The sequence below is a fragment of the Burkholderia sp. RF7-non_BP4 genome (assembly GCF_001521935.1).
In the GTDB taxonomy this organism is placed as follows: Bacteria; Pseudomonadota; Gammaproteobacteria; order Burkholderiales; family Burkholderiaceae; genus Burkholderia; species Burkholderia diffusa.
On sequence record NZ_LOTA01000062.1, the window covers coordinates 1 to 108,187 of the forward strand.

95 protein-coding genes, 5 tRNA genes and 1 pseudogene are annotated in these 108,187 nt (G+C 65.4%); 40 read left to right on the top strand and 61 right to left on the bottom strand.

Annotated elements, in window-relative coordinates:
• The 7 genes from WS49_RS21015 to WS49_RS21045 form a co-directional block, all read left to right on the top strand.
• Positions 1 to 216, top strand: a 216-nt coding sequence (locus tag WS49_RS21015; RefSeq protein WP_156441396.1) for an integrase core domain-containing protein, incomplete at its 5' end; no start/stop codon positions are given.
• A gap of 156 nt (positions 217 to 372) precedes the next feature.
• Entirely contained in the window at positions 373 to 918 is a 546-nt protein-coding gene (locus WS49_RS21020; protein WP_059532907.1) for an NUDIX hydrolase, read from the top strand.
• A gap of 11 nt (positions 919 to 929) precedes the next feature.
• Entirely contained in the window at positions 930 to 1,694 is a 765-nt protein-coding gene (aat, locus tag WS49_RS21025) for a leucyl/phenylalanyl-tRNA--protein transferase (RefSeq protein ID WP_059532910.1), read from the top strand.
• Between the two features lie 33 nt (positions 1,695 to 1,727).
• Positions 1,728 to 2,558, top strand: coding sequence for an arginyltransferase (locus WS49_RS21030; RefSeq protein ID WP_059532913.1), 831 nt, complete (start codon positions 1,728 to 1,730; stop codon positions 2,556 to 2,558).
• Between the two features lie 179 nt (positions 2,559 to 2,737).
• Positions 2,738 to 3,775: a quinone-dependent dihydroorotate dehydrogenase gene (locus WS49_RS21035; protein ID WP_059532916.1), complete on the top strand. Its 1,038-nt coding sequence runs from the start codon at positions 2,738 to 2,740 to the stop codon at positions 3,773 to 3,775.
• Between the two features lie 102 nt (positions 3,776 to 3,877).
• On the top strand, positions 3,878 to 4,672 hold the full coding sequence (locus WS49_RS21040; RefSeq protein ID WP_059532918.1) for a cystine ABC transporter substrate-binding protein: 795 nt from the start codon (positions 3,878 to 3,880) through the stop codon (positions 4,670 to 4,672).
• A gap of 122 nt (positions 4,673 to 4,794) precedes the next feature.
• On the top strand, positions 4,795 to 5,487 hold the full coding sequence (locus WS49_RS21045) for an amino acid ABC transporter permease (RefSeq protein ID WP_009695834.1): 693 nt from the start codon (positions 4,795 to 4,797) through the stop codon (positions 5,485 to 5,487).
• 62 nt (positions 5,488 to 5,549) lie between these two features.
• Here WS49_RS21045 and WS49_RS21050 read toward each other — a convergent pair whose 3' ends face one another.
• The 6 genes from WS49_RS21050 to rnr form a co-directional block, all read right to left on the bottom strand.
• A complete protein-coding gene (locus WS49_RS21050; RefSeq protein ID WP_059532921.1) occupies positions 5,550 to 6,536 on the bottom strand; it encodes a Gfo/Idh/MocA family protein in 987 nt (328 codons plus the stop codon).
• 101 nt (positions 6,537 to 6,637) lie between these two features.
• Positions 6,638 to 7,354: a FadR/GntR family transcriptional regulator gene (locus WS49_RS21055; protein ID WP_059532924.1), complete on the bottom strand. Its 717-nt coding sequence runs from the start codon at positions 7,352 to 7,354 to the stop codon at positions 6,638 to 6,640.
• 283 nt (positions 7,355 to 7,637) lie between these two features.
• A complete protein-coding gene (rpiA, locus tag WS49_RS21060) occupies positions 7,638 to 8,330 on the bottom strand; it encodes a ribose-5-phosphate isomerase RpiA (RefSeq protein WP_059532927.1) in 693 nt (230 codons plus the stop codon).
• Positions 8,331 to 8,437: 107 nt separating this feature from the next.
• Positions 8,438 to 9,310: an N-acetylmuramoyl-L-alanine amidase gene (locus WS49_RS21065; protein ID WP_059532930.1), complete on the bottom strand. Its 873-nt coding sequence runs from the start codon at positions 9,308 to 9,310 to the stop codon at positions 8,438 to 8,440.
• Positions 9,311 to 9,413: 103 nt separating this feature from the next.
• Positions 9,414 to 10,157 carry a 23S rRNA (guanosine(2251)-2'-O)-methyltransferase RlmB gene (rlmB, locus tag WS49_RS21070; protein ID WP_059467602.1) on the bottom strand — a complete coding sequence of 248 codons (744 nt, stop codon included), beginning with the start codon at positions 10,155 to 10,157 and terminating at the stop codon, positions 9,414 to 9,416.
• Between the two features lie 151 nt (positions 10,158 to 10,308).
• The gene (gene rnr / locus WS49_RS21075) at positions 10,309 to 12,771 is read right to left on the bottom strand and encodes a ribonuclease R (RefSeq protein ID WP_059532933.1); all 2,463 of its coding nucleotides are present in this window, start codon (positions 12,769 to 12,771) and stop codon (positions 10,309 to 10,311) included.
• 249 nt (positions 12,772 to 13,020) lie between these two features.
• On the opposite strand from rnr, the gene WS49_RS21080 reads away from it, so the two are divergent.
• The 3 genes from WS49_RS21080 to WS49_RS21085 all read left to right on the top strand — a co-directional run bounded on the left by WS49_RS21080 (position 13,021) and on the right by WS49_RS21085 (position 13,752).
• Positions 13,021 to 13,107 (top strand) — tRNA-Leu (locus tag WS49_RS21080).
• Between the two features lie 220 nt (positions 13,108 to 13,327).
• Positions 13,328 to 13,555: a hypothetical protein gene (locus WS49_RS36530; protein WP_059596275.1), complete on the top strand. Its 228-nt coding sequence runs from the start codon at positions 13,328 to 13,330 to the stop codon at positions 13,553 to 13,555.
• Positions 13,556 to 13,665: 110 nt separating this feature from the next.
• Positions 13,666 to 13,752, top strand: a tRNA-Leu gene (locus WS49_RS21085).
• Between the two features lie 289 nt (positions 13,753 to 14,041).
• Here the strand turns inward: WS49_RS21085 and WS49_RS21090 are convergent.
• On the bottom strand, positions 14,042 to 14,605 hold the full coding sequence (locus WS49_RS21090; RefSeq protein ID WP_059532936.1) for a flavodoxin family protein: 564 nt from the start codon (positions 14,603 to 14,605) through the stop codon (positions 14,042 to 14,044).
• 434 nt (positions 14,606 to 15,039) lie between these two features.
• On the opposite strand from WS49_RS21090, the gene WS49_RS21095 reads away from it, so the two are divergent.
• The 6 genes from WS49_RS21095 (at position 15,040) to WS49_RS21120 (ending at position 21,445) form a co-directional block, all read left to right on the top strand.
• Positions 15,040 to 15,126 (top strand) — tRNA-Leu (locus WS49_RS21095).
• 335 nt (positions 15,127 to 15,461) lie between these two features.
• Complete coding sequence (locus WS49_RS21100) at positions 15,462 to 16,709, top strand: ROK family protein (protein ID WP_059533116.1); 1,248 nt, start codon at positions 15,462 to 15,464, stop codon at positions 16,707 to 16,709.
• The gene (locus tag WS49_RS21105) at positions 16,696 to 18,249 is read left to right on the top strand and encodes a sugar ABC transporter ATP-binding protein (RefSeq protein WP_059532939.1); all 1,554 of its coding nucleotides are present in this window, start codon (positions 16,696 to 16,698) and stop codon (positions 18,247 to 18,249) included. The genes WS49_RS21100 and WS49_RS21105 overlap by 14 nt, the downstream gene beginning before the upstream one ends.
• A gap of 40 nt (positions 18,250 to 18,289) precedes the next feature.
• Positions 18,290 to 19,327 carry an ABC transporter permease subunit gene (locus WS49_RS21110; protein WP_059532942.1) on the top strand — a complete coding sequence of 346 codons (1,038 nt, stop codon included), beginning with the start codon at positions 18,290 to 18,292 and terminating at the stop codon, positions 19,325 to 19,327.
• Positions 19,328 to 19,413: 86 nt separating this feature from the next.
• A complete protein-coding gene (locus WS49_RS21115; RefSeq protein ID WP_059532945.1) occupies positions 19,414 to 20,358 on the top strand; it encodes an ABC transporter substrate-binding protein in 945 nt (314 codons plus the stop codon).
• A 136-nt stretch (positions 20,359 to 20,494) separates the two neighbouring features.
• The gene (locus WS49_RS21120; protein ID WP_059532947.1) at positions 20,495 to 21,445 is read left to right on the top strand and encodes a carbohydrate kinase family protein; all 951 of its coding nucleotides are present in this window, start codon (positions 20,495 to 20,497) and stop codon (positions 21,443 to 21,445) included.
• Positions 21,446 to 21,487: 42 nt separating this feature from the next.
• Here WS49_RS21120 and WS49_RS21125 read toward each other — a convergent pair whose 3' ends face one another.
• The 3 genes from WS49_RS21125 to WS49_RS21135 all read right to left on the bottom strand — a co-directional run bounded on the left by WS49_RS21125 (position 21,488) and on the right by WS49_RS21135 (position 24,524).
• Entirely contained in the window at positions 21,488 to 23,215 is a 1,728-nt protein-coding gene (locus tag WS49_RS21125; protein WP_059532950.1) for a SulP family inorganic anion transporter, read from the bottom strand.
• Positions 23,216 to 23,239: 24 nt separating this feature from the next.
• Entirely contained in the window at positions 23,240 to 23,866 is a 627-nt protein-coding gene (locus WS49_RS21130) for a ParB-like protein (protein WP_059532953.1), read from the bottom strand.
• A 115-nt stretch (positions 23,867 to 23,981) separates the two neighbouring features.
• Positions 23,982 to 24,524, bottom strand: coding sequence for a GNAT family N-acetyltransferase (locus WS49_RS21135; protein ID WP_059532956.1), 543 nt, complete (start codon positions 24,522 to 24,524; stop codon positions 23,982 to 23,984).
• Positions 24,525 to 24,805: 281 nt separating this feature from the next.
• Here WS49_RS21135 and WS49_RS21140 point away from each other — a divergent pair, with 281 nt between their 5' ends.
• The 4 genes from WS49_RS21140 to WS49_RS21155 all read left to right on the top strand — a co-directional run bounded on the left by WS49_RS21140 (position 24,806) and on the right by WS49_RS21155 (position 30,042).
• Entirely contained in the window at positions 24,806 to 26,026 is a 1,221-nt protein-coding gene (locus WS49_RS21140) for an MFS transporter (protein WP_059532960.1), read from the top strand.
• A 217-nt stretch (positions 26,027 to 26,243) separates the two neighbouring features.
• Positions 26,244 to 27,062: a TetR/AcrR family transcriptional regulator gene (locus WS49_RS21145; protein WP_059532963.1), complete on the top strand. Its 819-nt coding sequence runs from the start codon at positions 26,244 to 26,246 to the stop codon at positions 27,060 to 27,062.
• A gap of 282 nt (positions 27,063 to 27,344) precedes the next feature.
• Positions 27,345 to 29,099 carry an AMP-binding protein gene (locus tag WS49_RS21150; protein WP_059532966.1) on the top strand — a complete coding sequence of 585 codons (1,755 nt, stop codon included), beginning with the start codon at positions 27,345 to 27,347 and terminating at the stop codon, positions 29,097 to 29,099.
• Positions 29,100 to 29,127: 28 nt separating this feature from the next.
• Positions 29,128 to 30,042 carry a DUF1571 domain-containing protein gene (locus WS49_RS21155; RefSeq protein ID WP_059532969.1) on the top strand — a complete coding sequence of 305 codons (915 nt, stop codon included), beginning with the start codon at positions 29,128 to 29,130 and terminating at the stop codon, positions 30,040 to 30,042.
• Positions 30,043 to 30,069: 27 nt separating this feature from the next.
• Here WS49_RS21155 and WS49_RS21160 read toward each other — a convergent pair whose 3' ends face one another.
• Complete coding sequence (locus WS49_RS21160) at positions 30,070 to 30,351, bottom strand: PXPV repeat protein (RefSeq protein ID WP_059533118.1); 282 nt, start codon at positions 30,349 to 30,351, stop codon at positions 30,070 to 30,072.
• Positions 30,352 to 30,644: 293 nt separating this feature from the next.
• Here WS49_RS21160 and hfq point away from each other — a divergent pair, with 293 nt between their 5' ends.
• Positions 30,645 to 31,211, top strand: a complete 567-nt coding sequence (gene hfq, locus WS49_RS21165; RefSeq protein WP_059532972.1) for an RNA chaperone Hfq — start codon at positions 30,645 to 30,647, stop codon at positions 31,209 to 31,211.
• 82 nt (positions 31,212 to 31,293) lie between these two features.
• On the opposite strand, the gene WS49_RS21170 is transcribed toward hfq, so the two are convergent.
• The 14 genes from WS49_RS21170 to WS49_RS21235 form a co-directional block, all read right to left on the bottom strand.
• A complete protein-coding gene (locus WS49_RS21170) occupies positions 31,294 to 32,001 on the bottom strand; it encodes a DUF2968 domain-containing protein (protein ID WP_059532975.1) in 708 nt (235 codons plus the stop codon).
• Between the two features lie 55 nt (positions 32,002 to 32,056).
• Positions 32,057 to 33,448 (bottom strand): sigma 54-interacting transcriptional regulator, encoded by a 1,392-nt coding sequence (locus WS49_RS21175; protein WP_059532978.1) that lies wholly within the window; start codon positions 33,446 to 33,448, stop codon positions 32,057 to 32,059.
• 110 nt (positions 33,449 to 33,558) lie between these two features.
• Complete coding sequence (locus WS49_RS21180; RefSeq protein WP_257127743.1) at positions 33,559 to 35,598, bottom strand: pilus assembly protein TadG-related protein; 2,040 nt, start codon at positions 35,596 to 35,598, stop codon at positions 33,559 to 33,561.
• A gap of 11 nt (positions 35,599 to 35,609) precedes the next feature.
• Positions 35,610 to 35,936, bottom strand: coding sequence for a DUF3613 domain-containing protein (locus tag WS49_RS21185; RefSeq protein ID WP_059532984.1), 327 nt, complete (start codon positions 35,934 to 35,936; stop codon positions 35,610 to 35,612).
• Positions 35,937 to 35,962: 26 nt separating this feature from the next.
• Positions 35,963 to 36,805, bottom strand: coding sequence for a pilus assembly protein (locus WS49_RS21190; protein ID WP_059532987.1), 843 nt, complete (start codon positions 36,803 to 36,805; stop codon positions 35,963 to 35,965).
• An 18-nt stretch (positions 36,806 to 36,823) separates the two neighbouring features.
• Positions 36,824 to 37,819, bottom strand: coding sequence for a type II secretion system F family protein (locus WS49_RS21195; protein WP_059532990.1), 996 nt, complete (start codon positions 37,817 to 37,819; stop codon positions 36,824 to 36,826).
• A 4-nt stretch (positions 37,820 to 37,823) separates the two neighbouring features.
• Positions 37,824 to 38,816 carry a type II secretion system F family protein gene (locus WS49_RS21200; RefSeq protein ID WP_059532993.1) on the bottom strand — a complete coding sequence of 331 codons (993 nt, stop codon included), beginning with the start codon at positions 38,814 to 38,816 and terminating at the stop codon, positions 37,824 to 37,826.
• Complete coding sequence (locus tag WS49_RS21205) at positions 38,809 to 40,176, bottom strand: CpaF family protein (protein ID WP_059532996.1); 1,368 nt, start codon at positions 40,174 to 40,176, stop codon at positions 38,809 to 38,811. Before WS49_RS21205 ends, WS49_RS21200 begins: the two co-directional genes overlap by 8 nt.
• A gap of 3 nt (positions 40,177 to 40,179) precedes the next feature.
• The gene (locus tag WS49_RS21210) at positions 40,180 to 41,454 is read right to left on the bottom strand and encodes a fimbrial protein (RefSeq protein WP_059533120.1); all 1,275 of its coding nucleotides are present in this window, start codon (positions 41,452 to 41,454) and stop codon (positions 40,180 to 40,182) included.
• Positions 41,455 to 41,514: 60 nt separating this feature from the next.
• Positions 41,515 to 42,846, bottom strand: coding sequence for a type II and III secretion system protein family protein (locus WS49_RS21215; protein WP_059532999.1), 1,332 nt, complete (start codon positions 42,844 to 42,846; stop codon positions 41,515 to 41,517).
• A 64-nt stretch (positions 42,847 to 42,910) separates the two neighbouring features.
• Positions 42,911 to 43,852, bottom strand: a complete 942-nt coding sequence (cpaB, locus tag WS49_RS21220) for a Flp pilus assembly protein CpaB (protein ID WP_059533002.1) — start codon at positions 43,850 to 43,852, stop codon at positions 42,911 to 42,913.
• 89 nt (positions 43,853 to 43,941) lie between these two features.
• A complete protein-coding gene (locus WS49_RS21225) occupies positions 43,942 to 44,385 on the bottom strand; it encodes a TadE/TadG family type IV pilus assembly protein (RefSeq protein ID WP_059533005.1) in 444 nt (147 codons plus the stop codon).
• Entirely contained in the window at positions 44,382 to 44,882 is a 501-nt protein-coding gene (locus WS49_RS21230) for an A24 family peptidase (RefSeq protein WP_059533009.1), read from the bottom strand. The genes WS49_RS21225 and WS49_RS21230 overlap by 4 nt, the downstream gene beginning before the upstream one ends.
• Positions 44,883 to 44,969: 87 nt before the next feature.
• Positions 44,970 to 45,176, bottom strand: a complete 207-nt coding sequence (locus WS49_RS21235; protein WP_059533012.1) for a Flp family type IVb pilin — start codon at positions 45,174 to 45,176, stop codon at positions 44,970 to 44,972.
• A 667-nt stretch (positions 45,177 to 45,843) separates the two neighbouring features.
• Between WS49_RS21235 and WS49_RS21240 the strand changes: the two genes are divergently transcribed.
• From WS49_RS21240 to WS49_RS21255, 4 genes are all read left to right on the top strand, one after another.
• Positions 45,844 to 47,454 (top strand): collagen-like triple helix repeat-containing protein, encoded by a 1,611-nt coding sequence (locus WS49_RS21240; protein WP_059533015.1) that lies wholly within the window; start codon positions 45,844 to 45,846, stop codon positions 47,452 to 47,454.
• 40 nt (positions 47,455 to 47,494) lie between these two features.
• Positions 47,495 to 48,844, top strand: a complete 1,350-nt coding sequence (locus tag WS49_RS21245) for a collagen-like triple helix repeat-containing protein (protein WP_059533016.1) — start codon at positions 47,495 to 47,497, stop codon at positions 48,842 to 48,844.
• 144 nt (positions 48,845 to 48,988) lie between these two features.
• Complete coding sequence (locus WS49_RS21250) at positions 48,989 to 50,674, top strand: ShlB/FhaC/HecB family hemolysin secretion/activation protein (protein WP_059533021.1); 1,686 nt, start codon at positions 48,989 to 48,991, stop codon at positions 50,672 to 50,674.
• Between the two features lie 166 nt (positions 50,675 to 50,840).
• Positions 50,841 to 51,302, top strand: a complete 462-nt coding sequence (locus tag WS49_RS21255) for a DUF2147 domain-containing protein (protein WP_059533024.1) — start codon at positions 50,841 to 50,843, stop codon at positions 51,300 to 51,302.
• A gap of 102 nt (positions 51,303 to 51,404) precedes the next feature.
• On the opposite strand, the gene WS49_RS21260 is transcribed toward WS49_RS21255, so the two are convergent.
• The 6 genes from WS49_RS21260 to typA all read right to left on the bottom strand — a co-directional run bounded on the left by WS49_RS21260 (position 51,405) and on the right by typA (position 61,090).
• A complete protein-coding gene (locus WS49_RS21260; protein WP_059533027.1) occupies positions 51,405 to 51,815 on the bottom strand; it encodes a transposase in 411 nt (136 codons plus the stop codon).
• A 144-nt stretch (positions 51,816 to 51,959) separates the two neighbouring features.
• Positions 51,960 to 53,057, bottom strand: a complete 1,098-nt coding sequence (zapE, locus tag WS49_RS21265) for a cell division protein ZapE (RefSeq protein WP_059533030.1) — start codon at positions 53,055 to 53,057, stop codon at positions 51,960 to 51,962.
• Between the two features lie 98 nt (positions 53,058 to 53,155).
• On the bottom strand, positions 53,156 to 54,586 hold the full coding sequence (gene lpdA, locus WS49_RS21270; RefSeq protein ID WP_057924323.1) for a dihydrolipoyl dehydrogenase: 1,431 nt from the start codon (positions 54,584 to 54,586) through the stop codon (positions 53,156 to 53,158).
• An 81-nt stretch (positions 54,587 to 54,667) separates the two neighbouring features.
• Positions 54,668 to 55,945 (bottom strand): 2-oxoglutarate dehydrogenase complex dihydrolipoyllysine-residue succinyltransferase, encoded by a 1,278-nt coding sequence (gene odhB, locus WS49_RS21275; RefSeq protein WP_059533033.1) that lies wholly within the window; start codon positions 55,943 to 55,945, stop codon positions 54,668 to 54,670.
• A gap of 136 nt (positions 55,946 to 56,081) precedes the next feature.
• Positions 56,082 to 58,946 carry a 2-oxoglutarate dehydrogenase E1 component gene (locus WS49_RS21280; protein WP_059533036.1) on the bottom strand — a complete coding sequence of 955 codons (2,865 nt, stop codon included), beginning with the start codon at positions 58,944 to 58,946 and terminating at the stop codon, positions 56,082 to 56,084.
• Between the two features lie 317 nt (positions 58,947 to 59,263).
• Entirely contained in the window at positions 59,264 to 61,090 is a 1,827-nt protein-coding gene (gene typA, locus WS49_RS21285; protein ID WP_059533039.1) for a translational GTPase TypA, read from the bottom strand.
• A 346-nt stretch (positions 61,091 to 61,436) separates the two neighbouring features.
• Here typA and WS49_RS21290 point away from each other — a divergent pair, with 346 nt between their 5' ends.
• The 4 genes from WS49_RS21290 (at position 61,437) to WS49_RS21305 (ending at position 66,369) form a co-directional block, all read left to right on the top strand.
• Positions 61,437 to 61,928 (top strand): MarR family winged helix-turn-helix transcriptional regulator, encoded by a 492-nt coding sequence (locus tag WS49_RS21290; RefSeq protein WP_059533042.1) that lies wholly within the window; start codon positions 61,437 to 61,439, stop codon positions 61,926 to 61,928.
• An 87-nt stretch (positions 61,929 to 62,015) separates the two neighbouring features.
• The gene (locus tag WS49_RS21295) at positions 62,016 to 63,512 is read left to right on the top strand and encodes an efflux transporter outer membrane subunit (RefSeq protein ID WP_059533045.1); all 1,497 of its coding nucleotides are present in this window, start codon (positions 62,016 to 62,018) and stop codon (positions 63,510 to 63,512) included.
• 52 nt (positions 63,513 to 63,564) lie between these two features.
• The gene (locus tag WS49_RS21300) at positions 63,565 to 64,782 is read left to right on the top strand and encodes an HlyD family secretion protein (RefSeq protein WP_059533048.1); all 1,218 of its coding nucleotides are present in this window, start codon (positions 63,565 to 63,567) and stop codon (positions 64,780 to 64,782) included.
• 27 nt (positions 64,783 to 64,809) lie between these two features.
• Positions 64,810 to 66,369 (top strand): DHA2 family efflux MFS transporter permease subunit, encoded by a 1,560-nt coding sequence (locus WS49_RS21305; protein WP_057924316.1) that lies wholly within the window; start codon positions 64,810 to 64,812, stop codon positions 66,367 to 66,369.
• 90 nt (positions 66,370 to 66,459) lie between these two features.
• Here WS49_RS21305 and truB read toward each other — a convergent pair whose 3' ends face one another.
• From truB to WS49_RS21350, 9 genes are all read right to left on the bottom strand, one after another.
• Positions 66,460 to 67,392, bottom strand: a complete 933-nt coding sequence (truB, locus tag WS49_RS21310; protein WP_059533051.1) for a tRNA pseudouridine(55) synthase TruB — start codon at positions 67,390 to 67,392, stop codon at positions 66,460 to 66,462.
• A 13-nt stretch (positions 67,393 to 67,405) separates the two neighbouring features.
• Positions 67,406 to 67,726, bottom strand: coding sequence for a 30S ribosome-binding factor RbfA (rbfA, locus tag WS49_RS21315; RefSeq protein WP_373557200.1), 321 nt, complete (start codon positions 67,724 to 67,726; stop codon positions 67,406 to 67,408).
• Between the two features lie 190 nt (positions 67,727 to 67,916).
• Positions 67,917 to 70,838 (bottom strand): translation initiation factor IF-2, encoded by a 2,922-nt coding sequence (gene infB / locus WS49_RS21320; RefSeq protein ID WP_059533057.1) that lies wholly within the window; start codon positions 70,836 to 70,838, stop codon positions 67,917 to 67,919.
• Positions 70,839 to 70,929: 91 nt separating this feature from the next.
• Positions 70,930 to 72,405 carry a transcription termination factor NusA gene (gene nusA, locus WS49_RS21325; protein WP_059533060.1) on the bottom strand — a complete coding sequence of 492 codons (1,476 nt, stop codon included), beginning with the start codon at positions 72,403 to 72,405 and terminating at the stop codon, positions 70,930 to 70,932.
• A complete protein-coding gene (rimP, locus tag WS49_RS21330) occupies positions 72,405 to 72,863 on the bottom strand; it encodes a ribosome maturation factor RimP (RefSeq protein WP_014897219.1) in 459 nt (152 codons plus the stop codon). Before rimP ends, nusA begins: the two co-directional genes overlap by 1 nt.
• 417 nt (positions 72,864 to 73,280) lie before the next feature.
• Positions 73,281 to 74,984, bottom strand: coding sequence for a 23S rRNA pseudouridine(2605) synthase RluB (gene rluB, locus WS49_RS21335; RefSeq protein WP_059533063.1), 1,704 nt, complete (start codon positions 74,982 to 74,984; stop codon positions 73,281 to 73,283).
• Positions 74,985 to 75,044: 60 nt separating this feature from the next.
• Positions 75,045 to 76,067, bottom strand: coding sequence for an SMC-Scp complex subunit ScpB (gene scpB, locus WS49_RS21340; RefSeq protein ID WP_059533066.1), 1,023 nt, complete (start codon positions 76,065 to 76,067; stop codon positions 75,045 to 75,047).
• Between the two features lie 272 nt (positions 76,068 to 76,339).
• Complete coding sequence (locus WS49_RS21345; RefSeq protein ID WP_059533069.1) at positions 76,340 to 77,542, bottom strand: pyridoxal phosphate-dependent aminotransferase; 1,203 nt, start codon at positions 77,540 to 77,542, stop codon at positions 76,340 to 76,342.
• Positions 77,543 to 77,606: 64 nt separating this feature from the next.
• Complete coding sequence (locus WS49_RS21350; RefSeq protein ID WP_059533072.1) at positions 77,607 to 78,509, bottom strand: LysR family transcriptional regulator; 903 nt, start codon at positions 78,507 to 78,509, stop codon at positions 77,607 to 77,609.
• Positions 78,510 to 78,939: 430 nt separating this feature from the next.
• Between WS49_RS21350 and WS49_RS21355 the strand changes: the two are divergent.
• Positions 78,940 to 79,335: pseudogene (locus WS49_RS21355) on the top strand (transposase); the annotation flags it as partial.
• A gap of 201 nt (positions 79,336 to 79,536) precedes the next feature.
• Positions 79,537 to 79,788 (top strand): hypothetical protein, encoded by a 252-nt coding sequence (locus tag WS49_RS21360; protein ID WP_059533075.1) that lies wholly within the window; start codon positions 79,537 to 79,539, stop codon positions 79,786 to 79,788.
• Positions 79,789 to 79,988: 200 nt separating this feature from the next.
• Here WS49_RS21360 and WS49_RS21365 read toward each other — a convergent pair whose 3' ends face one another.
• Entirely contained in the window at positions 79,989 to 80,306 is a 318-nt protein-coding gene (locus WS49_RS21365; protein ID WP_059510817.1) for a hypothetical protein, read from the bottom strand.
• A gap of 157 nt (positions 80,307 to 80,463) precedes the next feature.
• On the opposite strand from WS49_RS21365, the gene WS49_RS21370 reads away from it, so the two are divergent.
• From WS49_RS21370 to WS49_RS21380, 3 genes are all read left to right on the top strand, one after another.
• Entirely contained in the window at positions 80,464 to 81,180 is a 717-nt protein-coding gene (locus tag WS49_RS21370; protein WP_059533077.1) for a YdcF family protein, read from the top strand.
• 222 nt (positions 81,181 to 81,402) lie between these two features.
• A complete protein-coding gene (locus WS49_RS21375) occupies positions 81,403 to 81,681 on the top strand; it encodes a hypothetical protein (RefSeq protein WP_059533079.1) in 279 nt (92 codons plus the stop codon).
• Positions 81,682 to 81,817: 136 nt separating this feature from the next.
• Positions 81,818 to 82,075, top strand: coding sequence for a hypothetical protein (locus WS49_RS21380; protein ID WP_059533081.1), 258 nt, complete (start codon positions 81,818 to 81,820; stop codon positions 82,073 to 82,075).
• 683 nt (positions 82,076 to 82,758) lie between these two features.
• Here WS49_RS21380 and bamC read toward each other — a convergent pair.
• The 3 genes from bamC to WS49_RS21395 all read right to left on the bottom strand — a co-directional run bounded on the left by bamC (position 82,759) and on the right by WS49_RS21395 (position 85,071).
• Positions 82,759 to 83,967, bottom strand: coding sequence for an outer membrane protein assembly factor BamC (gene bamC / locus WS49_RS21385; protein ID WP_059533083.1), 1,209 nt, complete (start codon positions 83,965 to 83,967; stop codon positions 82,759 to 82,761).
• A gap of 141 nt (positions 83,968 to 84,108) precedes the next feature.
• A tRNA-Pro gene (locus WS49_RS21390) sits at positions 84,109 to 84,185 on the bottom strand.
• Positions 84,186 to 84,357: 172 nt separating this feature from the next.
• Entirely contained in the window at positions 84,358 to 85,071 is a 714-nt protein-coding gene (locus tag WS49_RS21395) for a methyltransferase domain-containing protein (RefSeq protein WP_059533085.1), read from the bottom strand.
• Positions 85,072 to 85,469: 398 nt separating this feature from the next.
• Between WS49_RS21395 and WS49_RS21405 the strand changes: the two genes are divergently transcribed.
• The gene (locus WS49_RS21405) at positions 85,470 to 86,282 is read left to right on the top strand and encodes a tyrosine-protein phosphatase (protein WP_257127744.1); all 813 of its coding nucleotides are present in this window, start codon (positions 85,470 to 85,472) and stop codon (positions 86,280 to 86,282) included.
• A 360-nt stretch (positions 86,283 to 86,642) separates the two neighbouring features.
• Positions 86,643 to 88,853, top strand: a complete 2,211-nt coding sequence (locus WS49_RS21410; protein ID WP_059533122.1) for a hypothetical protein — start codon at positions 86,643 to 86,645, stop codon at positions 88,851 to 88,853.
• A gap of 78 nt (positions 88,854 to 88,931) precedes the next feature.
• Here the strand turns inward: WS49_RS21410 and WS49_RS21415 are convergent, their stop codons facing one another.
• The 13 genes from WS49_RS21415 to WS49_RS21475 form a co-directional block, all read right to left on the bottom strand.
• Positions 88,932 to 89,345, bottom strand: coding sequence for a MerR family transcriptional regulator (locus WS49_RS21415; protein WP_059533091.1), 414 nt, complete (start codon positions 89,343 to 89,345; stop codon positions 88,932 to 88,934).
• A gap of 61 nt (positions 89,346 to 89,406) precedes the next feature.
• The gene (locus WS49_RS21420; RefSeq protein ID WP_006486093.1) at positions 89,407 to 89,793 is read right to left on the bottom strand and encodes an integration host factor subunit alpha; all 387 of its coding nucleotides are present in this window, start codon (positions 89,791 to 89,793) and stop codon (positions 89,407 to 89,409) included.
• Positions 89,794 to 89,865: 72 nt separating this feature from the next.
• On the bottom strand, positions 89,866 to 92,295 hold the full coding sequence (gene pheT / locus WS49_RS21425) for a phenylalanine--tRNA ligase subunit beta (protein ID WP_059533093.1): 2,430 nt from the start codon (positions 92,293 to 92,295) through the stop codon (positions 89,866 to 89,868).
• 95 nt (positions 92,296 to 92,390) lie between these two features.
• Entirely contained in the window at positions 92,391 to 93,404 is a 1,014-nt protein-coding gene (gene pheS, locus WS49_RS21430; protein ID WP_014897235.1) for a phenylalanine--tRNA ligase subunit alpha, read from the bottom strand.
• A 148-nt stretch (positions 93,405 to 93,552) separates the two neighbouring features.
• On the bottom strand, positions 93,553 to 93,912 hold the full coding sequence (gene rplT / locus WS49_RS21435) for a 50S ribosomal protein L20 (RefSeq protein ID WP_004192938.1): 360 nt from the start codon (positions 93,910 to 93,912) through the stop codon (positions 93,553 to 93,555).
• Positions 93,913 to 93,942: 30 nt separating this feature from the next.
• Positions 93,943 to 94,140, bottom strand: coding sequence for a 50S ribosomal protein L35 (gene rpmI, locus WS49_RS21440; RefSeq protein ID WP_004191477.1), 198 nt, complete (start codon positions 94,138 to 94,140; stop codon positions 93,943 to 93,945).
• A 190-nt stretch (positions 94,141 to 94,330) separates the two neighbouring features.
• On the bottom strand, positions 94,331 to 94,855 hold the full coding sequence (gene infC, locus WS49_RS21445; protein ID WP_071734130.1) for a translation initiation factor IF-3: 525 nt from the start codon (positions 94,853 to 94,855) through the stop codon (positions 94,331 to 94,333).
• A gap of 49 nt (positions 94,856 to 94,904) precedes the next feature.
• Positions 94,905 to 96,812, bottom strand: coding sequence for a threonine--tRNA ligase (thrS, locus tag WS49_RS21450; RefSeq protein WP_059533095.1), 1,908 nt, complete (start codon positions 96,810 to 96,812; stop codon positions 94,905 to 94,907).
• Between the two features lie 271 nt (positions 96,813 to 97,083).
• Positions 97,084 to 97,160: transfer RNA gene (locus WS49_RS21455), tRNA-Val, on the bottom strand.
• Positions 97,161 to 97,256: 96 nt separating this feature from the next.
• Positions 97,257 to 99,491 carry a RelA/SpoT family protein gene (locus WS49_RS21460; protein WP_059533097.1) on the bottom strand — a complete coding sequence of 745 codons (2,235 nt, stop codon included), beginning with the start codon at positions 99,489 to 99,491 and terminating at the stop codon, positions 97,257 to 97,259.
• 39 nt (positions 99,492 to 99,530) lie between these two features.
• On the bottom strand, positions 99,531 to 99,884 hold the full coding sequence (locus WS49_RS21465) for a RidA family protein (protein ID WP_014897238.1): 354 nt from the start codon (positions 99,882 to 99,884) through the stop codon (positions 99,531 to 99,533).
• 80 nt (positions 99,885 to 99,964) lie between these two features.
• On the bottom strand, positions 99,965 to 100,861 hold the full coding sequence (locus WS49_RS21470) for an alpha/beta fold hydrolase (RefSeq protein ID WP_059533099.1): 897 nt from the start codon (positions 100,859 to 100,861) through the stop codon (positions 99,965 to 99,967).
• A 131-nt stretch (positions 100,862 to 100,992) separates the two neighbouring features.
• A complete protein-coding gene (locus WS49_RS21475; RefSeq protein WP_059533101.1) occupies positions 100,993 to 101,898 on the bottom strand; it encodes a LysR family transcriptional regulator in 906 nt (301 codons plus the stop codon).
• A 138-nt stretch (positions 101,899 to 102,036) separates the two neighbouring features.
• Here WS49_RS21475 and WS49_RS21480 point away from each other — a divergent pair, with 138 nt between their 5' ends.
• From WS49_RS21480 to WS49_RS21490, 3 genes are read left to right on the top strand one after another with little or no spacing between them, the layout of a single operon-like run.
• Positions 102,037 to 102,594, top strand: coding sequence for an ester cyclase (locus WS49_RS21480; RefSeq protein ID WP_059533103.1), 558 nt, complete (start codon positions 102,037 to 102,039; stop codon positions 102,592 to 102,594).
• Positions 102,595 to 102,605: 11 nt separating this feature from the next.
• Entirely contained in the window at positions 102,606 to 103,616 is a 1,011-nt protein-coding gene (locus WS49_RS21485; RefSeq protein ID WP_059533105.1) for a polysaccharide deacetylase family protein, read from the top strand.
• Between the two features lie 38 nt (positions 103,617 to 103,654).
• Complete coding sequence (locus WS49_RS21490; protein WP_059533107.1) at positions 103,655 to 104,368, top strand: SDR family oxidoreductase; 714 nt, start codon at positions 103,655 to 103,657, stop codon at positions 104,366 to 104,368.
• A gap of 78 nt (positions 104,369 to 104,446) precedes the next feature.
• Here WS49_RS21490 and WS49_RS21495 read toward each other — a convergent pair whose 3' ends face one another.
• Together WS49_RS21495 and WS49_RS21500 are read right to left on the bottom strand one after the other, a co-directional pair.
• The gene (locus tag WS49_RS21495; protein ID WP_059533109.1) at positions 104,447 to 105,088 is read right to left on the bottom strand and encodes a CoA transferase subunit B; all 642 of its coding nucleotides are present in this window, start codon (positions 105,086 to 105,088) and stop codon (positions 104,447 to 104,449) included.
• A gap of 1 nt (position 105,089) precedes the next feature.
• Positions 105,090 to 105,794, bottom strand: a complete 705-nt coding sequence (locus tag WS49_RS21500; RefSeq protein ID WP_059533110.1) for a CoA transferase subunit A — start codon at positions 105,792 to 105,794, stop codon at positions 105,090 to 105,092.
• A gap of 223 nt (positions 105,795 to 106,017) precedes the next feature.
• On the opposite strand from WS49_RS21500, the gene WS49_RS21505 reads away from it, so the two are divergent.
• Positions 106,018 to 106,563, top strand: a complete 546-nt coding sequence (locus tag WS49_RS21505; protein WP_059447349.1) for a LuxR C-terminal-related transcriptional regulator — start codon at positions 106,018 to 106,020, stop codon at positions 106,561 to 106,563.
• Between the two features lie 105 nt (positions 106,564 to 106,668).
• Here the strand turns inward: WS49_RS21505 and WS49_RS21510 are convergent, their stop codons facing one another.
• On the bottom strand, positions 106,669 to 107,100 hold the full coding sequence (locus tag WS49_RS21510; protein ID WP_059533112.1) for an acyl-CoA thioesterase: 432 nt from the start codon (positions 107,098 to 107,100) through the stop codon (positions 106,669 to 106,671).
• Between the two features lie 32 nt (positions 107,101 to 107,132).
• The gene (locus WS49_RS21515) at positions 107,133 to 107,909 is read right to left on the bottom strand and encodes an SDR family oxidoreductase (protein ID WP_059533114.1); all 777 of its coding nucleotides are present in this window, start codon (positions 107,907 to 107,909) and stop codon (positions 107,133 to 107,135) included.
• Positions 107,910 to 108,187: the final 278 nt, after the last annotated feature.

Below are 108,187 nucleotides of genomic sequence, written 5' to 3' on the forward strand. Positions count from 1 at the left end.
TTGCGCTGTTCGATGACGGACGGCTACGACTGCTACCAGAATGCGCTGGCCGAGCGGGTCAACGGTATCCTCAAGGGCGAGTTCCTGTTGCAGCGTCCTGCCGACCTCGAGCAGGCCGCCAAGATGGTCGAACAGTCCGTGCACATCTACAACCATGAGCGGCCACACGCCGCCCTAGAATACAAAACGCCCGATGCGGTGCATCGGGCGTTCTAGCGTCTGGATACTGTCAACCTATTCCAGGACTTGACAGGCGCCCGATGCCGCGCATCGCACGTTGCGCTTCGCGCCGCACGCCGCGCGCATGCGCGCGCGTTCAAGAATGCCCCGCCCCGGTGATACACTCGCATCACCTCGTCCCTTCCACTCGACATGAAATTCTGCTCCGTCTGCGGTCACGAAGTCATCGCGCGCATTCCTCAGGGCGACAACCGTGAGCGCTTCGTCTGCGATCACTGCGGCACGATCCATTACCAGAATCCGCGTAACGTGGTCGGCACGGTGCCGGTCTGGGGCGATCAGGTGCTGCTGTGCCGCCGCGCGATCGAACCGCGCTACGGCTTCTGGACGCTGCCGGCGGGCTTCATGGAGATGGGCGAGACGACGGCCGAGGCCGCCGCGCGCGAAACGCTCGAGGAGGCCGGCGCACGCGTCGAGGTGCAGAATCTGTTCACGCTGCTGAACGTGCCGCACGTGCACCAGGTCCACCTGTTCTATCTGGCGCGGCTCACCGATCCGGCTTACGAGGCCGGCGAGGAAAGCCTCGAAGTCAAGCTGTTCGACGAAGCCGACATTCCGTGGGACGAAATCGCGTTCCCGACCGTCAGCCAGACGCTGCGCTTCTTTTTCGCCGATCGCGCCGCCGGCGACTACGGCGTCCATACCGGCGATATCTTCCGCTCGCTGCGCAACGGCTGAGCCCGCGCCCCATGGTCCCCTGGCTCGGCCCGGACGATCCGTTTCCGCCCATCGAACGCGCGCTCGGTCCGGCGACCGGCGCGCCGGGGCTGCTCGCCGCGAGCGCCGACCTGCTGCCGTCGCGCCTGATCGAGGCCTACCTGCGCGGCATCTTCCCGTGGTATTCGGACGGTCAACCCGTGCTGTGGTGGAGCCCCGACCCGCGGATGGTCCTCGTGCCAGCCGAATTCAAGGTGTCCCCGTCGCTGCGCAAGACACTCCGGCGCGTGCTGCGCGACCCCGCATGGGAAGTGCGCGTCGACCACGACTTTCCGGGCGTGATGCGCGCGTGCGCGCAGGCGCCGCGTCGCGGGCAGCGCGGCACCTGGATCACGGCCGAAATCATCGACGCGTATACGTCGCTCTATCGTTCCGGCAACGCGCACAGCATCGAGACGTGGCATGACGGGCGGCGCGTCGGCGGCCTCTACGGCGTCGCGTTCGGACGAATGTTTTTCGGCGAATCGATGTACGCGGATGCCACCGATGCGTCGAAGATCGCACTGGCGACGCTCGTCGCCCATCTTCGCGAGCAGGGGCTGGAGATGATAGACTGCCAGCAGAATACGTCGCATCTAGCGTCGCTCGGCGGCCGCGAGATCGCACGCAAGGCCTTTGTCGCTCACGTGCGCCGCGCGGTAGCCGAACCGCCGATTCCGTGGCAGTTCGACAAGCGCGCGCTCGCCGCGCTGACGGGCCCTGCAGAACCGGCCGCCCCCTCCGGGATCGAGCGCTAGCGCGGCACTCCCTCCCTGCATCGAGAGCTGCCCATGACTCACCCGACTGAGCTGCCGCTTTCACCGCTTTCGGCGCTGCAATTCTATGCAACGGCGCCCTATCCGTGCAGCTATCTGGACGGCCGCGTCGCGCGCTCGCAAGTCGCGACGCCGAGCCACCTGATCAATTCCGACATCTATACCGAACTCGTGAAGGCCGGCTTCCGGCGCTCGGGCGTGTTCACCTATCGTCCATACTGCGACGGCTGCCGCGCCTGCGTGCCGGTGCGCGTGCCGGTCGGCGCGTTCACGCCGTCGCGCACGCAACGCCGGATGTGGAAGCGGCACCGCGCGCTCGTCGCGACGGTCTCGCCGCTGCACTACGACGAGGAGCACTACGCGCTCTACATGCGCTACCAGTCGGCGCGCCACGCCGGCGGCGGCATGGACCGCGACAGCCGCGACCAGTACGAGCAGTTCCTGCTGCAGAGCCGGATCAATTCGCGCCTCGTCGAATTCCGCGATCTCGACGCGCCGGGCGGCGAGCCCGGCAAGCTGCGCATGGTCAGCATGATCGACATCCTCGGCGACGGGCTGTCGTCGGTCTACACGTTCTTCGAGCCGGACGAGCAGCACACGAGCTACGGCACGTACAACATCCTGTGGCAGATCGAGCAGGCGAAGAGCCTCGGCCTGCCGTACGTGTATCTCGGCTACTGGATCCGCGAGAGCCCGAAGATGGCCTACAAGGCAAACTTCCATCCGCTGGAAGGGTTGCTCGACGGCCGCTGGAAAGTACTCGATCCGGATCGGGTCGACCTGCCGCCGGTCGACGCGGCACTCGCCCGCGCGCCGCTGCCCGGTGGGCATTCCGGGTCGGGCTGACGCGAACGTCACCAGCGCGGTTGCTCGCGCGCGGCGAGCGTCCGCCCCGGTCGTGAAGCGGCCGACGCGCGGCGCGGCAACCGTCGCCGCGGGCTGCTACGAAGCGAAGCCAGCCCGTGCGGCGCAACTCCCGGTAAAATAGTGGGTTGTCATTCATTCCGGCTGTCCGCCCAATTCCCGTGTTCAGTTCCCTCTATCCGCTGGCCCGCGCATCCCTGTTCAAGATGGATGCGGAAGACGCTCACCACCTCACGCTGCGCGCGCTCGGCGCGGCCGGCCGCACGGGCCTCGCCTGCGCGCTGTCGTCCCGCGTACCCGATGCGCCGCGCACCGTGATGGGGCTCACGTTCCGCAATCCGGTCGGCCTCGCCGCCGGCCTCGACAAGGACGGTGCGGCCATCGACGGCCTCGCGGCGCTCGGCTTCGGCTTCATCGAGGTCGGCACGGTCACGCCGCGCCCGCAGCCGGGCAACCCGCGCCCGCGGATGTTCCGTCTGCCGCAGGCGGAAGCGCTGATCAACCGGATGGGCTTCAACAACCACGGCGTCGACCAGTTCGTGAAGAACGTCCAGGCGGCCCGCTATCGCGGCATCCTCGGCCTGAACATCGGCAAGAATGCCGACACGCCGATCGAACGCGCGGCGGAAGACTATCTCTACTGCCTCGAGCGCGTGTATCCGTTCGCGAGCTACGTGACGATCAATATTTCGTCGCCGAACACGAAGAACCTGCGCCAATTGCAGGGCGCGGGCGAGCTCGATGCGCTGCTCGCCGCGCTGAAGGACAAGCAGCAGCGCCTCGCCGACCTGCACGGCAAGCTCGTGCCGCTCGCGCTGAAGATCGCGCCCGATCTCGACGACGAACAGGTCAAGGAAATCGCCGACACGCTGCTGCGCCACAAGATCGAAGCGGTCATCGCCACCAACACGACGCTGTCGCGCGCAGCCGTGCAGGGCCTGCCGCACGCCGACGAGGCCGGCGGCCTGTCGGGCCGCCCGGTGTTCGACGCATCAAACGAAGTGATCCGCAAGCTGCATGCCGAAGTCGGCAGCGCGGTGCCGATCATCGGCGTCGGCGGTATCTTCTCGGGCGAGGACGCACGCGCGAAGCTCGCGGCCGGCGCGTCGCTCGTCCAGCTGTACACGGGCTTCATCTATCGCGGCCCCGCGCTCGTCGCCGAATGCGTGAAGGCGATCGCGCGCGATCGCGCCGCGTAATATAGCCATAAACAAACGATATTTAGCGGTCGATTGCATTTTTGCTATGATCGGCCTCACATTCAGAATCAAGCGCCCCGCTGGGGCAAGGAAGCCCACACGATGAAAATTTCGCTGCTGAAGAAGCTGCTGGTCGCCGGCCTGATCGGTACGTCGTTCGCTGCCGCCACCGCGCATGCGGCCGACCTCCTCGACCAGGTGAAGCAACGCGGCACGCTGCGCGTCGGCCTCGAAGGTACGTTCCCGCCGTTCAACTCGAAGAACCCGCAAGGCGAACTCGTCGGCTTCGACGTCGACATCGCGAAGGCCGTCGCCGCGAAGCTCGGCGTCAAGGCCGAGTTCGTCACGACCGAATGGAGCGGCATCATCGCGGGCCTGCAGGCCGGCAAGTTCGACGTGATCGCCAACCAGGTCGGCATCACCGACAAGCGCAAGGAAACGCTCGACTTCTCGCCCGCGTACACGTACTCGTCCGCGCAGCTGATCCAGCGCACGGACGACACGCGCGAGTTCAAGTCGCTCGAGGACCTGAAGGGCAAGAAGCTCGGCGTCGCGCTCGGCACGAACTACATGGACATGGCGAAGTCGGTGCCCGGCGTCGACGTGAAGACGTACCCGGGCGCGCCCGAGTACCTGCGCGACCTCGCGGCCGGCCGTCTCGACGCGGCGCTGAACGATCGCCTGATGCTCGCGTACCTGACGAAGAACTCGCAGCTGCCGCTGCGCCCGGGCGCGAACGTCGGCTCGGCGAACCCGTCGGGCATCCCGTTCAAGAAGGGCAACCCGAAGTTCCAGAAGGCGATCGACGACGCGATGACGCAACTCGCAGCCGACGGCACGTTCACGAAGATCTCGGACAAGTGGTTCGGCATCGACGTGACGAAGCCGATCAAGTAAGCACGCCTCTGTTTCCCGCCTGACGGCGGGCCGGAAAGGGCGGCATCCGAAACGATGCCGCCCTTTGTTTTATCGGTCCGGTTTATGATTGCGCTTTCGCGCACGCATTCGCTTCGTATTCCATGTCGACAACGTCCCTGCTCGTCCAATCGCTGCCAGTGCTCGCCCAGGGTGCCGTGCTAACCGTCAAGTTCGCCGTGCTGTCGATGGTGTTCGGCCTGCTCGGCGCCGTCGTGCTCGCGATGATGGGCATCCGGCAAAGCGAGGCGCTCGAAGGCTTCGAACGCATCTGGGTCAATGCACTCGCGTGGCTCGCGCGCGCATACGTGAGCCTGATGCGCGGCACACCGCTGCTCGTGCAGATCTTCGTCATCTATTACGGGCTGCCGAGCCTCGGCATCTCGCTCGATCCGACGCCCGCCGGCGTGATCGCGCTGTCCGCGAACGTCGCCGCCTACATGTCGGAAAGCATGCGCGGCGCGATCAACGGGATTGCCCGCGGCCAATGGCTGGCCGCATACAGCCTCGGGCTGTCGTGGGGGCAGACGCTGCGCTATGTGATCGGACCGCAGGCATTGCGCATCGCGGTGCCGAGCCTGTCGAACAGCCTGATCAGCCTGATCAAGGACACGTCGCTCGTGTCGGTGATCACCGTGACCGAACTGCTGCGCAGCGCGCAGGAAATGATCGCGGCGACCTACCAGCCGCTGCCGCTGTACCTGGCCGCCGCCGCTGTCTACTGGGTGCTGTGCCAGATCCTCGAATGGGTCCAGCGCTGGTACGAAAAGCGCCTGTCGCTGCCCGCGCGGCACTGAGCGCGGAATCTCCCGCCGGGCCGCGGTCGCGCGCCCGGCGCCCGCCTTCCCTTCCTTCCCGCCTATTCGCCCGAATAGCGCACGCCGAGTGCCGCACGTGCTGCGTCGGTCATCGCGATCATCCGGCGCGAGTGGTCGTGCGTCATGATCGGGCTCTCGCGTTCGCCCGCGCGCAACAAGTCGCAGAAATGCGCGGTCTCGTAGTTCAGGCCGCCGCCGTCGACCGGTGCATCGAGTTCGACCGTGCGCCCGTCCGCGTAGCGGATCGTCGCCCGCGCGGGGTTCCACCACTTCTCGTGAATCGTCACGTGCCCGCCTGCGGCGGCGATCAGCGCGTCACCGCGGCCCATCACGTCGAGCCCGCAAAAGAGCTGCGCGATGCCGCCGTTCGCGTGACGGCTGTTCAGGCTCGCGAACACGTCGACACCCGTCGCGCCGATACGGCCGAGCGTCTGCACGTCGACTGCCGCGCCGAGCCAGTCGACCGCGAGAAACGCTTCGTAGATCCCGATGTCGAGCAGCGCACCGCCGGCGCGGTCGAGTCGATAGACGGAATGATCGTCCGGCACCGACGACGATGCGCAGCCCGCGCGCACGAGCCGGATTTCGCCGATCGGGTCGTCGTGCAGGTGCGCGCGTAACTGACGATACAACGGAAAGAACGGCGGCTTCATCGCTTCCATGAAGAGCCGTCCGGCCGTGCGCGCCGCATCGAGCACGGCATCAAGTTGCGTCGCGTTCAGCGTCGCGGGTTTTTCGCACAGCACGGCCTTGCCGGCGGCGAGCGCCGCTTGCGCGTAGCGTGCGTGACTGTCGTGGAGGGTTGCGATATAGACCGCGTCGATGTCGCTCGCGAGGAGCGCGTCGAGGCTGGCGGCAGGCGTGCCGCCGCTGGTGTTGCAGAAGGCGGTCGCCGCGTCGGCGCGGCGGGCCCATACGCCGGCGAGCGTGGCACCCGGCACGTGGGCGAGGCTTTGCGCGAATCGGCGTGCGATGCTGCCTGCGCCGACGATGCCGAAGCGCACCGGGCGGTTGTCGAGGTCGTTCATCCGGATCTTCCGTGTCGGTCGTATGACGGGGGCCGGCACGCTGCCGGCCGGCCGTCATGATAAACGGCTCGCCGGCGCACGGATAAGCGACGCGCGCCGATTCAGGCGCGCACGGGCACGTCGACGGAGAAATCGCGCGAAATCTCGTCGGCGCTGAAATCGATCAGCGCGAGCGATGCCGCTTCGGCTTCGCGCGGATCGCGGCGTTCGATCGCGTCGACGACGCGCGCATGCGCCTTCACCGCGACGTCGTGCGCACCGTCCTTCTGCGCGACGCGCGGATTCACGAGACGCACCGCACCGCGCACGATGGCCGCCATCTGCTGGAAGAACTGGTTGCCGCTCGCCTGGACGATCCGCGTGTGCAGCAACTCGTCCGCCGTGTCGTATCCGGGGTCGCCCGGTTGCAACACCTTGAACGCTTCGAATGCCTCGCGAATGCCCGCGATGTCGACCGCCGTCGCACGAACGGCCGCCTGCGCGGTCGCGCGCGGTTCGATCAGCATCCGGAATTCGATGACGTCGCGCATGAACTGCGGATCCGGCTTCGCACGAAACCGCCAGCTCACCACGTCTTCATCGATCATGCGCCAGTCGCGCATCGGTCGAACGCGCGTACCGACCTTCGGACGCACGTCGAGCATGTCGCGCGCAAGCAACATCGACAATGCTTCGCGCATCACCGTCCGGCTCACGTCGAACTCTTTCGACAGCACGTCCTGCGGCGGCAAAATGCCGCCGTACTTGTCCTCGACGATACCCGTGACAAGCCCATCCATCACTTTGGCGACCAGTGACCGGTCTTTGCCCTGCTCCATGACACCTCCCCGTGCGTCGATTTGCGAACACCTGCTCCGCAGTTCCGCCGGCCCTGGTTACGACTGTTCTTATGATCTATAAGTTGATGAGTTCGGGGATATTTCGCTATCTGGTAAACACCTGACAGGGTTATCCCTCTTTTTGACGTGGTGATTTATACGGCTTCAAAAAAAGCCCGGGAAGCGCGCTGCGCTTGCCGGGCCGGGCTTTCCGTCGAGTTTGACCATGCAATCCATTACGGCATCCTGACGCCATTACGGACTGCTTCTCATTCAGTTTCGATTAATCGGGATAAACGATCGTCTCAACGCCGTTTGCCGTGCCGAGCAGACACAGATTCGCGCCGCGCTCGGCGAACAGGCCAACCGTCACGACGCCCGGCCATGCGTTGACCTGCGCTTCGAAACCGCGCGGATCGACGATCTGCAGCCCCTTCACGTCGACGATTTCGTTGCCGTTGTCGGTGATGTACGGCGTGCCGTCCTTCGTCACGCGCAGCACCGGCACGCCGCCCAGCGCGGTCACGCGCCGGCCGATCGCCGTGCGCGCCATCGGCACGACTTCGATCGGCAGCGGGAATGCGCCGAGCACCGGCACGCGCTTGCTGCCATCCGCGATGCAGACGAACGTATCGGCCACGGACGCGACGATCTTCTCGCGCGTCAGCGCACCGCCGCCACCCTTGATCATCGCGCCGCTTGCGTCGATCTCGTCGGCACCGTCGACGTACACCTGCAGCGATTCGACTTCGTTCAGGTCGAACACCTTGATACCGTGGGACTTGAGGCGTTCGGTCGTCGCGATGGAGCTCGACACGGCGCCGCGGTAGCGCGACTTGACGGCCGCGAGCGCGTCGATGAAGCAGTTGGCCGTCGAGCCGGTGCCGACGCCGATCACGGCGCCTTCCGGCACGTTCTGGATCACATAATCGGCGGCTGCCTGGCCGACCAGGCGTTTGAGTTCGTCTTGAGTCATGGGGTGGGAATACAGCGGGATTGCGGAAAACCGGCAGTTTACCGGACTCGGATGACGACCCGGGCTTTTTCGGCGCGTATTGCGGCGCCTCGCGCGCCGATCGATCGTCAGGGCGCGCCGGTTGCGGCTCCGTCCTCGGCCGGCGGCGTGCCGGGAAAATACTTGTCGAGCAACGCTTGCGCGATCGCATCGGTCCCGGCGTCCGGGTTGCCCGCATAGTCGGATGGCCGGAAATGCATCTGAAACGCCGCGAATACGCGTTGCGTGCGCGCGTCGAGCACGCCGTCGGTCGGCACGTCATAGCCGTAGCGTGCAAGCTTCAGCTGCAATTCCCGCACGTCGACGAGCGCGTGCGGATCGCGGCCGCCCAGTCGCGCGGCCACGGTCGCATCGTCCGGCCACGCGCCGACGCCGGCTTGCGCGAGCGCATGCCACGGGAACAGCGGCCCCGGATCGATCTTGCGTTGTGGCGCGATGTCGCTGTGCCCGACCACGCGCGTCGGCGGAATTCCGTAGCGTGCGACGATGTCCTTCGACAGGCGGATCAGCGCATCGACCTGTTCGGGCGGATACGGCTGCCACGTGCGGTTTTGCGGATCGAGCGGGCCGCGATTCACGTTCTCGATGCCGATCGACGCCGCGTTGAGCTCGGTCGTGCCCTGCCATTCGCTGATACCCGCATGCCATGCGCGTTTCGATTCGGGAACGAGCTGGTAGACGACCGGCATCCCGTGTTCGACGCGTGGTTGCGGCGGCACGACGTAGTGCGCGCTGACCGAATCGCCCGTCAGCGTGCGCAGCGATTTCGCTTCGTCGCTTTCGGTGTAATGCATCACGAGAAAGCGGATCCGCGAATCGGCGCCGCGCGCTTGCAGGCTCGTATCGGCGTAGTAGGTGCCGCGCCCGACCAGCGACGGCGATGTGCAGGCGGCCAGCAGGCCGAGGATGGCGCACGATGCGCCGAGGCGAAACAGGGTCATGGTCCGCGAGTTCCGGGAGCCGCGTGCCGCGCACAGTCGCGGCACGCGTCGTTCGGGTCGTGACGGCCCGCGCATCGCGCGAGCCCGCGTGCGTCAGCCCGGGTCAGCCCTTCACGCGCCGCTGCCGCACCGCTTCGTACAGGCACACGCCGCTCGCGACCGACACGTTCAGGCTTTCGACGCTGCCGGCCATCGGGATGCTCATCACTTCGTCGCAGGTGTCGCGCGTGAGCCGGCGCATGCCTTCGCCCTCCGCACCCATGACGATGGCGACGGGGCCGTCGAGCTTCGTGTCGTACAGCGTGCCCGGCGCCTCGTCCGACGTGCCGATGATCCACACGCCTGCCTCCTTCAGCTCGCGCAGCGCGCGGGCGAGGTTCGTCACCGTGATGTACGGCACCGTGTCGGCCGCGCCGCTCGCGACCTTCGCCGCGGTCGCGTTCAGGCCGACCGCGCGGTCACGCGGCGCGATCACCGCATGCGCGCCGGCCGAATCGGCGACGCGCAGGCATGCGCCGAGGTTGTGCGGATCGGTGACGCCGTCGAGCACCAGCAGCAGCGCCGGGCCCTGGATGCCGTCGAGCAGCTCGGACAGGTTCTGCGCGAGCGGAACGTCCTCGACGCGCGCGACGACGCCCTGATGGCGCTCGGTATGCGCGAGGCCCCACAGGCGGGTTTCGTCGGCTGCGATCAGCCGCACGCCCGCTTCCTTCGCGGCGTGCAGGAAGTCCTGCATGCGGCGGTCGCGGCGCGTCTGGTCGTACAGCACCTCCGCAACCGTCGACGCATCGTGCCGCAAACGTGCGGTCACCGCGTGAAAACCGTAAAGAACCTTCAGACGTGACATGACTGGAACAACCTTCGATCAAACGTGCGGCCGCGCGATGGGCGCAGCCGCGATTCATGGAAAAGGAAAGCGCCGCGTTGCCGGCCGGTGACCGGTAGAACGCGGCGTCTCTCGATACTGCAGGGGCGTGTGCATGCACCGCCCCGAACGCTCAATACTTCTTGCGGGCGTGAACCTTCTTCGCGGCGGTCTTCGCCGCCACGCCGCCCTTCTTCTTCGCGGCACGCGCCGCACGCGCCTCCTTCACCGCGACGGTCGGCGCGCTCGCCGCCTTCTTGCGGCGCGGCGCGGCTTCCTCCACCGGCGGCAACGAGCGCACGCGCGGGCCACCGCGATCGTTACCGTTACCGGCCACAGCCGGCGCCGGTACCGTACGCGGCGCCTTCACCGGCGTGTCGCGCACGAGGCGGAAATCGATCTTGCGCGCGTCGAGATCGACGCGGCTCACCTGCACGCGCACACGATCGGACAGGCGATAGCGGATACCCGTGCGCTCGCCGCGCAGCTCGTTCTTGATCTCGTCGTACTGGAAGTAGTCCGAGCCGAGTTCCGTGACGTGCACGAGCCCTTCGATGAACAGCGTATCGAGCTGCACGAAGATGCCGAACGACGTGACGCCGTTCACCATCCCGCCGTACTCCTCGCCGAGCTTGTCGCGCATGAAGTAGCACTTGAGCCAGGCCTCGACGTCGCGCGACGCTTCGTCGGCACGGCGCTCGTTCGCCGAGCAGTGCAGGCCGAGTTCTTCCCAGATCGCGGTGTTCGATCGCGAACGGCCGCGCGCTTCGTCGTCGGCCTGCTGCATCGCGCGGGCGCGCGGCGACAGCGCGGTGTTCAGCTCGAAGCCTTCCGGTGCCTTCGGCACGTACTTCTTGCCCGACAGGATCGAGTAGATCGCGCGGTGCGTGAGCAGGTCGGGATAGCGGCGGATCGGGCTCGTGAAGTGCGCATACGCCTCATACGCGAGACCGAAGTGACCGATGTTGTCCGGACTGTAGACGGCCTGCTGCATCGAGCGCAGCAGCATCGGCTGCAGCATCTGCGCGTCGGGCCGGTCGCGGATCTGCGCCATCAGCGCGGCGTAGTCGCTCGCATGCGGCTTGTCGCCGCCGCCGAGCGACAGGCCCATGCCGCGCAGGAACGCGCGCAGGTTCTCGAGCTTCTCCGGCGTCGGGCCCGCATGCACGCGGTACAGGCCCGGGTGCTTGTTGCGCTTCAGGAAGTCGGCCGCGCAGACGTTCGCGGCCAGCATGCATTCCTCGATCAGCTTGTGCGCATCGTTGCGCTGACGCGGCACGATCTGTTCGATCTTGCCCTGCGAGTTGCAGACGATGTACGTCTCGGTCGTGTCGAAGTCGATCGCGCCGCGCTTCTGGCGGGCGGCGAACAGCGCCTTGTAGACGCCGTACAGATCCTGCAGGTGCGGCAGCAGGTCCGCGCGGCGCGCGGCCTCCGGCCCCTTCGTGTTCGACAGCACGGCGGCGACTTCGGTGTACGTCAGGCGCGCAGCCGAATGGATCACGGCCGGGTAGAACTGGTACGCCTTGATCTCGCCGCGCGCCGTAATCACCATGTCGCACGCGAGCACGCAGCGGTCGACCTGCGGATTCAGCGAGCACAGCCCGTTCGACAGCTTCTCCGGCAGCATCGGGATCACGCGGCGCGGGAAATAGACCGACGTGCTGCGTTCCAGTGCGTCGGCATCGAGGCCGTTGCCCGGCTGCACGTAGTGCGACACGTCGGCGATCGCGACGATCAGGCGGTAGCCGTCGCCGCGACCGACCTTGGTCGGCTCGCAGTAGACGGCATCGTCGAAGTCGCGCGCGTCCTCGCCGTCGATCGTCACGAGCGGCACGTCGCGCAGATCGACGCGGAACCGCAGGTCGGCCGGCCGCACCTTGTCGGGCAGCGCGGCGGCTTCATCGAGCGCCGGCTGGCTGAATTCATGCGGCACGCCGTACTTGCGCACCGCGATCTCGATTTCCATGCCCGGATCGTCGATATCGCCGAGCACTTCGACGACGCGGCCGAGCGGTTGCGAATGGCGGCTCGGGAAATCGGTCAATTCGACGACGACGACCTGCCCGACCTTTGCCTTCTTCACGTTCTGCGTGATCAGGATGTCGTGGCCGATGCGCTTGTCTTCGGGTGCGACGATCAGCGCGCCGTTCTCGTTGAGCAGGCGGCCGATCACGCGCTTGTTCGCGCGCTCGGTGACTTCGACGACATGGCCTTCCGGGCGGCCGCGGCGATCGTAGCCGACGATCCGCGCGAGCACGCGGTCGTTGTGCATGACCTTCTGCATTTCGCCGTTCGGCAGGAACAGGTCGTCCTGGCCGTCGTCGCGGATCACGAACCCGTAGCCGTCGCGATGCCCCTGCACGCGGCCGGCGACGAAATTCGACGGATGGGTAAGCTGATAGTGGCCGCGCTTGTCGAGGCGGATCTGGCCGTCGCGTTCCATCGCGGCGACACGCCGGAAGAACCCTTCGCGCTCCTGGCGCTTGATCGACAACGCTTCGGCGATGTCGTTGGCTGCCAGCGGCGCGTCGCTCGTACGCAGCACGCCGAGAATTTCTTCACGGCTCGGAATGGGGTACGGATATTTGCTCAAGGGTTTGTCGATGATTGTTCTCGTTGCGTTGACTGATGGTGCACGGCATCAACATAGAAGTGTCCGTCAGACAGTTCTATAGTGACGGCGGCGGATCATTCTATCACCCGCCTGTGCCGCCAAATGACGCGAATGCCGCGTGCGGGCGCCGCAGCGGCCGGTTTGCGGTGCATCGCAAAAAAGTGTTGACACGATTAATTGGGGCGCTATAATTTCGCTTCTTTGCAGCAAGCAGCTACTGCAAAACGTGCCCAGGTGGCGGAATTGGTAGACGCACTAGGTTCAGGTCCTAGCGGTGGCAACATCGTGGAGGTTCGAGTCCTCTCCTGGGCACCATCTGTTTTTGAAAAGGTCGGCTTAATGCCGGCCTTTTTTCATTTCAAGCCTCGCATTACGCGCGCTGGCCGCGCCATATGCCCGTCACGCCGATCGATAGCAGAATTGATCGGTGAAAGATTGCCCTCCCCGTTGGTACGTTAGCCGCCTTGCTTTCGACGAATCCGGCGAGGAACACGATCCATGACGTCGATGCATCCGCCGCACGTTCGCATGTGCGATGCCGGCCGCCGGCATCCCGGCGCACGCCGAGAACTCGCCATCCACGACGCGCATCGGTCGACACGAATCCCGCCGTGAGGATTCCGTAGTCCCTCAGAACGTCGGTGAGCAGCAGAAGAACGCCGATACGTTTCGCGCAGCTGGTTTGCTGCAGACCTGCGTCGACACAGCTGATGCGCTGCGCAGGAATTTCACGGCAACGCGTGCGATTCCGATCTGCGCGTGACGCCCTGAATATGCGACGCGCGAAATTTTTATGGCCGTCGCACAAATTGTATTGACAGACTTTCAAGACACGCTAGAATAGCGGTCTTCGCATCGCAGCAAGCGAAACGTGCCCAGGTGGCGGAATTGGTAGACGCACTAGGTTCAGGTCCTAGCGGTGGCAACACCGTGGAGGTTCGAGTCCTCTCCTGGGCACCACTTATTTAAGAAAGGCCGGCTTTTTGCCGGCCTTTTTCTTTTTCAGGCGCAAAGCGCTGCGCTTGCAAGCGCAGCTCGGGGCACGCGCCCGCGTTACCAAGCCCCCTCCGCTTTCCAGAAACGGGCGGCCTATCCCGGCCTTCTGTCATCTCCGACTCAAGCAACGAAGCAGAATCGGGCGCGCGAATTTCGAGATGCCCGGCGAACTCGATGGATACGCGACGCACACCTCGCCCCTTCACCGATTCAGCAGCCGAACGCCCCATCAAGACCCGCCCGGCTGTCGATGTCAGGCGCCGTTCCAGCGTTTCGCGGCAATCGCGACACGCTCGCCCAGCACTTCCGCCGTCTTGCGATCGCTCTCGAGAATCGCATCGCCACCCTCGTCCGCATTTGCCTGCGCCATCGCACCGAGGAACGACCCGAGCCGATTCAGATCGTTGACCGAACCCGCACTGCTGTTGTTGCCGGGCATCAGGCCGAGGCTGACCCACAGCATCTGATGCTGGGCAGCGAAGACCGCCAGTTGTTGCAGCGTCGACAGCTTGTCGCCGCTTTGCGAAGCCGACACCGTGAAACCGGCCGCCAGCTTGTCACGCCACTTGCCCCAATGCTTCGACGATGCGTCCATGAAGCCCTTGAATTGAGCGGACGCACTGCCCATGTAGGTCGGCGAGCCAAAGATGATCGCCTTCGCATCGCGCTCCAGGTACTCCCAGTGTTCGTCGATCGCGTCGACGGGGATCAACTTGACCGACGCGCCGTCGACTTTCTCGACGCCGCGAGCAACTGCGTCCGCAATAACGGCTGCGTGGCCGTAGCCGCTGTGAAAAACCACTGCAATTTCAGACATGACGAGTTCCTTGACGCGGACCGTTCCGCAATAAACGTTACCGTTACGGTAACATAAAAAGTCGCGATACAAGCGACTTCACCCACCGGTGCCGCACGCGCCATTGCGTGTCGGCGTTGCGCGATGCACACGGCCCGCCGGGCCAGCGGGCAATCGTTGCGATCGCATCCTGTAGCCGCGGGGGCAGCCCGGACGACTGGATGTCGTCGAGAATAATTTCTCCGGCGACAAACGTGAATGCGCATTCAGGAAATTCGCTCGATCCTTTCCGGCAGTAATTCCTCGCGCCGGCATCGACCGGTCAATGTGTTCAGACGCGACGAATCAGGCGCGCCCTTTTTCTCACCGATCCAAACGATCGCGCAAAAATCTGTTGACACGCCCTTCAGTCACGCTATAATTGCGGTCTTTCGCGATGCAGCAAAGCGAAACGTGCCCAGGTGGCGGAATTGGTAGACGCACTAGGTTCAGGTCCTAGCGGTGGCAACATCGTGGAGGTTCGAGTCCTCTCCTGGGCACCATCTGTTTTTTGAAAAGGTCGGCTTTATGCCGGCCTTTTTTCATTTCCGGCTCCAGAATCCCTGCGGGCGCGCTTCCGCTTTCGCCGCTGCCGCAGCGCAACTCCCCCAGCCCGCCAACACGCGCCGAGTGCCGACTCCACGTCAGCCCTCGTGCGCGCGGCGACAATCACTTCGCCACCCGTGATTCACCTCACCCTTGCCCACCAGCATCCATCCCCACCCAGAGGCAAAACCGGGATTTCCCTAGGCTGACACGCCGCCGCTCACGCGGTTAAATAAATCAACGTGATTTATTTAATGCGTCGCAACCGACGCGCCCCATGGAAGGAGACGCCATGAGAAGCCCGCACATCGGCCAGGGAAGCAACTCGGCCAACGTGCGCCGTTACAACGAGCGCCTGCTGTTGAAGACGCTGCGCCGTGCGGGTAGCGCATCGAAGGCCGACCTCGCCCGTCTCGCAAACATGACGGGCACGGCGGTCGGCAGCATCATCGCGTCGCTCGCCGATGCGAAGCTGATTGCGTTCGCCGGCCGCACCGAAGGCCAGCGCGGCCAGCCGGCATCGCTGATCCGCCTCGATCCGCGCGGCGCGTTCGGCATCGGCGTCCATCTCGACCGGATGCGCATCGAGACGGCGCTCGTCAATTTCGCGGGCGACGTGCTCGGCCGCCGCTCCCACGACATGCTGCTCCCCCCGCCCGCCGACGTGCTCGACATCGTGCGACGCGACATCGATGCGATGCAGGATCTGCTTCCCGCGCATGAGCGCGCGCGCCTGGCGGGCGTCGGCGTCGCGCAGCCGTACAACCTCGGCGCATGGATGCGCGAGCTCGGCCTCGCGCCCGACACGTTCCGCGCATGGGAAGACGTCGACTTCGCGAGCGACCTCGGGCGCACGCTGTCGCTGCCCGTGTTCGGCGAAAACGACGGCAACGCGGCCGCGATCGCCGAACTGTTCTACGGGTACGGCCGGCAGTGCGACGACTTCGTCTACCTGTTCATCGGTCCGGCGATCGGCGGCGGCATCGCGATCGACGGCGACTGCCTGCGCGGCGTGACCGGCAATGCCGGCGACATCGCCGTGATTCCCGTCCCGCCGAGCCGGCTGGCCTCCGCGCCGCCGCCGCGCGGCCCGTGGGACATCCTGCTCGCCCGCGCATCGCTGCATGCGCTCGTGCGCCACCTGCGCCATCACGGCGAGACGGTCGAGAACCGCGCCGATCTCGAAGCCTGCATCGCGCGCGGCCTGCCGGCGGTCGACGAATGGATCGACGACTGCGTCGATGCACTCGCCCCGGCATTGCGCGCGGTGCTGTGCGTCATCGATGCGCCGGTGGTCGTGCTCGATGCCGATACCGACGCCGGCCTGCTCGATGCGCTGACGACCCGCCTGCGCGCGGCGCTCGTCGCCACCGCGCCGGAAGCGCGCGGCACGCCGACGCTCGTGCGCGGCACGTTCGGCGCCGACGCCGGCGCGATCGGCGCCGCGACGCTGCCAATGTTCTTCAACTTCTCCCCGCGGGCCGGCATCCTCAAGGGCGCCCGCACCGAATCGCAGGAGGTCAACCATGTCGCGTTCTGAGTCGCCCCGGCCGCTGCTCGAGATGCGCCGGATCAGCAAGACGTTCCCGGCCGTGCGCGCGCTCGACAACGTCAGCCTGACCGTCTATCCGGGCGAGATCCACTCGCTGATGGGCGAGAACGGCGCGGGCAAATCGACGCTGATGAAGATCCTGTCGGGTGCGTATCGCGCCGACGCGGGCGGCGAAATCCTGATCGACGGCGAGCGCATCGACGTCGACGGCCCGCTTGCCGCGCGCGATGCGGGCGTCGCGGTGATCTATCAGGAGCTGTGCCTCGCGCCGAACCTGACGGTGGCGGAAAACATCTACGTCGGCCGCGAACTGCGGCGCGGCAACCGGCGCTGGGGCACCATCGACCGCGCGGCGATGGCGCGCGGCTGCCAGGACGTGCTCACGCGTCTCGGCGCCCCGTTCGGGCCCGACACGCTCGTCGGCACGCTGTCGATCGCCGAGCAGCAACTCGTCGAAATCGCGCGCGCCGTGCACACCCGCGCACGCATCCTCGTGATGGACGAACCGACGACACCGCTGTCGTCGCGCGAGACCGAGCATTTGTTCGGCCTGATCCGCCAGCTGCGCGAGGAAGGTCTCGCGATCATCTACATCAGCCACCGGATGGCCGAGATCTATGAATTGTCCGACCGCGTGTCGGTGCTGCGCGACGGATCGTACGTCGGCACGCTCGAACGCGAATCGCTGTCGGCCGAGCGGCTCGTCGCGATGATGGTGGGCCGCGACATCTCCGGCTTCTACAAGAAGGAACATGCGCCGTACGACCCCGGCCACCTGCTGCTGTCGGTACGCGACATCGCGGACGGCGACCGCGTGCGCGGCTGCAGCCTCGACCTGCATGCGGGCGAGGTGCTCGGCATCGCCGGGCTCGTCGGCGCGGGCCGCACCGAGCTTGCGCGGCTGATCTTCGGCGCGGAACCGCGCACGCGCGGCGACGTGAAGCTGGGCGATCGGACGTTCGGCGCCCATTCGCCGCGCGACGCGATCGACGCGGGCCTCGTCTACCTGACGGAAGACCGCAAGCGCCAGGGCCTGTTCCTGGACATGAGCGTGCGCGACAACATCAACATCTCCGTGTGCAACCGCGACGCACGACTCGGGGCGCTCGATCTCGCACGCGGCGCCGAACGCGCGCGCGACGCGATCGCCTCGCTGTCGATCCGCGTGCCGAACGCGAACGTGAACGTCGGCGCGCTGTCGGGCGGCAACCAGCAGAAAGTGCTGCTGTCGCGCCTGCTCGAGACGAAGCCGCGCGTGCTGATCCTCGACGAACCGACGCGCGGCGTCGACATCGGCGCGAAATCCGAGATCTACCGGATCATCAACGAACTGGCCCGTGCGGGCGTCGGCGTGATCGTGATCTCGAGCGAGCTGCCAGAAATCATCGGTGTCGCCGATCGCGTGCTCGTGATGCGCGAAGGCGAGATCGCCGGCCAACTCGGCGGCCACATGCACACGCCCATCACGCAGGAAGCGATCATCGCGCTCGCCACCGGCTCGCAGGCCGAACTCGCCGACGCGCACTGACCACGCCCCCTTCATCTCCCTCTTACGTCCAGGTACCGACATGATCAACCCGACCAAGCAGCGGAACCTCGCTTCCGCGACGGCCCATCCGGTGGCCAACCGTACGCCGCTGATGCGCGGCGCCGATCATCGCGCGCGCATGCAATCGCTGATGCGCACCGCCGGCATGCTGCCGGTGCTGCTGGTTCTGTGCATCGGCTTCGGATTCCTGACCGACGGCTTCTTCACGCTGCAGAACCTGTCGATCGTCACGCAGCAGGCCTCGATCAACATCGTGCTCGCCGCCGGCATGACTTTCGTGATCCTCACGGGCGGCATCGACTTGTCGGTCGGCTCGGTGCTCGCCGCATCGGCCGTCGCCGCGCTGCTCGCGTCGACCATCCCCGGATGGGGCTGGCTCGGCGTGCCGATCGCGCTCGCGGTCGGCCTCGTGTTCGGCGCGATCAACGGCGGCCTGATCTCGTTCCTGCGCCTGCCGCCGTTCATCGTCACGCTCGGCGCGATGACGGCCGTGCGCGGGGTCGCCCGCCTGATCGGCAACGACACGACCGTCTTCAACCCGCAACTGCCGTTCGCGTTCATCGGCAACGGCACGATCCTCGGCGTGCCGTGGCTCGTCGTGATCGCGTGCGCGGTGATCGCGCTGTCCTGGTTCATCCTGCGCCGCACGGTGCTCGGGATGCGGATCTATTCGGTCGGCGGCAACCCTGAAGCCGCGCGCCTGTCGGGCATCAACGTGCGGGCGATCCAGCTGTTCGTGTATGCCGCGTCGGGTCTGCTCGCGGGTCTCGGCGCGGTGATGTCGGCCGCGCGGCTCTATGCGGCCAACGGCCTGCAGCTCGGCCAGTCGTACGAACTCGATGCGATCGCCGCGGTGATCCTCGGCGGCACGAGCTTCGTCGGCGGCGTCGGCTCGATCGTCGGCACGCTGATCGGTGCGCTGATCATCGCGGTTCTGACCAACGGTCTCGTGCTGCTCGGCGTGTCCGACATCTGGCAATACATCATCAAGGGGCTCGTGATCATCGGCGCCGTCGCGCTCGACCGCTATCGACAGCGCGACTCGGCCCGTACCTGACACGCACTCCTCACCATTCAACCATCAGGGCGCAGGCAGGTCCTCCTGCGCCCGTCCGCCAACGGACCTTCCGGAGACACAACGACATGTTCAAGCACAAAGCCGCCCTGACCGCCATCGCCTGCGCGCTCGCCTTCGGCGCCGCCGCCGCCCACGCAGCCGACAAGCCGCTGAAATCGATCGGCGTCACGGTCGGGTCGCTCGGCAACCCGTACTTCGTCACGATCGTGAAGGGCGCCGAAGCACGCGCCAAACAGCTCAACCCGAACGCGAAGGTCACCGCGGTTTCCGCCGATTACGACCTGAACAAGCAGTTCACCCAGATCGACAACTTCATCTCCGCACACGTCGACATGATCCTGCTCAACGCGACCGATCCGAAGGCGATCGAGCCGGCGGTGAAGAAGGCGCAGGCGGCCGGCATCACGGTCGTCGCGGTGGACGTCGCGGCAGCCGGCGCGAATGCGACCGTGCAGACCAACAACGTGAAGGCCGGCGAGCTGGCGTGCGACTACCTCGCGAAGAAGCTCAGCGGCAAGGGCAACGTGATCATCGAGAACGGCCCGCAGGTGTCGGCCGTGATCGATCGCGTGAACGGCTGCAAGGCCGTGCTCGCGAAAAACCCCGGCATCAAGCTGCTGTCGAGCGACCAGGACGGCAAGGGCTCGCGCGAAGGCGGGATGAACGCGATGCAGGGCTACCTGACGCGCTTTCCGAAGCTCGACGGCGTGTTCACGATCAACGACCCGCAGGCGATCGGCAGCGATCTCGCGGCGAAGCAGCTGAATCGCCCGAACATCGTGATCACGTCGGTCGACGGCGCGCCGGACATCGAGGTGGCGCTGAAGTCCAACACGCTCGTGCAGGCGTCGTCGAGCCAGGACCCGTGGGCGATGGCGCAACAGGCCGTCAACGTCGGCTACGGGATCATGAACGGCCAGAAGCCGGCCAATCCGATGATCCTGATCGAGCCGACGCTCGTCACGCGCGACAACGTGAAGGGCTACAAGGGCTGGAGCAGCCCGCGCTGATCGCGCGACGCCACCCGCGATCCCGGGCGGTGCCGGGCCACGCCGCCGTATCGCCGCGCGCGGCGCCCGGCCCTGCCCGTCCGCTCACCTCAACCGCTGCACCGCCGCGCGACACGCCACGGCACAAAGTTTCGACATGACGACGACGTTCCCCCGCCTGATCGTATTCGGCGAAGCGCTGACCGATTTCATCCGCGACGACGCGCAGCACTGGCGCAGCGTCGCCGGCGGCTCGTGCTGGAACGTGGCGCGCGTCGGCGCGCGGCTCGGCGTGCCGACCGCCTTCGCCGGCACGGTCAGCCGCGACATCTTCGGCGACGAATTGATGCGCAGGAGCGCCGATGCCGGGCTCGACCCGCGCTTCATCCGGCAGGTCGATCGTGCGCCGCTGCTCGCGATGGTCGTGTCGAAACAGCCGCCCGATTACTTCTTCATCGGCGAAAACAGCGCCGATCTCGCGTTCGATCCCGCCGACTTGCCCGACGGCGCGCTCGACGCGGCCGAGATCGTGCACGTCGGCTCGCTCGGCGTCGTGCGCGAGCCGCTTGCATCGCGCCTGATCGACGTCGTGCAGGCTGCACGCGCCGCCGGCAAACGAATCTCGTTCGATCCGAACTATCGCGCGCCGATGGCCGCGCCGTCGTATCGCGCCACCCTGCGGCGGCTGGCAGGTCTCGCCGACTGGATCAAGGTCTCCGACGAAGATCTGCGCGGCCTGTTCCCCGAGCGCGACGAAGCCGCCGCGCTCGCGCAATTGCGCGCGTGGGCGCCCGATGCGAGCGTGCTCGTCACGCGCGGCGCGGCCGGCATGCAGCTCCTGCATCGCGATTCCGCGCTGTTCCAGCCGGCGTTCGCGACCGAGGTCGCCGATACCGTCGGCTGCGGCGACGCCAGCATCGGTGGCTGGCTCGCCAGCCAGCTCACGCGCCCCGGCGCATCGGCCGCCGATCATCTGCGCTATGCGGCCGCCTGCGCGGCGGTCGCCTGTGCGCATGCGGGCGCGTATGCGCCGACGGCTGCCGAGGTGGCAGAGGTGATGGCCCACCCCGCGACCGCCGAAGCGGCCGACGCCGCGCTATCGCACTAGGCGGCACCGGAACGCGCAGGACGGCGCGTTCGCCTCGCATCGTCACGCACCGCCCTGCGCGCCCTTCCCGCCATTACCGCGCGCCTGCAGCAGTTGCAGGCTCTCGTCGACACTCAGTTCGGACATCGCGTCGTCGCGCAGCGTCTCGTCGGCCGCGCGGCGCAGCGCATGCAGCGCGTGCTCCTTGAGCCGCACGATCGCAAACTGCAGCCCACGGGCCGCGCATTCGGCCGCGAACGTACGCAACGACTCGATCGTCGTGCCGTCCACGTCCGGCGTTTCCTCGAGACTCAGCAGCACGGTACGCGTATCGGGCGCGGCCTTCATCAGCGCACGCACGCGATTGAGCATCCGGTCCGCGTTCGCGAAGAACAGCTGCGCCTCGGGCCGCACGATCAGCACGCCGGGTACCGGCGTCGCATCGGCATGATTCGCGACGTCGACGAAGTCGTGCCCGTCGCGCAACCGGCCGAGCACGCTCACGTTCGGCTCCGACAACTTGCGCAGCGTCAGCAGCAGGCTCACGCCGATGGCCGCGAGCAGGCCGTGCAGCACGCCGAGCACGAGCACCGCGAGCAACGCGGCGATCACGACGAGCCGGTCGCGATGCCAGACCCAGTACGGCCGGAACACCGTCGGATGCAGCGAGTGGCTGACCGCAAAGATCACGATCGCCGCGAGCACGGGCTCCGGCGTGCGCGCAAGCTGCGGCAGCAGCAGCCACACGATCAGCGCGACCACGCCGGCCGCCCACAAGCCCGCGAAACGCGACCGCGCACCGGCCGCCTCGTTCGCGGACGTCGCCGAATAGCCGGCGCCGACCGGCATCCCGTGCAGCAGCCCCGACACGAGGTTCGCGCAGCCGAGGGCGACGAGGTCGCGGTTCGGCGACACGCTGTCGCCATGCTTCAGCGCGAAGTTGCGAATCGATCCGTACGACTCCGCATACAGGATCAGCATCAGCGCGAAAGCAAGTTCGACCGTCTGCATCCATGCATTGCGGTCGAGATGCGGCAGGCCGAATTCGATGTGCCGGAAATCGATGTGCCCGACGATCGCGATTCCGTAGTGCTGCCAGTCGACCATATACCCGGCCGCGATCGACAGCACGATCACGACCAGTGTCGCGGGCACGCGCGAGCGCCGGCCGAGCACGAACAGCAACGCGAGCGCGGTCGCGCCGAGCGCGACGCTCGCGAGGTTCGCATGCGGCGCGCCGGCGACGAGCTCGAGCGCGACATGCGGCGCGTCGCTGTGCTGCACGGAGATCGCGAGAATCTTCGGCAACTGCTTGATGACGATCGTCAGCGCCAGGCCGAACGTGAAACCGCGCAGGACCGGACGCGCGACGAAATCCGACATGCCGCCCAGTCGCGCGGCGCCCGCCAGGATGAACAGCACGCCGGTCATCGCGACGAGCGCGGCCGCCAGCGCGAGCTGCGCGGCAAGCGCCATCCCGGACTCGGCCAGCACGGTCGCGGCGAGCACGGCCGCCGACGACGACGTCGACGACACGATCGCAAAGCGACTGCTGCCGGTCAGCGCATAGACGACGAGCCCCGACAGCAGCGCGATGAGACCGGCCTGCGGCGGCAGGTTGGCGAGACCCGCGTACGCGACCGCCTCGGGAATCAGCAGCCCGGCGATCGATACGCCGGCCAGCGCATCGAGGCCGACGCGCTGCATGGGCGGCGAGGTTGCCGCATCGAGTGCAGCGAAATGCTCGGGATGCTGCGGGCCGGCATCCGGACGGGGTGGGACGGTCGTCATGAAGTGGCAGGCACCGGGCGCGTATCAGGGCTTGACGGCAATGACGCCCGACCAGCCGGGCAGATAGCGCGCGTCCTGCTCGTGCGCATGGCGCAGCGAGAGGTCGAGCGCCTTCGAGAAGTTCTTGCGGATCTGGTCGAGCGTCACGTGCTGGCGCAGGTAGTCGGCCCACAGGAATTCGCTGAACGGCGTCGCATCCTTCGCGTAGCCGCCGGCCGTGCGCAGCTCGCCCGCAAGGCTCCGGTACGGATCGTCCTCGAGCCCCGTCAGCGCCTTCGGCAGATGCGCGTAGTCGCGACGCGAACCGTCCGCGCCGAACGGATGCACCCACTGGTTGTGTTCCATCATCCGCCAGAAGATCGTGTCGTCGAGCCAGGACAGATCCTTCAGCAGCATCGCGTTCACACGCGTCTCCCCTTCCTCGATCAGCGCGAGGCCGAGGTGGTGATGATCGGTGATGTAGTGCAGCCCGCCCGGGCCGAGGACGGCCGGAAACCAGTGCGACTCGATCGCGGCCTTGCGCGCGCGCTTGTCGAGCGTCTTCCAGTGCTTGCGCTTCGCTTTCACTTCGCGATAGCCGACCGTCATTTGTGTCGGACGCAGTGCGTCGAGCCGGACGGGAATGAGATGAACATCGTTGCCGAGCGCCATGGTCGTACCCCATGTTACGAATTTCCGGCAACGATACTCCTGATCTGACGAGCCGTTAATACGTCACGGCCTCGATATGCCTGTGCTTGACCATCTCTGACAACCGGACGCAACACTATGCACGCAGGTCGTCGCGCTCGAGACGGTGGCGCACGTAAGGAATCCCGTCGTGAACGACGCTCACGCGGCGCATCCCGAGCTTGCGTGCGACGTTCAGCGAACCCGTGTTCGCCTCGGCGATATCGGCGATCACGCGCGGCAGCCGCACGGTGTCGAACGCATGACGCACGACGGCCGCGGCAGCCTCGCATGCGATGCCGCGCCCCCACGCCGCGCGCATGAGCCGCCAGCCGATCTCGACGTCGCGCGCGCCGCCCGCATAGTCGGGAATCAGCAGGATCCATCCGACGAACGCATCGGGCGCGGCCTTCTCGAAGATCGACCAGTAGCCGAGGCCCGGCGGATACGCGCGCGTGATCCGATGCGTGACGAAGCGGCGATGTTCGTCCGGGTCGTGCCACGGGCCCGCGATGTAGCGCGTGACCTCGGGATCGCGATCCATCTCGATGCTCGCGTCGAGATCGGCCAGCACGCGCGGGCGCAGCCACAACCGCCCGGTCTCCAGGACGGGCAACGCGGCAACGGATGGTTCGGTCATCGGGACTCCTGATTCGGTGGCGATGCGCGTCGCGCACATTACATGACTGATACAAAAAGCCTTCCGGAATGATACAGACGCCTGTCGCCTGTCTCGCGCACGCTCATTTCCGTTTTCTCAACAATCCATTTCATAGGGATTATTCCCGATTCGCGGTTATCGCACCCCACGTCGCACGGAGCCGCGGCCTACACTCGATCCATGCCCCCGCACCGCGCGCAAGCCGGGCCGGCATCCGCCAGCGGATCGTGAGCGCGCAAGCCTACGAGGAGACCTCGGACATGAGCTGGACCCGCGAACAACGCAACGTCACGATCGCCGCCTACCTGGGCTGGACACTCGACGCGTTCGATTTTTTCCTGATGGTCTTCGTGCTGAAGGACATCGCCGCCGAATTCGCGTCGACGATTCCCGCGGTCGCGTTCGCGCTGACGCTCACGCTCGCGATGCGCCCGATCGGCGCGCTGATCTTCGGCCGGCTCGCCGACCGCTTCGGCCGCCGTCCGACGCTGATGGTCAACATCGCGTGCTATTCGCTGCTCGAACTCGCGTCGGGCTTCGCGCCGAGCCTCGCCGCGCTGCTGGCGCTGCGCGCGCTGTTCGGCATCGCGATGGGCGGTGAATGGGGCGTCGGCTCCGCGCTGACGATGGAAACCGTGCCGACCCACGCGCGCGGCTTCGTGTCGGGCTTGCTGCAGGCCGGCTATCCGAGCGGCTACCTGCTCGCGTCCGTCGTGTTCGGCCTGTTCTACCAGTACATCGGCTGGCGCGGCATGTTCATGGTCGGCGTGCTGCCCGCGCTGCTCGTGCTGTATGTGCGCACGCACGTGCCCGAATCGCCGGCCTGGAAGCAGATGGAAAAGCGTCCGCGGCCGAGTCTCGCGACCACGATCCAGCAGAACTGGAAACTCACGATCTACGCGATCGTGCTGATGACCGCGTTCAACTTCTTCTCGCACGGCACGCAGGACCTCTACCCCACCTTCCTGCGCGAACAGCATCACTTCGATCCGCATACCGTGTCGTGGATCACGATCGTGCTGAACATCGGCGCGATCGTCGGCGGCCTGTCGTTCGGCGCGATCTCGGAGAAGATCGGCCGGCGTCGCGCGATCTTCGTCGCCGCGCTGATCGCGCTGCCGGTGCTGCCGCTGTGGGCGTTCTCGAGCGGCCCGGTCGCGCTCGCCGCCGGCGCGTTCCTGATGCAGATCTCCGTACAGGGTGCGTGGGGCGTGATCCCCGTCCACCTGAACGAGATCTCGCCCGACGAGATTCGTGCGACGTTCCCCGGCGTCGTCTACCAGCTCGGCAACCTGCTCGCGTCCGGCAACGCGACGATGCAGGCGTCGCTCGCGGTTTCCCAGGGCAACAACTACGGTTTCGCGCTGGCGCTCGTGGCCGGCATCGTGGCCGTCGTGATCGCCGTGCTGATCCTGTTCAGCCGCGAACGGCGCGGCATCGACATGACGCAATCGGTCAATACGCGTAGCACCGTCGGCTGAGCCCGCGCATTGCCGCATCGCACCATCGCGCGCGCCCCATCCCCGCCGGGGCCGCGCGACAGACTTTCCGCATTCGCACATCGAACTAGAGGAATTTGTCCAGATTCCGCGCTTGCCCGCGCCGCCCGCGTTTTTTTATCTTAATAAAAACGGCTGTTTGAATCAGATAATCAAATCACCTGTTCGCGGCCGGGCGACCGGCATTGGGAGGCGGGACATGGCAGTCAGTCAGGAGGGGCGACCGTCGGCGGGACGGCCGTCCGGGACGCGGTCATCCGGCAATCGGCAGACCGGCGGGACGAAGGCGCGCATTCTCGATGCGGCCGAGGACCTGTTCATCGAACATGGCTTCGAAGCGATGTCGATGCGGCAGATCACGTCGCGCGCGGCGGTGAACCTCGCCGCGGTCAACTACCACTTCGGCAGCAAGGAAGCGTTGATCCACGCGATGCTGTCGCGTCGGCTCGATCAGCTCAACCAGGAACGTCTCGGCATCCTCGACCGCTTCGATGCGCAGCTCGGTGCACACATCACCTGCGAGCACGTGCTCGGCGCGATGTTCATTCCCGCGCTGAAGGCGTCGCGCGACCCCGAGCGCGGCGGCCCCGCGTTCCTGCGGCTGATCGGCCGCGCGTATACCGACCCGTCGCCGTTCGTGCGCAACTTCCTGACCGCGCACTACGCGAGCGTCGCGGGCCGCTTCTTCGACGCATTCCAGCGCGCGCTGCCACACCTGCCGCGCACGGAGCTCGGCTGGCGGCTGCACTTCGCGATCGGTGCGCTGTCCGGCGCGCTGGCCGGTGCCGAAACCGAAAGCCTCATCGACGAATTCTCGCAAGGCCGCACGATGAACGACGTGCAGATGATCGCGCGGTTGTCCTCGCTGATCGTCGCCGCGCTGAAGGCGCCGATGCCAGACAGCGCGCAGCTGTCGATCTTCGCGGCCGTGCTCGACGATGCGGGTGCGAGCGAGGCGTTCGGGCTGCCCTCGAGCGCGCCGGCCGCCGATCCGGCGACGGTGCATTCGGCGAGCTGATCGCACGAGGCCGCGCAGGCGGCGATTCACGATTTTGGCGGCCCGGGCCGGCGTTGACACGCTGGCCCGGGCCGAACGAATGTCATGCGGCGGGAGCCAAGTCTGGCTTGCGCTCGTCGACGAAAAAGCATGGGACGAGAGTTAGCGCTGAAGCGTCACCTCTCGCCGACCGCGAAGCATGGGACGAGCCTAAGCGCTGAAGCGCTAACGCTCGTCGACCGCAAAGCATGGGACGAGCCTAAGCGCTGAAGCGCTAACGCTCGTCGACACCGGAGACACATCATGTCCTCATCCGCAGCAACCGCAGCGGCCCAACTCCCGCCGAACACCGACGGCATCTGGTACGCCTCGTATCCGCCCGGCGTGCCGCACGAAATCGACGTCACGCAATACGCATCGCTCGTGCAATTCTTCGACGAATGCACCTCGCGCTTCGCCGAGCGCGTCGCCTACGTAAGCGCAGGCGCGTCGATGACCTATCGCACGCTCGCGCAAAAAGTCGATGCGTTCGCGTCGTATCTGCAAAGCACCGGCGTGAAGCCGGGCGACCGCGTCGCCATCATGCTGCCGAATACGTTCCAGTACCCGGTCGCGCTGTTCGGGACGCTGAAGGCCGGCGCGATCGTCGTCAACGTCAACCCGCTCTATACAGCGCGCGAACTCGCGCACCAACTGAAGGACAGCGGCGCGCAGACGATCGTCGTATTCGAGAACTTCGCGCGCACGCTGCAGGACGCGTTGCCGGAAACGCAGGTGAAGAACATCGTCGTCACCGCGCTCGGCGACCTGCTCGCCGACGGCTTCAATGCAAAAGGACGCCTGATCAATTTCGTGCTGAAGCACGTGAAGAAGCTCGTGCCGGCCTACAGCCTGCCGCAGGCGATCCGGCTGCGCGCCGCCCTCGCGCTCGGCGCACGCGGCAAACCGCAACCGGTGCAGACGACGCGCGACGATCTCGCGTTCCTGCAATACACGGGCGGCACGACCGGCGTCGCGAAAGGCGCGATGCTCACGCACGGCAACCTGATCGCGAACCTGCTGCAGGCCAAGGCGTGGATCGCCGACCAGGTCTCGGGCGACGTCGAGACCGTGCTGACGCCGCTGCCGCTTTATCACATCTATTCGCTGACGGTGAACGCGTTCATCTTCATGGGGCTCGGCGGGCGCAACATCCTGATCGCGAATCCGCGCGACATGAACATGGTGATGAAGATCATCCGCAACGAAACGTTCACCGGAATCACCGGGATCAACACGCTGTACAACGCGTTCCTCGACAACGAGGAATTCCGCAAGCGCGACTTCTCGAAGCTCAAGCTCGCGATGGCGGGCGGCATGGCGATGCAGCGCGCGGTCGCGGAGCGCTTTCAGGCGGTCACGGGGCGGCCGGTCGTCGAAGGCTACGGGCTCACCGAATGCTCGCCGATCGTCACGATGAATCCGGTGGATCTGACCGACATGGCCGCGTTCAGCGGCTCGATCGGCCTGCCCGCCCCGTCGACGCTCGTGCGCTTCCGGCGCGAGGACGGCACCTGGGCCGCCGTCGGCGAGCCGGGCGAGCTGTGCGTGCACGGCCCGCAGGTGATGCGCGGCTACTGGCAGCGGCCCGACGAGACCGCGAAGGTGATCGACGCCGACGGCTGGCTCGGCACCGGCGACATCGGCGTGATGGACGAGCGCGGCTTCATTCGCCTGATCGACCGCAAGAAGGACATGATCCTCGTCTCGGGCTTCAACGTGTATCCGAACGAGATCGAGGAAGTGCTGGTCATGCATCCGGGCATCAGCGAAGCCGCCGCGATCGGCATCCCGGACGAAGTCCAGGGCGAACGGATCAAGGTCTTCGTCGTGCGCCGCGACCCGACGCTGACGGTCGACGACGTGCTCGCCCATTGCCGCAAGAACCTGACCGGCTACAAGATGCCCAAGTTCGTCGAATTCCGCGACGCGCTGCCGCAGACGAACGTCGGCAAGATCCTGCGCCGCGCGCTGCGCGACGAGGAACTCGCCAAGCTCAAGGCCGCGAAGCAAGGCTGAACGATCCATCGCCCCGGAGACGCTGTCGATGAACGAAGGAACGAAGCGCCGCACGCGGCACGCGGCCGCGGCCGTCGCGTGCTTGCTGTCGCTCGCGCAAGCCGGCCTGCATGCGCAGGAAACCGCCGCCGCCGCGAGCGCGGCCCAGGAGGCCGCACTGCCGGCGGACCTGGCGAAGGTCACGCGCGAGCCGGTCGCGCAGCAGGCGCGCTGGCTGCGCACGGCCGCACAGCGCGGCGCGCTCGCACAACTTGACGACGCGACGCTCACGGCGTTGTTCAAGACCCTCGATCCGCTCGCCGTCCCGCTCTATATCCGCAACGGTCCCAATGGCTATCCGTCGTACCAGTTCACGATGGTGCGCCAGGAGCGCATCAGCGGAAAATGGTCCGACACGCCCGACCGCATGCTCGTGAAGACGACCCGCGAACCGTTGCGGGTGTATGCGAAATGGCTGCCGGGCGGCGCGCATGCCGGACAGGAGACGATCTACGACACGACCCAGCGCAAGGACGAGATGTACGGCCATCTCGGCGGCCTGCTCGGCAAGATTCCGCTGTGGACGGCGCTCGACGGCGCACTCGCACGCGCACAGTCGAATCACCAGGTGAAGGATCTCGGCACCGAGTTCATCACGAACCTGTACCTGACCGAAGGAAAGAAATACCAGGAAGCCGGCGTGCAGCGGCCGACGCAGGTGGAAGCGAAGACGATCGGCGGCGTGCGCGTCGTCGCGCTCACGTACGAGACGCCGACCGGCCGCCCGCAGTTCTATGCGAAGAAGGAAACCCTCGGGCTCGACCTGCACGCGCCGTACTTCAGGACCGTCGAATCGTATGACAACGACGGCAAGATCTTCGAACGGATCGTCATCGAGAAAATCGCGCCGGTGACGCTCGACGAATCCGCGTTCGACCCGAAGAATCCGGATTACGCGTTCTGAACGTCACCGGCGCCGCGCAGGTCGCGCTCAATCGTCGTCATCGTCGTGATGCTTGCGCCAATGCTTGTAATAGTGCTTGCGCCATTTCCGGTAACCGTCGTCGTCCTCTTCGCCGTAGTAGCCGTATCCGTAACCCGGATAGGCGACCACCGCCGGCTGCGGCGCCACATAGACCGGTGCCGGCTCGACATAGACCGGCGCGACCGGCACGCCGATGCCCACCGACAGGTCGACGTGTCCCGCCATTGCACTGCCGGAAGCGAGCAACGCCACACTCCCGATCCACACCGCCAATCCCCTCTTGTTCATGTTCCCCTTCCCGGATCCGCCGGCCAGCCCGGCACGCGCGTCGAATGTAATCGCGCCGCGCACCGCCAGGTGCTACGCCGTTGCGAGAGTCGTAACGCGACGTAACGAAACGGCATTAGCCATTCGACCGAATCGCGAAAATGCACGGGAACGTCTATAGTGGGTTACGGTTCGACACAATCGCGACTGCGCACTGGTGGAACGAACAGGGTAAAATCCCGCCAAACACTTGGTGGGCAACCACGCCACACACGCACAACATATTCTCTGACGCAGGCTCCTGCCGCACCTCAATGGCCAATCCCGCAGAATCCCATCCGCAAAACGACTTCATCAATTCGGCGCGCAAGGAACGTAAGCGTGTTGAAATCTATCTCGTCAACGGCATTCGTCTGACGGGGTGTATCGAGTCGTTCGACCAGTACCTGGTGATGCTGCGCACCCCCGTGGGTCTGCAAGGCATCTACAAGCGTGCGATTTCCACGATCCAGCTCGACACGGGCGGCTCGCGCCCGGGCGGCGGCGGCCCCCGCGGCCCGCGTACCGGCGGTCGGCCGGGCGGCCGCGAAGGCGGCGGCCACAGCCCGTACGGCTCGCACGGCGGCGCCCGCGAATCGCGCGGCGACGGCGGCGGCTACGGTTCGCGCGAACCGCGTGAAGGCTACGGCTCGCGCGAACCGCGCGAGGGTTATGGCGCGCCGCGCGAACCCCGCGAAGGCTACAGCGCCCCGCGCGAAAGCTACGGCGCACCGCGCGACGCCGGCGACGCATCGGGCAACACGTCGCCGTCCGACGCACGCGGCGGCAACGGGCCGGTGATCGTCACGCGCCGCCGGCGAATCGTGCCGGACGGCCAGTAAAACGAAAGGGCAAGCCAAGCGGCTTGCCTTTTTTCTGGTGGGTCGGCGCGGCATGTCGCCGCACCGGCCGTGCCGTGATCGCTCAGTGCGCCGTCGTCGGCAAGCCTGCGTCGGCCTCGCGCTGCAGCGAACGCACCTGCTGCTGCAATGCGCGCAGTTGCGACTGAAGCTGCACCTGCTGCGCCTGCAACGCCGCCGTTTCGGTGCGGACGCTCTTCTGGCGATCCGCGACCGCTGCCTGCTGCTCGCGTGCGATCGAGATGTCCGCCTGCAGACGCCGCGCCCGTTCCTGCGTGACTTCGATCTGCCGGTCCATCTGCGCCTTTTGCGATTCCAGCTTCGCCGCACGCAGTTCGTTGACGGCCAGCCGTTCCGCCTGACGCGAGAAATCGCGATAGATCGTCTCGGCCCGCGTTTCGTCGTAAGTCTTGATCACCCGCCAGAACGCCTTCTGCTGGAACAGCGCGACGAAATAGGAACCGTCCTTCACGCTGAACAGCAGGCTCGCGCCGTAGCTGCCGTTATAGCTGGTGCGCATTTCCGTCAGCGAATGCGCCTGGATCTGGCGCTGCAGTTCGTCGACCGTGCTCTGCCCGGTCGTCTCGCCCGCCTGCGGCTGTACCGACGTCTGAACCTGCTGATCGATTACCGGAATCGCCGCCACAGGCGCCGACGCCTGCTGCACCGCCGGCGATGCATTGCCGGCCAACCCCTGCGCGAACGCGTCCTGCATGCCTCCCATCATGGCGAGCAACACACACGCCCGCCCCAACCCCGTCATATGGCTCATGAATTTCGATTCCCCGCCCGTGTCGTTGTAATTCAGCGCGATTTTATCTCATTAATTATTCGCTTTCGCGAGTCTCGGGCTCTTCATCGAATATCTGATACTTGCGCATCTTTTCCCACAGGACTTTCCGGCTGATGCCGAGCTGCTGCGCCGTATCCTGACGCCGCCAACCGTTTGCGTCGAGGGCGGCGATCACGCGGCTGCGCTCGTTCATGTCCCACTTGCTGCGGTCGACGAAGACCTCTGCCGCACTCTCCACCGGCACCGGCTGCGCCGAATTGCGTGCATGCGCGACCAGCCGCTGCAGTCGCGCGGCATCCCAGCCGCCCGTTTGCCGCACCGTCACCCCGACGCGCTCCGCAAGGTTGCGCAGTTCGCGCACGTTGCCGGGGAAATAGCTGTCCGCTACCGCGTCCGCGAGCCAGTAAGGCAGGTCGGACAATTGCGCGAGCCGCTCGTCGCCCACCACCTCCGCGACGAACGACTTGAACAGCGCGATCTTGTCGACCGCGCCCCGCTCTTCCAGCGACGGAATGCTCAGCTCGATCACCGCGAGCCGATAGTAAAGATCCGCGCGGAACAGGCCATCCTTCACGAGCTGCGGCAGCTTCTTGTTGCTGGCCGCGACGAGACGGAAATCGACCTTGATCGGCGTCGTCGCGCCGACCCGCAGCACGGCGCCGTCCTCCAGCACGCGCAGCAGCTTGACCTGCTGGTACAAAGGCAGGTCGCCGACTTCATCGAGGAACAACGTGCCGCCCGCCGCCTGCTCGAAATAGCCTTTATGCGCAACAACCGCGCCGGTGAACGAGCCTTTCGCGTGCCCGAAGAACAGCGATTCGAACAGGCCGTCCGGAATCGCGCCGCAGTTGACCGGCACGAATTCGCCGGTCCGGTAGCGCGAATGCTTTTCGTGGAGCAATTGCGCGATACGTTCCTTGCCGACGCCGGTTTCGCCGTGCAGCAACACGTTGGTGTCGCAGTCGGCGAACGTATCGACCTCGTGCAGCAGCGCCTGCATCGACTCCGAGTGCGCGACGAGTTCGGACGGCTGCAGCGTATCGGCCGCGTGCGCGCGCAGCTGCGTGACGAGCTTGCCGATCATCCCGCGCAGTTCGGCACAGGTGAAGTCGAGCGGCAGGATGTGCGAATAGTCGGGCGGATACTGCGACGCGTCGTGGTCGCGCGCCGCGCCGACCCAGACGACCGGCATGCCGATGTTGGCCTGCCAGTCGCGCAGGAATGCCGCGCCGGTTTCGATCATCGTCACGCTGATGATCGCGAGCGACGGCCGCAACGCGGCGCGCTCCGGCGAGATTTCCGCATTGTCGGCGCGGATCACTTCGACGTCGAAGCTCGCCATGCAGCGGGCAACGCGGTCGACGATGTCCGCCTTGCCTTCCCAGACGTACAGGTCGAGTTCTGCGATTGCGGAGGTGGTTCTCATGATTCAGGTGCGGCTACGGTTATTGACGAGTGATGCGGCACTGCGGGTCAGGCGCGGGGCATGGGCCGAAGCGCTGCCCGCGCTCCCGACGCAAGTGGACGCCGCGGTTTTCATTGCACGAGCATCGGATTGCCGCATTTGATCGAGTCCGGTGTATTTGTGACATAAGCGTTCCCCAGACTCAAGCCGAGCAAGCCGGTGACCGAAGTCAGCAGCGAATCGATCGGTTGCAGCAGGAGCGGAACGAGTGTGCTCGCCAGTGCGGTCAGAAGCGGGCCGGTGATGAGGCTCACCACCGGATTCAATATACCGGCCAGCAATCCTGCCAGACTGCCCTGTGGGGCAGACAGTGACAGCGTCAGACCACCGTTGGCGATACCCTGAACCGCGGGCGACAGGAACTGATCGGTTCCCACGGAAAGCATGTACGGCGATGCCGGACTCGGCGACGCGGATGATCCAGGCCCAGGATAGGTGAACACCAGCGACGTCGGATTTTGATTGGCGACCGGAACCGTCAACTGGCCGGGCTGCAAATTGACGTTGACCGAGATGTCGTTCACGTTGAGGAGCCCGAGCGTGGCGACGCTGAGCAACGTTGTCAGCGCCGATGTCAAGCCGCCGAGGTTGAGCAGATTCAGCAGGCTCTGCAAGTTGACGGACACCAACGTGATCGGCGATGCGCCGCCGTTCGGAACATAACCGCTGGACGCATTGAGGTTGATCGGCGTATTCGCCGTCCCACCGATATAGACGGCGACCACGCCGGTCTGCACGTTCACCGTCGCGCTCTTCGTGCCGTTCGCGGAACAGGTGACGGAGGCGAGCCCGGCCTTCGCCGGCGCGACATACGCGGTAATCGGCAGTCGCACGGCGGCCAGCGGCGTCGCATTGCCTGACGGACAGGTGCCTCCCGGATAGACAAGGGATCCGTTCGAGCACGTCGACAGCAGCGATATCGACGTATTCAGGAATACGTTCCCCTGCGCTGTCGACGTATTGGTCAAGCAATTCGACGTCCCGCAATTCGACGGTCCGGGCGGCCCGCTTGCGGTGGCCGGCGGCGTTCCGGCGAGAGATACGGAACCCGACACCGTCGCGTTCAGCAGCGGCGCGAGCGCGGTCGGCGTCTGGACCGTGATGCTCGGGATGGCAACGGCATTCGTGCCGTTCGCGACCTGTAGCGCGGTCGACAACAGTCCGAGCGCGTTGACGCTGGCGTCGACTGCAGAGCTGCCGTTGGCCACCGCGGCCGAAACCAGCTGGTTAAGCGCGATCTGCGGCCCGCCGCAGACACTGCCGGAACAAAGCGCGACGACGATCGCATTCAGCACGTTCAGGTTCGCGCCCACCAGGTTCTGTTGGGTCGCCGCCTGCACCACCGCGTTGGCCAACTGACCAAGGGTCACGGAGCCGTTCAGTACGGCCGTGCTCGAGCCGACCGGCAGATTGGCGAGAATGCCCGCCAGCTTCAGGTTGACCTGCGCCAGCCCCTGGTAATCGACAGCGTTGAGGCTCAACGTTTTGGGCGAACCGGTCAGCGTCTGGAGCAATTGATTGGCCAGCCCGCCATTCAATGCGGCGAGCGACGTGGTCAGCGTAAAGGTATCGGTCGGCGTGCTCTTCGCCATGGCCGACGCACCGATCGACTTTCCGCCGCGGAAAAAGCCTGTCACCGGTTCGGAAACGCTCACGCACACGGCGTTGGCCGACTGTCCGGTCGTTGATCCGGCCGGCCCTGCCGACAAGCCGCCGCATTGACCGTTCATCGGGTCGCCCGCGGTCGGCGTAAACAGCGCGGCACCGCCGCTGGTTTGAGGCGCAGTCCACACGCCGCACGTCACGGATATGGTGGCGTTTGCCGGTACGGAATTCGCCGAAGGGCTCGCGACCTGCTGGGCCGCCGTCTTCGCCGCCGAACAGGTCGTATCCGCGCTGGCTTTCATGACCGACGACAGCGCGGCCAGATCGGCAGCCGCCTGCATATGGCGTCGTTCGGAATAAAAGCGGCCGATGTCGATCCCGCTGAGTACGATGACGGCAACCGACAGCCAGATCGCCGCCATGATCGCGATGGAGCCGCGCTGACGCTGCCCCGCCGGCCCGTCAGTACCGTGTCGCCGCCCCACCCGTGATTGATCCGCGCGCATCGCCATTTCGCTTACTGCGCGCCCTGTCCGTTACCCGACATGCCACCTGACGAACCGAGCTGCGTGCTCATCGACTCAGGAATCTTGTTCTTGAATGAATCGAGATAACGCTGGTAGATCAACGACGCGACGTCGCCAAGCAACGGTTGCGTCGGCGCTGCCGCCCGATTTTCGCCCTGCATCGTGAGCCAGTCCCTGGTCGAGCGCCCCACGTCGGACGCCACCGGTGCCGCATCCTGTTGTGCGTATGCGGTGACGGTTCCCAGCGCCATGCAGGCAACCGCCGCCAGCATCGCAACGCGCCCCGCACGCATGTTCCGACGATCATTGTTGTTCATGTCGTTCCCCCGCCTGTTCGTTCTGTTCATTGTGCAAACCGTTGCAGCAGCGGCACGGTCTGGTCATAGCCGAAATTGTTTGCCATCGGCGTGATCGGCGCGGTCGCGGCGTGCCGCGACACCACCGGCGGCGTCGCGACCGCACGCTGCTGTGCACGCGCCGCGGCCGTAATCCTTGCGGCATCGCCAAGAATGTCCTTGCGGATATCCGCCGGTAGACGCTGCTGATTCATCAGTCGCTGCGCATCCTGCGTGCGCCCGGACGCGAGCAGATACAGTGCGAGGTTACTGACGATCTTCGGATTGCGTTGATCCAGTTCCGCTGCCTTCATCAACGGCACCCGCGCGCCGACCACATCGCCGTTACGCAATTTCGCATAAGCGAGATCGGACAGCAGCGACGCGTCGGTCGGCGCAAGCTCCGACGCCTGCGCCAGTGCCTGTACAGCCAGACCGAAATCGCCGGCCGCACCGGCGATCAACCCCAGCCCGCGGTAACCACGCGACGCGAGCGGCGTCTTCAGCAACTGCGTATACGCTGCCGCGCCGGCAGCCGGCTGGTCGGTCATCCGCAGCGCGTCCGCGCGCAGCAGAATCGTGTCCGGCGACACGCCGTAGGCCTTGTCGTAAGCGTCGATGTGCGCGAGCGACGCGTAATAGAGTCCCTGCGCCTGCATCCGCTGGATCAGACCGAGATACATCGCAGGCGTATCCGGCACCGCCTGCTTCTGGTCGGCCGCCTGAATCAGCGCCGCGCGTTCTGCCTGCGCGTTCACGCCGTACCCGCCCTCCTTGGTCGCACATGCGCCGAGCAGCGCCACCACCGCCACCACGCCAGCGTGCCTCGCCATTCCGCCGATCCGCTTCATCGTCTTTCCTTCCGTCCGTCAATGATGATGCGCCGTCAGCGCACGCATCACGGCCAACAACCCCGGTCCGGCCGTCACGATCAGCAGTGCAGGCAGCAATGTCACCACCATCACACCGGTCATCTTTACGGTCAGCCGACCGATCCGGTCGCGCAGCATCGCGCGGCGCGTTTCCCGCAGCCGGTCGCCGAACTGCTTGAGCGGCTCCTGAACCGCGCCGCCGTGCTTGTCGACCTGCACCATCAGCCGCGCAATCGCGCGCAAGTCCTCGTTGTCGAATCCGCTCGACAATCGTTGCATCGACTGCTCGCGCGTGCGGCCCGCTGCGAATTGACGCTGCGCGATCCCAACCTCCGACGACAGCACCGGCATCATCCCGCGGAAATCGTTCGTCACGACCTGCAGGCTCTGATCCAGTGACAATCCAACGCCCTGCAACAAGCGCAGCATGTCGACGAGCAACGGCAGCTCGTCGATGACACTCTGGCGCCGCGCGGCGGCACGACGCTGCAGGTAGAGCTTCGGCAGCATGAAACCGAACCCGAATGCGGCGAACATGCCGATCATCCAGAATCCTCTCGTCGTTCGTCCGCTCGCGAATATCGCGAACAGCAACGGCAACGCGATCCCGCATGCAATTCGCGCGATCAGGAACAGCCCGCGCGTACGCGCGTCGACGTAACCGCATTGCTCGAGCAGACGACGGTCCTCTTCCGCGACGATGTGCTTGCCGAACCCGGTATCGAGCCAGCGCATCCCTGTTGCCGAGAATCGCGCAAGCATGCGCTCGATGCGCTCGCGCCCGCGCGTATCCGGTTTCGCGGACGGAACCTCGTCCGCCGCGGTCCGCGCCTTGGCTGCCTCCAGCGCCGCCATGCGCTGATCGAGCGCATCGGCCAGCGCACGTTCTGCACGCGACGCGGCACTCGCACGCAACAGCGCGATCATTCCAAACAACAGCACGCCCAGCGCGCCAAGTGCCAGTGCGACCGATCCGATCTGAGTTGCTGTCATCGCATCACCTGAGTCGAGCCATTCGATACAGCCATACGCTGCCCGCAACCTGCGCCAGGAACGCGAACATGAGGAGCATTTGCCCGCTCGGATCGTTCCACATCCCTTCCAGGTATTTCGGGTTGGTCATCACGACAAAGCTGCCGATCCCGATCGGCAACATCACGAGCACGAATGCCGACAGCCGCGTTTCCGCCGACATCGCCGTCAGCTCGCGCTCCGCTTGCTCGAGGTCGCGCATGAAGACGGCCATCCGCTCCAGCATGACGTCCGCGCGACCGCCGTACTTGACCGACAACCGCAGTACCGAGCCGAGCAATTCGAACTCCTCGGTCCGGTAGATCTTGGCGATGTGAAGCATCGCGCGATCGATCTCGACACCCGAGCGCAGCATCCGGGACACGTGATCGAGACACCCCCGCAGCGGCTCCTCCGTCGTCAGCAGCGCTGCCTGGAATGCGGCCGGCACGCTGTTGCCGAGCGTCACCAGTCGCACGATCCCGTCGAGAAACGACGGGATCTGCCGGACGATTTTCAGTCGCCGCTTCTGGATTCGCGACGTGAGCCAGACGCCGAAGATCGCGCCGCCGCACGCAAGCGCCGCGAAACACGCAAGCACGCCGCCGCGGCTGCCCGCGATTGCCGCCACCGCGGCGAGAGCGGCCAGCGCGACGATCGCCTTGCCGCGCGCGCCTTCGATCCCCGCACGGTTCACGAGGTTGGTCAGATACTCCGTTGCGAGCGCATACCAGTGCGCCCAGAACGCACGAGACGCGGCATTGTGCGCGCCACCGGACGACGACACGGCCCGCGACGCGGCGGATGCCGCCGATCGTGCAGCCGGTGCCGCCACGCGCACGCCGGGTTCGAGCCGACTGTCGATGAAGCGCTTCGCATCGGTGCGCACGCGCCGGGTTTCCGCATGTCGCCACAGCATCAGTGCCGATGCCACGCACAGCATCGCGACCGCGAGCACCCAGATCATCGCGCTATACATTGAAGCCCCCGCCGCGGCCGAAACCGCCGCCACCAAAGCCGCCACCGAAACCGCCACCGCCCATCGCGCCGTTCGTCAGCGTCTGGCGGAAGCGCGCGAGCTTCGGCGAATGCGGATGGATGCCGAGCGATTCCCAGTGATCGACTTCCTCGCCTTCCGGCGTCACGCGCGCTTCGTAGCGATACAGCTCCTGCGTCGCGATGATGTTGTCGGACAGCCCGGTCACCTCGGTGATCGACAGAATCCGGCGGCGTCCATTCGACAGCCGGCCGATCTGCACGATGAAATCGATCGCGTTCGCGATCTGGCGACGCAAGCTCGACTCGGTCCCCTGGAAGCCGGCGAACCCGGCGAGCATCTCGAGACGGTACAGGCACTCGCGCGGCGAGCTCGCGTGCACGGTGCCCATCGAGCCGTCGTGGCCCGTGTTCATCGCCTGCAGCATTTCGAGCACTTCACCGCCGCGCACTTCGCCGACGATGATCCGGTCCGGGCGCATCCGCAACGTGTTGCGCAGCAGGTCGCGAATCGTCACGACACCGCTGCCGTCGAACCCGCCGGGGCGGCTTTCGAGCCGCACGACGTGCGGGTGGTTCAGCGACAGCTCCGCCGTATCCTCGATCGTCACGACGCGCTCGGCCTCCGGAATGTGGAATGCGAGCGCGTTGAGCAGCGACGTCTTGCCCGAACTCGTGCCGCCCGACACGAGCACGTTGCAGCGTGCCTCGACCGCCGCCTCGAGCAGCGCGCCGATCTCGTCGTTGTACGTGCCGTTGCCGAGCAGGTCCGAGGGCTTGAGCGGATCCTTGCGGAATTTGCGGATCGACACGATCGGTCCGTCGATCGACAGCGGCTCGATCACGACGTTCACGCGGCCGCCATCGGGCAGTCGCGCGTCGACCATCGGGTTCGATTCGTCGAGACGACGCCCGATCGGCGCGAGGATCCGGCGCACGATCCGCAGCAAGTGCGCGTTATCGGTGAAACGCACCGGCAGCTTCGCGAGAATCCCGTGCCGCGACACGTACACGTCGTTGTAGCCGTTGATCAGGATGTCCTCGACCGCCGGATCCGCGAGCAGGTCCTCGATCGGCCCGAAGCCGGCGAGTTCCTTCGTCAGCGCCTCGGCGATCGCCCGCACCTCGTTCTCGTTGAGCGGAATGCGGCGCAGGCGGACGAAGCTGTCGATCTCGAGATCGACGAACTGATTGATCGCCTGGCGCGACCATCGGCCGAACTCGGCGCCCAGTTCCTCGATACGCGTCAGCAGATGCTCGTGCGCCGCATTCTTGATGTCGTGGAATTGCTGCGTCTGGGAGAACGGCGCTGCGCCGTCGGCGAATTGAATGTCGTGTGCCATCGGTTATGACCGCTTGGACGAGGGTTGAATGAAGCGTTTGAGCGCCGACAGGCCGGGCGCCGCGCGCGACGCGCCCGCCACGCCCGATACGCCGGGCAGCCGCGTGGCGAGGGATTCGAGCGCGCGCACATACGGATCGCGCTCCGCCGCGTCGATGATGAGCCGCCCCTGGTTTGCCGCATGGCCGATCGCGACGCGACGTGCCGGCAAGGTGCCGACCAGCGACAACCCGAGACGCTCGGCGATCTGTCCGGGCATCAGGTCCAGCGCGGAATCGTACTGGTTGACCACGAGCTTGACGCGATCGGTATCGACGCCCGCATCGCGCAGCCCGGTGAGCAGGTCGGCGGCCGAAACGATCGACGCGACGCCCTGATCGCAGACAAGCCACGCCTCGTCGGCCGATGCCGCGATCTGCGTGACGAACTCCCGATTCGAGAACCCGCCGAGATCGACGACCTGCTGGTCGAAGAATGCACGGAAGCGGTTCAGCAACCCGATGCACGACGCATAGGACACGTCGCGCAATCCGCCGAGGTCCGGCGGCAGCGTCGTCAGTGCGACGCCGCTCTGGTGTCGCGTGAGCGCGGTGTTCACGAACGTGCGATCGATGCGGCGCAAATTCTGCACGGCATCGATAAAGTGGAATTCGCAGCGCGTGTTCAGGAACAGCGCGCCGTCGCCGGCCGGCAATCCCAGGTCGATCAGCGCGGTCTGGCGACCGGCCGGCACGCCGCCGTCCGGGCCGCCCGTCGCGCCCGGGCCGAGCGCCCGCTTCTGCAGCCAGACCGCGAGATTCGCGGCAAGCGTGCTGACGCCCATGCCCGCGCGCGCGCCGAGCAACGCGACGACCTTGCCGTGGCGGCTCGTCGGCTCGCCGACGTGGGACAGCAATCCACGCGTCGTTCGCAGCGCGTCCTCGGCCGATGCCGACACGTCGATGAAGTCGCGCACGCCCGCGCGCAGTGCGGCGAGCGTGCTCTCCGGTTGGGTGAGCGAGCCGAGCGCGACGATCGGCAACCCCGGATGCGCCGCACGTACCGTGGCCGCGGCGACGCTCGCCGCTTCGCTGCGTTCGGAGAAGTCGATGAACACGAGGGCCGGATTGAGCCCGGTGATGCGCTGTGCCAACACACCCGGTTCCAGCGACGCGGCCTCGACCGCACCGGCCGAAACCAGCGTATCGGCCAACCAGCGCACATGCGCTTCCTTTGTCGACGCACAAACGAAGTAGTCGGTCACGGCGGGTTCACACAATGATTGGGTTCGTGCATTCATGTCGAACACCCCCGATTACGCATGGCGTAGCGATGTGCCGCGACGCGCAATGCTTCAGATTCATTTCGAAAACCCCGGTGCCGCATCCGGCGACGCTGCACCGCCCAGATAGGATCGCCACACCGGCCCGTCACGCTGCTCCGACAACTCGCCGGGCGTCGCAGGCAGTACCGCCCCCTTCGCAATCGGCGCGACGAGATGCGGTGTCACGATGATCAGCAATTCCTTGTCGTTCTGCTGGTAGTTCAGGTTCTTGAAGAACGTGCCGATGATCGGCAGGTCGCCGAGCAGCGGCACCTTGCTCACGTTCGACAATGTCTGGCGATCGATCAGGCCGCCGATCACGAAGCTCTCGCCGTCACCGAGTTCGACCGTCGTATCGGCACGACGCGTCGTGATGCCCGGCACGGCGACGCCGCTGATCGTCACGCTGTTCACGAAGTCGAGCTGGCTCGATTCCGGTGCGACCTTCAGCGCGATCCGGCTCGGGCTCAACACCGTCGGGGTCAGCGACAGCCCGACGCCGTATTGCTTCCACTGGATCGCGGTCGAGCCGAGTCCCTGCGGCGCCGGCACCGGAATCTCGCCGCCCGCGAGGAAGCTGGCGCTCTGACCGGACAGCGCGACGAGCGTCGGCTCCGCGAGCACGCGCGCCATGTTGTTCGCTTCGAGCAGCGACAGGTCGGCGAAGATGCCTCGTCCTGCTGCGTTCACAACCAGGTTGAACGCTGACGCGACCGGCGCGCCAAGCGTCGGAATGTACGAGCCCGTGCCCGGGCCCGCTGCGCCGTTATACGATTGCACGCCGCCCGGTGCGAACGAACCGAACGAAAAGCCGTTGCTCTGCTTGAAGAAATTGAAGCCGATCTGCTTGAGCACCGAACGGCTGAATTCCACCACCCGCACATCGACCTGCACGACGTTCTTGCCGGCCAGCGTCGAGCGATCGATCACCGTGCCTTTGGGGCTCATGTTTTTGGCGACCGCCGCGGCCCGTTCGTGAGCATCGAGCGATGCCGACGTTCCCCGCAGCACCGACGTCCCGCCGTACGCCTTCACCTGCGGCGTAGAACCGTCGAGTACCGCTTGCGCCGCCGCGTCGACGACTTCCACGCTCCACACCGTCGGCTCGTCGCGACCGCGCTCCCACAACATCACGTTCGTCGCACCCGGCGCTTTCGCGGTCAGCAGCACCGAACCGGAACGACTGCCCTTCATGATCAGCACATCGGCGATTGCCGGATCGCCGACGGCGACCCGCTGCAGCGCGTGGCCGGCGGAAATCTGCCGCTGCGCGCCGACGGCGAGCTCGATCGTGCCGCTCGCGCTTGCAATGGAGGCGAATGTCAGGGTCCAGAGCGCAATCGCGAATGCAATCAGTGTGTTTTTCATTGTTTGTTGGACCGTCGCACGGCCTTTACTTGTCTTCGCCGATATCGATTGCCATCGATGTTGTTCAATACGCGACCGTTTCCGACCGGCCGCCGCGGATCACCTCGATGCTGCCCCCGCCCCCGTTGCCGCTGCCGCCGGCTCGCATCGCAGGCGGCAGGCGCGACGGCAGCGGCGGCACGTTCACGTTGGCCACAGCGGTCCTCGACGTGCCGGACAGCTGTTGCAGCGATACGCCGGCCGCGGCAAGCGCCGACGGCGACAGCTTGTTGTCCGTGCGCACCGCCACCGTCTGCGTCGCGAGCTCGTCGTCGCGCGGGTTGCGCAGCGCGAGCGTCAGCCGGCCGCTCGCCTCGCCGAGAGTCAACGCATCGACCTGCGCGGTCGGCACCGCGAGTACCGCGATGCGCGTGTTGCTCGGCTGGCCATTGCTGCCGTTCGTGTTGTTGCCGCTGTCGCGATCCGGCGTCGCGTCGCCGAACGACAGCACGCGAACCTTCGACATCAGGAGCCGTGCCTGCGTCTGCGAGACTTCACCGTCGAACATCGCGCCACCTCCTTCCCGCTTCAGGTTCAGGAACACGTCGACGAAATTACCGGGCCGAAGGCGGTTGCCGACCGCATTGGTCTCGTCGACGCGAACCGCGATTGCGCGCTCGCCCGGCTCGACGTCCTCGGCAAGGCCCGACACCAGTGCGCCCGAGACGACGGGTGTCGATGCCGGAATGTCGTGCGCCGGTACGCGACCGACCAGTGTGGCCGGATCGGAAAACGCCCCTGCCGGCGCTGGTGCGGTCGGCTGAATCTGCAACGCGTCCGCGGCGATCGGCTGACCGACCGACAACGTGCGCGTCGCGACCACGACCGGCACCGGGGTCGCGGCGGCTGCCGGTTGCGCCGGGACAGGACTAGACGAACTGCGCCCGAGCATCCATGCATAGATTCCGAGCAGAACGGCGATCGCGATCAGCAGCCCCGCGATGATCTTCGTTACGTTATTGGCCATGTTGTCGAATGGATACCGGATAAGGTCCGTGCAAATCTTTTTGTCTGACAATTAACACGACAAAAAACCGCCTCGTCGCGATGCGCAACTCATTGAAGCAACGACTGCGAAATCTGGACGACTGCCGTGCTTGTCAGCGGCTGGGTCAGAATGGTGCCCACGAAGGGCATGGTCGTTACCCAAGCTTGCGGCGAATAGCTCACCGTTACCGACAGGCAATACAGCGACGCGTCGTATTTGCATGCAGGCGCCTTCACCACGACATTCGGCGCGCTGATATTCAGCCAGCCGACGACGTCTTTCGCGGTGGCCTGCGCCTTCGCGGTTCGAGTCGTCAAATCCGGGGCGTAATTCAAGGCCGCGCGCGCGCCTTCGCTGGCGGCGAACGTCAAACTTTGCTGAATCACGAAAACCATTCCGAAACAAATGATCCCGTAGCAGATCACGAAGAAAAGCGGAAATATGATTGCGAATTCGACTGCGGTCGCTCCGCGCTGCCGCCCGTATCCGCACCGCTTTCTCTGCCGTTTCATCGCACGCTCCCATCCGCGACGAGGCAGACGAGCCATACAGCCGCAGGGATTGCAAGGCACGCGCCATAAGGTGTCGCGCGATATCGACCAATCGTCGACGCCGATGCGCCACGCCGCCACAACGTACCGAGCGACGTGCGAGACAACAGCAGCACGGCAAGCGCGTGAATCCCCGCCGCCAGGCTTGCGGCGATCCAGAGCCACATCAGGCCCTGAACGCCGCACCACGCGCCGAGGACGGCAAACACCTTCACGTCGGCCGCGCCCATCACCCCAAGGAAAAAGAACGGGAGAAGGCCCACCAGACCGACGAACGTGCCGAACAGCGCCTGGACGCGTCCGATGCCGAACGGATTTGCACCGTAAAAGGCGCTTGCAAATGCGGCGACCAACCCGCCGACAACGAGCAAATTCGGAATACGCCGGGAATGAATATCACTGGCCGTGACGAGCACTGCCCAGGCCAGGAACGCCCCGATAGAAAATAGATATGCCATCGCGCCAGACCGGTCGCGGATATAAGTTGAGCGGCTCGCCGCAGCAAGCCGCCCGATATCACGCCGAAAGACAATGATTGGGACTTCTTAACCCAATTTGCACGCCGCGGCCGTGCCCGAGCTACCGACCGTGCTGACGCACGTGCCGATGGTCGAGAACATCGAATTGAGATTGGTGCCGAGCGACGATACACCGGCGATGATGGCGACAGCGACCAGCCCCGCAATCAGACCATACTCGATCGCGGTAACCCCGTCTTCTTCCTTAAGGAAGCGCTTGATGAGTGCTTTCATTTTTTAATTCCTCGTGCCTGTGTGTACGTTCTTTGGCCTTTTATACGTTGTGCGTCCCCGTATATCTGGCCCTTGCCTCGCGCCGTTCGTTACACATGTGAAACGACAGCCGAGTGCGCTTTCTTTATATGTCACCCCGAGGGGTGCGTATCACAATTTGATGCAAGTTAACATTCGCGATAGTGACCCTCCTCGAACGTCGTGTACCGAACTGTACATTTCCTTACACCTGCTCCGGATTCTATATCCGTTCCTATTTAACTTCCAACCTCTTTTAAGACCGGGCCGAACAAACTTTCCGGGAGCACGACGTATTTGTACGGTGTTTCGGTACGATTTACACATAGGATTTACGATAGGTTAGATGTGCACACCTAATCCACCAGTAAAACAATCAGACCGCCCGCCAGCCCTGCCCGCCCCTCACGTTACGCCGCACGCGTAACGCCAATGTTGTGACGTTACGTTACGAAACGGCCGAAACCGTTCTCATTTGACTGCCCTTAAACAGATTCAACAATCTTTCAATTTGCCTAAATCCCTTTTCCGACAAGGAATTGCCTCGTTTAAAACCAATCATCGAACTGTCGGCCATCGAAATGGCACGACAGTTGCAGAGTAATCCGCGCATCACTCAACACAACATCAGCTTCAATGCGAGGACGAAATGGACATTCAGGTTATCCCTCATGGCACGCTCCGGACGACTATGATCGCGGCCACCGTGGCAGCCATGCTTTCCCTCTCCGCGTGCGGGGGCTCCGGCTCCATCAGCAAGGGGCTCAGCGGCGGCTCCAGCTCGGGCGGTGGCGATTCGATCTCCACGTCGGGCGGCGGCACCTCGGGCGGCACGTCCGGTTCGACGAGCGGCAGCACCTCGGGTAGCACCAGCGGCTCGACCAGCGGCAGCACGAGCGGCTCGACGAGCGGTTCGACGAGCGGCAGCACCAGCGGCACCACGAGTGGAACGAGCAGCGGCACGAGCGGCACCTCCGGTGTGTCGTCGAACGCGGTGGGAACCGTCCTCGCAAGCAGCAGCAATCTCGTCACGAGTCTCGGCGGCACCGTATCCGGCCTCGGCTCCGTGATCGCCGGCCAGTCGCTGCCCGGCGTCAACCCGGGCACGACGCAAGCGGCAGGCGGCATCGTGCAGAACGTCGGCGGCGCGGTGACGGCGCTCGGCAATGGCCTCGGCAACGGCCTCGGCCAACTCGGCGCGACGAAGGACCCGATCGGCGTCACGGTCGCCAGCACCGGCGGCGTGGTGAACCAGCTCGGCGGCGCCGTCACGCAAACCGGCAACCTGGTCACGAGCCTCGGCACCGGCCCGCTGTCGCCGCTCGCGCCCGTCACCGGCGCCGTCGGCGGCCTCGTGACGCAGGTCGGCAACGCCGTATCGAACGGCGGCACCACGCTGTCCAACGTATTGTCGACCGGCCCGATCCAGCAGGTCACGCAGACGGTGAGCTCGGCGATCACGCCGATCACGACGATGGTCGGTCAGACGACGCAGACGATCGGGACGGCCACCGGCCTCGGCGCCCCGCTCAACATGCTGCTCGGCACGATCGGCAACGGCCTGAACCAGGGCGGCGCGCTGATCGCGTCGACGGGCGGCAACCCCGTCACGACCGGCCTCGGCAACACCGTCTCGTCGACCGGCAATACCGTGAAGACCGTCGGCGGCCTGTTCACGGGCGGCACCAGCGGCGCAACCAACCCGCTCGCGCCGCTCACGGGCCTCCTCACGACGGTCACCGGCACGCTCGGCGGTGCAGCGGGCGGCACCAGCGGCGGCCCGCTTGCCCCGGTTACGGGCCTCGTCTCGACCGTCACCGGCGCGCTCGGCGGCGCGACGCCCGGTACGAGCGGCGGTCCGCTCGCGCCGGTCACCGGCCTTCTCTCCACCGTCACCGGCGCACTCGGCGGTGCCGCGGGCGGCACCAGCGGCGGCCCGCTCGCACCGGTCACCGGCCTCGTCTCCACCGTCACGGGCGCACTCGGCGGCGTGGCCGGCGGCAGCAGCGGTCCGCTCGCGCCGGTCACGGGCCTGGTCTCCACGGTCACCGGCGCGCTCGGCAGCGCAACGGGCGGCGCAGGCGCCGGCAACCCGCTCGCCCCCGTGACGGGCGCCGTGTCCTCCGTCACCAGCACGGTCGGCGTACCGGCACTGAGCGGCAGCACGGGCGGTGTCACGAACTCGGGCTCGGGCTCGAACCTGCTCGCGCCTGTCACGTCGCTGATCGGCGGCCTGCTCGGCGGCACGCACGGCAAGTAATCGAACATCCATTCATCGACAAGACAGCGAGGAGTCCATCATGTCCCAGCAACGTTCCATCACGACGGTCGTCCTGCGCCAGTGGCGCGTGCCCCTCACCGCCTTCGCCGCGGCGTGCCTGCTGGCTGCCTGCGGCGGCAACAGCGTCAGCACGCCGCCGACCAGCAGCAACGGCGGCAGCTCCAGCGGCACGAGCGGTACCAGCGGCACGAGCGGCACCAGTGGCTCGTCCACCGGCACCAAGGGCGCTGTCAGCACGGTCGGCCAGACCGCAACGGATCTCGGCAGCACGATCGGCAACGTCAGTCTGCCGGGTCTCGGCGACGGCGTGACGAAGGGCGTCGGCAGCACCGTCTCGAGCACCGGCACGATCATCAACGCGGCCGCCGATGCGTTGAGCAACGGGCTCGGACAGACCGGCTCGATCAAGGATCCCGTCGGCACGACGGTCGCCGGCCTCGGGAATGTCGTCGGCGCGACGAGCAATACCGTGTCCGGGCTGAGCTCGACGGTCAAGGCGCTCGGCACGGGTCCGCTCGCACCGCTCGCCCCCGTCACGACGCCGGTCGGCACCGTGCTCGACACGGTCGCCAACGGCCTGTCGGCCGCGGGCACGACGATCGGCTCGACGCTGTCGTCGGGCGCCGTGCAGCAAGTGACGCAGCCGCTCAGCTCGGCCATCACGCCGCTGGTGATCACCGCGGGCCAGGTCACGCAGCAGGTCGGCACGACCACGGGTCTCGGACAACCGGTGTCGGGCCTGCTGGGCCAGATCGGCGGTGCAATCAGCTCGGCGGGCAAGCAGGTCGGCAGCACGTCGAATCAGCCGCTCGTCGGCGATGTCGGCCAGCTCGTCACCGCGGTCGGCAACACCGTGACCAACGCAGGCGGCCTCGTGAACCCGAACGGGCCGAACGGCGCGGCGCCGATCCCCGGCCTGATCACGAGCCTCGTCGGTGGCTCGACGGCTAACGTACAGAACGGCTCGTCGTCGGGCTCCGGCTCGACGAACCCGCTCGGCGGCCTGCTGTCCGGTCTCGGTTCGACGCCGCTCGGTTCGCTCACCGGCGCAGTCGGTGGCGCAACGGGCAGCTCGGGCAGCGGCCCGCTCGCGCCGGTCACCGGTCTCGTGTCGACGCTGACGGGCACGCTCGGCGGCGCAACGGGTGGCGCAGGCGGGGCAAACCCTCTCGCGCCCGTCACCGGTTTGCTGAATACTGTCACCGGAGCAGTCGGCGGTGCAGCGGGGTCCGGGGCTTCGTCGAATCCGCTCGCACCGGTCACGTCGCTCGTCGGCGGCGTGACGGGGACGGCATCGTCGGGCAGCTCGACGGGGCTCCTCGCGCCGGTAACGGGGTTGCTGGGCACGCTGGGTAGCGTTGGCAAGTAAGGAGGACGGTCGCGCCTTTGCAGCCGGAGCATGAGGCGCGGCCGTACAAACACAACCGGCAATGCGGCACGCGGCGCGCGACACCCTGGTGTCGCGCGCCCGCATTAGAAAGAAGACGAAAAGCAAGGCCTACGAGGAAGAACAATGAAATCCAGACTCGACAGATGGATGATGCTGCTCGCCATCGCAGCGGCAGGCACGGCACATGCACAGACGCGCGCGGCAGGTAATCCGCTCGATTCGCTCCCCCAGATCAACGCACCGCAGAAAGGCCCGAGCGTCACCGTGCAGGTCGCGCCGCAGGCACCGCAACTGCAGGAGTTGCTGTCGCGGCACCTGACGCCGACGACGTTCCAGGTCGAAGGCGTGAAGTCGGTGCCTTTCGACGAAATCTCGCGTCGCTTCACGCCGCTCGTCGGCAAGGACATCACGATCGGCGAGCTGATCGAAACCGCGAACGGCGTGACCAAGCTGTATCAGGATCGCGGCTATGCGTTGTCGTTCGCGTTCATTCCCGCGCAGACGTTCGAGAACGGCGTCGTGCGCGTCACGGTCGTCGAAGGCTATGTGTCGGACGTCAAGGTCACCGGCAAGCCCGGCGCGATGGAATCGAAAATCCGCGCGATCGCCGCGCACATCACGGCCGATCGCCCGCTGCGCCGCGCGACGTTCGAACGCTACGTGAACACGTTCGGCCTCCTGCCCGGCGTGACGGTGAAGGCCAATGTGCCGCCGCCGCAGACGACCGATGGCGCCACGACGCTCGAACTGGCCGTCGACCGCAAGGCATTCAACATCAGCACCGGCATCGACTTCAATCACCCCGGCGTCCAGGGCCTCATCACCGCGACGGAGAACGGCCTCACGTCGTTCGGCGAGCAACTGAGCATTTCCGCGCTGGTGCCGCCAGGACGCGACAAGCAAACCTACGTCGCGTTCAGCGGCGCGGTGCCGGTCGGCAGCAGCGGGCTGGTCACGCGCCTCGACGCCAGCACGTATCGCGGCAAGCCGACCGACAACCCGGGCCTGCCGTCGACCGTCGAGCGCACGGTCAAGAACGAGAAGCTCGGTCTTTCGGCATCCTATCCGTTGCTGCTGAACAACCAGCGCAGCCTGCTCGGCACCGTGTCGGGCTATGCGTCGCACAACGAGGACCGTTACCAGAACAAGATCAGCGGCAACAGCATCGACACGCGCTCGCAGGTCCGCGTGCTGCAAATGCAGCTCGACTACACTAGCGTGTCGGCCAAGCAGGTACAGAAGCTGAGCGTCAACGTCGCGAAGGGTTTCAACATTCTCGGCGCGTCGAAATCGCAGGACATCACGATCGGCTCGAACACGACATCGGTGGACAGCCCGATCTCGCTGACGTTCGTGCGCACCGGCGCAACCTTCACGCAGACCAACGAATGGCCGTTCAAGATCGGCACGTCGGTCTCGCTGACCGGCCAGTACAGCCCCGACTCGCTGCCGACGTCGGAACAGATCTCGTTCGGTTCGACGCGCTATGCGCTCGGCTATCAGCCCGGCGAAACGTCGGGCGACTCGGGCTGGGGGATGTCGCTGGAGGTCAACCGCGGATTCACGCCGGGCTGGACGTATATGAAATCCATCACGCCGTACATCGCGTACGACATGGCGCGCGTGTATCTGCATACCGGCACGCCGTCGCCGAGCCGCCTGTCGTCGGTCGGTATCGGCGTGCGGTTTACGGACAGCCGTTACTACAGTCTCGACCTGAATATCGCGAAGCCGGTCGGCGATGCGCCGGTTGAAAGCGCATCGCGCAGCCCGCGCGTGAATGCCGCGTTCTCGTATCAGCTCAACTGATCGGTCACCAAACAGCCCGCGTCGCGCGGGCCGTTTGGATTAGAGCCCCCTCTATCAAACGCAGCGCGCGGTTTCACGTATTCTGGCAAAGCTCGCAACATGCCACCGCCCCATGCAGACGGTCGTGCGAGCGCATCGAATACGACATGAAACAAGGAGGAAGACGATGATTCAACTGACCCGCCCGTTGCGCACGCTGGCCATTGCAAGCGCGCTGCTCGCTTGCGCCGCCCCTACGTTCGCCCAAGCCGACAGCCCCGTCGGCATGTGGCAGACGATCGACGACAACACGCATCAGCCGAAGGCGCTCGTGCAGATCGCCGATGACGGCGAAGGCTCGCTGTCTGGGAAGGTCGTCAAGGGCCTCGGCGCCAACGACACGCCCGATCGCCGCTGCACTGCATGCACGGACGAGCGCAAGGATCAGCTCATCAAGGGCATGACGATCATCAAGGCGATGAAGAAGGACGGCGACCACTGGGACGGCGGCAATATCCTCGACCCGGAAAACGGCAAGGTCTACAAGTGCAAGATGTCGCTGGAAGACGGCGGCCAGAAGCTCGTCGTGCGCGGCTATATCGGCGTGTCGCTGCTCGGCAGGTCGCAGACCTGGGTTCGCGCGCAATAACGCGACGCGCGTCGATACGCGCAACGTAATGAAAAATCGGCCTGCGACGATGTCGTCAGGCCGATTTTGTTTTGATGCGGGCGCGAATGAATTCGGCCGGCATCATGCCGCACGCTTCAGCGCATCCGCCGCATAGCCGCCCGGTGCACGATACGCCGGTGCCGCAGCACTGCGCACCTCCGCCGCCTTCGACTGCGCGTGCTTGCGCATCCGCGTGGCCAGCTCCTTGCACAGATTCACGCCGGCGTCACCATACAGCTCGCGCATCACCTGTATCAACGTGCCGGTCTCGTGCCACACCTTGAAGCGGCGATGGCACGTCTGGTACGACGGGTAGCGACGCGGCATCGCGGACCAGGTCGCGCCGCTGTAAATCACCCAGAGTACGCCGTTCAGGACGGCGCGCGTGTTGGCCAACGGACGGCCGCGCAACTCGGTGCGCGGCTGCATTTCGGGCAGAAGCGGCACGACGCAGCGCCACTCATGGTCGGTCAGATCGCGATACGGTGTCATGGACATCTCCAGCCTTAGGAACCATGACTCAACGATATCGACAGCCCTCAACCATGAACATAAGACAAATCCGAAATTACCCCGAGATCGCGATAATTTAACCGGAATTGACGTTTGAAGTCCGTCATTTGCGGAAAACCGCGATCAGGTCAGCGAAGTATCGACGATGCGGCGCGGCGTCTCGAGGTATTCCTTCGACTGCATCTCGACGATCCGCGAAACCGTGCGCGCGAATTCGTTCGCCATCGGCCCTTCGACGTACAACTGCTCCGCCGGCACCGCCGCGGACATCAGCAGCTTGACCTTGTGGTCGTACAGCACGTCGATGAGCCAGGTGAAGCGCCGCGCCTCGGACGCCATCCGCGGCGACATCTGCGGCACTTCCGACAGCACGATCGCATGGAAGCGGCTGGCCAGCTCGAGATAATCGTTCTGCGAACGCGGGCCGCCGCACAGCGTCGCGAAATCGAACCAGACGACCCCGTCGGCCTTGCGCAGCGCCTTCAGCTCGCGCTTCTCGATATGCAGGATCGGGCTTTCGTCGGGCACCGCGGCGAGCTTCGCGAATGCATGACGCAGTTCGCGATCGGCGTCCGCGCCGAGCGGCGTGTGGTACATCTGCACCTGCGCGAGCGTGCGCTGGCGATAGTCGACGCCCGCGTCGACGTTCAGCACGTCGAGCTTCTGCTTGATCAGCGCGATCGCCGGCAGCATGCGGTCGCGATGCAGGCCGTCGGGATACAGATCGTCGGGATCGTAGTTGGACGTCATCACGAACTGCACGCCGTTGTTGAACAGGCGATCGAGCAACCGGTACAGGATCATCGCGTCCGCGATGTCCGACACGTGGAATTCGTCGAAGCAGATCAGCCGGTAGCGCTTCGCGATGCGTCGCGCGAGCTCGTCGAGCGGATCGGCCTGCCCTTTCAGCTCCTCGAGTTCGCGGTGTACCTCACGCATGAATTCGTGGAAATGCAGGCGCGTCTTGCGCTGCACGGGCACCACCGCGTAGAAGCTGTCCATCAGGAAGCTCTTGCCGCGGCCGACGCCGCCCCACATGTAGACGCCGCGCGGGAGGTCCGGATGATTGATGAGCTTCTTGAACGCGTTCGAGCGACGCGCCTTGTATTCGACCCACTCGTCGAAACAGCACTGCAGGCGATCGACGGCCGCGCGCTGGGCGGGATCGGACTGATAGCCGCGCGTGGTCAGTTCGCGCGTGTAGTATTCGGTGACGTTCATCGGGCAAACCGGAAAAAACGAAGGCGAGCGGGAAACCCCGCCCGCCTTCGTCATGAGACGGCTGCGCCGGCCGATGGCCGGCAGGCGCTACACCATGCTCAGCTGTTCAGCGAGCGCTTGTCGACGGCGAGCGCCGCTTCGCGCATCACTTCCGACATCGACGGGTGCGGATGGCAGATGCGGGCGATGTCTTCCGACGCCGCCTTGAACTCCATCGCCACCACGGCTTCCGCGATCAGGTCCGACGCGTTCGCGGCGATCACGTGCACGCCGAGCAGTTCGTCGGTCTTCGCGTCCGCGATCATCTTCACGAAACCGTCCGGCGCGTTCATGCCGAGCGCGCGGCCGTTGATCGAGAACGGGAACTTGCCCGACTTGATCTCGCGGCCTTCGGCCTTCAGCTGCTGTTCCGTCTTGCCGACCCATGCGATTTCCGGGTACGTGTAGATCACCCACGGAATGCAGTTGTAGTCGATGTGCGGCTTCTGGCCGTCGATCACTTCCGCGACCAGCACGCCTTCGTCTTCCGCCTTGTGCGCGAGCATCGGGCCACGCACCACGTCGCCGATCGCATAGACGTTCGGCACCGCGGTACGGCAGTGGTCGTCCACGTCGATGAAACCGCGCTCGTTCGCCTTCAGGCCGATCGCCTCGAGGCCGAGGTTGTCGGTGTTCGGCACGCGGCCGACCGACACGATCAGGCGGTCGGCGTCGAGCGTCTGCGCGTTGCCGTCCTTGTCGGTGTAGGCGATCGACACGCCGTTCGCCGTCGTCTTCACGTCACCGATCTTCACGCCGAGATGGATGTCGAGGCCTTGCTTCTTGAACAGCTTGGCCGCTTCCTTCGCGAGCGCTTCGTCGGCTGCGCCGAGGAACGCCGGCAGCGCTTCGAGCACCGTCACTTCGGCGCCCAGGCGACGCCACACCGAGCCGAGTTCGAGGCCGATCACGCCTGCGCCGATCACGGCGAGCTTCTTCGGCACCGAGTCGAACGTCAGCGCGCCTTCGTTGTCCGAAACGATCTTGTTGTCGACCGGGATGTTCGGCAGGTGACGCGCCTTCGAACCCGTCGCGATGATCACGTTCTTCGCGGTGACGACTTCGGCCTCGCCCTCGCCGCTCACTTCGATCTGCACGCCGGCGTCGGTCTTGCCGGTGAACTTGCCATGGCCCTTCAGCCAGGTGATCTTGTTCTTCTTGAACAGGAACTCGATCCCGCTCGTCATCTTCTCGACGATCGCATCCTTGCGGCCGAGCATCTTCGCGACGTCGATCTTCACGCCGTCGACCGTGATGCCGTGGTCGGCCAGGTGATGCGACGTGTTCTCGAACTCTTCCGACGAGGCGAGCAGCGCCTTCGACGGGATGCAGCCGACGTTCAGGCAGGTACCGCCGAGCTTCAGCGCGCCGGCCGGGTTCTTCCACTTCTCGATACAGGCAACGGTCTTGCCGAGCTGCGCGGCGCGAATCGCGGCGATGTAGCCGCCGGGGCCGGCGCCGATCACGACGACGTCAAATTCCTTGGACATGACAATCCTTTCTACTTGTACGCCCGCACGGTCGCGCGTGTACGCGAGCGTGCGGAGCGGGTCAATGCAGTGAGACTCGGCTTACAGGTCGAGCAGCAGGCGTGCCGGATCTTCCAGCGCGTCCTTCATCGCGACGAGCGACAGGACGGCTTCGCGGCCGTCGATGATCCGGTGGTCGTACGACAGTGCCAGATAGTTGATCGGACGGATCACGATCTGGCCGTTTTCGACGACCGGGCGCTCCTTCGTCGCGTGCACGCCGAGGATGGCCGACTGCGGCGGGTTGATGATCGGCGTCGACAGCATCGAGCCGAACACGCCGCCGTTCGAGATCGAGAACGTACCGCCCGTCATTTCCTCGATCGACAGCTTGCCGTCCTTCGCCTTCTGGCCGAATTCGGCGATCTTCTTCTCGATGTCCGCGAGGCTCAGTTGATCGGCATTGCGCAGGATCGGCACCACGAGGCCGCGCGGCGAGCCGACGGCGATACCGATGTCGAAGTAACCGTGATAGACGATGTCGTTACCGTCGATCGACGCGTTCACGAGCGGGAACTTCTTCAGCGCATGCACGGCCGCCTTCACGAAGAACGACATGAAGCCGAGCTTCACGCCATGTTCCTTCTCGAACTTGTCCTTGTACTTGTTGCGCAGCTCCATGACCGGAGCCATGTTGACTTCGTTGAACGTCGTCAGGATCGCGTTGGTCTGTTGCGACTCGAGCAGACGCTCGGCGATACGCGCACGCAGACGCGACATCGGCACGCGCTGTTCCGGACGATCGTTGAGCCACGTCGTGGCCGACGCCGGCACCTTCACTTCCGGCAGCGACGGCTTTGCAGCGGCGGTCTTCGCCGGTGCGGCGGCCGGAGCAGCCTTCGGTGCGCTGCCTGCGGCCAGCGCGTCGCCCTTCGTGACGCGGCCGTCGCGGCCCGAACCTGCGACGTCGCCTGCCGACAGGCCCTTCTCGGCCAGCAGCTTCGTTGCGGCCGGCGATGCGGCTGCCGAGCTCGATGCAACCGCGGCAGCCGGCTGTGCTGCCGGTGCGGCTGCAGCGGGTGCTGCGGCCGGCTTCACTTCGGCGGCGCCTGCCGCTGCTTCGGCAGCACCTGCCTTCGCTTCGGTGTCGATCGTCGCGATGATCTGGTCGGCGACGACCGTGTCACCGTCGTTCTGCAGCACTTGCGCGAGCACGCCCGCGGCCGGTGCCGGCACCTCGAGCACGACCTTGTCGGTCTCGAGTTCGATCAGGATTTCGTCCTGCGCGACTGCTTCGCCCGGCTTCTTCTTCCACTGCAGCATGGTGGCTTCCGAAACCGACTCCGAAAGCTGGGGGACTTTGACTTCTACGATAGCCATGTGATTTTCCTGGATGCTTAATCTGGGTAATGACGAGGTTCGTGCGATTCCTTCGGCCGATGCGGCGCGCGACGCGCCCGGCGGGCCAAAAGACACGGGAAAGCGCAGCGCGCCTTCCCGTTTCGCTTGACGTCGATTATTTCGCGATCGATGCGCTCTTCAGGCGGCCGAACGCACCTTCGATGAGGGCCTTCTGCTGCTCGTAGTGCTTCGCGTAGTAGCCAACCGCCGGCGAGGCCGAAGCCGGACGGCCGCTGTATGCCAGCTTCTGCCCTTCCTTCATGCCTTCCTTCAGGTGGTGCTCGACGTAGAACCAGGGGCCCTGGTTCTGCGGCTCGTCCTGCACCCAGACCACTTCAGTCGCGTTCTCGTACTTCTTCATTTCGGCTTCGAACTGCTTGTGCGCGAACGGATACAACTGCTCGATACGGATGATCGCGACGTCGTTCGCCTTCGCTTCGCGGCGATGCGCGACGAGGTCGTAGTACACGCGGCCCGAGCACACCAGCACGCGCTTGACCTTCTTCGCGTCGATGCCGCCGTCGGTTTCGCCCAGCACCGGCTGGAACGAACCCTTCGCGAGTTCCGACAGGTCCGACACCGCTTCCTTGTGGCGCAGCAGCGACTTCGGCGTTGCGACGATCAGCGGCTTGCGGAACAGACGGATCATCTGGCGACGCAGCAGGTGGAAAATCTGTGCCGGCGTCGTCGGTTGAACGACCTGCATGTTGTGATCGGCACACAGCTGCAGGAAACGCTCGATACGCGTCGACGAGTGTTCCGGACCCTGGCCTTCGTAGCCGTGCGGCAGCAGCATCGTGAGACCCGACACGCGACCCCACTTCACTTCGCCCGACGAGATGAACTGGTCGATCACGACCTGCGCGCCGTTGACGAAGTCGCCGAACTGGGCTTCCCACAGCACGAGCGTGTTCGGCTCGGCGGTCGAGTAACCGTATTCGAAGCCCAGCACCGCTTCTTCCGACAGCACCGAGTCGATCACCGTGAACTTCGCCTGACCGTCGGCGATGTTCTGCAGCGGCACGTACGTGCCGTCGTTCCAGCGTTCGCGGTTCTGGTCGTGCAGCACCGCGTGACGGTGCGTGAACGTGCCGCGGCCCGAGTCCTGGCCCGTCAGGCGCACCGAGTAGCCCGATGCGACGAGCGACGCGAACGCGAGGTGTTCGCCCATGCCCCAGTCGAGCGGCTGGTCGCCGCGCGCCATGTTGCGGCGGTCGTTGATCACGCGCTCGACGAGCGGGTGGACCTTGAAGTTTTCCGGGACCGTCGTGATGCGTTCGCCGAGGCGCTTCAGTTCGGCGAGCGGCACGGCCGTATCGGCTGCATCCGTCCATTTGCGGTTCAGGAACGGAACCCAGTCGACCGCGTACTTGCTCTTGTAGTTCGACAGGACCGGATCGACGGTGTGGTGGCCGTCGTCCATCGCCTTGCGGTACGCCTTCACGTAGTTGTCGGCGTCTTCGGCGGTGATCACGCCCTGCTGCACGAGCTTCTCGGCGTACAGCGCACGGGTGCCCGGGTGCTGCGCGATCTTCTTGTACATCAGCGGCTGCGTGACCGCCGGCGTGTCCTGCTCGTTGTGCCCCAGCTTGCGGAAGCAGACGATGTCGATCACGACATCCTTGTGGAACTGCATCCGGTAGTCGATCGCGATCTGGATCGCGAGCACGACGGCTTCCGGATCGTCGCCGTTCACGTGCAGCACCGGCGCTTCGATCATCTTGACCACGTCGGTACAGTACAGCGTCGAGCGCGCGTCGCGCGGGTCGGACGTCGTGAAGCCGATCTGGTTGTTGATGACGATATGCAGCGTGCCGTGCGTGCCGTAACCGCGCGTCTGCGCGAGGTTCAGCGTTTCCATCACGACGCCCTGGCCAGCGAAGGCCGCGTCACCGTGGATCTGCACAGGCAGCACCTGCAGGCCGTCTTCGTCGCCGCGACGGTCCATCCGTGCCTTCGCCGAACCTTCGACCACCGGGTTCACGATTTCGAGGTGCGACGGGTTGAACGCGAGCGACAGGTGGACCGGGCCGCCTTCGGTCGACACGTCCGACGAGAAGCCCTTGTGGTACTTCACGTCACCTGCCGGCAGGTCGTCGACGTGCTTGCCTTCGAATTCGGCGAACAGGTCGGCCGGCATCTTGCCCAGCGTGTTGACCAGCACGTTCAGACGGCCGCGGTGCGCCATGCCGATGATGATTTCCTGCACGCCGGTCTTGCCTGCGTGCTGGACGACTTCGTCCATCGCCGCGATGAAGCTTTCGCCGCCTTCGAGCGAGAAGCGCTTCTGGCCGACGTACTTGGTGTGCAGATAGCGCTCGAGGCCTTCCGCTGCCGTCAGGCGATTCAGGATGTGCTTCTTCTTGTCGATCGAGAAGGACGGCGTCGCGCGGGTCGATTCCAGGCGCTCCTGCCACCAGCGCTTCTGCTCCGGATCGCTGATGTACATGTATTCGGCGCCGATCGTGCCGCAGTACGTGTCACGCAGGCCCTTGACGATGTCGCGCAGCGAAGCCTGGTCGAAACCGAAATACAGGTTGCTTGCGCTGTACGTCTGGTCGAGGTCGCCTTCGGAGAAGTCGTAGAACGCGGGTTCGAGTTCGGGGATGGCGGGACGTTCGCGACGCTTCAGCGGATCCAGATTGGCCCATTGCGAGCCGAGGAAGCGATATGCGCTGATGAGGGACTGGACGTGGACCTGCTTGCGCGCGGTCGCCAGATTGCTCGTGCTTTCGCGCGGGATGAAGGCATTGGCCTTCGCACGCTCGGCAAACGATTCGACGATCGGGAAATGAGCAACGTCATTGGCGTTCGAGCCGTCGGTTGCAGGCACGTTCTGCAGCGCGTCGAAATACTCTCGCCAGTTCTCCGGCACCGATGCCGGATTGTTGAGGTATGCATCGTACAGTTCTTCAACGTACGAAGCATTGCCGCCGAACAGATAGGAGTTCAGCTGAAACTGCTTCATTACATCTGACATTTTACGCTCACCTTTCTTCGAGCTTCTCGAGAAATAGCGGGTTACTCAACCTTCCGCGACACGGCCTGACCGTTTAGCGGATTGCGAATCAAGTCTTGCTTGGAAGGACCTAAAACTTGCGTGCGCGCAGCATATCACAGAACCGATACCGAAGCTCACGGCGAAATGTGGCTGAAAGCACCGCGTGACGGGGTTTCGCCGGATTGCCGCGACTCGCGGGAACAGTGTTTTGCAACCCGCCCGATTGCACACTGCGCAGATGCAAAAAAGGCCGCCCGGAGGCAGCCTTTTTCGTCATGCACAGGAACGGCCAATGCTTAGTCGACCGCGCCTTCGCGGCTCGCGCGGCGACGCTCGTGCTCCTTCAGGAAGCGCTTGCGCAGACGGATCGACTGCGGCGTCACTTCCACGAGTTCGTCGTCGTCGATGAATTCGACCGCGTATTCGAGCGACATCTGGACCGGCGGCACGAGACGCACGGCTTCGTCGGTGCCCGACGCACGCACGTTGGTCAGCTGCTTGCCCTTGATCGGGTTCACGACGAGGTCGTTGTCGCGGCTGTGAATACCGATGATCATGCCCTCATACAGCGCGTCGCCCGGCTTCACGAACATGCGGCCGCGATCCTGCAGCTTCCACAGTGCGTACGCCACGGCGGCGCCGTCGTCCTGCGAGATCAGCACGCCGTTGCGGCGCTCGAAGACCGAGCCGTCCTTGACCGGTGCGTACGAGTCGAAGATGTGGCTCATCAGGCCCGTGCCGCGCGTCAGCGTCAGGAATTCACTCTGGAAGCCGATCAGGCCGCGCGCCGAGATCTTGTATTCCAGACGCGTGCGACCGCGGCCGTCCGACGCCATGTCGAGCATTTCGCCCTTGCGGCGACCGAGCTCTTCCATCACGCCGCCCTGATGCTCGTCCTCGACGTCGACGGTCAGCAGCTCGTACGGCTCGTGCCGCACGCCGTCGATTTCCTGCATCACGACGCGCGGACGCGACACGGCCAGTTCGTAGCCTTCACGGCGCATGTTCTCGACGAGAATCGTCAGGTGCAGTTCGCCGCGGCCCGACACTTCGAACACCGTTTCGTCGCCGGTATCCTTCACGCGCAGCGCGACGTTGTGATTCAGTTCCTTCATCAGGCGGTCGCGGATCTGGCGGCTCGTCACGAACTTGCCTTCGCGGCCGGCCAGCGGCGACGAGTTGACGAGGAAGTTCATCGTCAGCGTCGGCTCGTCGACGGTGATCATCGGCAGCGCTTCCGGCGTATCGACCGCGCAGATCGTCGCGCCGATGCCGACGTCTTCGATACCGTTGATCAGCACGATGTCGCCGGCTTCCGCCGACTCGACCTGCACGCGCTCGAGGCCCTTGAACGACAGCACCTGGTTGATCTTGCGGTTCAGCACGTCGCCTTCCGGACCGAAGCGCATCACGACCGGTTGACCCGGCTTGATGCGGCCGCGCGTGATGCGGCCGACGCCGATCCGGCCGACGTACGTCGAAAAGTCGAGCGACGTGATCTGGAGCTGCAGCGGCGCTTCCGGATCGGCCGGGCGAACCGGCACGTGCGCGAGGATCGCCTCGAACAGCGGACGCATGTCGCCTTCGCGGGTCGCCGGATCGAGCGACGCGTAGCCGTTCAGGCCCGATGCGTAGACGATCGGGAAGTCGAGCTGCTCTTCGGTCGCGCCAAGCTTGTCGAACAGGTCGAAGGTCTGGTTGATGACCCAGTCGATCCGCGCGCCCGGACGGTCGATCTTGTTGATGACGACGATCGGCTTCAGACCGAGCGCGAGCGCCTTCTTCGTCACGAAGCGCGTTTGCGGCATCGGCCCCTCGACGGCGTCGACCAGCAGCAGCACCGAGTCGACCATCGACAGCACGCGCTCCACCTCGCCACCGAAGTCCGCGTGCCCCGGCGTGTCGACGATGTTGATGTGCGTGCCTTCGTATTCGACCGCGCAGTTCTTCGCGAGAATCGTGATCCCGCGCTCTTTTTCGATGTCGTTCGAGTCCATCACCCGCTCGGCAATCTGCTGGTTCTCGCGGAAGGTGCCGGACTGGCGGAGCAGTTGGTCGACGAGCGTGGTCTTGCCGTGGTCGACGTGAGCGATGATGGCGATGTTGCGAAGGGCGCGGGTCATAGAAACCTGGAAATCGTTGAACGCGCAAACGCGCACGCTCGTCAGTCACCGGGACACGTGCGCGCGCGTTGCAGCTTGGAAACCGCAAATTATAGCACGTGAGGATGTCGAAAGCCGGACTGCCTTTGCAACGCAGCAAACGACGCCTCCCTGCCCTCGTCGCAGACCGGTAAATCGACCCGGCAGATCGACCGGCCGACACCGCCGACGGCAAGCCGAAAACCCTGACGACGACACGGGAATTTCGGGACGCGGAGCGCGCCCTCGCCCGTTCGATTAACATTTGCCGCGGCAAGCAATTGTGCCTATACTGCTGCCTAGTCAACTATTGCAGCTTCAGGGTTTTATGTCGGATTCTCCTCCCCAATCGCCTGTTTCGCCGTTGTCCTCGTACCAGATGAACGACAGCGTCGGTTATCTGATGTCGCGCGTGAAATCGGTGATGACCAACCTCGTCACGCAGCGCACGCAGGAAGAGCTCGGCATCACGGGCACGCAGGCGAGCATGCTGTTCATGATCGCGGTCGGCAAATGCTCGACGGCCGCGGAGCTCGCCCGGGAATACGGGATCGACGCGAGCGCGGTCACGCGCCTGCTCGATCGCGTCGAGAAGCGTGGCCTGCTGTCCCGTGTGCGCAGCATCGAGGATCGGCGGGTCGTGCGTCTCGAGCTGACCGACGAAGGCCGCGCGCTGGCGGAACGGTTGCCGCCGGTGTTCCGCAGCGTGCTGGACCAATTGCTGGACGGTTTTACGCCTGAAGAAGTCGGATTCCTGAAGAGCATGCTGCGCCGCATTCTCAGCAACTATTGCGAGACCGCCGGCGGTAGCGTCACGTAATAGTTGCCATAACAATTACTTTCGACAGATTAATGTAAGGAAATCCTTGCAGTGTCCATCATTCATTCCGAGTCAGGGAACAGCGCGATGAAATCCTCCCCGTTGTCCGTGCGCGCCGGGTCGTGCCGCGCCGCCGTTGCCGCCGCGGTCGCCGCGCTGGCACTGGCGGGCTGCGCAAACTACATCGGCATCAAGAGCGACAAGCAGATCGCTCCCGCGTCGCAATTCGAAACCGCCCAGAGCCTGCCCGCCCAGGGCGGCCAGTGGCCGGCACTCGACTGGGCGAACCAGTTCGGCGATCCGCAGCTGCCGAAGCTGATCGACGAGGCGCTCCAGGGCAGCCCGTCGATCGCGCAGGCACAGGCGCGCATCGCGAAGGCGTCGTCGTACATCGAATCGTCGCGCTCGAACCTGATGCCGAAGGCCGAAGCCAGCTATTCGTGGACGCGCGAGCTGTATTCGTCGAATGCGCTGTTCCCGCCTCCGTACGGCGGCCAGTGGTATAGCGAGAACAACGCGCTCGCGAGCGCGTCGTGGGATCTCGACCTGTGGGGCAAGAACCGCGAGCGCCTGCATACGGCCGTGTCGCAGGAAAAAGCGGCCGAAGCCGACATGCAGCAGGCGCGCATCACGATCGCGTCGTCGGTCGCCCGCACCTACAACTCGCTTGCGCAACTGTATGCGCTGCGCGACATCGCGCAACGCGAGATCACCAACCGCCAGACGGTCGGCAAGATCACCGACGGCCGCGTATCGGCCGGCCTCGACACCAACGTGGAGCGCCAGACCGCGCGCGGCAACATCGCGACGACCCAGGCGTCGCTGTCCGACCTCGACGGCCAGATCACGACCGTGCGCTACCAACTCGCCGCGTTGCTCGGCAAGGGGCCGGACCGTGGGCTGCAGATCGCCGCGCCCGTGATGAACCCGACCGGCGAAGTCGCGCTGCCCGGCAACCTGCCGGCCGACCTCGTGTCGCGCCGTCCCGACATCGTCGCCGCGCGCTGGCAGGTCGAGGCCGCGATGCACGACGTGAAGGAAGCGAAGGCCGAATTCTTCCCCGACGTCAACCTCGCTGCCGGCTTCGGCTTCGATGCGTTCGGCTGGGGCAAATTCCTGAATTTCGCGAGCCGCCAGGCGCAGTTCGGCCCCGCCATCCACCTGCCGATCTTCGACGCCGGTGCGTTGCGCGCGCAGCTCAAGGGCCGCTATGCAGACTTCGACCTGTCGGTCGCGAACTACAACCAGACGCTCATCAGCGCGCTGAACGACGTCGCGACGCAGGTCGCGTCGATCCGCGCGGTCGATCGCCAGATGGACGACGCGCAGCGTGCGCTCGACGCGTCGACGCGTGCATACGACCTTGCCGTGATCCGCTACAAGGCCGGCCTGTCGCCACAGCTCCAGGTGCTGACCGCCGACAGCAACCGCCTCGCGTCCGAACAGACGGTGACGAACCTGAAGATGCGCCGGCGCGACATGCAGCTCGCGCTGATCAAGGCGCTCGGCGGCGGGTTCGACGCGACCGGCACGCGGCTCGCCGCGCCCGACGCCGACAAGCAGACAAAACAGGCCGCCAACTGATCCGGCGCCACCACTACGCAGACACTCGAAATAACGGACGGAGAAAATCGCCATGAGCGACCCTCAACAAAACGCCTCCAGCGCACAGGCGCAGAACAACGGGAAGCGCAAACGGATGATGACGCTGCTGATCGCGGTCATCGTGATCGCGGCCATCGCGTACGGTCTGTACTACTTCCTGGTCGCGCGCTTCCATGAAGAGACCGACGACGCGTACGTGAACGGCAACGTCGTGCAGATCACGCCGCAGGTCACGGGTACCGTGATCGCCGTGAAGGCCGACGACACGCAGACGGTCAAGGCCGGCGATCCGCTGGTCGTGCTCGACCCGGCCGACTCGCAGGTCGCGCTGCAACAGGCCGAGGCCAACCTCGCGCAGACGGTACGCCAGGTGCGCGGCCTGTTCGTCAACGACGACCAGTACCGCGCGCAGGTCGCGCTGCGTCAGTCCGACCTGTCGAAGGCACAGGACGACCTGCGCCGCCGGATGGCCGTCGCGCAAACGGGCGCCGTATCGCAGGAGGAAATCTCCCACGCACGCGACGCTGTGCGCGCCGCGCAGGCGTCGGTCGACGCGGCGCAGCAGCAGCTCGCCTCGAACCGCGCACTGACCGCGAACACGACGATCGCGTCGCACCCGAACGTGATGGCCGCGGCAGCGAAAGTTCGCGACGCGTATCTCGCGAACGCGCGTAACGTGCTGCCCGCGCCGGTCACCGGGTATGTCGCGAAGCGCTCGGTGCAGGTCGGCCAGCGCGTGTCGCCGGGCAACCCGCTGATGTCGGTCGTGCCGCTGAACGCTGTGTGGGTCGACGCCAACTTCAAGGAAGTTCAGCTCAAGCACATGCGCATCGGCCAGCCGGTCGAATTGACCGCCGACATCTACGGCTCGTCGGCCGTCTACCACGGCAAGGTCGTCGGCTTCTCGGCCGGCACGGGTTCGGCGTTCTCGCTGCTGCCGGCGCAGAATGCGACGGGCAACTGGATCAAGGTCGTGCAGCGCCTGCCGGTGCGTATCGAGATCGATCCGAAGGACCTGGAGAAGCACCCGCTGCGCATCGGCCTGTCGATGCAGGTCGACGTCGATATCAAGGACGAGCGCGGCGACCAGCTGGTCAACGCAAAGAACACCGTCTACGAGACCAGCGTGTTCGCGAAGTACGGCGACGAAGCCGACGCCGAGATCGCGCGCATCATCGCCGAGAATGCCGGCGGCAACGCGCCGGCACCGGCCGCGGCGAAGTCGACCGGCACCGCAAAGATGATGTAACGGCTCCGCTTCCGGAAAACTACCGACATGGCACAGGCTCCTGTCTCCCACCCGCCCCTGCAGGGCGGGCAACTCGTGCTCGGAACGATCGCGGTGTCGCTCGCGGTGTTCATGAACGTGCTCGACACGTCCATCGCGAACGTCGCGATCCCGACCATCTCGGGCGACCTCGGCGTATCGTCCGACCAGGGTACGTGGGTCATCACGTCGTTCGCCGTCGCGAATGCGATCTCCGTGCCGCTGACCGGCTGGCTGACCGATCGCTTCGGGCAGGTTCGTCTGTTCCTCGCGTCGATCATCCTGTTCGTCATCTCGTCGTGGATGTGCGGGCTGGCGCCGAGCCTGCCGTTCCTGCTCGCATCGCGCGTGCTCCAGGGCGCGGTCGCCGGGCCGATGATTCCGCTGTCGCAATCGCTGCTGCTGTCGAGCTACCCTCGCGCGAAAGCGCCGATGGCGCTCGCGCTGTGGTCGATGACGACGCTGATCGCACCGGTCGCGGGCCCGATCCTCGGCGGCTGGATTTCGGATAACTATTCGTGGCCGTGGATCTTCTACGTGAACATCCCGGTCGGCATCGCCGCCGCGCTGGCCACCTGGTCGATCTATCGCACGCGCGAATCCACGGTGCGTCGCGCGCCGATCGACGGCGTCGGCCTCGCGCTGCTCGTCTTGTGGGTCGGCTCGCTGCAGATCATGCTCGACAAGGGCAAGGATCTCGACTGGTTCGCGTCGACGACGATCATCGCGCTCGCGCTGATCGCGGTCATTTCGTTCGCGTTCTTCGTGATCTGGGAGCTGACCGCCGAACATCCGGTCGTCGACTTGTCGCTGTTCCGGATGCGCAACTTCACGGGCGGCACGATCGCCCTCGCGGTCGGCTACGGGCTCTACTTCGGCAACCTCGTGCTGCTGCCGCTGTGGCTGCAGACCCAGATCGGCTACACGGCAACCGATGCAGGTCTCGTGATGGCGCCCGTCGGGCTGTTCGCGATCCTGCTGTCGCCGCTGACCGGCAAGTTCCTGCCGCGCACGGACCCGCGCTACATCGCGACCGCCGCATTCCTGACGTTCGCGCTGTGCTTCTGGATGCGCTCGCGCTACACGACCGGCGTCGACGAGTGGTCGCTGACGCTGCCGACGCTCGTGCAAGGCATCGCGATGGCCGGCTTCTTCATCCCGCTCGTGTCGATCACGCTGTCCGGCCTGCCCGGCCACCGCATCCCCGCGGCATCGGGCCTGTCGAACTTCGTGCGGATCATGTGCGGCGGCATCGGCACGTCGATCTTCCAGACCGCGTGGGACCACCGGAACAATTTCCACCACGCGCAACTGGTCGAGCAGACCAACCCGTACAATCCGACGTTCAACCAGGCCGTCACGCAGATGGGCAACCTCGGGCTGACGCAGGACCAGGCGCACGGTCTCATCAACAACATGGCCACGCAGCAGGCCGCGCAACTCGGCGTGAACGACCTGTTCTACATCTCCGCGGCGATCTTCGTGCTGCTGATCGGACTGATCTGGATCACGAAGCCCGAACGCGCGGGCGGTGGCGATGCGGGTGCGGCGGCGTCGGCTGCCCACTGAACACCGCGCTCGGACGCACACGCCAAACAAAAAGCCCGGTCGATTTCGACCGGGCTTTCTTTCATGCCGACGGCGCTTGCGCGCCGTGCATCACTCTGCCGTCACGACGAGGCGTTCAGGTGCCAGCACGCCGTTGGCCTTGCGAGCCACGCCGAGCAGCCGTGCCGCGTCGTACACGCGCACACGCTCGCCCTCCGCCGCGTCGATCGAATCGAGCGCCGACAGCGGCAGACGCTGGCCGTGCAGGAACCGCTTCGCGCAGGCTTCGTCGAGACGCACCAGCGGAAACGTCGACAGCAGCGCGTCGACCGGCTGAAGCCACGCATCGCGCGCCGCTTCGGCGGCGTCGGACAGCGCGTCGAGCGTCACCGCATGTTCGAGCGTCAGCGCGCCGACGCCCGTGCGACGAAGCATCGTCAGATGCGCGCCGCAACCGAGCGCTTCGCCGATATCCTCCGCCAGCGTGCGCACATACGTCCCCTTGCTGCAAGTCACGCGAAACGTCACGTCCGGCAGGTCGCAGGCCAGCAGATCGAGCGCATGGATCGTCACGTTGCGGCCTTCCCGTTCGACGGTCTGGCCCGCGCGCGCATATTCATACAGCGGCTTGCCGTCGCGCTTGAGCGCCGAATACATCGGCGGCACCTGCACGATCTCGCCGGTAAAGCGCGCGAGCGCCGCCTCCACCGCCGTCCGGTCGCATTCGACGACGCGCGTGTCGAGCACGTCGCCTTCGGCGTCGCCGGTGGTCGTGCGCACGCCGAGACGCATCGTCGCTTCGTAGGTTTTGTCCGCTTCCAGCAAGTCCTGCGAGAACTTCGTCGCCTCGCCGAAGCACAGCGGCAACAGCCCCGAGGCCAGCGGATCGAGCGTGCCGGTATGGCCGGCTTTCTTCGCGAGAAGCAGGCGCTTCGCGCGAATCAGGGCGTCGTTACTCGACAGGCCGACCGGCTTGTCCAGCAGGAGGACGCCGTCCAGCGCGCGCCGCGGCACGCGTGGACGCTGAGGAGCTGCAGTCGTCATGGTGCGCGCGCGCTCACTCGTCCTTCGCGGGCGCGTCGGCTTCGTCGTCGTCCTTCGCGCGCGTCGAGTTGGCTTCCTTGATCAGACGCGACATTTCCACCGCCTTTTCGATCGTCTGGTCGTAATGGAAATGCAGCGTCGGCACCGTATGAATGTGCAGGCGCTTGAACAGCAGGTTGTGCAGGTGACCCGACGCATGGTTCAGCGCTTCCTGCGTCTTGTCCGGATCGCCGGTGAGCGCCGTGAAATAGACCTTCGCGTGCGCATAATCCGGCGTGAGCTCCACGCTCTGGATGGTCACGATGCCGATGCGCGGGTCCTTGACCTCGCGCATGATGAGCTCGGACAGATCGCGTTGAATCTGGTCTGCAATCTGAACGTTGCGATTGGGGGAAGTACGTTTCCTGGACATGATCGATCCGTGATCCGTTTATCAGGATAAAGCGGCGCGCCGCTGGCACGCCACCATGAAAATGGGCGGGACAGGCCCAAGCCTGCCCCGCCCACGAGCCGATACGCGACGATTACAGCGTACGTGCGACTTCGGTCACTTCGAAGACTTCGAACTGGTCGCCTTCGATGATGTCGTTGAAGTTCTTCACCGACATACCGCACTCGAAGCCTTGCTTGACTTCCTTCACGTCGTCCTTGAAGCGCTTCAGCGATTCGAGTTCGCCCGTGAAGATCACGACGTTGTTGCGCAGCACGCGAACCGACGACGAGCGCTTGACGATACCGTCGGTGACCATACAGCCGGCAACCGTACCGACCTTCGGCACCTTGAACACCTGGCGCACCTCGACCATGCCCGTCACGACTTCGCGCTTCTCCGGCGCCAGCATGCCCGACATCGCGGCCTTCACCTCATCCACTGCGTCGTAGATGATGTTGTAGTAGCGAATGTCGATACCGTTCGCTTCTGCCAGCTTCCGCGCCTGTGCATCCGCACGCGTGTTGAAGCCGATGATGACCGCCTTCGATGCCGTCGCGAGGTTGACGTCGTTTTCGCTGATGCCGCCCACCGCGCTGTGCACGATCTGCACGCGCACTTCGTCGGTCGACAGCTTGAGCAGCGACTGCACGAGTGCTTCCTGCGAGCCCTGCACGTCCGCCTTGATGATGAGCGGCAAGTTTTGCACTTCGCCTTCGCCCATCTGCTCGAGCATGCTTTCCAGCTTCGCGGCCTGCTGCTTCGCCAGCTTGACGTCGCGGAACTTACCCTGACGGAACAGCGCGATTTCGCGCGCCTTGCGCTCGTCCGGCAGCACGATCACTTCCTCGCCCGCACCCGGCACTTCCGACAGACCCTGGATTTCGACCGGGATCGACGGGCCGGCTTCCTTCGTCGGCTTGCCGTTCTCGTCGAGCATCGCACGCACGCGGCCATAAGCCGTGCCTGCCAGCACGATGTCGCCGCGGTTCAGCGTACCGGACTGCACCAGGATCGTCGCGACCGGGCCCTTGCCCTTGTCCAGCTTCGCTTCGATCACGATGCCCTTGGCCGGCGCCTCGACCGGTGCCTTCAGTTCCAGCACTTCGGCCTGAAGCAGCACGTTCTCGAGCAGGTCGTCGATACCGGCACCCGTCTTCGCCGAGACCGGCACGAACGGCGAATCGCCACCGTATTCTTCCGGCACGACGCCTTCCGCGACCAGTTCCTGCTTGACGCGGTCCGGGTTCGCTTCCGGCTTGTCGATCTTGTTGATCGCCACGACGATCGGCACGCCACCCGCCTTCGCGTGAGCGATGGCTTCCTTCGTTTGCGGCATCACGCCGTCGTCGGCAGCCACCACCAGCACGACGATGTCGGTCGCCTTCGCGCCGCGTGCACGCATTGCCGTGAACGCCTCGTGACCCGGCGTATCGAGGAACGTGATGACACCGCGCGGCGTTTCGACGTGGTATGCGCCGATGTGCTGCGTAATGCCGCCCGCTTCGCCCGCTGCAACCTTCGCGCGGCGGATGTGGTCGAGCAGCGAGGTCTTGCCGTGGTCGACGTGACCCATCACGGTGACGACCGGCGGACGCGGCAGTTGCTCCGCATCGGTACCGGTCTCGCCTTCGACCAGCAGTGCTTCCGGATCGTCCAGCTTCGCGGCGACCGCACGGTGGCCCAGTTCCTCGACGACGATCATCGCCGTTTCCTGGTCCAGCACCTGGTTGATCGTGACCATCTGGCCCATCTTCATCATCACCTTGATGACTTCGGAGGCCTTGATCGACATCTTGTGCGCGAGATCGGCAACCGAGATGGTTTCCGGCACGTGCACTTCACGCACGATCGGCTCGGTCGGCGCCTGGAACGTCGATGCGCTGTCCTGGTGACGGCCGCGACCCTTCGGGCCGCCGCGCCAACCGCGGTCGACGCCGCCGCTCGAATCGCCGCGCGTCTTGATGCCGCGGCGCTTGGCCGCGTCGTCCTGCCAGCCGCCCTTGCCGCCACCCGGCTTCTTGTTGCGGTCGCCCGCGCCTGCCGGTGCCTGCGTCGTCGCCGGCGCTGCGCCGGCCGGCTTCTTCACGGCCGGACGTGCCTGCGCGCCTGCGCCTGCCGGCTTGGCCGGCTTGTGCAGCGTGCCCTTCGCTTCGGCCGGCTTCGGCGGTTCCACCGGCTTCGGCGGCTCGACTGCCTTGACCACGGCCTTGCGCGGCGTGTTCATCATTTCGCGGATCGCGCGTGCCTCGGCTTCTGCAGCCGCGCGACGCTTGCTGATCTCTTCCTGCTCGGCCCGCGCCTTGTCGGCCGCCTCGCGGGCAGCGTCCTCGGCCTTCTTCGCCGCTTCACGCTGGGCCGCACGTTCGGCGGCCGCGCGCGCTTCGTCCTGCGCGGACTGCGCACCGGCTGCTTCCTGCTGGGCTTCGGCGGCCTGCTGGGCAGCAGCCTGCTGTGCCGCTGCGGCTTCGGCCGCGGCGCGCTTCGTCGCTGCTTCTTCCTCGGCACGACGGCGCTCGGCTTCGGCCGCTTCCTCGCGGGCACGGCGCTCGGCTTCCTCGCGCTCGAGGCGTTCCTGGCGCTCGCGCAGTTCCTGCGCCTGCTTTTCGAGCAGTTCGGCCTCGCGGCGCGCTTCTTCCTCGCGACGCTTCAGATCCGCATCGTCATCCGCTTCGGCAACCTGCGCCTGACCCTGTTCCGCACCCTCGGCCACGTCGTCGCGCTTGACGAACGTACGCTTCTTGCGGACCTCGACCTGAATGGTGCGAGCCTTGCCCGTCGCGTCAGACTGCTTGATCTCCGACGTATGCTTGCGGGTCAGCGTGATCTTGCGCTTGTCGCCGTCGGTTGCGCCGTGCGACTTGCGCAAATGATCGAGCAGACGCGCCTTGTCCGCCTCGGACAGCGCATCGTCTTCACTCGCTTTCTGGACGCCCGCTGCCTGCAGCTGTTCGAGCAGCACACCAGCAGGCATTTTCAGTTCCGCGGCAAATTGGGCTACGTTGTTACTCGCCATTCATTCCTCTTAGTGCAAGGACCGATTCCTTGCGGTTAGCATCGGGTCAGGCCATACGGCCGCCATCAAATCAGTGCGCCATGGTCATTTCTCACTGGAACCAGTGTTCACGTGCTTTCATGATCAACGCCTTAGCGGCATCCTCTTCCATCCCGGTCATGTCGACCAGTTCATCCACAGCCAGCTCGGCGAGATCGTCGCGCGTCTGCATGCCGTGTTCGGCCAGCTTCGCGAGCAACTCCGGCGTGACGCCGTCAAGGCCCTTCAAATCCAGCGCTGCGTTTTCGACCTTTTCTTCGTTCGCGATCGCCATCGTCAACAGTGCGTCGCGTGCGCGGTTCCGCAGCTCGTGCACGGTGTCCTCGTCGAATGCCTCGATTTCGAGCATTTCGTTGAGCGGCACGTAAGCGATCTCTTCGAGGCTCGTGAAGCCTTCGTCGATCAGGATGTCGGCAACTTCTTCGTCGACGTCGAGACGCGCCATGAACAGCGAACGCAGTCGATCGCGCTCTTCACCCTGCTTCAGGGCGGATTCGTCCGGCGTCATGATGTTGATCTGCCAGCCGGTCAGCTCGCCGGCAAGGCGAACGTTCTGACCGCTGCGGCCGATCGCGACAGCCAGCTCGTTTTCGTCGACGACGACGTCCATCGAGTGCTTTTCTTCATCGACGACGATCGACTGGACGGCTGCCGGCGCGAGCGCGCCGATCACGAACTGGGCGGGATCCTCGGACCATAGCACGATGTCGATGTTTTCGCCACCGAGCTCGTTGCGCACGGCCTGCACGCGCGAACCGCGGATGCCGACGCAGGTGCCGATCGGATCGATCCGCTTGTCGTAGGCGATCACGCCGATCTTCGCGCGCACGCCCGGATCGCGAGCGGCTGCCTTGATCTCGAGCAGGCCCTGCTCGATTTCCGGCACTTCCATCTCGAACAACTTCATCAGGAACTCGGGCGCCGTGCGCGAGAGTTCGATCTGCGGGCCGCGCGCGGTGCGGTCGACCTTCGCGATGTATGCACGCACGCGGTCACCCACGCGCAGGTTTTCCTTCGGGATCAGCTGGTCGCGACGCAGCAGCGCTTCGACACGGCCCGATTCGACGATGAAGTTGCCCTTGTCGAGGCGCTTCACCGTGCCCGTCATGATCTTTTCGCCGCGCTCGAGGTAATCGTTCAGGATCTGCTCGCGCTCGGCATCGCGCACCTTCTGCAGAATCACCTGCTTGGCGGCTTGCGCGCCGATACGGCCAAACTCGATCGACGGCACCGGCTCCTCGATGAATTCGCCGACTTCGACGTCGGGGTTCTGCTCACGCGCTTCGAACAGCAGGATCTCGCGATCCGGCTCCTGCAAGCCTGCCTCGTCGGGCACGACGAGCCAGCGACGGAAGGTTTCGTGCTCGCCGCTTTCGCGATCGATATGGACGCGGATTTCGGCGCCTTCGTCGAACAGCTTCTTGGAAGCGGACGCGAGCGCAGCCTCGAGGGCGCCCAGCACCACATCCTTGTCGACGTTTTTCTCGCGCGCCAGCGCATCCACCAGCATCAACACTTCGCGACTCATTATTTGCGGCTCCTAAAGTCAACTTGCGGAATCAGGCGGGCTTTGTCGATATCGGCCAGCGTGAAATCCAGCATGGCTGCCTCGCCCTTCTTCCTCTCAAATTCCAAACCGATCGTTTCGCCATTCGGCGCGTGCAGAATGCCCCGGTACGTCTTGCGCCCGTCCAGCGGCTTTTTCAAGGTCACGGAAACTTCGCTACCGGCGAAGCGCTCGAAGTCGGCCAGCTTCTTCAACGGGCGGTCGAGCCCCGGTGACGAGACTTCGAGCCGTTCGTAATCGATGTTTTCGACCGTCAAGACGTGCTGGAGCTGACGCGTGACCTTTTCGCAATCTTCGAGCGAGATGCCGGCAGGCTGATCGATATAGATGCAAAGCATGCCGCGCCCGGTGCGCTCGAGATCCACCAGCTCGTAGCCGAGCCCGGTGACCGTGGTTTCTATCAGTTCCGTCAGTTGCACAGTGTCCTCTCAGGTGTTCGCGCCCGCCGCTCGCGATTCACCCGCGGGCGCGCGCCTTAGCCGGCGCAGGAAGCGCTACCCGAGATGCCTAACCGTTTCAGCAAAAAAAAATGGGCGGAACGCCCATCTTCTTACTGGTGGTCGCACCTGAGCCGCACATTGAATCCGTACGCCCAGCGACTCCGCGATTATAGCGATTTTTGGCGCAAACGCCAAGCCAGCCGGTAAAAGCAGCGTCCAGCCCGCCTTTACCGACCAAAAATGCGAAACCGGACTGTCCGACCAGGCGGCACAATCCGGCAGCGCGTATATATACAGTCAAAAGCAAACCGCGCAACGCGAAATGCCGATGCAACCCGACTCGCGCCAGTATTGCGGGCACCCCGGCGGCTTCACGCCGCCGACCGCCGGAAACGCTCAGCGACCGCGCGAGCGATTACGCTGCGGACGCTGGCCGCCGCGCGCACCACCGCCACCGTTGCTGGCGCCTTCGGCGCGATTGCCGTTCGGATTGCGGTTGCCGCCCTTGCCGCCGCCGCGCTTGCCGCCCGCGCCTTCACGCTTGGGGCCGGCGCCATACGACGCACGATTGCCATCGACATCGCGACCGCCGCCCGAGCGGTTGCCGTAGCCCGACGGCGAAACCGGCAGGCTGCCGTAGCCGCTCAGGCCAGGCAAGCCCGGGGCGCCACGTCGACCGCCACCGCGACGCGGCTGATCGAGCTGACCATGCGTCGTCAGCACCGGCTCGCGGCCGATGAAGCCCATCGACGTCTGCATCGGATCCGGCTGGCGGCGCTCGGCCTGCCCGCCACCACCACGCTTGCCCTTTTCCTCGGACGGCGCCTTCAGGCCGACGGTCGCCATCAGCTTGCGCACCTGCGCTTCGTCGAGCTCCTCCCAACGACCGCGCTTCAGACCGCGCGGCAGCGGAATCGGACCGTGACGCGTACGGATCAGGCGACTCACCATCAGGCCGGCCGCCTCGAACATCCGGCGCACTTCGCGGTTGCGGCCTTCGGCCAGCGCGACGTGATACCAATGGTTCGTGCCCTCGCCGCCGCCGTCGCGGATGCGCAGGAAGTTCGCCGGGCCGTCATCGAGTTCGACGCCGTGCAGCAGCTTCTGCCGCATCCCTTCGGACAGTTCGCCGACGACGCGCACCGCATACTCGCGCTCGACGCTGTAGCGCGGATGCATGAAACGGTTTGCGAGATCGCCCGACGTCGTGAGCATCAGCAGACCTTCGGTGTTGAAGTCGAGACGACCCACCGCGAGCCATTTCGCCGTCTTCATCGGCGGCAGGCGATCAAACACCGACGGACGACCCTCCGGGTCCGCGTGACTGACGATCTCGCCCGTCGGCTTGTGGTACAGCAGCACGCGCGGCGGCTTGTTCGGCAGCTTGCGCTTGACCGGCTTGCCGTTGATGCGGACCTGGTCGGTCGGCATGATGCGCTGGCCGATGTGCGCGGGCTCACCGTTCACCGACACGCGGCCGGCGACGATCAGCTCTTCCATTTCACGGCGCGAGCCCATGCCGGCTTCCGCGAGCACCTTGTGGAGCTTCGGCGCGTCGTCGTCCGGCGACAGCACGCGCTTGTTCGTCGGCTGGTTGCGGCCGCGACGCAGCATCGGCGCCCGTACGCCGCTGCCGCCGGCGGAATTGTCCGCATCGAACGCCGGCGACGTCACATAGGCGAACAGGTCGTCCTGCGACACCGCATCGCCGTCGGCCTTCGCTGCGCCGCCCTCGGCCTTCGCCGAACCGCCGCGCCGCGCCTGGCCGCCTTGCCCGCCCTGGGCACCCTTGGCCGCACCTTCGCGCTTGCCGGCCGGCTTGCGGCCGCCCTTGGCCGCGCCTTCCTTGCGCGGCGCGCGTGCGGGCTGAGCTTCCGCGGCCGGCTGCGCATCCGCGCCTTCGCCGCCCTGCGACTCGCCTTCGCCCTTCGACTTGGCCGCCGCGCGGCGGCGCGCGATCAGGCTGCGCGGGCCGCGCCGCAGGCCGCGGCGGGGACGCTCGTCACCACCCGCGGCCGGAGCATCCTGCTCCGGCGCATCGTCGGCACGCGCGGCCTGCACGGCAGGCGCGGACGATTCAATATCGTGGATATCAGTCAAAACAACCTCAAAATGTCAGGTCTCGCGCCCGGCTCGGGCGCGGCAAGAAGTCGGCCGCGATCAGGCGCGGCGCTGTTCGGGTTCTGCTTCGTCGTCCGGCAGTGCGTCGGCGCCGATGGGCGCGCTGGCACTGCGTACGGCATCGGCGAGGCTGTCGGACGTATCGTCCAGCAGTTCGCCGTCCGCGGGACGGGAGCGTGAGGCGTCAGCGTGGCCAGGCTCGCCCGGCATGTCGCCGGCCGCTTCCGCTCCGTCTCCGGCAACCGCGTCGGCGGCCGGTTTGCGATCTTCCTCGTTCCCTTCCGCGCGCAGCGACTCGGGCTGCTCGCCGGCCGGCGCTACTTCGGCGCCGCCCTGTTCCATCTGAACGCGATCAGCTTCCAGCGTATCGCGGTTCGGCATTTCCTGCGTCGCCGCACCTTCCGCTGCGGCGTCGCCCGGCAATTCATCCGGCTGCATGTGCGACACGTCGGCCGCCGCTTCGCCGGCTTCCGGCACCACGTCCGCTACCGGCGCGTCGCCATCGAAGTCCATCGCCTGCTGCGCGAGCAGCGCGGCCTCGATGTTCGCGGCCGGCTCCTCGAGCGCCGGCAGGTCGTCGAGCGCCTTCAGGCCGAGATCGTCGAGGAACTGCTTGGTCGTCGCGTACAGCGCCGGACGTCCCGGCACGTCGCGATGCCCGATCACCTCGATCCAGCCGCGATCCTCGAGCTGCTTGACCACCTGCGTATTGACCGTGACGCCGCGAATCTCTTCGATGTCGCCGCGCGTGACGGGTTGCCGATACGCGATGATCGCGAGCGTTTCGAGCACCGCGCGCGAATATTTCGGTGGCTTCTCGGGATGCAGCCGGTCCAGATAATGGCGCATCGCCGGCTTGCTCTGAAAGCGCCATCCGGTTGCCAGCGCCACCAGTTCGACACCGCGACCGGACCAATCCTGTTTCAGATCTTCGAGCAACGTGCGGACCGTGTCAGCCGACACGCCGTCGGCAAAGAGCTTGCGCAAATCGCCGAGTTTCAGCGGTTCTTGCGCGCAGATCAAGGCAGTCTCGAGGACGATCTTCGCCTCTTGGGTATTCATGCAGCTAGGCCAGACCCTGTGGTCAAACGAACCGGATCAACAAACAGACGAAAGGAACGGAAGACGCGCTCGCCCGATTCTGATCGGTCATATTGATGGGAGCACGAACCGGGGGCGGCGAACCAACTTCAAGCCAGGCCCAAACCGGACGGAACAGCACGGCTCAACGACGGAACCGCGTGACTGAGCGCCATCTTACGCAAAATTGCCCGGTGCGTAAAGATGAGCCGAACGGCCCGTCGCCCGCACGCCGCAGCAGCTCCGCCCCCGCTTCAACGCAGGCCCGCGCCGCGCGCGAGGAACGCCCGCAAGCGCTCGACGCCCGCGTCGAGCCGCACCGGATCGCACGCGTAGCACCAGCGCACGAACCCTTCCCCCTCCGGCCCGAACGCGCGTCCCGGCGCCAGCCCAAGCCCGGCCTCGCGCACCAGCGACTTGCAGAACGCGAGACTGTCGTCCGCGCCCGGCAGGCGCAGGAACAGGTACATCGCGCCCGGCGGAGGCGGCACATCGACGCCCGGCAACGTGCGCAGCGCGGCGACCAGGTGGTCGCGTGCGCCACGCAGCGCCGCAACGAACGAGTGCACGAACGATTCGCCGTCGCGCAGCGCGACTTCCCCCGCGGCCTGGATGAAACCCGGCGCACACGACGTGTTGTATTCGACCAGCTTCGACAAATCGCCCATGATCGACGCCGGCGCGACCAGCCATCCGAGCCGCCAGCCCGTCATCGCCCAGGCCTTCGAGAACGAATTCACGACGATGACCCGCTCGTCGCGCGACGCGATGTCGAGAAACGACGGCGCGCCGTCCGCGCCGAACGCGAGCCGTTCGTACACCTCGTCGGAAACCACCCAGATGCCGTGACGCCGGCAATGCGCCAGGACGGCCCGCTGGTCGTCGCGGGACATCGTCCAGCCGGTCGGATTGTTCGGCGAGTTCACGAACAGCATTCGCGTGCCGGGCGTCAGCGCCGCGAGCAGCCGGTCGATGTCGAGCCCCCAACCCTCATCGCCATGGCGGAGCGGCATGCACTCGACCTGTGCACCGAGAATCTTCGGGATTTCAACGAGGTTCGGCCAGAGCGGCGTAACCGCGACGACGCGATCGCCCGGACCGACCAGCAGCTGCGCGGCCAGCATCAGCGCGCTCACGCCCGAACTCGTCACGGCGATCGCGTCGGCCGCGGTCGCGCCGTGACGCGCGCTCACATAGGCCGCAATCGCGTTACGCAACGATACCGTGCCGAGGTTGTGCGTGTAGAAGGTTGCGCCGTCGCGCAGCGCCGCGGCAGCCGCGTCCCGAATGAATGCCGGCGTCACGCGATCGGATTCGCCGAACCAGAATGGCAGCACGTCGGGCACGCCGAAGCCGGCGTTCGCGACTTCCCTGATCAGCGACGGACGCAGCGCGCGGACCGCGCTGCGTGCCGTCGGCTCGCCCGTCGCCGGGCCGACATCTGCGGAATACGTCATCGAGAACCGCCACCGAGGAACACGATCCGCGTAGTGTACCGGCGTGCGCGCCGGATCAGCACCCTCAGTCGAGATCTTCAGCCCGCGCCGGCATCTGGCGCACGAGTTCCCAGATCGCCTGCGCGGCCGGCGACAGCGACCGGTCGCGGCGGCGCACCAGCTCGACGGTGCGCTCGGTACGCGGCGTCAGCGGCCGCGCGACCAGCGACGATCCCGCCGGCAGCGGCAGCGACAGCCACGGCTGCACGCTCACGCCGATACCGGCCTCGACGAGCCCGAATACCGTCGCCGAATGCCCGAGCTCCTGCATGACCGTCGCGTTCACCCGATGGGCTGCCAGCGCGGCGTCGATCAACGGCCGGCTTCCGGACGCGTGGTCGAGCAGAACGAGGCGCTCGCCGTCGAGCGCCGTCCAGGGCACCTCGGCCCGCGCCGCGAGCGGATGATCGGCGCGCGCGACCAGGCAGAACGAGTCGGTCATCAACGGTTCGCACACGAGATCGGCAACGGTGAGCGGCCCGATGACGACGCCGAAATCGACCTCGCTCGACTTCACCTTTCGCAGCACGTCGCTCTGCACGTCGTCGCGCAGGCCGAGCGTGACGAACGGAAACTGGCGCTCGCAGGCCGCGACGACGCGCGGCATCAGCCGGCACGCAATCGTCGGGCTCGCAGCGACGATCACGCGCCCCCGCCGCTGCTCGCCGATCTCGCGAATCTCGCGCAGCGTGTCGTCGAGATCGTCGATCAGGCGGGACACACTCGCGATCAGGTTCCCCCCGACGTCGGTCAACTGCACGTCGCGGGTCGTCCGGTCGATCAGCTTCAGCCCGAGCTCGGCCTCGAGTTCGCGCACGCAACGGCTGACCGCGGACTGCGTGAGTCCGATCTCGTCACCCGCGCGACTGAAGCTCCGGAGCCGCGCAACCTCGATGAATACGCGAAGCTGGCGCAGCGTAACGTTCATCCCCTCACCTCATCAATCGTCGATATCGATGCACGATTTTAATGCACGAAATCAGCGTCGGTTGGCGAATGCCGCACGGGCCGCACATGTTTCGCTGCGGTGCAATATCCACGGAAACGCACGTGGCGCGGGCGAATTGCACAAGATTGGTGATTGTCCTGATTTGCTGACGGGTTATTTTGGCGTCTTATACGCCCCTAGCTGACTTAGCCGTTAGCCCGCTGCCAAGCGGCTCTCGAGGGAATCGCCTCCGACATGGCACGCATCGTGCTTTACCTGACGCACAGGGCGCAGGTCGAGTCGGACGGAAGGCAGAAACGCCGCTGCCGGTCAACCGGACGCCCCCACCCGGCACTCGACGCTCGAGTGCTTGAAGAGTGCGCGGCGCAGGGCAGCGCACCGGAGTTAGCTTCGCTGAGGTGAGGACATGATGCTGTTCGACGATTTGAGAGATAACGAGTGGGCGCTGGTCGAAGGTCTGTTTTGCTCGGAACCCGCACGCAGTGAACGGCGCGGCCGCCCCCGCGTGGAGGCCCGCTCGGTGGTAAACGCCGTGCTGTGGGTACTGTCGACCGGTGAAGGCTGGTCGAAGCTGCCGGGTCGCTATCCGTCGCCGCCGACCTGCCGCCGTCGCTTCGACGAATGGCAGGCGGACGGGACGCTCGCCGAAATCGTCAAGCGCCTCGGCACGAGCGGCCGCCAGATCTCGCTGCGCGGGCGCATCGGGGCAAGCGCGGCGAAGCCGCCTGCACCGCCGAGCCGCGACCGGTTGCGCGGCGCCTTCTGGACCAATCCGGAATCCTGGCGCGCCCCCGTGAAGATGGCGTAACGCATGCTCGATCGGGCGGCTTCGGCCGCCCGGTTTCTTTCGGCGCCACGCGCTTTGCGCGGCGCCCGCGTCGTCGTCGATTACCGCTGTCGTGCCGCGATACATCTATTTACTATTATTTACAGCAAGCCTGCACTCCCGCGCTTACCTTAGCGTCATATCAACAAGCCGCGCCGATGGCTTGAAGGGAGCCCCGCCATGAAAACAATGTCACTGCTCGTCGCATGCGGCATTGTCATTTCGCTGGCGCTGACCGCCCCCGCTCACGCCGACGATCGCGCGAAGCCGCCTCACCGCCAGCAGGATCACCGAAACACCCTTCGCCAGCAACCGCCCGCCACGTCGCTCAATCGACAGACCGTGCCGCGCGGCGATTTGCGCGGCGACATCGCCAGCAACGCACGCGCGCGCATCGGCTCGCAGCCGACGGACCTGCCGCGTCATCCGTAGTCCACAGGCGTCATCCGTAGTCCACAGGATTTCGTCAAAGAAAATTGCCGAATCCGGGAACTGCTCGACATACGACGAGTCACATCCGTTGCCATGAGCACAGCGTGGCAACAGCAAAAGTATCCGGTACGCCCGTATCCTCGCGATACGGGCTTTTTTTTGAATGCCGCCGGCGACGGCGCGAGGTCAGGAGTGCGCCGCTACAGGCGGCTTTCGAGAATCGCCACGGCGCTCGCTTCGCTTAACGCGTAGTCGTCCATACGGCGATCGGTCCAGGAAAGCAATTTCTCGTCGCGCTCGAGGCGCGCGCATTCGGCCCGACCACTATCGGTCAGCACCGCGATGTCGACCGGCGCATGGAAACCGGGCGCGGGGGCAACCGTCTTCTGCCTGACCGTGTCCATCAGCCCCAGCGACCGAAGATACTCGAACACGCCCGGGCGGCGCGCCCACGGTACCTGGCGGTACTGCACTCGTCTCAATGCGTCGAGCACCGCTTCGTTGGAATACGTGGCCATCTCGATTCTTTCTTAAAGTGCAGCGACAATGCGAAGCGGCGCGCCGGGCGGGAGCTCCACCCGCCGATACCGCCACCGATTCTGGGGGCCGACGTTCGGCGTCGCGTCAGGGCCGGATCGTCAGCCGTCCATAAAAAGACACCATACCCCAATCAAATTGATTCTGTTCGATTCATTTGTACTTCTCTTCATCGGTTTCATGCTCTTCCGCAAGCGGCGGAGACTCATCGCGATCGCCAGCGTCGCGCTGCTCTGGCTGCTCGCGACAGGCTGGCTCACCGCGCCACTCATCGCATGGACCGAGGCGGGCGTGACGCCGGTCGAGCGCCCCGACATGCACGGCCGCACCACACTGATCATCATCGGCATCGGCACACGGCGCAGCGACACCGGCCTGCGGCCGCCGCCCGACGGCGAAGCACGCATCCGCACGACCGCGGCGCTCTATCGCACGTGCCGCGAGCAGGCCACCCGCTGCACCGTGGTGATGTCGGGCGGCGACCCTCAACATCACGGCGAAACCGAGGCGGCCGTCTACGGGCGCCGCCTGATCGCGGAAGGCGTCGCTCCCGGCGACCTCGTTCTCGAGCCGGACAGCCGTACCACCTACGAAAATGCGAAATTCACCGCTTCTATACTACGCTCACAACATGACGACTCGCGCATTCTCGTCGCATCGTCCTACCAGATGCGTCGCGCATTGCTCGATTTCCGCCGCTTCGGCATCGATCCGCAGCCCGTGTATTCCAATCGCCGGCGCGCGCAAACGGGCTGGCTGCCCCGCTGGCACAACCTGGAAGATGCGAATCAGGCATTGCACGAACTGATCGGCATCGCGCAGTTCCACGTCTACCGGTGGCTCGGCTGGTTTTGACGGCGACGCGTGCAGCGAACGCGAAAACGACTGCGCCGCGCGGGATGGCATGCGCATGACGGAATGCACGAAGTGTTGCGCGACTTCAACGGGGCCTTGCGCTGCACACCGATCCGGTGCACATTGATCCGTCACTTTTGTTACACTCGACACGCACTCGATTGCAGTCGCCAGACAAAACGGCAACATTCGGGTTCATCACCACTTAGCGGAGGTAAAGCAATGAAGAAGACGTCCCTGGCTATTCTGGTCGCGATGTCGGCGCTGACTGGCGCAGCGTATGCGCAAGAGAGCACGCAAATCCAGACCATCACCGACCCGGCCAAGATCGCCGAGATCGAGCAGCGCGCACAGGCACTGCAACAGCAGCAAGCAGCCGAGGCTGCACAGCCGGCGGTGCAGGAAGAGCACCACGGCAAGAAGGCTGCTCACCACAAGGCAGCGAAGAAGGCTGGCAAGAAGGCCGCCAAGGCCGCTCCGGCAGACGCTGCCAGCCAGTAAGTTCGGCGGCACCGCACAAGCGAAAAGCCGAATCCGGGCAACCGGGTTCGGCTTTTTTGGTTGCGGCGCCTGCGCGCTGTGCTAAAGTCGCGCACCGAAATTTTCCACCCGTGCGCACCCCGGTGCGGAGGACAGCATGAGCAACATTCAACTCGACATCGAGTGGACCGACGCAGCCACTCGCAAGATCAAGCAACTGATGCCGCGCGGCTCGGACGACGCCTTCCTCGCGCTGCCGCCGATCGAGTGCCTGCCGATGGAGGGCGACGTAATTTTCCTCGGTCCGCAAGGCAAGCAGCAACCGTTTATCGTCGCCGAACGTCAGTATCACCACGACGGCGACGCCGACTGGACGATCATCCTGATTCTCGACGTACCCAGCGCGTCGCACTGACGCGCCGCGGCGGCCGGCAATGTGTCCGGCCGCACCAGCCTGCTCATGCGGGCTTCGACAGCACGCGGATTCCGGACCGATCAACTCAGTGCGCGGCATGCGCATGCACAGCCAAAGCCACCCGGCCGTCCCAGCGCACGGCGAATCGCGCCAGCTCCCCACTCAGAAAAGATTGCGAATCAGCGAATCCAGCACGCGCCGGATCGCCATGTAGCGCATTGCGGCTCCACCAAAAAAATTGCCCGCGCTTCAGAAGAAGCGCGGGCGAAACCGTCGCCCTACGAGGATAGGCGACGGGGCCATCGAGATCCGCGCGAGGCGCGGATCGTCATCGGTTACGCCAACGCTCGCAGCGCCGGCATCTGAGACGTCGAAACCGTTGATCGGGCGCTCGCGACGCCTGCCCGGTCTCTGACGCCATCCTCCCTGTCCTAACGATTCGCACTTATAAAGCAGTTTGCGTGCCAGGCGCACTTTCGAAAATATGCCGTTGATCCATAAGGATATTTTCCGAGGTCACCGTGATGTAACACCCGTTCCTCCGCCGTAACGCGCGAATGTTACGTAACGTCACGACGGAGGGACGCGAACGTCCCGCACACGCCAGAATCGGCAGACGCGCGCGACCATGAAACAAGCCCGCCGGAAGGCGGGCTTTTTCGAAGAGCGGGAGCGTACCGCGATCAGCGCAGCTGATTCACGAGCAGCCCCATGATCTGCCGGGCCGGCCCCGACGTATCGATCGCACCCGAGTCGTCGACGATTGCCACACGCGTCTGGTCGGGCGTCAGCGCCTTCACGTTGACGCGATACTGCTTCGCCTGTTTTTCCTTCTTGCCGTGGAACAGCTGGCTCCAGAAGCCCTGCTCGGCCGAGCTCAGATCCTTCGGATCGACATAACGCACGAAATACAGCCCCTTCGTGCGATCGCGATCGTCGACGGTGAAATTCGCACGATCGAGCGCGAGGCCGACATGCAGCCACGACCGGTCGTATGGCTCGCCGAGCGTGACCTCGGACGGCACCGCGGCCGAATCGACGTCGTTCGCTTGCGACGACGTACGCGCGACGTTCTGCGCAGCGATCGCCGCGGCGGCGGCCTTCGATGCGTCGGTATCCGCCTTCTTGTCCTTCGGCACCGTGTTGTCGTTGATGTTCGCGATCGGCGGCTCACCGTTCTTCGCGCGCTGCTCGTTCTGTGCGAGCACCGCCATCAGCCGCTTCAGGTATTCGGTCTCGAGCGCCGGATCGTTGGGTTTCGCTTCCCACTTGCTCGAATCGTTGTTCGCGCCGGTGATCGCCTCGCGCATACCCTTCTGGCTAATGAACACGTAGGTGCCGCCATTCGGCGCCGAATCGAGGCGGGTGCGGTACTTGTTGCGCTCGGCCGTCACGTACGAATTGCCCATCGCCTTGGAGATCACGCTGCGGATCAGGCCGTCGTTGATCTGCGGATGGGTTTCGTTCCAGTCGGTTTCCATCACGCCTTTATCGCGCTGGTCGACGACGAGCAGGAAGCCCTGCTCCTGCCAGAAACGGCGAACTTGCGGCCAGATGTCGGCGGGCTTCTTGCCGTCGATCACGAGCCAGCTCTCGGTGCCGTCGCGCTGAATATGCATGCCGGCCACGGCGGGCGCGACGGTGTCCGTCGTGGGCGCCGCGCGCTGGACCTGCTGAAGCGCGGACAGGGAAGTCGCACCGCCCTGCGGCGGCAGCGAACGCTGATCGGCCGTCTCGTCGAGCATGTTGGGCGGCACTGCGAGCGACGCTTCCTTCGATTTGGAATCGCTCTTGTAGTCCACTTTCGTGGGCGACGACGTACCGCAACCGGCAACGAGCGCGCCGGTGGCGAGCACTGCAGCGAACCGCATGGTAAGACGAAGATCAGTCATGTTCGGGGAATCCTCTTCCGCTAAATCACGGCGCTTTCCGTGGATCAACCTTGCATTTTACCGGGGCCGCGCCGGGATGTGCAAAAAAGCGACCGGCAAGAAAAAACCCGCGTCAGCCTGAACTGACGCGGGTTCTTTGTCTGGTCGGGGCGAGAGGATTTGAACCTCCGACCACCTGCACCCCATGCAGGTACGCTACCAGGCTGCGCTACGCCCCGAAAGAAAAAAATTATAACAGACAGTTGGCCGCTTTAGAACGGGTCGCATGCATTTTGTGCATGTTCCTGCGAAATTTTTTGCGACATGACCCAACGGAGCAAGCCGGCTTCGACACGGGCGGCAACGCGCATCCGGCTATACCACGGTCCGGCCATGCGATCCGCCCCATGCTCACGGCCGGTGCGCGACACAGATGACCGTGAGGCCCGCCATCCGATTGAATCGGAACATCGGCAACTCGGCCCGGCAGATCAGCTTGAGCAAACCGTTGACGACCGGATGGTGTCGGCGCAACTGCGACGCCGGTTCGCGCGGTTGCCGACGCACCCGCTCGCTCAGTCGCAATGCCGCCGCGAGCGGGAACGTGAGGCCGAAGTAGTAGGCGCCGCGCTCGACCTCCAGCCCCGCACGACGCGCGACATCTTCGAGACCGTCGAGCGTATACCTGCGCTTGTGCTCGAGAAAATCGTCATGCGCGCTCCAGAGGAACTGAAACGCGGGAACCGTGATCAGGAACCGGCTGCCCTTCGGCGCACCCGCCACGTAGCGTGCAAGCAACCCGACATCGTCGTCGACGTGCTCGAGGACATCCATCAGCAACACGAGATCGGCATCGAATCGATCGACGGCCCGGCGAAAATGGACGGGCTTGCCGGCCGCCTCCCCGTCGGTGTCGTCGGTGTAGCTCGTATCGACACACCATGCTTCCGTCGCCTGCGTGCGCTCGAGCAAATGCTTCGAAAAGAAACCCGAGCCGGCACCGACGTCGAGTATGCGGTTCGCGTCCGACGTGCCCAGAAACCGACGGATCGCGCTCGCCTTCGACGCGTAGTACCAGTGATCGCCTACATCCGCTCCCAATACGTCGAGCTCCTTCAGATCCATGACGCCTCCCCCGTGTCGGCCACCATGCTTTGATCCATCCAGCCACTGACGCCGATCTTACCGCGCCGCCGCCGTCGCACGTACGGCAAGTTGCGCGATTCGCACGGGCAACCTGTGTCGCGCCTTAATCGAAAAGGACGATGGCCGATTCGTCGCGGATCGCTACCGTGCGCTTGCCCGGTGCGAGATCAACGCGCACGGCACATCGTCCGACTGCATGCCGATCGATATGGCACGTCTCCGCTTCGCCGCGCTGCGCGGCACGCCGGCGGCGGTTTCGATCGCAACGGCGGTCGCGACGTCCCGTCACCGTCTCAGACAAAGGCCAGTGAATGACTCAGAAAAGCGACATTTCCCGTCGACACTTTCTCCGGCTCGGTGCCGGCATGATCGGCATCATGCTGGGAGGCACGCCTCTTCTGTCCGCGTGCGGCGGCGATTCGATCGCGGTCGCCCCCGTCACGACGCCCAGGCTCGGTTCGGCAGCGAACTTTCGTGACACCGGAGGACCGGACGGAACGGGCTATGCCACCGCGAGTGGTGGAGCGATGAAGAAAGGCGCGATCTACCGGTCGTCCGCGCTCGCGCTGTCGGCGGCCGACCTCGCAACGGTCGATACGCTCGGCATCACGCACGTATGCGACCTGCGCACGACCGCGGAGATCCACGCGCAGCCGGATGCGCCGCTGGCCGGCGCCACCTGGCAGAACCTCAACGTGCTCGGCGTCGCCAGTATCGGTGCGCTCCCGACCGACGGTGCGACTGCCGCGGCCTTCATGCAAAGCATGTATCGGGCGTTCGTGACGTCGGAAACGGCACGGACGAGTTACCACACGCTATTCGCCGGCTTTGCCGCGTCCGGTGGCAACCTGGTCTTCCACTGCACGGCCGGCAAGGATCGCACCGGCTGGGCGACGGCCATTCTGCACACGATCCTCGGTGTCCCACGGCAGACGATCCTCGCCGACTATCTGCTGACCAACGTCTACAGCGCGTCGGAGATCGCCGCTTATGTCGCACAGGCGCGCAAAAGCGGCGGGCAGGATGCGGCCGACATGATGGCCGCGTTGCAGAGCGCGCAAGCGATCTATCTGCAGGCGGCATTCGACCAGGTTGTCGCATCGTACGGCTCGATGACGTCGTACATCGAAAACGGCCTGCAGTTGGACCAGACGACGCAGAATGCAATCCGGCGGAGCATGCTGGTCTGATCGGTCCTGCAGGCGGCGAAAGCACTGGCGCGTCAGCCACTCCCGCCCGCCGCCTGCACCCCGGATCGGACATCGCCTTCATCCGGCATGTCACTCCGCGCCAGCCAACGCCGACGCCGGGTTTGCCGATCCGGCGCAACGCGCGCCCCCGCCTCGACCGCAAAACCAAACGACCGTTTGATCTTTCTGCTCCGCCGCCGCGAATCCATTGTCCCGTCGCGCGCCGGCCGGTCCTGCCCGGACGCCCGCTGTTTGGTTACGCCGCTCTAGCGCGCTATGCCACACTGCACGGCATCGACGTCCGCGCCGCGCATCGCGCCGTGCGCCCTCGCCGATCACGACAAGACATGGAGACAGACGATGCGGAATGCGGTCCGGCGCGGCCATCGCACGCCTTTGGCATTTCTCGACTGGATGGCCGGCCCGCGACGCGCGGCCGCGTCGGTTTCACCGGGCGCCTCTCGTGCGCTCGGCTGCGGCGCGCTTGCGCTCGCGCTGCTCTGCGCCGGCTGTGCGGAACCGGCCGCGCAGCGCGACGGCAACACGTCCGCCGCATCGACGAAAATCGAGCGCGCCAAGGCCGAACGCCTCGCCCGCGAACAGCAGATCGCGCGCACGGTGCCGTCGCTCGCATCGCTGAGCCTCACTCAGCCGCGTCCGTTTACGCTGCGCGACTCGGGCCAGAACGGTGCGATGACGTTCCTGCGCGACGTCGATTTCCGCATCGTCAACAACCTCGGCTTCTTCATCCATCAACTGTCCGCGACACTCGTGCCGACGCAGGCCGGCGCGCCGATCGTGTTCGACGATCCGACGAGTTTCGAGATCGACGTGCACGAAGGCGCGGTCACGCTCGACAACGCGAAGCTGACCGCCCTCTTCAACACGTACATCTTCGGTTACCGCAACGCGCCGCTGCGCAAGCTCGCGGTGTCGGCAGGCGACGGCGTGATCCATCTGCAGGGCGAGATGCAGCGCGACGGCTGGGTGCCGTTCTCGCTGACCGGCACGCTCACGATCCGCGACGGCAGCCAGCTCGTATTCCACCCGACCGGCGTGCGCGTATCGGGCATCAACGCGCAGCCGGTGATGCGCGCGGCCAACGTGAAGATGGCCGATCTGCTGAAGGTCGAGACGCCGATCGCGCGGCTCGCCGGCGACGACCTCGTGATGTCGGTCGACAAGCTGATGCCGCCGCCGCGGCTGAAGATCAGGATCACCGCGCTGCGCGTGACGCCGGCCGGCCTCGACCTGACGCTCGACGACGGCTCGCACGCCGGCTTCGCGCTGCCCGCGAACGCGCCGCAACAGGCGATGTACATCCGCGGCGGCGACGTGAAGTTCATGCGCTCGATGCCGATGAATGCCGACATCCTGATCGGCCCCGTCGATCCGACCAAGCGTGACCAGCATTTCGTGTTCGACCTGTATCACTATCGCGACCAGGTATCGGCCGGCTATTTCAATTTCGACGAAAGCGGCGCGATGGCGATCCGGATGCCGTCGTACGCGGGCCCCGCGAGCGGTGCCGCGCTCGGCAACGCGGCCGCTCGCCTGAACGACAGCTTCCTCGCCGCGCAGCAGACCGCGTTGCACGACTCGCGCCAGCATTGGGAAGCGTTTGCACTCGCGGCCGGCACGGCGCAGCCCGGCATGCAGAAAGTTGCGATGCGGCGCTCGTCGGCCATCCCGTTCAACGAACGGCACGTGTCGAACCGCAACCCGACGATCCATCTGCACAATGTCGACTTCAACCTGTCCGGCGACATCGGCTTCCACGTCGAGGATCTCGACGTCCAGCTCGTCGCGAAACGGCCGGGCGAACCGGTCGACCTCGACGATCCGAACCAGTACGACATCCGCATCCTCGGCGGGACGGTCGTCGAATCGTGGAAGGCGATGTCGGCGCTCTTCAACAACTACCTGCTCGACTACTCGCCGCGCTCGCTGAACGACCTGCAGTTGAGCGCGGACGGTCAGGACCTGCGCGTCCAGGGCGGCATCAAGCTCTGGAATCACGTGCCCGGCGTGTGGCTGCCGACCGACATGAAGGGCTCGCTTTCGGTGCTCGACGACCGGCACCTCGCGTTCCGGCCGTCGCAGGTATCGGTGCTCGGCATCCCGCAGGCGACGCTGCTGCGCTCGCTCGGCATCGAGCTCGCGTCGTTGACGCCGCTGCAGCGCCGCGGCGCGGAACTGCGCGGCGACACGCTCGTGCTCGACCAGTACACCGTCTTTCCGCCGCCGGTGCTGAACGGCAAGCTCGGCCAGGCCACGGTCGAACGCGACGGACTGCGCCTCACGTTCCGGCGCGTTACCGACGCACCCACGCCGAAGCGGCCGCAGATCGACGCGCCGAGCTACATGTGGATGGAAGGCGGCGACATGAAGATGTTCAACGTGCTGGAACTGAACGTGCGCGCGCTGATCCGGAACTCGGCCGAGACAGGCCCGATGCGCTTCGACCTGTACAGCTACCGCAGCCAGGTCGCGCAAGGCTCGGTGCGGATGCTGCCGGACGGCACGCTGGTCGTCGACATGGGCAAGCCGAATCCGCTCGCATCGCGCTGATCCGGGCGGGCACGCGCGCATGAAAAAAGCCCGATGGCGCTTCGCCAACCGGGCTTCGTGTCGATCCGAGCGTCGCGCTCAGTCGTGCTTCAGTCCGTCGATCACGTCGAGGAGCGCCTGCCGCAGCGCGATCACGTCGACCGTTGCCCCCGGCTTGCCCGATGCACGCGCATCGGCGGCCTGCACGTCGGGCTCGACCGGCGCGCCTGCAGCACGCTCGCCGGCCGGCGAATCGAGCCGGTTGCGCGCCCCGTTGATCGTGAACCCCTGTTCGTACAGCAACTCGCGAATCCGCCGGATCAGCAGCACTTCGTGGTGCTGGTAGTACCGGCGATTGCCACGTCGCTTCACCGGTCGCAACTGCGTGAATTCCTGCTCCCAGTAACGCAGTACGTGCGGCTTGACCCCGCACAGTTCACTGACTTCACCGATCGTGAAGTAGCGCTTCGCGGGAATCGGAGGCAAGACGACTTTCTCAACCGTAGTGGTCATCGTCGGTTAACCGTCGGTAAAGGGTGCGCGGCAGCCGCGCGGAGACGTCAGCGCGCGGGCGTTACTCCGCGCCGTTTTCGACCAGCGCCTTCAGCTTCTGGCTCGCGTGGAAGGTTACCACCCGGCGAGCCGCGATCGGAATCGCCTCGCCCGTCTTCGGATTGCGGCCCGGACGCTGCGGCTTGTCGCGCAACTGGAAGTTGCCGAACCCCGACAGCTTGACGCTTTCACCGTTTTCGAGCGCGTCGCGGATCACTTCGAAAAACGCCTCGACCATGTCCTTCGCTTCACGCTTGTTCAGCCCGACGCTGTCGAACAGCAGCTCCGCCAGTTCCGCTTTCGTCAGCGTCGGCGTCTCGGTGGACGCCGGCGCCGAAGCGTCGCGGTTCATGGCACTGCGTTGCGCCGTCAGGAGGGCTTCGAATTCACTCGAGGTCATGTCGTTCATATCTGCCATACAGCGCGTTAAACCAAAACTCACGATGGGGAAGCGCCGCCCTCGAACGGACGGCCCCTCTCCTTAGCCGCGCAGGCGGGCACCAGCACGAGCCATCCGCTCGACCAGCGTCTGGATCGCCTGATCGACGACCTCGTCCTGCAGCGTGCCAGCCGCGTCCTGCAGCGTCACGCGGAAGGCAAGGCTCTTCTCGTGCGCGGCGAGACCACCGGAAGTATTTGATTTTGCACGAAATTCGTCGAAGAGTACAACCTTCTGAACGAATCGGCAGGCGTCTTCGGCCAGCGCCTTCTTCATTTCGTCGAAAAGCGCCTGAACCTCGACCGCCTGATCGACCACGACGGCGATATCGCGCCGCACCGGCGGGAATTTCGACACGTCGGTCGGCGCCGGCAGCGCACGTGCGATCAGCGCATCCGCGTCGATTTCGAACATCACCGGCGCGTGCGGCAGCTCATACTTCTGCATCAGGCGCGGATGGAGCTCGCCGATCCAGCCGACCGCGCGGCCATCGACCTCGATGCGCGCGCTGCGACCCGGATGGAGGGCCGGATGCTCGGCCTTCACGAAACGCGCGGCGGCCGGCGCGAGCAGCGCCTCGAGATCGCCCTTCACGTCGAAGAAATCGACTGCGCGGGTCGCGATGCCCCACTGCTCGTCGACCGCCGGGCCGTACGCGAGCGCGCCGACACGCTTCGGCTGCGTGTAGCCTTCGACGGTCAGTTCGCCGGCCTTCACCGACGGATCGGCGAGGAACACGCGGCCCGTCTCGAACACGCGAACGCGATCCGCGCGGCGGTTCAGGTTGTGGCGCAGTACCGAAATCAGGCTGCCGAACAGCGTCGTACGCATCACCGACAGCTGGCTCGCGATCGGGTTCAGCAGGCGGATCGGGTTGTCGTTGCCGGCGAAGTCGTGCTCCCACTCCGCATCGACGAAGCTGAAGTTGACCGTTTCGGCGTAGTCGCGCGCCGCGAGCGCGTGACGGATGTCATGGATCGAACGCCGCGTCTCGTTGGTCGCGCGCATCTCGCTCGTCGCGACCGGCGGACGTGCCGGGATCTTCTCGAAGCCGTAGATGCGCGCCACTTCCTCGATCAGGTCTTCCTCGATCTCGATGTCGAAGCGGTGCGACGGCGGCGTGACCAGGAATGCGTCGTCGTCACGCTCGAACGGCAGGCGCAGGCGCGTGAAGATGTTGGCGATCTCGTCGGCGTCGATCTTCACGCCGATGATGCGGTTCGCGCGCGACACGCGCATCTTCACCGGCGCGCGCTGCGGCAGGTTCACTGCCTGGTCGTCGACCGGGCCTGCCTTGCCGCCGCAGATCTCGAGAATCAGCTGCGTGATGCGCTCGACGTGTTCGACGGTCGTCGCGTAGTCGACGCCGCGCTCGAAGCGATGGGCCGCATCGGTCGAGAAGTTGTACTTGCGCGCGCGGCCACGGATGCTGTCCGGCCACCAGAACGCGGCCTCCAGGTAAATGTTGGTCGTGTCGAGCGTGACGGCCGTGCTGTCGCCGCCCATGATGCCCGCGAGGCTTTCGACCTGACGGTCGTCCGCAATCACGCCGACCGTTTCGTCGAGCTCGACCGTATTGCCGTTCAGCAGCTTCAGCGACTCGCCGCGCTTGCCCCAGCGCACCTCGATACCGCCGTGGATCTTGTCCAGATCGAACACGTGCGACGGGCGGCCGAGCTCGAACATCACGTAGTTCGAGATGTCGACGAGCGCCGACACGCTGCGCTGGCCCGAACGCTCGAGGCGCTCGACCATCCATTGCGGGGTCTTCGCATGTGCGTTCACGCCGCGGATCACGCGACCCGAGAAGCGGCCGCACAGATCGGGGGCGGCGATGCGCACGGGCAGCGTTTCGTCGAGCTCGACGCGCACCGGACGGATGTCGACCGGCGTCAGCGGCGCGCCGGTGATCGCGGCCGTCTCGCGCGCGATGCCGAACACCGACAGGCAGTCGGCCTTGTTCGGCGTCAGCTTGATTTCGAAGATCGTGTCGTCGAGATTGAGCGTATCGCGAATGTCCTGGCCGACCGGCGTGTCCTCCGGCAGGATCAGCAGGCCGCTGTGGTCCTCGGACAGCTTCAGCTCACGCGCCGAGCACAGCATCCCCTGGCTCTCCACGCCGCGCAGCTTCGACAGCTTGATCGCGAACGGCTTGCCACCCTCTTCCGCCGGCGGCAATTCCGCGCCGACCAGCGCGACCGGCACCTTGATGCCGGGCGCCACGTTCGGTGCGCCGCACACGATATTCAGCGTCGCGCCGGTGCCGGCGTCGACCTGGCAGACATTGAGCTTGTCCGCATCCGGATGCTTGACGACTTCGAGCACGCGGCCGACGACGATCTTCGACGTCGGCGGCGCAGCCTTGCTCAGCGATTCGACTTCGAGCCCCGCCATCGTCAGCGCGTGCGACAGTTCGTCGGTCGTCAGCTGCGGGTCGACAAAGGTTCTCAACCAGGATTCAGGGAATTGCATGGATGTCTACGTTCGAAACAGGTTAGATCGGCGCCCGGCCCCCGTCGGAAACGTCCGGCGGGCATGCGCGGGCACATGTCGGCGCGGCGCGTGCGTTATGCGAACTGGCGCAGGAAACGCAGGTCGTTCTCGAAGAACAGCCGGAGATCCTGCACGCCGTAGCGCAGCATCGTCAGGCGCTCGAGGCCGCTGCCGAACGCAAAGCCGATGTAGCGCTCGGGATCGAGGCCCATGTTGCGGATCACGGTCGGATGCACCTGCCCCGAGCCCGAGATCTCGAGCCATTTGCCGGCGTTCTTGCCGTGCTCGAACATCATGTCGATCTCGGCCGACGGTTCCGTGAACGGGAAATACGACGGACGGAAGCGCACGAGGATGTCGTCGCGCTCGAAGAATTTCTTCAGGAAGTCGGTATAGACGCCCTTGAGGTCGGCGAAGCTGATGTTTTCGTCGATCCACAGCCCCTCGACCTGATTGAACATCGGCGAGTGGGTCGCATCGCTGTCGACGCGATACGTACGGCCCGGTGCGATCACCTTGATCGGCGGGCGGTTCATGCGCGCGTAACGCACCTGCATCGGGCTCGTGTGCGTGCGCAGCAGCAGCTGGCGGCCGTCGGCGTCCTTGCCTTCGACGTAGAAGGTGTCCTGCATCGAACGCGCCGGATGGTTCTCCGGGCTGTTCAACGACGTGAAGTTGTACCAGTCGGTCTCGATTTCGGGACCGTCGGCCACGTCGAAACCGATCGAGCGGAAAATCTGTTCGACGCGCTCCCACGTGCGCATCACGGGGTGCAGGCTGCCTGCACCGGCGCCGCGACCCGGCAGCGTGACGTCGATCGCCTCGGCGGCAAGGCGCTGGTTCAGCAGCGCATCGGCGAGCGCCTGGCGGCGTGCGGTCAGCGCGGCTTCCACCTGCTGTTTCACGACGTTGATGCGTGCGCCTTCGGTCTTGCGTGCTTCGGGATCGAGCTTGCCGAGGCCCTTGAGCAACTCGGTCAGCGCACCCGACTTGCCGAGAAATCGTGCTTTCTCGTTTTCGAGCGTGGTGATGTCGGCAGCCTGTTCAAAGGACTGCTGCGCGTCGGCGACAATCTGGTCCAGATCCATAGATCCCATCATTTCCAACGTCATTCGGTCTTGGCGAGCGAAACTGCCCGCCAAACAAAAAAGGGGCTCGGAAGAGCCCCGTTTTCGCTGCAGCGGCCGAAACTACCGGAACATCGCTGCAACTAACCACGCAGTGCTAATTTCGCAATTAGGCTGCAACGGCGGCTTTCACCTGCTTGACGATCGCAGCAAAAGCAGCCTTGTCGAACACCGCCATGTCGGCCAGGACCTTACGGTCGAGTTCGATCGACGCCTTCTTCAGGCCGTTGATGAACACGCTGTAGGTCATGTCGTGCTGGCGAACTGCCGCGTTGATACGCGTGATCCACAGTGCGCGGAACACACGCTTCTTGTTGCGGCGATCGCGGTACGCGTACTGACCAGCGCGCATCACCGCCTGCTTGGCGATGCGGTAGACGTTATTGCGACGGCCGCGATAACCCTTGGCCAGGTTGATGATCTTCTTGTGGCGGGCCCGTGCGGTTACCCCACGTTTGACTCGAGGCATGTTTCTCTCCTTGGAGTATCAGTTGAGGGGTTACGCGAACGGCAGCATTGCGCGGACGGAGTTCAGATCGGAATCATGAACTGCCGTTGCGCCGCGCAGGTGACGCTTGTTCTTCGTGGTTTTCTTGGTCAGGATGTGACGCTTGAAGGCTTGACCGCGCTTGACGGTACCGCCCGGACGCACCACGAAGCGCTTTGCAGCACTCTTCTTGGTCTTCATCTTAGGCATGACGAACAACTCCAGTTTATTTGATGGCGATGGGTGTGCGGTTGGCTTGCGCCCTTGACCCGCCCTTCGAAACCCAGTCCACTTGTGTACGGCGAACCGCTTGCGCAGCCGCCGTCATTGTTGGCGCGCCGCCCTGACCGGGCAACGCACCGAACCACTTTCGAACCTGCGCGCCATGCGCGCGGGCCCGTTACTTCTTTTTCTTCGGCGAGAGCACCATGATCATCTGGCGCCCTTCCATCTTCGGCATCTGCTCGACCTGGCCGACTTCCTCGAGATCCGTGCGCAGACGCTCAAGCATCCGCATGCCGATCTCCTGGTGAGCCATTTCACGGCCGCGGAAACGCAACGTGATCTTCGTCTTGTCGCCCTCTTCGAGGAAGCGCACGAGATTGCGAAGCTTGACGTTGTAGTCACCGTCATCGGTACCCGGGCGGAATTTGACTTCCTTCACCTGGATGACCTTCTGCTTCAGCTTGGCTTCGTGCTGCTTCTTGGACTCCTGATACTTGAACTTGCCGTAGTCCATCAGACGGCAGACCGGCGGAACCGCTTGCGGCGCGATTTCCACCAGGTCAACATCCAGCTCTTCCGATTTACGGAAAGCATCAGCGAGTTTTACGATACCGAGCGGTTCGTTCTCGATCCCGACCAGACGCACTTCCGGCGCAGTGATTTCACCGTTGATGCGATGCGACGACTTATCAGTAGCGATGTTACGTTTCCTCTAAAAATTAAAAAAACGAGCCGCGCTGCCAGGGCGGTTACTTGAACGAGCGCAGGTCTTCCTGCAGACGCTCAACGAAGGCTTCGATCGGCATAACGCCAAGATCGACGCCGCCACGGGCACGCACGGCTACCGTTTGCGCATCACGCTCCTTATCGCCCACGACGAGGAGATAAGGCACCTTTTCCAGCGTGTGCTCGCGTATTTTATAGCTAATCTTCTCGTTGCGCAAATCGGCCGCCACTCTAACCCCTTGTTTTTGCAACGTTTGGGCCAGAGAGTGTGCGTATTCCGCCTGACTTTCGGCGATATTGAGCACAATTGCCTGGAACGGCGCGAGCCAGACCGGCATTGCACCAGCGTGGTGCTCGATCAGAATGCCGAGGAATCGCTCCATCGAACCGACGATCGCACGGTGCAGCATCACGGGCCGGCGGCGGCTGTTGTCTTCCGCGACGTACTCGGCACCGAGGCGTTCCGGCAGCATCATGTCGAGCTGCAGCGTGCCGCATTGCCACGAACGGCCGAGCGCATCCTTGATGTGGTACTCGATCTTCGGTCCATAGAACGCACCTTCGCCCGGCAGTTCTTCCCACGACAGGCCGCAGGCCGTCAGCGCTTCGCGCAGCCCCTGCTCGGCACGGTCCCACGTTTCGTCGGAACCCATGCGCTGCTCGGGACGCAGCGACAGCTTGATGTCGATGTGCTCGAAGCCGAAATCGCCGTACACGCTCATCGCGAGCTTGTTGAACGCAATCGACTCGGCAATGATCTGGTCTTCCGTACAGAAGATGTGCGCATCGTCCTGCACGAAGCCGCGCACGCGCATCAGGCCATGCAGCGCGCCCGATGCCTCGTTGCGATGGCACGAACCGAATTCCGCGTAGCGCAGCGGCAGGTCGCGGTACGAGCGCAGGCCGTGCTTGAACACCTGGACGTGGCCCGGACAGTTCATCGGCTTGATCGCGTAGTCGCGCTTCTCCGACTCCGTCGTGAACATGTTCTCGCGGTAGTTCTGCCAGTGGCCCGACGCCTCCCACAGCGAGCGGTCCATGATCATCGGGGTCTTGATCTCCTGGTAGCCGGCTTCATTCACGCGGCGGCGCATGTACTGCTCGACCTGCTGCCACAACGCCCAGCCCTTCGGATGCCAGAACACCATGCCCGGCGACTCTTCCTGCATGTGAAACAGGTCGAGTTGCTTGCCGAGCTTGCGGTGGTCGCGCTTTTCCGCTTCCTCGAGCATGTGCAGGTATTGATCCTGATCTTCCTTCTTCGTCCAGGCCGTACCGTAGATGCGCTGCAACTGTTCGTTCTTCGAGTCGCCGCGCCAGTACGCGCCCGCGACCTTCATCAGCTTGAAAACCTTCAGCTTGCCGGTCGACGGCACGTGCGGGCCGCGGCAGAGGTCCGTGAAGCCGCCGTGCGAGTACAGCTTGATTTCGTCGCTTTGCGGAATCGATTCGATGATTTCGGCCTTGTACTTCTCGCCGAGGCTGCGGAAATAGCCGGCTGCCTCGTCGCGCGACACAACGCGGCGCGTCACCGGCTCGTCCTTCTTCGCGAGTTCCTGCATGCGCTTTTCGATCTTTTCGAGATCTTCGGGCGTAAACGGGCGGTTATACGAGAAGTCGTAGTAGAAGCCGTTGTCGATCACCGGACCGATCGTCACCTGCGCATCCGGATACAGGTCCTTCACCGCGTAGGCAAGCAAGTGCGCGGTCGAGTGACGGATGATGTCGAGACCGTCGGCATCCTTGTCCGTGACGATTGCGAGCGACGCATCGCGATCGATGACCGTGGACGTATCGACCAGCTCGCCGTCGAGCTTGCCACCAAGCGCAGCCTTCGCAAGGCCGGGACCGATCGAGGCCGCAACCTCGGCAACTGTCACCGGATGCTCGTATTGTCGAACTGAGCCGTCAGGCAAGCGTATCGAAACCATAGCAATCTCCGTGATGCCGACAGTGGGCGGCAGACCAAGCACGCGATATCAAAGTCACGCGCGAAAATTTCGCGACAAAAAAAATGCGGCCCCGCTTTCGAGGGGCCGCATTCGATACTTCACTCAAACTGAAAGGGCGAAAGGGTTCCTCGACTAGCGTCGCTCCGAAAAGGTTTCGGTCAACGTTCGCGGTGTCATAACCGTATTCGCCTTGTTCGCGTTGAGTTATTTACTGCATCGAACACCCGGAAACCGGGCATTCTCAATTCGTTGGTAGGCTCGATTGGACTCGAACCAACGACCCCCACCATGTCAAGGTGGTGCTCTAACCAGCTGAGCTACGAGCCTAGAGAAGCTGAAATTATATGGAGCTATCGTTCACTTGGCAAGCGTTTTATGCGGTCGCAGCAAAATGATCGCGCTCCAACCCCATTTACAGGAGCGTCACGTCTTGCGCCCCGCCCGCACGACACCCGGCACTTCGCCGAGCAGCGTGCACGCGCGCTGGACCTGCGCGGAATTCGACACCTCGACCGTGAACTGCATGAATGCCGCATTCCGGCGGCTCTGCGTCTTCACGCCCACCACGTTCATCTTCTCGCGCGCGAACACTTCGGAGATGTCGCGCAGCAAGCCCTGCCGGTCGCTCGCCTCGATCATCAGATCGACCGGATAGACGGACGCGCCACGGCCGCCCAGCACGTCGGCCGACCAGGTCGTCTGCAACACGCGCTCCGGCGCCCGTTCGGCCATGCGCCGGAACGTCGGGCAGTCACTGCGGTGAATCGACATCCCCTTGCCCCGCGTCACGAAGCCGCTGATCGGGTCCGGCGGCGCCGGACGGCAGCAGCGCGCAAGCTGCGTCAGCAGCGCATCGACGCCGACCACCAGCACGCCGGTCGACGCGCCGTGCGCGACACTCGCCCCGCTGCTGCGTTTCTCGAAATCGGCGGGCGCCTCGGGCGCATGTTCGGGCGGCGGCGCATCGGACAGCGCATGCTCGACGTTGCGCAGGCTGAATTCTTCCTTGCCGACGACCGAGAACAGTTCCTCGGGCGACTTGAAGCCGAGCTTCGCGGCGAGGTTGTCGAGATTGACCGACGTCTTGCCCTCGCGCTGCAGCGTCTTTTCGACGAGTGCGCGACCATGCGCGATGTTCTCTTCCTGCTCGATCGAGTTGAACCACGCACGCACCTTCTGCCGCGCACGCGGACTCTTCAGGTAGCCGAGCTGCAGGTTCAGCCAGTCGCGCGACGGCCCGCCCTCCTTCACCGCGACGATCTCGACCGTCTGGCCGTTCGCGAGCGCCGTGTTCAGCGGCACCATCACGCCGTCGACGCGCGCGCCGCGGCAGCGATGGCCGAGCTCGCTGTGCAGGTGGTACGCGAAATCGACCGGCGTCGCGCCCTGCGGCAACGCAATCACCCGCGCCTGTGGCGTCAGCACGTAAATGTGGTCGTCGTCGAGCGATGTCTCGCGCAGTTGGGCCCACGCCTGGTCACCGGATACTTCCGTGCCGTCCTCGACGTCGTCCTTCCATGCGAGCAGCTGGCGCAGCCACGCGATCTTCTCGTCGTACTTGTCGCTCGCCGAGAACTGACCGCCATAGCCGCGCGCGCCCGCCTCCTTGTAGCGCCAGTGCGCGGCGACACCGTACTCCGCGAAACGGTGCATTTCCTGCGTGCGGATCTGCACTTCGAACGCGCGGCCGTCGTCGCCGATCACGACCGTATGCAGCGACTTGTAGCCGTTCGGCTTCGGACGCGAGATGTAATCGTCGAATTCCTTCGGCACCGGCTGCCACAGGTGATGCACGATGCCGAGCACCGCGTAGCAATCCTTGATGTCCGGCACGATCACGCGGAACGCGCGCACGTCGTACAGCTCGGAGAAATCGAGCTCCTTGCCGCGCATCTTGCGCCAGATGCTGTAGATGTGCTTCGGCCGCCCGCTCACGTCGGCCGGGATGTGCGCTTCCGCCAGCTCGTGCTGCAGCCGCTCGATCGCCTGCGCGACGTACGCCTCGCGTTCGATGCGCTTTTCATCGAGCAGCTTGGCGATGCGCTTGTAGGTGACCGGATCCTCGAAGCGGAACGCGAGGTCCTCGAGCTCCCACTTCAGTTGCCAGATACCGAGACGGTTCGCGAGCGGCGCATAGATCTCGAGCGTCTCGCGCGCGACGTCGGGCGGCGGATCGATCTTCGCCGCCGCGTAGTAGCGCAGCGATTGCAACCGCGACGCCAGCCGGATCAGCACCACGCGGATGTCCTGCGCGAACGCGAGCAGCATCTTGCGCAACGCCTCGATCTGCGTGCGCCGCTCTTGGGCGGCGTCGCGCCCGGCGTCCGGCATTGCGTTCTGCGCCGCGCGCAGGCTGACGGTGCCGAGCCGCAGCAGCTTGCGCACGTCGGATACGAGCCGCGCGACCTCTTCGCCGAAACGTTCGGTCAGCTCCCGCTCGGGATCGCTCAGGTGCGGCGTCAGCACGAACAGCGCGGCCGCCTGCATCGCGTGCGGATCGACGTTCAGCGTGCGCATGATCGACGCCGTGCCCGCCGAATGATCGGCCAGCAGCTCGCCCGACGACAGGCGCGCGTCACCGGCACGCTCGCGCACGAACGCGAGCACGTCGTCGAACGACGGTGCCGCGACGGAAGAAGCGGAAACGGGCTCGGTCATCGCACGGCCTGGCGCATTGCTGTCATCGGAATGCTTCGCTCAGCTCCGTTGCGCGGCGACGACGACGATCTCGACGAGCAGCGCCGGATCCGCGAGCTTCGCCTCGACGGTCGCGCGCGGCGGCGTATTGCCCTGCGCGACCCACGCATCCCACTCCGCGTTCATGCCCTCGAAGTTCGCGAGATCCGAAATGTAGATCTGCACCGACAGCAGATGTGCCTTGTCGCTGTTCGCTTCGGCGAGCAGGCGGTCGATGTGGCCGAGCACTTCGCGCGTCTGGCCCTTGATGTCCTGGGTGGTGTCTTCGGCGATCTGGCCGGCCAGATACACGGTACCGTTGTGGATCGCGGTTTCGGAGAGGCGCGCTCCGACGTGGTGACGAATGACTGCCATGGAATGTTCCGGTCGTATGAGTGGGTGAGAATCGGCGACGACGCGGCCCGCGTGCCGCCGAACCGCATATTATGACGCGTTTATGCGCCGCCTTCGACGAAAAACCGGCGGGCAAGCGCAATCTGGTCATCGCCGATGAACGCCGGCGCATGGCCCACGCCCTGGATCTCGGCCTGCGTCACGTGCCGGCCGCGACGCACCATCTCCGCCACCGTATCGCGCGACAGCAGGTCGGAACGCTCGCCGCGCACGACGAGCAGCGACGCGTCGGTGGTCTCGATCGCGCGCCACAGCGCGGCCTCGCCGAGCGCGGCCAGCTCGGGCGTCGTCGCCTTGAACGGCTCGGCGATGCGCGGATCGTAGCGCATCGTCCACCCCCCGTCGGGTAGCTCACGCAGCAGCGGCCCGTTGATCTCGCGCCATTCGTCGTCGGTCAACGCGCCAAACGGCAGCGACAGCGACGTCAGATAGTCGATGCCCTCCTGTTCGGTCGCGAAACGCGGCTGCACGCCGAGGTATTCGCCGATGCGCGTCAGCGAATCGGGCTCGATGCGCGGGCCGACGTCGTTGACGATCATCCGGCGCAGCGGCGAACCGGGAAGCCCCGCGAGCGCCATGCCGATCAGGCCGCCCATCGACGTGCCGAACCAGTCGACCGACTCGACGTCGAGCCGCGCGATCAGCGTGACCATGTCGGCCACATATTGCGGAATCGCATAAAGCCGCGGATCGGCGAGCCAGTCGGAGCGTCCGCGCCCGACGACGTCGGGGCAGACGACGCGATACGTATCGGACAACGCGGCGGCAAGCCGGTCGAAGTCGCGCCCCGAACGGGTCAGGCCGTGCACGCAGACCAGCACGCGAGGATTGGCGGGGTCGCCCCATTCGGTATAGGCGACATGGTGAAGGCCGGCGGCGCTCGCACACTGCACGCGTCGCTGACGGGGAACCGGAGGATTCGCTGAGGTTGTTGGCATCGTTGGCATCCTGTCGAACGGGGGCGGTGCGGCGGGCAACACTCGCGCCGCCCGATGCGAACGATTGTAAACCGCTTCGCAACGACGGGCCGTGACGCGGCCGCGGTCATCCGACGCCTCTTCGCGACCGCTCACGCACTGCGGCGCCACGCCTCGCGCAACTGGTCGCGCAGGAAATCGACGAACGCCCGCACGCGCAGCGGCACGTGACGGCCACCGGGATAGACGGCATGGAGCGGTGCCGCAGGCGCCGCGAATGTCGGCAACACACGCACCAGCCGGCCGGCCTCGAGATCGGCACCGACGTCCCAGATCGACTTCAGCGCAATGCCCGCGCCCTCCAATGCCAACGTACGAGCCGCACCGCCGTCGTTCGTCAGCAGCGCGGCCGTCACTTCGACCGCCACTGCGCCCTGTGCACCGTCGAACCGCCACTCCGTACGAGGCTGGTCGCCCATCACGATGCATCGATGTGCACGAAGTTCGGCCGGATGAGCCGGCAGCCCGTGCACGGCGAGATAGCTCGACGACGCGCAAAGCACGCGATGATTCGGCGCCAGTTCGCGCGCGATCATCGTCGAATCGGCAAGGCTGCCGATCCGCACGGCAACGTCGATGTCCTGCGCGAGCAGATCGACGATCGCGTCGGTCAGCATCAGTTGCACGATCAACTCCGGATGTTGCCGCTGAAACGCTGCGACGAGCGGTGCGATCCGCAGCCGGCCGAGCTCGCCGGGCGCCGTCAGGCGCAGCACGCCGCTGACCGTGCCGCGACGGTCGCTCATCAGCGTTTCGGCGCGATCGACCTCGGCCAGGATGCGCAGCACCTGCGCATGGAACTGCGCCCCGTCGTCGGTCAGCGTCTGCTGCCGCGTCGTCCGGTGCAGCAGACGCACGCCCAGTTGCGACTCGAGATGCGCGAGCCGCTTGCTGACGACGGACAGCGACAAGTCAAGCTCGCGCGCCGCCGCGGACAGGCTGCCGGCCGACACGATTCTCGCGAACGTATCGAGCGCCGGGAGATCGTCGATCAGCATCGCGGCACCTGCCCTGCGTCGCCCTTTCCTTTTTTCGAAGAATCCATTCGCCTTTTCCCCGTATTTCAGCTCGAAACGGAAACCTACCATACCTGTACCGCGTCGCCCCACGACGCCATCCAGAGGACACCCGAAACCATGTCGATCCCCTTTCGTTCGATCGCACGCCCGATCAGCCGCGTCATCGCTGCAGCGGCCTGCGTCGTTGCGCTGTCGCCTGCCGCGTCCCGCGCCGCCGACCTTCTCGATGCGCACAGCCTGACGGTCGCGGCCGACGTGCCGGCTACGCAGGCACGTGCGCAAATCCTCGCCGCGCGTCGCTACGGCACGTTCTGGAATACCGGTGATGCCGCCCTCGCCCGCGCCGCACTCGCGGCCGATTTCGTCGACCGAACGTTGCCGGCCGGTCGTGAGCAAGGTGTAGCGGGACCGCTCGCGGCGTCCGGCACGATGCGTACGGCCATCCCGGACCTGCGCTGCGACATCGAACAGATGATCGTGGCGGGCGACCGTGTCGTCGTGCACCTGCACTTTCGCGGACATTTCACCGGCACGTTCAATGGAACGATCGGAAGCGGACAGGCGATCGACTTCATCGCGACCGACATCTACCGGATCGACCACGGCCGGATAGCGGAAAACTGGCACATCGAGGACAACCTGACGCTGATGCGTCAGCTCGGGCTCGTCGGCTGACGGAGGAAACGATGACTCACCGCAATCACGGTTCGACAACGCATCCGGCTCGCCGCACGTTTCTTGCACAAGCGGGCGCCGGGCTGGCAGCCGGCATCGCGATGGCCGCGGGCGCCGCCGGGTCGGCGACGGCCGCCCCGACACCGGGCCCCGCATCGGCAGTAACCGGCGGGTTCTGGCAGGACGACACGCGCCTCGTCATCTCGATCTCGATGCAGTTCGAGGCCGGCGGACAACCGCCCAAGGGCGCGGACAGTCCGTTCCCGTCCGTCGAATTCCCGTCGTCGGTGCCGGTCGATCTGGCCTCGGCCACGTGGTTCGCATATGGCTACCGCGAAGGCATTCCGCGCCTCCTCGATCTGTGGGACCGGCATGGCGTGAAAGTCACGTCGCACATGATCGGAGAGGCCGCGCGCCGGCATCCCGAACTGGCACGCGAGATCGTGTCGCGCGGCCACGAGGCGGCCGCGCACGGCCCGACCTGGCGATCGCAATTCGCAATGAATCGCGACGACGAGCGCCGCTTCCTCACCGAAGCCCGCGACATGGTCGAAGCAGTGACGGGACGGCGCCCGATCGGCTACAACTGCAACTGGCTGCGGCGCGGACCGAACACGCTGCCGCTGCTGCAGGAGCTCGGCTACCTGTATCACATCGACGACGTCAGCCGCGACGAGCCCTTCATCGAAACCGTCGACGGTCGCGATTTCGCGGTCGTTCCGTACACGTTGCGCAACAACGACATCCTGCTGATCGAAGGCCGCAACTATTCGCCGACGATGTTCCTCGAGCAGATCAAGCTCGATTTCGACCAGTTGTACGCGGAAGCCGGACAGCGGCGGCGATTGATGTCGATCAGCGCGCATGACCGGATCAGCGGCACGCCGCAGATGGTCCGTGCGTGGGACGCATTCCTGCACTACGCTCGATCGCATCCGGGCGTTGCCTTCATGCGCAAGGACGACATTGCCCGCTTTGCCCTGCACAGCCCGTCGACGTTGCGCGAAGCCGAAACGATCTGACCGGATTGCGCTCACCTCATCACTTCGGAAGGACCACCATGAACGATTCACTCCCTGGAAAGAAGGTACTCGTCGTCGGCGGCAGTTCCGGCATCGGTGCCGCCGCCGCGAACGCATTCGCACAACGCGGCGCTGTCGTGACGATTGCATCGCGCGACCCGGCCCGGTTCAATGCAGATGTCGCGCCGGGCGCGCAAGTCCGCGCCGAAGCGCTCGACATCACCGATACGACGGCCGTCGATGCGTTCTGCGCGCGCATCGGCCAGTTCGACCACGTCGTGATTTCGGCCGCGAAGACGGCGACGGGCCCGGTCCGCGCGCTGCCGCTTGCCGACGCGCAAGCCGCGATGGACAGCAAATTCTGGGGCGCATACCGCGTCGCACGCTCGATCGATATCGCGCCCGGCGGCTCGCTGACGTTCGTGTCGGGCTACCTCAGCGTACGGCCGAACGCATCGTCGGTCCTGCAGGGCGCGATCAACGCGGCGCTCGAGGCGCTCGCCCGCGGCCTTGCACTCGAGTTGGCGCCCGTGCGTGTGAATGCCGTGTCGCCCGGCCTGATCGCGACGCCATTGTGGGACAAGCTCGCGCCCGATGCGCGCGACGCGATGTACGCGGGCGCCGCGCAGCGCCTTCCGGCACGCCGCGTGGGCCAGCCGGAGGACGTCGCGAATGCGATCGTGTATCTGGCGACAACGCCTTATGCGACCGGCTCGACGGTGCTGATCGACGGCGGCGGTGCAATCGCGTAGCGTATGCGTCCATGACAAAACGCCCCGCGTTCCATCGCGGAACGCGGGGCGTCGAGAGTCGTGCCGAAAAGCGGTTGCTTAGGCGACCGCGCTCACATCGAGCGGTGCGCCCGTCTTCGTCTGGATCTCTTCCACGCTTACGCCGTCGGCGAGCTCGAGTACCTTCAGGCCATTAGGCGTCACTTCGATCACGCCGAGATCGGTGATGATCAGGTCGACCACGCCGACGCCCGTCAGCGGCAGATTGCATTCGTCGAGGATCTTGTGCTGGTCGCCCTTCGCGACGTGCTCCATCAGCACGACGACGCGCTTCACGCCCGCGACGAGGTCCATCGCGCCGCCCATCCCCTTGATCATCTTGCCCGGGATCATCCAGTTCGCGAGGTCGCCCGTCTTGCTGACCTGCATCGCGCCGAGGATCGCGAGGTTGATGTGGCCGCCGCGGATCATCGCGAACGAATCGGCCGACGAGAAGATCGACGAACCCGGCAGCGTCGTGACGGTCTGCTTGCCGGCGTTGATCAGGTCGGCGTCGACTTCGTCCTCGGTCGGCGACGGGCCGATGCCGAGCAGGCCGTTTTCCGACTGCAGCCACACCTCGACGCCCGCCGGCACGTGGTTCGCGACGAGCGTCGGCAGCCCGATGCCCAGGTTCACATAGAAGCCGTCCTGCAGTTCCTTCGCCGCGCGCGCGGCCATCTGGTCACGATTCCAGGCCATGTCAGTCTCCTTTCGCGCGTACGACGCGTTGTTCGATGCGTTTTTCGGGCGTCGCGTTCAACACGATGCGCTGCACGAAGATCCCCGGCGTATGGATCTGATCCGGATCGAGCGTGCCGTTCTCGACGATCTCCTCGACTTCCGCCACGGTGATCTTGCCCGCCATCGCGCACATCGGGTTGAAGTTGCGCGCGGTGCGGCGATAGATCAGGTTGCCGGATTTGTCGGCCTTCCACGCCTTCACAAGCGCGACGTCGGCCGTCAGCGACGGCTCGAGCACGTAGTGGCGATCACCGAACTGGCGCGTTTCCTTGCCTTCCGCGATCACGGTGCCGTAGCCGGTGTTCGTGAAAAACGCGGGGATGCCGGCGCCGCCCGCGCGCAGCTTCTCGGCGAGCGTGCCTTGCGGCGTGAATTCGAGTTCGAGTTCGCCGGCCAGGTACTGGCGCTCGAACTCCTTGTTCTCGCCCACGTACGACGAGATCATCTTCTTGATCTGGCGCGTTTCCAGCAGCAGGCCGAGACCGAAGCCGTCGACACCCGCGTTGTTGCTGATGCAGGTGATGCCCTTGACGGCGGAATCGCGCAGCGCCGCGATCAGCGCCTCGGGAATCCCGCACAGGCCGAAGCCGCCCACCGCGAAGGTCTGTCCGTCGCGGACGATCCCTTCCAGCGCGGCAGCCGCGCTTGGATAGACTTTGTTCATCTGTATGTCCCTTCCTCTATGGAAACCAGCAAAACCGGCTCACGCGCCCACTGGGCCGCAAGCCCGCCGCATCATTCTATGCATGCACGGCGATACCTGCGTCGAAGCGCGCTGTTTTTATATCGCGACAAGGCGCCGCGAGATGCCTGAAAGGGTACGATGCGGCGCGGATGCGGCACAATACGCAAAAATACATAAGCGTTTGCCTCCGCTTGCCTGCGCCATGCCCGCTCTCGATTACCAGACTGCCTTTCACCTCGCGCCGCTCGGCCTCGTGATGTCGCGCGACCGCGTGATCGAGGACTGCAACGACGCGCTCGCGTCGATCTTCCGCTGCGCGCGGGCCGACCTGATCGGAAAGTCGTACGAAGTGCTCTATCCGTCACCGGACGAATTCCAGCGCATCGGCGAGCGCATTTCGCGCGTGATGATCGCGAACGGCACCTACGCCGATGACAGAATCATGAAACGAGCCGACGGCGAGCTGTTCTGGTGCCACGTGACGGGCCGCGCGCTCGACCGCACCGCACCGCTCGCGGCCGGCGTCTGGACGTTCGAGGACCTGAGCGCGACGCGCCGCGTCGCCGTCGAGCTGACGCCGCGCGAGCGCGAGATCGCCGCGCAGCTCGCGACCGGCAAGACCAGCAAGCAGATCGGGCGCGTGCTCGACATCAGTTCGCGCACGGTCGACATCTATCGGGCGCGGCTGATGCGCAAGTACGGCACGAACAATACGCCGGAACTGCTGCAGCGCCTGCTCGGCCAGTAAAAGCACCCCGGAATGGCAATCGGCCGCGTGAAGCGGCCGATTCGGGAGATCAATGGAAAATGGCGACACACCGGCGCCCGGGCGCCGGCTTCGGTGCCGCCGCGCTCAGCCGACCTTCGCCGCGAGCGCTCGCTCGATGGTGTCGCGCAGCAGTTGCGGCAGCGGCACCGACTTGCCGAGCGCGTAGTCGACCCATACGCAGCGCGCGTTGCCGCGCGCATAGACGTGCTCCGGATCGTCCGCGCGCGTCAGCTCGAAACCGGTGTCGAAGCTGCTGCGGCCGGGCTTCGCGGCCGACATCCTCGCGATCACGTCGCCCGGATAGTGCAGTTGCTTCAGGAACTCCATCGACGCCGTGACGATCACGGGCCCCTGCCCCTCACCGTTGCCGCCCGCGATGCCGAGTTGCTCGAACCACGAGATCCGGGCCTGCTCCATGTAGCGGAAATAGACCGTGTTGTTCACGTGGCCGAACGCATCCATGTCGCCCCAGCGGATCGGCATCGACATTTCAAATACGGGGGAATATTCGCTCATTGCAGTCTTCTTTGTTGCTGAATGTCATCCACTCAGGCGAGGCCGAAGCCGTCGTCGGCGGAGATAATCGAGCCGTTGATGAACTGCGACTCGTCGGCCGCGAGCAGCAACAACAGCCCGTCGAGATCCTGCGGCTTGCCGACGCGCCGGCGCGGCAGCATCGACTGCAGCTTCTGGCCCTGCTCGGTTTCCCACAGGTAATGATTGATTTCGGTATCGATATAGCCCGGACAGATCGCGTTCACGTTGATTCCGTGGCGGCCCCATTCGAGCGCCATCGCACGCGTCATCTGCACGACCGCCGACTTGCTCATCGCATACAGCCCGATCTGCGGAAACACGCGCAGCCCGGCCACCGAAGCGATGTTGATGATCCGGTAAGGCGGCTTGCCGTTGCCGTTCCCGCGCATGATCATCCGCTTCGCGACTTCCTGCGCGACGAAAAATGCGCCGCGCGTGTTGGTGTCGAACACGAACTCGAAATCGGCCGGCGTCACGTCGACGAGCTTCTGCATCGTCGAGACGCCCGAATTGTTCACGAGGATGTCGATCGTGCCGGCTTCCGTTTCCGCGTGCGCGATGGCCGCCTTGATGCTCTGCACGTCGGTGACGTCGAGCGACACGACGTGCGCGGCACCGCCCGCCGCCTCGATTTCCGCGCGCAACTCCTTCAGGCGCTCGACGCGGCGGCTCGCGAGCACGACCTTCGCGCCGGCCTGCGACAGCACCTGTGCGAACCGTTGCCCGAGGCCGCTCGATGCGCCCGTGACCAGCGCGACCTTGCCTTCCAGATTGATCGATCGACCCATAGCACATCCCCTTTCGATGTCGTTTCGCCGCCGCGGGCGCCCTGCCCCACGCAGCATAACCCTAGCATAAAAAATAGAACGATCGTGCTAATCTACGCGCATGCTGTTGCGGCAAGCGTTTCGTTTCGCAGACAATACGCTCCCGAATAAAAGCATTCTAACGGTTAGAGGAACGCCAATGACCCCCGCAAGCCTCATCGAGCAATACGGCCCGCGCGAATCGATGGAATACGACGTCGTGATCGTCGGCGGCGGCCCCGCCGGGCTGTCGGCGGCGA

Coding starts and splice junctions, on each gene's coding strand:
- WS49_RS21020 (WP_059532907.1), top strand. CDS start 373: ATGAAATTCTGCTCCGTCTGCGGTCACGAAGTCATCGCGCGCATTCCT.
- aat (WP_059532910.1), top strand. CDS start 930: ATGGTCCCCTGGCTCGGCCCGGACGATCCGTTTCCGCCCATCGAACGC.
- WS49_RS21030 (WP_059532913.1), top strand. CDS start 1,728: ATGACTCACCCGACTGAGCTGCCGCTTTCACCGCTTTCGGCGCTGCAA.
- WS49_RS21040 (WP_059532918.1), top strand. CDS start 3,878: ATGAAAATTTCGCTGCTGAAGAAGCTGCTGGTCGCCGGCCTGATCGGT.
- WS49_RS21045 (WP_009695834.1), top strand. CDS start 4,795: ATGTCGACAACGTCCCTGCTCGTCCAATCGCTGCCAGTGCTCGCCCAG.
- WS49_RS21050 (WP_059532921.1), bottom strand. CDS start 6,536: ATGAACGACCTCGACAACCGCCCGGTGCGCTTCGGCATCGTCGGCGCA.
- WS49_RS21055 (WP_059532924.1), bottom strand. CDS start 7,354: ATGGAGCAGGGCAAAGACCGGTCACTGGTCGCCAAAGTGATGGATGGG.
- rpiA (WP_059532927.1), bottom strand. CDS start 8,330: ATGACTCAAGACGAACTCAAACGCCTGGTCGGCCAGGCAGCCGCCGAT.
- WS49_RS21065 (WP_059532930.1), bottom strand. CDS start 9,310: ATGACCCTGTTTCGCCTCGGCGCATCGTGCGCCATCCTCGGCCTGCTG.
- rlmB (WP_059467602.1), bottom strand. CDS start 10,157: ATGTCACGTCTGAAGGTTCTTTACGGTTTTCACGCGGTGACCGCACGT.
- WS49_RS36530 (WP_059596275.1), top strand. CDS start 13,328: ATGCCGGCCGCCGGCATCCCGGCGCACGCCGAGAACTCGCCATCCACG.
- WS49_RS21090 (WP_059532936.1), bottom strand. CDS start 14,605: ATGTCTGAAATTGCAGTGGTTTTTCACAGCGGCTACGGCCACGCAGCC.
- WS49_RS21100 (WP_059533116.1), top strand. CDS start 15,462: ATGAGAAGCCCGCACATCGGCCAGGGAAGCAACTCGGCCAACGTGCGC.
- WS49_RS21105 (WP_059532939.1), top strand. CDS start 16,696: ATGTCGCGTTCTGAGTCGCCCCGGCCGCTGCTCGAGATGCGCCGGATC.
- WS49_RS21110 (WP_059532942.1), top strand. CDS start 18,290: ATGATCAACCCGACCAAGCAGCGGAACCTCGCTTCCGCGACGGCCCAT.
- WS49_RS21115 (WP_059532945.1), top strand. CDS start 19,414: ATGTTCAAGCACAAAGCCGCCCTGACCGCCATCGCCTGCGCGCTCGCC.
- WS49_RS21120 (WP_059532947.1), top strand. CDS start 20,495: ATGACGACGACGTTCCCCCGCCTGATCGTATTCGGCGAAGCGCTGACC.
- WS49_RS21125 (WP_059532950.1), bottom strand. CDS start 23,215: ATGACGACCGTCCCACCCCGTCCGGATGCCGGCCCGCAGCATCCCGAG.
- WS49_RS21130 (WP_059532953.1), bottom strand. CDS start 23,866: ATGGCGCTCGGCAACGATGTTCATCTCATTCCCGTCCGGCTCGACGCA.
- WS49_RS21135 (WP_059532956.1), bottom strand. CDS start 24,524: ATGACCGAACCATCCGTTGCCGCGTTGCCCGTCCTGGAGACCGGGCGG.
- WS49_RS21140 (WP_059532960.1), top strand. CDS start 24,806: ATGAGCTGGACCCGCGAACAACGCAACGTCACGATCGCCGCCTACCTG.
- WS49_RS21145 (WP_059532963.1), top strand. CDS start 26,244: ATGGCAGTCAGTCAGGAGGGGCGACCGTCGGCGGGACGGCCGTCCGGG.
- WS49_RS21150 (WP_059532966.1), top strand. CDS start 27,345: ATGTCCTCATCCGCAGCAACCGCAGCGGCCCAACTCCCGCCGAACACC.
- WS49_RS21155 (WP_059532969.1), top strand. CDS start 29,128: ATGAACGAAGGAACGAAGCGCCGCACGCGGCACGCGGCCGCGGCCGTC.
- WS49_RS21160 (WP_059533118.1), bottom strand. CDS start 30,351: ATGAACAAGAGGGGATTGGCGGTGTGGATCGGGAGTGTGGCGTTGCTC.
- hfq (WP_059532972.1), top strand. CDS start 30,645: ATGGCCAATCCCGCAGAATCCCATCCGCAAAACGACTTCATCAATTCG.
- WS49_RS21170 (WP_059532975.1), bottom strand. CDS start 32,001: ATGAGCCATATGACGGGGTTGGGGCGGGCGTGTGTGTTGCTCGCCATG.
- WS49_RS21175 (WP_059532978.1), bottom strand. CDS start 33,448: ATGAGAACCACCTCCGCAATCGCAGAACTCGACCTGTACGTCTGGGAA.
- WS49_RS21180 (WP_257127743.1), bottom strand. CDS start 35,598: ATGCGCGCGGATCAATCACGGGTGGGGCGGCGACACGGTACTGACGGG.
- WS49_RS21185 (WP_059532984.1), bottom strand. CDS start 35,936: ATGAACAACAATGATCGTCGGAACATGCGTGCGGGGCGCGTTGCGATG.
- WS49_RS21190 (WP_059532987.1), bottom strand. CDS start 36,805: ATGAAGCGGATCGGCGGAATGGCGAGGCACGCTGGCGTGGTGGCGGTG.
- WS49_RS21195 (WP_059532990.1), bottom strand. CDS start 37,819: ATGACAGCAACTCAGATCGGATCGGTCGCACTGGCACTTGGCGCGCTG.
- WS49_RS21200 (WP_059532993.1), bottom strand. CDS start 38,816: ATGTATAGCGCGATGATCTGGGTGCTCGCGGTCGCGATGCTGTGCGTG.
- WS49_RS21205 (WP_059532996.1), bottom strand. CDS start 40,176: ATGGCACACGACATTCAATTCGCCGACGGCGCAGCGCCGTTCTCCCAG.
- WS49_RS21210 (WP_059533120.1), bottom strand. CDS start 41,454: ATGAATGCACGAACCCAATCATTGTGTGAACCCGCCGTGACCGACTAC.
- WS49_RS21215 (WP_059532999.1), bottom strand. CDS start 42,846: ATGAAAAACACACTGATTGCATTCGCGATTGCGCTCTGGACCCTGACA.
- cpaB (WP_059533002.1), bottom strand. CDS start 43,852: ATGGCCAATAACGTAACGAAGATCATCGCGGGGCTGCTGATCGCGATC.
- WS49_RS21225 (WP_059533005.1), bottom strand. CDS start 44,385: ATGAAACGGCAGAGAAAGCGGTGCGGATACGGGCGGCAGCGCGGAGCG.
- WS49_RS21230 (WP_059533009.1), bottom strand. CDS start 44,882: ATGGCATATCTATTTTCTATCGGGGCGTTCCTGGCCTGGGCAGTGCTC.
- WS49_RS21235 (WP_059533012.1), bottom strand. CDS start 45,176: ATGAAAGCACTCATCAAGCGCTTCCTTAAGGAAGAAGACGGGGTTACC.
- WS49_RS21240 (WP_059533015.1), top strand. CDS start 45,844: ATGGACATTCAGGTTATCCCTCATGGCACGCTCCGGACGACTATGATC.
- WS49_RS21245 (WP_059533016.1), top strand. CDS start 47,495: ATGTCCCAGCAACGTTCCATCACGACGGTCGTCCTGCGCCAGTGGCGC.
- WS49_RS21250 (WP_059533021.1), top strand. CDS start 48,989: ATGAAATCCAGACTCGACAGATGGATGATGCTGCTCGCCATCGCAGCG.
- WS49_RS21255 (WP_059533024.1), top strand. CDS start 50,841: ATGATTCAACTGACCCGCCCGTTGCGCACGCTGGCCATTGCAAGCGCG.
- WS49_RS21260 (WP_059533027.1), bottom strand. CDS start 51,815: ATGACACCGTATCGCGATCTGACCGACCATGAGTGGCGCTGCGTCGTG.
- zapE (WP_059533030.1), bottom strand. CDS start 53,057: ATGAACGTCACCGAATACTACACGCGCGAACTGACCACGCGCGGCTAT.
- lpdA (WP_057924323.1), bottom strand. CDS start 54,586: ATGTCCAAGGAATTTGACGTCGTCGTGATCGGCGCCGGCCCCGGCGGC.
- odhB (WP_059533033.1), bottom strand. CDS start 55,945: ATGGCTATCGTAGAAGTCAAAGTCCCCCAGCTTTCGGAGTCGGTTTCG.
- WS49_RS21280 (WP_059533036.1), bottom strand. CDS start 58,946: ATGTCAGATGTAATGAAGCAGTTTCAGCTGAACTCCTATCTGTTCGGC.
- typA (WP_059533039.1), bottom strand. CDS start 61,090: ATGACCCGCGCCCTTCGCAACATCGCCATCATCGCTCACGTCGACCAC.
- WS49_RS21290 (WP_059533042.1), top strand. CDS start 61,437: ATGTCGGATTCTCCTCCCCAATCGCCTGTTTCGCCGTTGTCCTCGTAC.
- WS49_RS21295 (WP_059533045.1), top strand. CDS start 62,016: ATGAAATCCTCCCCGTTGTCCGTGCGCGCCGGGTCGTGCCGCGCCGCC.
- WS49_RS21300 (WP_059533048.1), top strand. CDS start 63,565: ATGAGCGACCCTCAACAAAACGCCTCCAGCGCACAGGCGCAGAACAAC.
- WS49_RS21305 (WP_057924316.1), top strand. CDS start 64,810: ATGGCACAGGCTCCTGTCTCCCACCCGCCCCTGCAGGGCGGGCAACTC.
- truB (WP_059533051.1), bottom strand. CDS start 67,392: ATGACGACTGCAGCTCCTCAGCGTCCACGCGTGCCGCGGCGCGCGCTG.
- rbfA (WP_373557200.1), bottom strand. CDS start 67,726: ATGCGCGAGGTCAAGGACCCGCGCATCGGCATCGTGACCATCCAGAGC.
- infB (WP_059533057.1), bottom strand. CDS start 70,838: ATGGCGAGTAACAACGTAGCCCAATTTGCCGCGGAACTGAAAATGCCT.
- nusA (WP_059533060.1), bottom strand. CDS start 72,405: ATGAGTCGCGAAGTGTTGATGCTGGTGGATGCGCTGGCGCGCGAGAAA.
- scpB (WP_059533066.1), bottom strand. CDS start 76,067: ATGAATACCCAAGAGGCGAAGATCGTCCTCGAGACTGCCTTGATCTGC.
- WS49_RS21345 (WP_059533069.1), bottom strand. CDS start 77,542: ATGACGTATTCCGCAGATGTCGGCCCGGCGACGGGCGAGCCGACGGCA.
- WS49_RS21350 (WP_059533072.1), bottom strand. CDS start 78,509: ATGAACGTTACGCTGCGCCAGCTTCGCGTATTCATCGAGGTTGCGCGG.
- WS49_RS21360 (WP_059533075.1), top strand. CDS start 79,537: ATGAAAACAATGTCACTGCTCGTCGCATGCGGCATTGTCATTTCGCTG.
- WS49_RS21365 (WP_059510817.1), bottom strand. CDS start 80,306: ATGGCCACGTATTCCAACGAAGCGGTGCTCGACGCATTGAGACGAGTG.
- WS49_RS21375 (WP_059533079.1), top strand. CDS start 81,403: ATGAAGAAGACGTCCCTGGCTATTCTGGTCGCGATGTCGGCGCTGACT.
- WS49_RS21380 (WP_059533081.1), top strand. CDS start 81,818: ATGAGCAACATTCAACTCGACATCGAGTGGACCGACGCAGCCACTCGC.
- bamC (WP_059533083.1), bottom strand. CDS start 83,967: ATGACTGATCTTCGTCTTACCATGCGGTTCGCTGCAGTGCTCGCCACC.
- WS49_RS21395 (WP_059533085.1), bottom strand. CDS start 85,071: ATGGATCTGAAGGAGCTCGACGTATTGGGAGCGGATGTAGGCGATCAC.
- WS49_RS21405 (WP_257127744.1), top strand. CDS start 85,470: ATGCTGGGAGGCACGCCTCTTCTGTCCGCGTGCGGCGGCGATTCGATC.
- WS49_RS21410 (WP_059533122.1), top strand. CDS start 86,643: ATGCGGAATGCGGTCCGGCGCGGCCATCGCACGCCTTTGGCATTTCTC.
- WS49_RS21415 (WP_059533091.1), bottom strand. CDS start 89,345: ATGACCACTACGGTTGAGAAAGTCGTCTTGCCTCCGATTCCCGCGAAG.
- WS49_RS21420 (WP_006486093.1), bottom strand. CDS start 89,793: ATGAACGACATGACCTCGAGTGAATTCGAAGCCCTCCTGACGGCGCAA.
- pheT (WP_059533093.1), bottom strand. CDS start 92,295: ATGCAATTCCCTGAATCCTGGTTGAGAACCTTTGTCGACCCGCAGCTG.
- pheS (WP_014897235.1), bottom strand. CDS start 93,404: ATGGATCTGGACCAGATTGTCGCCGACGCGCAGCAGTCCTTTGAACAG.
- rplT (WP_004192938.1), bottom strand. CDS start 93,912: ATGCCTCGAGTCAAACGTGGGGTAACCGCACGGGCCCGCCACAAGAAG.
- rpmI (WP_004191477.1), bottom strand. CDS start 94,140: ATGCCTAAGATGAAGACCAAGAAGAGTGCTGCAAAGCGCTTCGTGGTG.
- thrS (WP_059533095.1), bottom strand. CDS start 96,812: ATGGTTTCGATACGCTTGCCTGACGGCTCAGTTCGACAATACGAGCAT.
- WS49_RS21460 (WP_059533097.1), bottom strand. CDS start 99,491: ATGACCGAGCCCGTTTCCGCTTCTTCCGTCGCGGCACCGTCGTTCGAC.
- WS49_RS21465 (WP_014897238.1), bottom strand. CDS start 99,884: ATGGCAGTCATTCGTCACCACGTCGGAGCGCGCCTCTCCGAAACCGCG.
- WS49_RS21470 (WP_059533099.1), bottom strand. CDS start 100,861: ATGCCAACAACCTCAGCGAATCCTCCGGTTCCCCGTCAGCGACGCGTG.
- WS49_RS21475 (WP_059533101.1), bottom strand. CDS start 101,898: ATGCTGATCGACGATCTCCCGGCGCTCGATACGTTCGCGAGAATCGTG.
- WS49_RS21480 (WP_059533103.1), top strand. CDS start 102,037: ATGTCGATCCCCTTTCGTTCGATCGCACGCCCGATCAGCCGCGTCATC.
- WS49_RS21485 (WP_059533105.1), top strand. CDS start 102,606: ATGACTCACCGCAATCACGGTTCGACAACGCATCCGGCTCGCCGCACG.
- WS49_RS21490 (WP_059533107.1), top strand. CDS start 103,655: ATGAACGATTCACTCCCTGGAAAGAAGGTACTCGTCGTCGGCGGCAGT.
- WS49_RS21495 (WP_059533109.1), bottom strand. CDS start 105,088: ATGGCCTGGAATCGTGACCAGATGGCCGCGCGCGCGGCGAAGGAACTG.
- WS49_RS21500 (WP_059533110.1), bottom strand. CDS start 105,794: ATGAACAAAGTCTATCCAAGCGCGGCTGCCGCGCTGGAAGGGATCGTC.
- WS49_RS21505 (WP_059447349.1), top strand. CDS start 106,018: ATGCCCGCTCTCGATTACCAGACTGCCTTTCACCTCGCGCCGCTCGGC.
- WS49_RS21510 (WP_059533112.1), bottom strand. CDS start 107,100: ATGAGCGAATATTCCCCCGTATTTGAAATGTCGATGCCGATCCGCTGG.
- WS49_RS21515 (WP_059533114.1), bottom strand. CDS start 107,909: ATGGGTCGATCGATCAATCTGGAAGGCAAGGTCGCGCTGGTCACGGGC.